This window comes from Marinobacter sp. MBR-99 (genome assembly GCF_040547575.1).
GTDB lineage: Bacteria > Pseudomonadota > Gammaproteobacteria > Pseudomonadales > Oleiphilaceae > Marinobacter.
In genome coordinates this window covers 229,688-345,030 of record NZ_JBEPPY010000001.1, presented here as the reverse complement: position 1 = coordinate 345,030, position 115,343 = coordinate 229,688, and the positions used below count along the sequence as shown (strand labels likewise).

At 56.6% G+C, this 115,343-nt stretch carries 108 protein-coding genes, 2 tRNA genes and 1 pseudogene (2 of these 111 running past the window's edge); 61 read left to right on the top strand and 50 right to left on the bottom strand.

The features are described 5' to 3' along the window. Positions 1-1,211 carry the 5' portion of a glucose-1-phosphate adenylyltransferase gene (gene glgC, locus ABIE59_RS01640; protein ID WP_354443621.1) on the bottom strand. The gene continues 55 nt to the left of window position 1, outside the view, so 1,211 of the gene's 1,266 nt are visible here — the first part of the coding sequence; its start codon is at positions 1,209-1,211; its stop codon lies beyond the left edge, outside the window. Positions 1,212-1,419: 208 nt separating this feature from the next. Between glgC and glgB the strand changes: the two genes are divergently transcribed. The 3 genes from glgB to glgP are packed head-to-tail and all read left to right on the top strand — an operon-like array spanning position 1,420 to position 7,358. Beyond that, positions 1,420-3,309 carry a 1,4-alpha-glucan branching protein GlgB gene (glgB, locus tag ABIE59_RS01635; protein ID WP_354443619.1) on the top strand — a complete coding sequence of 630 codons (1,890 nt, stop codon included), beginning with the start codon at positions 1,420-1,422 and terminating at the stop codon, positions 3,307-3,309. Next, on the top strand, positions 3,306-4,772 hold the full coding sequence (glgA, locus tag ABIE59_RS01630) for a glycogen synthase GlgA (RefSeq protein WP_354443617.1): 1,467 nt from the start codon (positions 3,306-3,308) through the stop codon (positions 4,770-4,772). The genes glgB and glgA overlap by 4 nt, the downstream gene beginning before the upstream one ends. A gap of 33 nt (positions 4,773-4,805) precedes the next feature. Continuing rightward, the gene (gene glgP, locus ABIE59_RS01625; RefSeq protein WP_354443615.1) at positions 4,806-7,358 is read left to right on the top strand and encodes an alpha-glucan family phosphorylase; all 2,553 of its coding nucleotides are present in this window, start codon (positions 4,806-4,808) and stop codon (positions 7,356-7,358) included. 1 nt (position 7,359) lies between these two features. On the opposite strand, the gene ABIE59_RS01620 is transcribed toward glgP, so the two are convergent. Next, positions 7,360-8,565 (bottom strand): 1-acyl-sn-glycerol-3-phosphate acyltransferase, encoded by a 1,206-nt coding sequence (locus ABIE59_RS01620; RefSeq protein WP_072677294.1) that lies wholly within the window; start codon positions 8,563-8,565, stop codon positions 7,360-7,362. Between the two features lie 170 nt (positions 8,566-8,735). Here ABIE59_RS01620 and recQ point away from each other — a divergent pair, with 170 nt between their 5' ends. Then, a complete protein-coding gene (gene recQ / locus ABIE59_RS01615; protein WP_354443612.1) occupies positions 8,736-10,607 on the top strand; it encodes a DNA helicase RecQ in 1,872 nt (623 codons plus the stop codon). Here recQ and ABIE59_RS01610 read toward each other — a convergent pair. Then, positions 10,598-11,152, bottom strand: a complete 555-nt coding sequence (locus tag ABIE59_RS01610; RefSeq protein WP_072677296.1) for a PaaI family thioesterase — start codon at positions 11,150-11,152, stop codon at positions 10,598-10,600. The genes recQ and ABIE59_RS01610 overlap by 10 nt on opposite strands. A 149-nt stretch (positions 11,153-11,301) precedes the next feature. Here ABIE59_RS01610 and ABIE59_RS01605 point away from each other — a divergent pair, with 149 nt between their 5' ends. After that, positions 11,302-12,234, top strand: a complete 933-nt coding sequence (locus ABIE59_RS01605) for a transporter substrate-binding domain-containing protein (RefSeq protein WP_502915306.1) — start codon at positions 11,302-11,304, stop codon at positions 12,232-12,234. A 38-nt stretch (positions 12,235-12,272) separates the two neighbouring features. Here ABIE59_RS01605 and ABIE59_RS01600 read toward each other — a convergent pair whose 3' ends face one another. Then, positions 12,273-14,159, bottom strand: coding sequence for a methyl-accepting chemotaxis protein (locus ABIE59_RS01600; protein ID WP_354443610.1), 1,887 nt, complete (start codon positions 14,157-14,159; stop codon positions 12,273-12,275). A gap of 160 nt (positions 14,160-14,319) precedes the next feature. Here ABIE59_RS01600 and ABIE59_RS01595 point away from each other — a divergent pair, with 160 nt between their 5' ends. From ABIE59_RS01595 to selD, 4 genes are all read left to right on the top strand, one after another. Beyond that, positions 14,320-15,840, top strand: coding sequence for a GNAT family N-acetyltransferase (locus tag ABIE59_RS01595; RefSeq protein WP_354443608.1), 1,521 nt, complete (start codon positions 14,320-14,322; stop codon positions 15,838-15,840). A 159-nt stretch (positions 15,841-15,999) separates the two neighbouring features. Beyond that, on the top strand, positions 16,000-16,398 hold the full coding sequence (locus tag ABIE59_RS01590) for a hypothetical protein (RefSeq protein WP_061332911.1): 399 nt from the start codon (positions 16,000-16,002) through the stop codon (positions 16,396-16,398). Between the two features lie 44 nt (positions 16,399-16,442). Next, positions 16,443-17,108, top strand: coding sequence for a helix-hairpin-helix domain-containing protein (locus ABIE59_RS01585; protein ID WP_354443605.1), 666 nt, complete (start codon positions 16,443-16,445; stop codon positions 17,106-17,108). Further along, entirely contained in the window at positions 17,108-19,384 is a 2,277-nt protein-coding gene (gene selD, locus ABIE59_RS01580; protein WP_354443603.1) for a selenide, water dikinase SelD, read from the top strand. The genes ABIE59_RS01585 and selD overlap by 1 nt, the downstream gene beginning before the upstream one ends. Here selD and senB read toward each other — a convergent pair. Then, a complete protein-coding gene (gene senB, locus ABIE59_RS01575) occupies positions 19,368-20,348 on the bottom strand; it encodes a selenoneine biosynthesis selenosugar synthase SenB (protein ID WP_354443601.1) in 981 nt (326 codons plus the stop codon). The genes selD and senB overlap by 17 nt on opposite strands. Positions 20,349-20,502: 154 nt before the next feature. On the opposite strand from senB, the gene ABIE59_RS01570 reads away from it, so the two are divergent. The 4 genes from ABIE59_RS01570 (at position 20,503) to ABIE59_RS01555 (ending at position 24,257) form a co-directional block, all read left to right on the top strand. Further along, positions 20,503-21,372 carry a putative selenate ABC transporter substrate-binding protein gene (locus ABIE59_RS01570; RefSeq protein WP_354443599.1) on the top strand — a complete coding sequence of 290 codons (870 nt, stop codon included), beginning with the start codon at positions 20,503-20,505 and terminating at the stop codon, positions 21,370-21,372. Then, complete coding sequence (locus ABIE59_RS01565) at positions 21,372-22,022, top strand: ATP-binding cassette domain-containing protein (protein ID WP_354443597.1); 651 nt, start codon at positions 21,372-21,374, stop codon at positions 22,020-22,022. The genes ABIE59_RS01570 and ABIE59_RS01565 overlap by 1 nt, the downstream gene beginning before the upstream one ends. A 19-nt stretch (positions 22,023-22,041) precedes the next feature. Continuing rightward, positions 22,042-23,508, top strand: coding sequence for a PhnE/PtxC family ABC transporter permease (locus ABIE59_RS01560; protein WP_354443595.1), 1,467 nt, complete (start codon positions 22,042-22,044; stop codon positions 23,506-23,508). Positions 23,509-23,651: 143 nt separating this feature from the next. Further along, positions 23,652-24,257, top strand: a complete 606-nt coding sequence (locus ABIE59_RS01555) for a hypothetical protein (RefSeq protein WP_354443593.1) — start codon at positions 23,652-23,654, stop codon at positions 24,255-24,257. On the opposite strand, the gene ABIE59_RS01550 is transcribed toward ABIE59_RS01555, so the two are convergent. Together ABIE59_RS01550 and ABIE59_RS01545 are read right to left on the bottom strand one after the other, a co-directional pair. Further along, positions 24,250-24,546 (bottom strand): hypothetical protein, encoded by a 297-nt coding sequence (locus ABIE59_RS01550; protein WP_354443591.1) that lies wholly within the window; start codon positions 24,544-24,546, stop codon positions 24,250-24,252. The two genes, ABIE59_RS01555 and ABIE59_RS01550, sit on opposite strands and share 8 nt — an antisense overlap. Before the next feature lie 40 nt (positions 24,547-24,586). Further along, the gene (locus ABIE59_RS01545; RefSeq protein ID WP_354443589.1) at positions 24,587-25,036 is read right to left on the bottom strand and encodes a hypothetical protein; all 450 of its coding nucleotides are present in this window, start codon (positions 25,034-25,036) and stop codon (positions 24,587-24,589) included. A gap of 133 nt (positions 25,037-25,169) precedes the next feature. Between ABIE59_RS01545 and ABIE59_RS01540 the strand changes: the two genes are divergently transcribed. The 3 genes from ABIE59_RS01540 to ABIE59_RS01530 are packed head-to-tail and all read left to right on the top strand — an operon-like array spanning position 25,170 to position 27,367. Then, complete coding sequence (locus ABIE59_RS01540; protein ID WP_354443587.1) at positions 25,170-26,090, top strand: ABC transporter ATP-binding protein; 921 nt, start codon at positions 25,170-25,172, stop codon at positions 26,088-26,090. Between the two features lie 24 nt (positions 26,091-26,114). Then, positions 26,115-26,876, top strand: coding sequence for an ABC transporter permease (locus ABIE59_RS01535; protein WP_354443585.1), 762 nt, complete (start codon positions 26,115-26,117; stop codon positions 26,874-26,876). Beyond that, on the top strand, positions 26,873-27,367 hold the full coding sequence (locus ABIE59_RS01530; RefSeq protein WP_354443583.1) for a DUF192 domain-containing protein: 495 nt from the start codon (positions 26,873-26,875) through the stop codon (positions 27,365-27,367). The genes ABIE59_RS01535 and ABIE59_RS01530 overlap by 4 nt, the downstream gene beginning before the upstream one ends. Before the next feature lie 11 nt (positions 27,368-27,378). Here the strand turns inward: ABIE59_RS01530 and ABIE59_RS01525 are convergent, their stop codons facing one another. Continuing rightward, a complete protein-coding gene (locus ABIE59_RS01525; RefSeq protein ID WP_354443581.1) occupies positions 27,379-28,170 on the bottom strand; it encodes an enoyl-CoA hydratase in 792 nt (263 codons plus the stop codon). A 137-nt stretch (positions 28,171-28,307) separates the two neighbouring features. On the opposite strand from ABIE59_RS01525, the gene ABIE59_RS01520 reads away from it, so the two are divergent. Next, positions 28,308-28,490: a hypothetical protein gene (locus ABIE59_RS01520; protein WP_354443579.1), complete on the top strand. Its 183-nt coding sequence runs from the start codon at positions 28,308-28,310 to the stop codon at positions 28,488-28,490. Positions 28,491-28,734: 244 nt separating this feature from the next. Further along, positions 28,735-29,463 (top strand): THxN family PEP-CTERM protein, encoded by a 729-nt coding sequence (locus ABIE59_RS01515; protein WP_354443577.1) that lies wholly within the window; start codon positions 28,735-28,737, stop codon positions 29,461-29,463. A 90-nt stretch (positions 29,464-29,553) separates the two neighbouring features. Here the strand turns inward: ABIE59_RS01515 and ABIE59_RS01510 are convergent. Together ABIE59_RS01510 and ABIE59_RS01505 are read right to left on the bottom strand one after the other, a co-directional pair. Continuing rightward, positions 29,554-29,640: transfer RNA gene (locus tag ABIE59_RS01510), tRNA-Leu, on the bottom strand. A 107-nt stretch (positions 29,641-29,747) separates the two neighbouring features. Beyond that, positions 29,748-30,371, bottom strand: a complete 624-nt coding sequence (locus ABIE59_RS01505) for a class I SAM-dependent methyltransferase (protein WP_354443575.1) — start codon at positions 30,369-30,371, stop codon at positions 29,748-29,750. Positions 30,372-30,554: 183 nt separating this feature from the next. On the opposite strand from ABIE59_RS01505, the gene ABIE59_RS01500 reads away from it, so the two are divergent. From ABIE59_RS01500 to cydC, 4 genes are read left to right on the top strand one after another with little or no spacing between them, the layout of a single operon-like run. Beyond that, positions 30,555-31,997, top strand: coding sequence for a cytochrome ubiquinol oxidase subunit I (locus tag ABIE59_RS01500; protein ID WP_354443573.1), 1,443 nt, complete (start codon positions 30,555-30,557; stop codon positions 31,995-31,997). Between the two features lie 2 nt (positions 31,998-31,999). Beyond that, positions 32,000-33,001, top strand: coding sequence for a cytochrome d ubiquinol oxidase subunit II (gene cydB, locus ABIE59_RS01495; protein WP_354443571.1), 1,002 nt, complete (start codon positions 32,000-32,002; stop codon positions 32,999-33,001). After that, entirely contained in the window at positions 33,002-34,675 is a 1,674-nt protein-coding gene (gene cydD / locus ABIE59_RS01490; protein ID WP_354443569.1) for a thiol reductant ABC exporter subunit CydD, read from the top strand. Next, a complete protein-coding gene (gene cydC, locus ABIE59_RS01485) occupies positions 34,650-36,296 on the top strand; it encodes a thiol reductant ABC exporter subunit CydC (RefSeq protein ID WP_354443567.1) in 1,647 nt (548 codons plus the stop codon). Before cydD ends, cydC begins: the two co-directional genes overlap by 26 nt. Positions 36,297-36,299: 3 nt before the next feature. Here cydC and ABIE59_RS01480 read toward each other — a convergent pair whose 3' ends face one another. Further along, positions 36,300-37,541: a saccharopine dehydrogenase family protein gene (locus ABIE59_RS01480; RefSeq protein WP_354443565.1), complete on the bottom strand. Its 1,242-nt coding sequence runs from the start codon at positions 37,539-37,541 to the stop codon at positions 36,300-36,302. Between the two features lie 43 nt (positions 37,542-37,584). After that, complete coding sequence (locus ABIE59_RS01475) at positions 37,585-37,998, bottom strand: hypothetical protein (RefSeq protein WP_354443563.1); 414 nt, start codon at positions 37,996-37,998, stop codon at positions 37,585-37,587. 158 nt (positions 37,999-38,156) lie between these two features. On the opposite strand from ABIE59_RS01475, the gene ABIE59_RS01470 reads away from it, so the two are divergent. Both ABIE59_RS01470 and ABIE59_RS01465 read left to right on the top strand, forming a co-directional pair. Beyond that, entirely contained in the window at positions 38,157-38,486 is a 330-nt protein-coding gene (locus ABIE59_RS01470) for a hypothetical protein (RefSeq protein WP_354443561.1), read from the top strand. Between the two features lie 11 nt (positions 38,487-38,497). Continuing rightward, positions 38,498-38,953, top strand: coding sequence for a hypothetical protein (locus ABIE59_RS01465; protein ID WP_354443559.1), 456 nt, complete (start codon positions 38,498-38,500; stop codon positions 38,951-38,953). A gap of 30 nt (positions 38,954-38,983) precedes the next feature. Here ABIE59_RS01465 and ABIE59_RS01460 read toward each other — a convergent pair whose 3' ends face one another. Together ABIE59_RS01460 and ABIE59_RS01455 are read right to left on the bottom strand one after the other, a co-directional pair. Next, positions 38,984-39,925 (bottom strand): electron transfer flavoprotein subunit alpha/FixB family protein, encoded by a 942-nt coding sequence (locus tag ABIE59_RS01460; RefSeq protein WP_354443557.1) that lies wholly within the window; start codon positions 39,923-39,925, stop codon positions 38,984-38,986. Further along, positions 39,926-40,675 carry an electron transfer flavoprotein subunit beta/FixA family protein gene (locus tag ABIE59_RS01455; RefSeq protein ID WP_061332887.1) on the bottom strand — a complete coding sequence of 250 codons (750 nt, stop codon included), beginning with the start codon at positions 40,673-40,675 and terminating at the stop codon, positions 39,926-39,928. It lies immediately after the preceding gene. A 425-nt stretch (positions 40,676-41,100) separates the two neighbouring features. Here ABIE59_RS01455 and ABIE59_RS01450 point away from each other — a divergent pair, with 425 nt between their 5' ends. Continuing rightward, a complete protein-coding gene (locus ABIE59_RS01450) occupies positions 41,101-42,753 on the top strand; it encodes an electron transfer flavoprotein-ubiquinone oxidoreductase (protein WP_354443555.1) in 1,653 nt (550 codons plus the stop codon). A 118-nt stretch (positions 42,754-42,871) separates the two neighbouring features. Here the strand turns inward: ABIE59_RS01450 and ABIE59_RS01445 are convergent, their stop codons facing one another. The 7 genes from ABIE59_RS01445 to ABIE59_RS01415 all read right to left on the bottom strand — a co-directional run bounded on the left by ABIE59_RS01445 (position 42,872) and on the right by ABIE59_RS01415 (position 48,364). Then, the gene (locus ABIE59_RS01445) at positions 42,872-43,333 is read right to left on the bottom strand and encodes an FKBP-type peptidyl-prolyl cis-trans isomerase (protein WP_354443553.1); all 462 of its coding nucleotides are present in this window, start codon (positions 43,331-43,333) and stop codon (positions 42,872-42,874) included. A 201-nt stretch (positions 43,334-43,534) separates the two neighbouring features. Then, on the bottom strand, positions 43,535-44,101 hold the full coding sequence (locus ABIE59_RS01440; RefSeq protein ID WP_354443551.1) for a DUF1285 domain-containing protein: 567 nt from the start codon (positions 44,099-44,101) through the stop codon (positions 43,535-43,537). Between the two features lie 17 nt (positions 44,102-44,118). Continuing rightward, positions 44,119-45,015, bottom strand: coding sequence for a radical SAM protein (locus tag ABIE59_RS01435; RefSeq protein WP_354443549.1), 897 nt, complete (start codon positions 45,013-45,015; stop codon positions 44,119-44,121). A gap of 38 nt (positions 45,016-45,053) precedes the next feature. After that, on the bottom strand, positions 45,054-45,503 hold the full coding sequence (locus ABIE59_RS01430; RefSeq protein ID WP_354443547.1) for a SixA phosphatase family protein: 450 nt from the start codon (positions 45,501-45,503) through the stop codon (positions 45,054-45,056). Between the two features lie 31 nt (positions 45,504-45,534). Next, positions 45,535-46,596 (bottom strand): NAD(P)H-dependent glycerol-3-phosphate dehydrogenase, encoded by a 1,062-nt coding sequence (locus tag ABIE59_RS01425; RefSeq protein ID WP_354443545.1) that lies wholly within the window; start codon positions 46,594-46,596, stop codon positions 45,535-45,537. Between the two features lie 54 nt (positions 46,597-46,650). Continuing rightward, entirely contained in the window at positions 46,651-47,142 is a 492-nt protein-coding gene (locus tag ABIE59_RS01420; protein ID WP_354443543.1) for an STAS domain-containing protein, read from the bottom strand. Positions 47,143-47,155: 13 nt separating this feature from the next. Further along, positions 47,156-48,364: a PP2C family protein-serine/threonine phosphatase gene (locus ABIE59_RS01415; RefSeq protein ID WP_354443541.1), complete on the bottom strand. Its 1,209-nt coding sequence runs from the start codon at positions 48,362-48,364 to the stop codon at positions 47,156-47,158. A gap of 114 nt (positions 48,365-48,478) precedes the next feature. Here ABIE59_RS01415 and ABIE59_RS01410 point away from each other — a divergent pair, with 114 nt between their 5' ends. Then, positions 48,479-49,963 (top strand): HD domain-containing protein, encoded by a 1,485-nt coding sequence (locus ABIE59_RS01410; RefSeq protein ID WP_354443539.1) that lies wholly within the window; start codon positions 48,479-48,481, stop codon positions 49,961-49,963. A 13-nt stretch (positions 49,964-49,976) separates the two neighbouring features. Here ABIE59_RS01410 and ABIE59_RS01405 read toward each other — a convergent pair whose 3' ends face one another. Further along, a complete protein-coding gene (locus ABIE59_RS01405; RefSeq protein ID WP_354443537.1) occupies positions 49,977-50,987 on the bottom strand; it encodes an NAD(P)/FAD-dependent oxidoreductase in 1,011 nt (336 codons plus the stop codon). An 8-nt stretch (positions 50,988-50,995) separates the two neighbouring features. Between ABIE59_RS01405 and ABIE59_RS01400 the strand changes: the two genes are divergently transcribed. The 10 genes from ABIE59_RS01400 to ABIE59_RS01355 all read left to right on the top strand — a co-directional run bounded on the left by ABIE59_RS01400 (position 50,996) and on the right by ABIE59_RS01355 (position 59,440). Beyond that, the gene (locus ABIE59_RS01400) at positions 50,996-51,952 is read left to right on the top strand and encodes an acyl-CoA desaturase (protein ID WP_354443535.1); all 957 of its coding nucleotides are present in this window, start codon (positions 50,996-50,998) and stop codon (positions 51,950-51,952) included. Next, a complete protein-coding gene (locus tag ABIE59_RS01395; protein WP_354443533.1) occupies positions 51,949-52,416 on the top strand; it encodes a nuclear transport factor 2 family protein in 468 nt (155 codons plus the stop codon). Before ABIE59_RS01400 ends, ABIE59_RS01395 begins: the two co-directional genes overlap by 4 nt. After that, positions 52,413-53,195 (top strand): SDR family NAD(P)-dependent oxidoreductase, encoded by a 783-nt coding sequence (locus tag ABIE59_RS01390; RefSeq protein WP_354443531.1) that lies wholly within the window; start codon positions 52,413-52,415, stop codon positions 53,193-53,195. Before ABIE59_RS01395 ends, ABIE59_RS01390 begins: the two co-directional genes overlap by 4 nt. Before the next feature lie 26 nt (positions 53,196-53,221). Then, positions 53,222-54,487 carry an NAD(P)/FAD-dependent oxidoreductase gene (locus ABIE59_RS01385; RefSeq protein ID WP_354443529.1) on the top strand — a complete coding sequence of 422 codons (1,266 nt, stop codon included), beginning with the start codon at positions 53,222-53,224 and terminating at the stop codon, positions 54,485-54,487. Between the two features lie 2 nt (positions 54,488-54,489). Beyond that, on the top strand, positions 54,490-55,389 hold the full coding sequence (locus ABIE59_RS01380; RefSeq protein ID WP_354443527.1) for a DUF1365 domain-containing protein: 900 nt from the start codon (positions 54,490-54,492) through the stop codon (positions 55,387-55,389). Beyond that, positions 55,377-56,645, top strand: coding sequence for a class I SAM-dependent methyltransferase (locus ABIE59_RS01375; protein WP_354443525.1), 1,269 nt, complete (start codon positions 55,377-55,379; stop codon positions 56,643-56,645). Before ABIE59_RS01380 ends, ABIE59_RS01375 begins: the two co-directional genes overlap by 13 nt. Continuing rightward, positions 56,642-57,166: a DUF2878 domain-containing protein gene (locus ABIE59_RS01370; RefSeq protein ID WP_354443523.1), complete on the top strand. Its 525-nt coding sequence runs from the start codon at positions 56,642-56,644 to the stop codon at positions 57,164-57,166. The genes ABIE59_RS01375 and ABIE59_RS01370 overlap by 4 nt, the downstream gene beginning before the upstream one ends. Then, entirely contained in the window at positions 57,163-57,900 is a 738-nt protein-coding gene (locus ABIE59_RS01365) for a hypothetical protein (protein WP_354443521.1), read from the top strand. The genes ABIE59_RS01370 and ABIE59_RS01365 overlap by 4 nt, the downstream gene beginning before the upstream one ends. Positions 57,901-57,979: 79 nt before the next feature. Then, positions 57,980-58,792, top strand: coding sequence for an exodeoxyribonuclease III (xthA, locus tag ABIE59_RS01360; protein ID WP_354443519.1), 813 nt, complete (start codon positions 57,980-57,982; stop codon positions 58,790-58,792). Between the two features lie 18 nt (positions 58,793-58,810). Continuing rightward, positions 58,811-59,440 (top strand): TetR/AcrR family transcriptional regulator, encoded by a 630-nt coding sequence (locus ABIE59_RS01355; RefSeq protein ID WP_354443517.1) that lies wholly within the window; start codon positions 58,811-58,813, stop codon positions 59,438-59,440. Positions 59,441-59,443: 3 nt separating this feature from the next. On the opposite strand, the gene ABIE59_RS01350 is transcribed toward ABIE59_RS01355, so the two are convergent. Then, positions 59,444-59,863, bottom strand: coding sequence for a phasin family protein (locus ABIE59_RS01350; protein WP_354443515.1), 420 nt, complete (start codon positions 59,861-59,863; stop codon positions 59,444-59,446). Positions 59,864-60,213: 350 nt separating this feature from the next. Between ABIE59_RS01350 and ABIE59_RS01345 the strand changes: the two genes are divergently transcribed. Genes ABIE59_RS01345 through ABIE59_RS01315 form a run of 7 tightly spaced genes read left to right on the top strand, consistent with a single transcriptional unit; the run spans position 60,214 to position 65,086 of the window. After that, the gene (locus tag ABIE59_RS01345; RefSeq protein WP_354443513.1) at positions 60,214-60,651 is read left to right on the top strand and encodes a YeeE/YedE family protein; all 438 of its coding nucleotides are present in this window, start codon (positions 60,214-60,216) and stop codon (positions 60,649-60,651) included. 4 nt (positions 60,652-60,655) lie between these two features. After that, complete coding sequence (locus ABIE59_RS01340) at positions 60,656-61,087, top strand: DUF6691 family protein (protein WP_354443699.1); 432 nt, start codon at positions 60,656-60,658, stop codon at positions 61,085-61,087. A 48-nt stretch (positions 61,088-61,135) separates the two neighbouring features. After that, positions 61,136-61,564: a protein tyrosine phosphatase family protein gene (locus ABIE59_RS01335; RefSeq protein WP_354443511.1), complete on the top strand. Its 429-nt coding sequence runs from the start codon at positions 61,136-61,138 to the stop codon at positions 61,562-61,564. Positions 61,565-61,587: 23 nt separating this feature from the next. Next, on the top strand, positions 61,588-62,700 hold the full coding sequence (hemH, locus tag ABIE59_RS01330) for a ferrochelatase (protein WP_354443509.1): 1,113 nt from the start codon (positions 61,588-61,590) through the stop codon (positions 62,698-62,700). 15 nt (positions 62,701-62,715) lie between these two features. Beyond that, positions 62,716-63,456 (top strand): 5-oxoprolinase subunit PxpA, encoded by a 741-nt coding sequence (locus tag ABIE59_RS01325; RefSeq protein WP_354443507.1) that lies wholly within the window; start codon positions 62,716-62,718, stop codon positions 63,454-63,456. Then, positions 63,453-64,136, top strand: a complete 684-nt coding sequence (pxpB, locus tag ABIE59_RS01320) for a 5-oxoprolinase subunit PxpB (protein ID WP_354443505.1) — start codon at positions 63,453-63,455, stop codon at positions 64,134-64,136. The genes ABIE59_RS01325 and pxpB overlap by 4 nt, the downstream gene beginning before the upstream one ends. Continuing rightward, entirely contained in the window at positions 64,133-65,086 is a 954-nt protein-coding gene (locus ABIE59_RS01315) for a 5-oxoprolinase subunit C family protein (RefSeq protein WP_354443503.1), read from the top strand. Before pxpB ends, ABIE59_RS01315 begins: the two co-directional genes overlap by 4 nt. Before the next feature lie 317 nt (positions 65,087-65,403). Here ABIE59_RS01315 and ABIE59_RS01310 read toward each other — a convergent pair. After that, positions 65,404-65,494 (bottom strand) — tRNA-Ser (locus ABIE59_RS01310). Between the two features lie 259 nt (positions 65,495-65,753). On the opposite strand from ABIE59_RS01310, the gene ABIE59_RS01305 reads away from it, so the two are divergent. From ABIE59_RS01305 to ABIE59_RS01285, 5 genes are all read left to right on the top strand, one after another. Next, on the top strand, positions 65,754-66,455 hold the full coding sequence (locus tag ABIE59_RS01305; protein WP_058089752.1) for a Bax inhibitor-1/YccA family protein: 702 nt from the start codon (positions 65,754-65,756) through the stop codon (positions 66,453-66,455). Positions 66,456-66,556: 101 nt separating this feature from the next. After that, on the top strand, positions 66,557-66,967 hold the full coding sequence (gene tusD, locus ABIE59_RS01300) for a sulfurtransferase complex subunit TusD (RefSeq protein WP_354443501.1): 411 nt from the start codon (positions 66,557-66,559) through the stop codon (positions 66,965-66,967). 1 nt (position 66,968) lies between these two features. Next, positions 66,969-67,319, top strand: a complete 351-nt coding sequence (locus tag ABIE59_RS01295; RefSeq protein ID WP_061332847.1) for a DsrE family protein — start codon at positions 66,969-66,971, stop codon at positions 67,317-67,319. Positions 67,320-67,329: 10 nt separating this feature from the next. Then, positions 67,330-67,620 carry a sulfurtransferase complex subunit TusB gene (gene tusB, locus ABIE59_RS01290; RefSeq protein WP_286255505.1) on the top strand — a complete coding sequence of 97 codons (291 nt, stop codon included), beginning with the start codon at positions 67,330-67,332 and terminating at the stop codon, positions 67,618-67,620. Positions 67,621-67,624: 4 nt separating this feature from the next. Further along, the gene (locus ABIE59_RS01285; RefSeq protein WP_061332843.1) at positions 67,625-67,945 is read left to right on the top strand and encodes a TusE/DsrC/DsvC family sulfur relay protein; all 321 of its coding nucleotides are present in this window, start codon (positions 67,625-67,627) and stop codon (positions 67,943-67,945) included. Here ABIE59_RS01285 and ABIE59_RS01280 read toward each other — a convergent pair whose 3' ends face one another. The 3 genes from ABIE59_RS01280 to nfuA form a co-directional block, all read right to left on the bottom strand. Further along, complete coding sequence (locus ABIE59_RS01280) at positions 67,946-68,314, bottom strand: hypothetical protein (RefSeq protein ID WP_286921562.1); 369 nt, start codon at positions 68,312-68,314, stop codon at positions 67,946-67,948. Positions 68,315-68,329: 15 nt separating this feature from the next. Continuing rightward, the gene (locus tag ABIE59_RS01275) at positions 68,330-69,544 is read right to left on the bottom strand and encodes a DUF445 domain-containing protein (protein ID WP_208622845.1); all 1,215 of its coding nucleotides are present in this window, start codon (positions 69,542-69,544) and stop codon (positions 68,330-68,332) included. A 207-nt stretch (positions 69,545-69,751) separates the two neighbouring features. Continuing rightward, complete coding sequence (nfuA, locus tag ABIE59_RS01270) at positions 69,752-70,339, bottom strand: Fe-S biogenesis protein NfuA (RefSeq protein WP_058089746.1); 588 nt, start codon at positions 70,337-70,339, stop codon at positions 69,752-69,754. 241 nt (positions 70,340-70,580) lie between these two features. Here nfuA and metH point away from each other — a divergent pair, with 241 nt between their 5' ends. From metH to ABIE59_RS01250, 4 genes are all read left to right on the top strand, one after another. After that, entirely contained in the window at positions 70,581-74,279 is a 3,699-nt protein-coding gene (metH, locus tag ABIE59_RS01265; protein WP_354443497.1) for a methionine synthase, read from the top strand. Positions 74,280-74,293: 14 nt separating this feature from the next. Next, entirely contained in the window at positions 74,294-74,533 is a 240-nt protein-coding gene (locus tag ABIE59_RS01260; RefSeq protein ID WP_354443495.1) for a DUF2970 domain-containing protein, read from the top strand. A 364-nt stretch (positions 74,534-74,897) separates the two neighbouring features. Continuing rightward, positions 74,898-76,550 (top strand): nitrite/sulfite reductase, encoded by a 1,653-nt coding sequence (locus ABIE59_RS01255; RefSeq protein WP_138435562.1) that lies wholly within the window; start codon positions 74,898-74,900, stop codon positions 76,548-76,550. Beyond that, the gene (locus tag ABIE59_RS01250) at positions 76,543-77,049 is read left to right on the top strand and encodes a DUF934 domain-containing protein (RefSeq protein WP_061332835.1); all 507 of its coding nucleotides are present in this window, start codon (positions 76,543-76,545) and stop codon (positions 77,047-77,049) included. Before ABIE59_RS01255 ends, ABIE59_RS01250 begins: the two co-directional genes overlap by 8 nt. Positions 77,050-77,099: 50 nt before the next feature. On the opposite strand, the gene sohB is transcribed toward ABIE59_RS01250, so the two are convergent. Beyond that, the gene (gene sohB, locus ABIE59_RS01245; RefSeq protein WP_106695716.1) at positions 77,100-78,161 is read right to left on the bottom strand and encodes a protease SohB; all 1,062 of its coding nucleotides are present in this window, start codon (positions 78,159-78,161) and stop codon (positions 77,100-77,102) included. Between the two features lie 229 nt (positions 78,162-78,390). Between sohB and ABIE59_RS01240 the strand changes: the two genes are divergently transcribed. Continuing rightward, positions 78,391-78,705: an SCP2 sterol-binding domain-containing protein gene (locus ABIE59_RS01240; protein WP_061332831.1), complete on the top strand. Its 315-nt coding sequence runs from the start codon at positions 78,391-78,393 to the stop codon at positions 78,703-78,705. A 79-nt stretch (positions 78,706-78,784) separates the two neighbouring features. Here ABIE59_RS01240 and ABIE59_RS01235 read toward each other — a convergent pair whose 3' ends face one another. The 4 genes from ABIE59_RS01235 to ABIE59_RS01220 all read right to left on the bottom strand — a co-directional run bounded on the left by ABIE59_RS01235 (position 78,785) and on the right by ABIE59_RS01220 (position 82,721). Beyond that, the gene (locus ABIE59_RS01235) at positions 78,785-80,491 is read right to left on the bottom strand and encodes a FimL-related protein (RefSeq protein ID WP_286920862.1); all 1,707 of its coding nucleotides are present in this window, start codon (positions 80,489-80,491) and stop codon (positions 78,785-78,787) included. Positions 80,492-80,700: 209 nt separating this feature from the next. Further along, positions 80,701-81,444, bottom strand: a complete 744-nt coding sequence (gene dnaQ, locus ABIE59_RS01230; RefSeq protein WP_266094473.1) for a DNA polymerase III subunit epsilon — start codon at positions 81,442-81,444, stop codon at positions 80,701-80,703. 13 nt (positions 81,445-81,457) lie between these two features. After that, the gene (gene rnhA, locus ABIE59_RS01225) at positions 81,458-81,901 is read right to left on the bottom strand and encodes a ribonuclease HI (protein ID WP_286920861.1); all 444 of its coding nucleotides are present in this window, start codon (positions 81,899-81,901) and stop codon (positions 81,458-81,460) included. A gap of 16 nt (positions 81,902-81,917) precedes the next feature. After that, positions 81,918-82,721 (bottom strand): class I SAM-dependent methyltransferase, encoded by an 804-nt coding sequence (locus ABIE59_RS01220; protein WP_061332822.1) that lies wholly within the window; start codon positions 82,719-82,721, stop codon positions 81,918-81,920. Between the two features lie 112 nt (positions 82,722-82,833). Here ABIE59_RS01220 and gloB point away from each other — a divergent pair, with 112 nt between their 5' ends. The 7 genes from gloB (at position 82,834) to ABIE59_RS01185 (ending at position 91,996) form a co-directional block, all read left to right on the top strand. Beyond that, positions 82,834-83,628 (top strand): hydroxyacylglutathione hydrolase, encoded by a 795-nt coding sequence (gloB, locus tag ABIE59_RS01215; RefSeq protein WP_061332820.1) that lies wholly within the window; start codon positions 82,834-82,836, stop codon positions 83,626-83,628. Positions 83,629-83,791: 163 nt separating this feature from the next. Beyond that, the gene (locus tag ABIE59_RS01210) at positions 83,792-85,537 is read left to right on the top strand and encodes a LysM peptidoglycan-binding domain-containing protein (RefSeq protein WP_106695712.1); all 1,746 of its coding nucleotides are present in this window, start codon (positions 83,792-83,794) and stop codon (positions 85,535-85,537) included. 12 nt (positions 85,538-85,549) lie between these two features. Continuing rightward, on the top strand, positions 85,550-87,385 hold the full coding sequence (locus ABIE59_RS01205; RefSeq protein WP_106695711.1) for an extracellular solute-binding protein: 1,836 nt from the start codon (positions 85,550-85,552) through the stop codon (positions 87,383-87,385). Positions 87,386-87,431: 46 nt separating this feature from the next. After that, positions 87,432-88,517 (top strand): microcin C ABC transporter permease YejB, encoded by a 1,086-nt coding sequence (locus tag ABIE59_RS01200; RefSeq protein WP_106695710.1) that lies wholly within the window; start codon positions 87,432-87,434, stop codon positions 88,515-88,517. A gap of 2 nt (positions 88,518-88,519) precedes the next feature. Then, the gene (locus tag ABIE59_RS01195; protein ID WP_106695709.1) at positions 88,520-89,542 is read left to right on the top strand and encodes an ABC transporter permease; all 1,023 of its coding nucleotides are present in this window, start codon (positions 88,520-88,522) and stop codon (positions 89,540-89,542) included. Position 89,543: 1 nt separating this feature from the next. Next, on the top strand, positions 89,544-91,142 hold the full coding sequence (locus tag ABIE59_RS01190) for an ABC transporter ATP-binding protein (RefSeq protein WP_106695708.1): 1,599 nt from the start codon (positions 89,544-89,546) through the stop codon (positions 91,140-91,142). A 68-nt stretch (positions 91,143-91,210) separates the two neighbouring features. Beyond that, a complete protein-coding gene (locus ABIE59_RS01185) occupies positions 91,211-91,996 on the top strand; it encodes an enoyl-ACP reductase FabI (protein ID WP_354443489.1) in 786 nt (261 codons plus the stop codon). 53 nt (positions 91,997-92,049) lie between these two features. Here the strand turns inward: ABIE59_RS01185 and ABIE59_RS01180 are convergent, their stop codons facing one another. Further along, complete coding sequence (locus ABIE59_RS01180) at positions 92,050-92,454, bottom strand: PilZ domain-containing protein (protein ID WP_354443487.1); 405 nt, start codon at positions 92,452-92,454, stop codon at positions 92,050-92,052. A 9-nt stretch (positions 92,455-92,463) separates the two neighbouring features. Beyond that, entirely contained in the window at positions 92,464-94,200 is a 1,737-nt protein-coding gene (locus ABIE59_RS01175; protein WP_354443485.1) for a DUF1631 family protein, read from the bottom strand. 267 nt (positions 94,201-94,467) lie between these two features. Between ABIE59_RS01175 and ABIE59_RS01170 the strand changes: the two genes are divergently transcribed. Further along, a complete protein-coding gene (locus tag ABIE59_RS01170) occupies positions 94,468-95,541 on the top strand; it encodes a 3-deoxy-7-phosphoheptulonate synthase (RefSeq protein ID WP_354443482.1) in 1,074 nt (357 codons plus the stop codon). Between the two features lie 84 nt (positions 95,542-95,625). On the opposite strand, the pseudogene cobA reads toward ABIE59_RS01170, so the two are convergent. The 16 genes and pseudogenes from cobA to ABIE59_RS01090 all read right to left on the bottom strand — a co-directional run. Next, positions 95,626-96,375 (bottom strand): annotated as a pseudogene (cobA, locus tag ABIE59_RS01165) (uroporphyrinogen-III C-methyltransferase); the annotation flags it as partial. Positions 96,376-96,473: 98 nt separating this feature from the next. Further along, positions 96,474-97,748, bottom strand: coding sequence for a serine--tRNA ligase (gene serS / locus ABIE59_RS01160; RefSeq protein ID WP_354443480.1), 1,275 nt, complete (start codon positions 97,746-97,748; stop codon positions 96,474-96,476). Positions 97,749-97,868: 120 nt separating this feature from the next. After that, positions 97,869-99,203 (bottom strand): replication-associated recombination protein A, encoded by a 1,335-nt coding sequence (locus ABIE59_RS01155; RefSeq protein WP_354443478.1) that lies wholly within the window; start codon positions 99,201-99,203, stop codon positions 97,869-97,871. Continuing rightward, complete coding sequence (gene lolA / locus ABIE59_RS01150; protein WP_354443697.1) at positions 99,203-99,817, bottom strand: outer membrane lipoprotein periplasmic chaperone LolA; 615 nt, start codon at positions 99,815-99,817, stop codon at positions 99,203-99,205. The genes ABIE59_RS01155 and lolA overlap by 1 nt, the downstream gene beginning before the upstream one ends. Before the next feature lie 52 nt (positions 99,818-99,869). Then, positions 99,870-102,455 (bottom strand): DNA translocase FtsK, encoded by a 2,586-nt coding sequence (locus tag ABIE59_RS01145; RefSeq protein ID WP_354443476.1) that lies wholly within the window; start codon positions 102,453-102,455, stop codon positions 99,870-99,872. A 23-nt stretch (positions 102,456-102,478) separates the two neighbouring features. Continuing rightward, a complete protein-coding gene (locus ABIE59_RS01140) occupies positions 102,479-103,702 on the bottom strand; it encodes an O-succinylhomoserine sulfhydrylase (RefSeq protein WP_354443474.1) in 1,224 nt (407 codons plus the stop codon). Between the two features lie 29 nt (positions 103,703-103,731). Further along, on the bottom strand, positions 103,732-105,255 hold the full coding sequence (purF, locus tag ABIE59_RS01135; protein ID WP_354443472.1) for an amidophosphoribosyltransferase: 1,524 nt from the start codon (positions 105,253-105,255) through the stop codon (positions 103,732-103,734). 34 nt (positions 105,256-105,289) lie between these two features. Next, a complete protein-coding gene (locus tag ABIE59_RS01130) occupies positions 105,290-105,859 on the bottom strand; it encodes a CvpA family protein (protein ID WP_354443470.1) in 570 nt (189 codons plus the stop codon). A 92-nt stretch (positions 105,860-105,951) separates the two neighbouring features. Then, positions 105,952-106,626 carry an SPOR domain-containing protein gene (locus ABIE59_RS01125; protein WP_354443468.1) on the bottom strand — a complete coding sequence of 225 codons (675 nt, stop codon included), beginning with the start codon at positions 106,624-106,626 and terminating at the stop codon, positions 105,952-105,954. Between the two features lie 92 nt (positions 106,627-106,718). Continuing rightward, entirely contained in the window at positions 106,719-108,017 is a 1,299-nt protein-coding gene (folC, locus tag ABIE59_RS01120) for a bifunctional tetrahydrofolate synthase/dihydrofolate synthase (protein ID WP_354443466.1), read from the bottom strand. Then, complete coding sequence (gene accD, locus ABIE59_RS01115) at positions 107,998-108,927, bottom strand: acetyl-CoA carboxylase, carboxyltransferase subunit beta (RefSeq protein ID WP_354443464.1); 930 nt, start codon at positions 108,925-108,927, stop codon at positions 107,998-108,000. Before accD ends, folC begins: the two co-directional genes overlap by 20 nt. A gap of 38 nt (positions 108,928-108,965) precedes the next feature. Beyond that, a complete protein-coding gene (gene trpA / locus ABIE59_RS01110) occupies positions 108,966-109,778 on the bottom strand; it encodes a tryptophan synthase subunit alpha (protein WP_354443462.1) in 813 nt (270 codons plus the stop codon). A 17-nt stretch (positions 109,779-109,795) separates the two neighbouring features. Continuing rightward, a complete protein-coding gene (trpB, locus tag ABIE59_RS01105) occupies positions 109,796-111,004 on the bottom strand; it encodes a tryptophan synthase subunit beta (RefSeq protein WP_502915312.1) in 1,209 nt (402 codons plus the stop codon). Continuing rightward, the gene (locus ABIE59_RS01100) at positions 110,997-111,626 is read right to left on the bottom strand and encodes a phosphoribosylanthranilate isomerase (RefSeq protein WP_354443460.1); all 630 of its coding nucleotides are present in this window, start codon (positions 111,624-111,626) and stop codon (positions 110,997-110,999) included. Before ABIE59_RS01100 ends, trpB begins: the two co-directional genes overlap by 8 nt. Next, positions 111,623-112,531 (bottom strand): tRNA pseudouridine(38-40) synthase TruA, encoded by a 909-nt coding sequence (gene truA / locus ABIE59_RS01095; protein ID WP_354443458.1) that lies wholly within the window; start codon positions 112,529-112,531, stop codon positions 111,623-111,625. The genes ABIE59_RS01100 and truA overlap by 4 nt, the downstream gene beginning before the upstream one ends. 88 nt (positions 112,532-112,619) lie before the next feature. After that, positions 112,620-115,343: the 3' portion of a FimV/HubP family polar landmark protein gene (locus ABIE59_RS01090; protein WP_354443456.1), read on the bottom strand. Its footprint extends 288 nt past the window's final position; 2,724 of the gene's 3,012 nt are visible here — the last part of the coding sequence; its start codon lies beyond the right edge, outside the window; its stop codon occupies positions 112,620-112,622.

Genomic DNA, 115,343 nt, shown 5'->3' with positions numbered 1-115,343 from the left:
CCTTTGGGGGAAACGTGAAAACGGCGTTGGTCTGCTTCCTTATCAAACCCAATACGGGTGCCTTCCGGGATTCTGCATCCCCGATCGATGACTGCTTTACGAATGTGGCAATCTCTGGCTATATCCACATCTGGAAAGATCACCGAATCCTCGATCGTGGTGAACGAATGCACGCGTACCTGGGAAAACAGTAACGAATGCAGAACCTTGGCTCCGGAAACAATGCAGCCTCCGGCAACCATGGAATCCACAGCGGTTCCCCGGCGGTTCTCATCATTAAAGATGAATTTGGCGGGCGGTAGCTGCTCCTGATAGGTCCAGATCGGCCAGTTTGCATCGTAAAGGTTAAGTTCCGGACTGACGTCTATCAGCTCGAGGTTCGCCTGCCAGAGAGAGTCAATGGTTCCCACATCGCGCCAATAGGCCGGTTTGTTGTTGACCGGGTCGCGAAACGGGAAGGCAGACACTCTCAGACGCCGGATAACCGAGGGGATGATGTCTTTGCCGAAATCATGGGAAGATTCGTTGTTAAGCTTATGATCTCTAAGCAATTCGTCGAAAAGCACTCTGGTGCTGAACACGTAAATGCCCATGGATGCGAGGGCTTTTCCAGGTTGGCCTGGCATGGCCTTCGGCATGGCAGGCTTTTCTTCGAATTCGGTGATACGCAGCTCTTCATCGACCGACATGACACCAAAGGCCGGGGCATCCTCAATCGGCACTTCAATACATCCAACGGTAATATCTGCTTCCCTTTCCACATGCGCTGCCAGCATGGTGCCGTAGTCCATCTTGTAGACGTGGTCACCGGCCAGGATCAGGACATACTCGGGCTCATGGCTTCGAATAATGTCCAGATTCTGTAGCACCGCGTCTGCGGTTCCCTCATACCAGGAAGTTTCGATGCGCTGCTGGGCAGGAAGAAGTTCAACGAACTCGTCGAGCTCGCCGCGCATGAAGCCCCAGCCACGCTGAATGTGCCGGATCAGGGAATGGGATTTGTACTGGGTAATCACACCCACCTGGGCAATGCCGGAGTTGACGCAATTGGACAGGGGAAAATCAATAATCCGGAACTTGCCGCCAAACGGGACTGCGGGCTTGGCGCGCCACTTGGTGAGATCATGGAGCCGGGAACCACGCCCACCCGCAAGAACCAGAGCAAGAGTTTGCCGCGTCAGGCGGCTGACAAATCGCTTCGAAGTATGCATGACACCTTCCCTGAAAACCTGTGAGGTCTTCCGCCCCCCTGTGCTTCAGAGATTGGGGGGAATCGACATCAATTTGACACCGGTACTAATATTAGAACACTAGCACGAGATTATGACGTAAGATTGTCTTGGGTCATTTTTTATACAGGCGCTACGGCGTTCAATGGTGCTATAGCACCCTGCCATCCTGATCGGGAATCTTAGGTCTATGGAAAGCCCTGCCCTGAGTGAGTTTGATCTCCACCTCTTTGCCGAAGGCCGCCATTGGCACATCTACAATGTCCTTGGCGCCCACCCTGTCACCGTTCGGGGTAAGGAGGGCGTGCGCTTTGCGGTCTGGGCCCCGAACGCCCGCTCAGTCAGTGTGGTTGGTGATTTCAATAGCTGGGACTCCAGCCGCCATGTGATGCAGGCTAACGGTGGCTACGGTGTCTGGTCACTGTTTATACCGGGTATCCGCCCTGGCGCCCTATACAAATTTGCGGTTGGAACCGCCCGCGGTGAGGTGATCAAAACCGACCCCTATGGCCAGGCATTCGAGCTTCGGCCTGCCACCGCAGCGGTGGTTACCGAGCGCGGCCGGTATCCATGGGGGGATGGCGACTGGCAAGACAAACGGAGTCGATTTGATTGGCAGCACCGCCCAATCTGTATCTACGAAGTGCACCCAGGCTCCTGGCGCCACCACGGTTCAGGCCGCTGGCTGACCTATCGTGAGCTGGCAGAACAACTTATCCCCTATGTCCTTGAAGCCGGTTTCACCCACATTGAGCTGTTGCCGATAACCGAGCACCCGCTGGATGAGTCCTGGGGGTATCAAACTACCGGCTATTACGCCCCTACCAGCCGGTATGGAAGTCCGGATGACTTGCGTTATCTCGTGGACCAGTGCCACCAGAACAACATTGGCGTAATACTGGACTGGGTGCCGGGGCATTTTCCAGATGATGATTACGCCCTCGCACACTTTGATGGCACAGCGCTTTACGAACATGAAGACCCACGCCGCGGCCGGCACCAGGACTGGGGCACCCTGATCTACAATTATGGCCGCCATGAAGTCCGCAACTTCCTGATCGGCAGCGCCCTGTTCTGGCTCGATGCCTTCCACCTTGATGGATTAAGGGTGGATGCCGTAGCCTCCATGCTGTATCTGAACTATTCCCGTGAGGAAGGCGAATGGCTGCCCAACGACTACGGCGGGCACGAGAATCTCGAGGCCATCGAATTCCTGAAGGACCTCAACCGGGTGTGCCAAAGCCGTTTTCCCGGGATTCTGATGATGGCGGAAGAGTCCACCTCCTGGCCAAGGGTGACCCGGCCGCCGGAAATCGGAGGTCTTGGATTCAACCTGAAGTGGAATATGGGCTGGATGCACGACACTCTGCGTTACTTCCAGCAAGATCCGGTCTACCGACAATACCACCATGAGAAGCTTACATTCGGCCTGCTTTATGCGTTTTCAGAGAACTTCCTGCTGCCGTTGTCCCATGATGAAGTGGTACACGGAAAATCCAGCCTGATCCAGAAAATGCCTGGTGACGAATGGCAGCAAAGAGCTTCATTGCGGTTGTTGTTCAGTTACATGTACACCTACCCCGGGGCCAAGCTGTTGTTCATGGGCGGAGAGTTTGGACAGCGACGAGAATGGAGTGAAAAACGCGAACTGGACTGGCACCTGCTGGAACATGAGGGCCATCGCGGCATCCAGAAGCTGGTGCAGGACCTGAACGGCTTGTATCGTCGCGAGCCTGCGCTTCATGGCCGCAACTTTACCGGCTCGGGGTTCGAGTGGATTGACTGCCACGACTCTCCGCAATCCGTTATCAGTTATTTGCGCCGGGGTGGCCAGCCGGGGCAAATCCTGGTTGTGATCGTCAACTTCACCCCGATTCCGCGCCAGCATTACCGCATTGGGGTGCCCAACGGCGGGTGCTGGCAGGAAGTTTTCAATTCCGATTCCACCTATTACGGCGGAAGCAACGTCGGCAACCCCCTGCCCTTGCATGCTGAAGACCAACCGTGGATGGCACGCCCATGTTCGCTTGAAATAACCGTACCACCGCTTGGCCTGGTTATTCTGAGGGCCGAATCATGACTCGCATTCTGTTTGCTACCAGTGAAGTCTATCCGCTGGTGAAAACCGGTGGCCTGGCGGATGTTTCAGCGAGCCTGCCGGAGGCCTTGAACAAACTTGGTTATGACTGCCAGATACTCTTGCCTGGTTATCCGGTAGCGTTGAAAGCAGCCCGCGAGGCAGGTTCACGCCGGAAAGCCCGTTTTCGCTATGGCCAGTACGATGTTGCCTTGTGGCAGACACGTTTGCCCGGAACTGCAGTGAGCCTCTGGCTGGTGGATTGTCCTGCCCTGTTTGACCGCCCCGGCGATAGCCCCTACCAGAACGATGAGGGGGAGGACTGGTGGGACAACGCTCATCGTTTTCATCTGTTTGGCCGAATCGGCGCCATGATGTCACTGGGACAGCTCGGGCTGTCGTGGCAACCCGATATTGTTCACTGCAACGACTGGCAGGCGGGACTCATCCCGGTGTTTCTCGATAATGCTCAACACCCTCCCAAGAGCGTATTTACCATTCACAACCTGGCTTATCAGGGACTTTTCAGCCACGAAACCTTTCGGGCCCTGAGCCTGCCGGACTTTCTCTGGCGAATGGAGCTGCTTGAATTCCACGGCCAGCTATCCTTTATCAAAGGCGGCCTGGTGTTCAGTGACGCCATCACCACGGTCAGCCCCGGCTACGCCGAGGAAATCCAGACACCTTGGTTTGGCTACGGACTGGATGGCCTGCTGCGCCATCGTTCTCGTCACCTGCACGGCATTCTCAATGGCATTGACACCCGCGCCTGGGACCCGGAACAGGACCGATGGTTAGACTTTCATTACGGCCCCGGCCACCTGAAAAACAAGGAACAGTGCAAGGCACGATTGGCCCAGGAGCTCAAGCTTGAGGCCAGTGGTGCTCCCCTGTTTGGTTTTGTCGGTCGCCTGGTGGAACAAAAAGGCCTCGACTGGCTGTTGGCAGTCACGGTGCCCCTGCTGGAACGCGGCTGCCAGTTTGCCATCCTGGGGTCCGGCCAAAGCCACTACCAGGTGCGGCTGCAGGAGCTGGCACGGGCATGGCCCGGGCAGCTGTCACTGACCCTGGGTTACAACGAGGGCCTGGCGCACCGCATTACCGCTGGTGCGGACCTGTTTCTCATGCCATCACGCTTCGAGCCCTGCGGGCTGAACCAGATGTATAGCCTTCGCTACGGCACCGTGCCGGTCGTCCACGGTGTGGGTGGTCTGAACGACACCGTATTCGACCCGTCAGAAGTCACTGCCGACCAAGCCAATGGCTTCGTGTTCCGGGACCCCACACCCGATGCGCTATTCCAGGCGGTGGAGCGTGCCCTGCAGACCCTTGGCACCAGGAAGACATGGCGTCGACTGCAGGAAAACGGAATGAGCGCAGATTATTCCTGGAAACAGCGCGCCAGGGATTACGCAACGCTTTATCAGAACCTGTTGACCGGCAATGGCCGGATACACGATGACTGAGACAGTGCCAGTGGCCGCAAGGAGGTCATGATCATGCACAAGGCAACGGAGTTCCGGCTGGAAGCCCGCCCCCATATTCCGGAGGCTATTGAAGGGCTTGAGGTTCTGGCTAACGATTTGTTCTATAGCTGGGATCACGGGGTAAGAAGTCTCTTCGCCCGTATCGATCTTCGATTGTGGCAAAAGGTTGAGCACAACCCGAAACTGTTCCTGCGCCGGGTGTCCCAGACCCGGCTGAATGAGGCATCAGAAGATCGTGCCTTCATGGCGGAATACCGCCGGGTACTGTCCAGTTACGATGCCTACCTTGAATCCGAGCCCGGGGCCGGAGTTCTGGAAGCACTCGACCCAAAGACCAGCCTGGTGGCCTATTTCTGTGCAGAGTTTGGCTTCCATGAAAGCTTTCCGATCTACTCCGGCGGCCTTGGCATTCTGGCCGGCGATCACTGCAAGGCCGCCAGCGATCTGGGTCTGCCGTTCGTGGCCGTTGGGTTGCTGTATCAGCAGGGTTACTTCATCCAGACCATTGATGCCCAGGGTCAGCAAATCGCGCGCTATCAGAGCCATTCCAGTGATGAATTGCCCATTACCCCGGTGGAACGAGACGGAAAACAGCTGACGGTGTCCGTGCCCTTCCCTGGCCGCGATGTTCACGCCAAAGTCTGGATGGCACGGGTCGGGCATATTCGCCTGTACCTGCTGGATTCCAACACGCCGGACAACAACGCAGACGACCAGGCGCTAACGCTGCAGCTTTACGGTGGCGACTTCAGCACACGCGTAAGTCAGGAGATGCTACTCGGGATCGGTGGCGTGCGGGTGCTATCTGAGCTCGGGATCAAGCCGACAGCCTGGCATATTAACGAAGGCCACGCCGCGTTCCAGATTCTTGAACGGTGCCGTATGGCTATGGCGGAAGGTCTGCCGTTCAGTGCGGCGTTGGAAGCCGTTGCAGGATCAACCCTGTTCACCACCCATACACCGGTACCCGCTGGCCACGACATTTTCCCGCGGGATCTGGTCGCCCATCATCTAGGGGCGTATGTAGAGGAGTCAGGGCTGGACTTTACGGAAGTGTTTGCGCTGGGCTCAAAAAATGGCGACGACAGCTTCAACATGACCAGTCTGGGGCTGCGCGGCTCCCGCTTTCACAATGGCGTCAGCCGCATTCACGGCGGGGTGGCCTCGCAGATGGAGGGGGATATCTGGCCCCAGGTACCAGCCAGGGATAACCCGATCCAGTACATCACCAATGGCGTGCATGTACCAACCTTCCTGGCGCCGGAGTGGGCGAGTCTGTTCGACATGCACGCCCCAACCTGGAAGAGCGAATTGCTGAACCCGGACTTCTGGCACTTCATCGACAAGATTCCGGACTATCACTACTGGAGCGTTCACAAGGCGCTTAAACAACAGATGGCCGAGTACACCGTGCGCCGGCTCAAGCGGCAGCACAAACGAAACGGCACCGGGCATTCGGTAACCGAGCGCATGGCCCGGCAGCTGGCCTCGCCTGAAAAAGACGCCCTGGTTATCGGCTTTGCCAGGCGCTTCGCCACCTACAAACGGGCCACCCTGATCTTTTCCGATCTGGCCAGGCTGGAACGACTGCTGACCAATCCAGATCACCCCGTGGTGCTGGTGTTCGCGGGCAAGGCCCATCCCCAGGACCAACCCGGCCAGCAACTGATCAAGGTCATCCATGGGTTATCCATGCAGCCCTCCCTGATGGGCCACATCATCCTGCTGGAAAACTATGACCAGGCCATGGCCCGACGGCTGCTCAGTGGTGTAGATGTCTGGTTGAATACCCCCGAGTACCCGAAAGAGGCCAGCGGTACGTCCGGAGAAAAAGCAGCGCTTAATGGTGCCCTCAACCTCAGTGTTCTGGACGGCTGGTGGGGAGAGGGTTATGACAAAACCAACGGCTGGGCGATTACCCCAAGGGACACCGGGCTGGACCCGGAGTTTCGCAATCGGGAAGAAGCCAGGGACCTGCTCGATCTGCTGGAACAGGACATCATCCCGCTCTACTACAACCGTGCGTCGCAGGGCTACTCCAAGGGTTGGGTAACCCGCTCAAAAGCCTCCATGAAGACCATTACGCCGAGATTCAACGCGCAGCGCATGGTGATGGACTACGTTCGCAACTATTACCAGCCTGCCACAGCGCAAGGTAAACGCCTGACTGCCGATAGCTTTAACCTGGCCACTGAGCTCGCAGAGTGGAAGGCACGAGTCAGAGCCGCCTGGGATGGTGTGTCGATTCACGTTCGGGGTTGCGTGGATGACCAGTGTGCCTGGGATGAATCCGTGGAACTGAGCATTGGCGTTAGCCTGAATGGCCTGGCCCCCAGTGATGTTCGGGTTGAATGTCTGGTGACGCCGGAATGTGCTGGCACCCATGCGGAACCGGGCCCAGACCGCTTTTTCCTGGAGCCGGATGGCGAAAAAGAGGGCCAGACGCTGTTCAAAACCCGGGTACAACCACCCTACCCGGGCCTGCAAACCCTGCGGGTGCGTATGTACCCATACCATGACGCACTCACCCACCCATTGGAGATGGGTGCCATGCTCTGGGCCTGACTCACTCCGCCGGCGACAGCACCGCCTCGCCGATGTCGTTTGCGGCGAGGGCGTTCACCACCGGGTTGGCGTACATATCCAGCAGATACGGGCGAATGGCCGCATCGCAGGCCTCCAGCCGCCGCTCCATTTCTGCCTTGGCGGCTTCCAGATCTGCCGGTGACCAGGTTTCCGCTGTCACAACACTTTCGCTCACACTACCAGGTGTCTCGTGGGCTTCCGGGTGAACACCTCGCATCTGGTAGGCCACCAGGTTAGACGCATGCAGGTGATAATTGGCATGCATTTCATGATCGATCCGCGACGCCAGGGCCCTCGGGTTATCCTCCGCATCCGCGATCGGCGCGCCGAAATGCACGTGAACATGGCCCTTGTACCCGGTCAGGCCTTTCATGATCTGATTTGTATCTTCGCCTTCTGCTTTCCGGTAATTGCCCGTTCTGGCCCGAACCTCCAGCTCCCGGGCCTTGTCTGCATCACATGGGTCGTATTCATAGGCAATTGAAACCGGCACGATGTGCAGCCGGTTCATGGCTTCGTCAAAATCCAGCCCGGATTTCTTTCGGCTCATGTAGAACATCTTGATGATGGCCGGGTCTGTCACATCAATGCCGTCTTTGGCGCGGCCTTCACGCTGGGCAATCCAGATGCTGTGGTTGGTATCGATGCTGTGATTGATGAACCCGGAGAGGGTCAGGTAGGCGTCCCGCATTTCCCTTGGGCTGGTCATGTTACGGCGCACCACGAAACTCTTGTTCAGGCGCATCATCTCCGCGAATACACGGTTTGCCAGCAGGTTGTCACCGATGGCAATGCGGGTGGTGTGAAAGCCATTCTGGAACAGCAAATAGTTCACCACCATCGGGTCAAACACGATGTCACGGTGGTTGGAGATAAACAGGTGCGCAGTGTTCTTGCTCAGGTTTTCCAGGCCGCTGTGAGTCACCCTGGACGTGGTGCTTTCAACCAGGTCTCCAACATAGCCCGATAAGCCGGCCTGCAGGTCATCCACCCGGTGGTAATGGCCGAAATTCCGAACCAGCCAGCGCTTCACAAACATTCTCAGCAGGGCCGGCGCCCACTTGGCCGCAACCGGTGATTTGAACCGGCCAACCATGTCCAGGAAATCCGGGTCGTTAACCAGGCGCTGAATCGCGGGGGCGGTTTCTTCATCCGAATAAGGTCGGATCGCGTCAAATTCCTGCATGCATGCCCTGTTGTTTTTCGAAATGGTTAATCACAGTCTCTGAAGGGGCGCTATTGTATCCTTTCTCTTGTCGCTTTGCCTCCATCCCAAAAGGTGTATTGACCACTCCAGCGGCAGTATCTGGTATCATTTCGCTCCGAACTTCACCCGCCCAAAGGCTGACGACCACCATGTATCCGGACCAGGACTTCGAGCAACTGACCCGCGAACCACCCTCCTCTGCAAGCCGCAGCCCGGAGCAGGTACTGCATGAGGTTTTTGGATATGAGAGTTTCCGCCTGCTACAGGGTGAAATCGTTCAGGAAGTTGTGAATGGTGGCGACGCCCTGGTGCTGATGCCCACCGGGGGTGGTAAATCGCTCTGTTACCAGGTGCCCGCACTGGTCCGCCCCGGCACGGCCATTGTTGTCTCGCCCCTGATCGCGCTGATGCAGGATCAGGTGGCCGCGTTGCGGGAACTCGGTGTGAGAGCGGCATTCCTAAACTCCACCATGGATTATGAGCAGGCCCGTGCCACCGAATACGCCCTGATGACCGGTGAACTGGACTTGCTCTACTGCGCACCGGAAAGGCTGATACAGCCGCGCACCATCGAATTGCTGCACAACGCGTCGTTATCGCTGTTTGCCATTGACGAAGCCCACTGTGTATCCCAGTGGGGCCATGACTTCCGCTCCGACTACCTTCAGTTAAGCATGCTCGCCCAGGAGTTCCCGGGTATCCCGCGGATAGCCCTGACGGCAACGGCGGATGAGCGAACCCGCAAAGAGATTGCCGAGCGCCTGTCCCTGACCAACGCCCGGCACTTTGTCAGCGGCTTTGATCGCCCGAATATCCAGTATCGGATCACGCCAAAAACAAACGCAAACAAGCAGTTGTTGGATTTTATTAAAGCGGAACATGAAGGTGATTGCGGGATTGTCTATTGCCTGTCTCGCAACAAAGTAGACGCCACCGCCAGGATGCTGGCGGACAAAGGCTACACCGCCCTGCCTTACCATGCGGGGCTGGATGCCACAGCCCGGGCCCGCCATCAGGAACGGTTCCTGCGCGAAGACGGCGTTATCATTGTGGCGACCATTGCCTTTGGTATGGGCATTGATAAACCAGACGTTCGGTTTGTCGCCCACCTGGATTTACCCAAAAGCCTGGAGGCCTATTATCAGGAAACCGGCCGGGCTGGCCGGGACGGCAAGCCGTCCACCGCCTGGATGGTTTACGGCCTGCAGGATGTCATTAAGTTGAGGCAGATGCTTGAAGCGTCGCAGGGCAACGACCAGTTTAAACGGGTGGAGCGCCAGAAGCTCGATGCCATGCTTGGCCTCTGCGAAGTCACCCGCTGCCGCCGCCAGGTACTGTTGCGTTATTTTGGTGATGAACTGGAGCAGCCCTGTGGTAATTGCGATACCTGCCTGACACCGCCTGAAACCTGGGATGGCACCGTGGCCGTGCAAAAGGCGCTGTCCTGTGTGTATCGCACCGGGCAGCGTTTTGGCGTTAACTACCTGATTGACGTGCTGCGTGGCTCTGAGAACGAACGCATTCTTCAATCTGGCCACCAGGCCATCTCCACTTACGGTATTGGTACCGAACTCTCGGCTAACGAATGGAAATCGGTATTCCGCCAGCTGGTTGCCAACGGTTACCTGCGGGCAGATCCGGAGGGTTATGGCGCCTTACAGCTCACGGAGCAGTGTCGCCCGCTGCTGAAGGGTGAACAGGCTATCGAGTTACGCAAAGACCCGGTGGCCAAAAAATCCGCATCGTCCAGATCGGCCGGCAAACGCTCGGGCCCGGCACTACGGGAGCAGATTACCGACCAGGCCGGTTGGGATGCGTTACGGGCCTGCCGGAAGGAACTGGCAGATAAACAGGGTGTGCCGCCTTACGTGATTTTCCACGACACAACCCTGTTCGATATGCTGGAACGCCGCCCGGAAACCCTGGAGCAACTGGCAGAGGTCAGCGGCGTAGGGGCCGCCAAGCTGGAGAAATATGGCGAGATCTTCCTGCAAACCCTACGGGAAATTGCTCAGTCCTGAGGCTTGAACCCCTTCTTGCGCACCCGGTAATGGGCCAGCGAGGTGGCCACGTGGTTACCCTCTTTGTCTTTCAGCTTGCCTTCCAGGGTGAACTTTGCCCGGCCGGTGGCATCGGCGTCCGCCAGAATGGCGGCAACCGCTTCCGGCGCCAGTGAAAACTCGACCGTAACATCCGAATTGGCCGGCTGCAGAAACTCCAGGGTCATTTCCTTGAGAATAGGCGTGTAGGCGGGCCCCAGGTCAAACAGCGACAGCACACCACCCGGAATCTCCGCCACCAGGAAATAGGCACCGGCGTACAGGCTGCCAAAATGGTTCTTGTTGCCCTTGAGCTTTATTTTCGCCCGAACATAACCGGGGCGCATCTCTTCGACACTGAAGCCGTTTCGCGGGGCAAAGGGAATGGCGAGTCCAATCAGGCGGTTAACGGTGGCGTAGCTACCGGTTTTCTTTAGCCATTCAACAGGCTGCAGAAGCGTGGCTTTCGGGTCGCTCGCCGTTACCCACTGGCCAGCGGTGCCGATAAGTGTATCAATGAGTGCCATATTCGGGGCTCCAGAGAATGGGTTTTCGGGATCATTGCAGCCGAACGCGCGTGCTTCAAGAATCTTTTACAGTATTTTTGAAAGTTGTCCGGTTTAAGTAACCGATTCTGTTCTACAGTTAGGGGGCGCGCCACTTAAGGAACAAGGCATTGGTTGCAGGAACTCGTTTTATTCATCGTTATCTACCGGGGTTTCTTCTGGCCCTGTCTTTGTCGACGCCTGCTCCAGCCATTGCGAGCGAAGCGGATGACGAGCGCACTTTTATTCTGTGGTACCGAAATTACGACAACCCAGCTATCCGGTCACTGGTCGAGCTGGCGCTGACCAAAACGTCGGAATACGGCGACTTCAAGGTCGTTCGCAGTGAGGAACTGAGCCAGGGCCGGGTACTTCGAGAGTTGGCCAACAATAATAACCGGCTGGTGGATATTGCCAATGTTGCGACCACTACTGAACGGGAGGAATTTCTCAATCCCATTCCCTTGCCGGTAGATGGCGGCTTGCTGGGCTTTAGGGTGTGCTTGGTATTACCAAAGCATCTGCCCCAGTTCGAGGGCATTCAGAATATTGACGATTTGACGTCACGGAACATCCGGATTGGCCAGGGCTCCCACTGGCCAGACACGCCGATTCTCGAGGCTAACGGCCTGCAGGTCGTTACGCACACCCGCTATGAAATTCTGTTTGGTATGCTCCGCAACGAACGTTTTGAATGCTTTGCCCGTGGCGTTGGTGAAGTATTGTTTGACCTTGAACACAATCGGGCAGACGATCTGGTCATCGAACCCAATATTTTGTTCGCCTACCACATGCCATCCTATCTTTTTGTCGCTCCAAACGACCAGGAAGCCGCCCATCGGTTACAGCTGGGAATAGAGCGCGCCATTAAAGATGGCAGTTTTGCCGTTTATTTGAAGCGCTGGTTCGGTCGCGCAGTGACAGAGCTCGGGCTTGAGAAGCGCAAAGTGATTACCCTGGAGAACCCGTACCTCAGCGAGGAATCCATGTATGTGGGGCGGCACACTCTGGAAAACCTGCGCCGCCGGCTCGATTATCTGAGCCAGATTGCCTCACCTGATTGAAAGGTTGTAACCCGCTGGCCGTCCATGGCCAGCCTCTTCTATACGCGGAAGCGGGTCACTTTTTCATTCAATGTTCTGCCGATGGTTTCAATGTGCCCGCTGTACACATCGTTTTCACTGGCGGCTTTGGCTGCCTCCTGGCCCTGGTCCGCAATCCGGGTAATGGAGGCATTCAGCTCTTCGGTAACCGAGGTTTGTTCCTCTGAAGCCGTGGCAATCTGAGACGTCATCTGGCTGATGGCGGTGATGGCCTCGGCAATCCGGTTCAGGGATTCCATGGCGTCCTGGGCTTTTTCCATACTGACATTAGACACCGCCGTTGACGCCTTCATAACTTCCACCGCATCGCCGGCGCCTTTCTGCAGACGCTCGATCATGTTATTGATTTCCTCAGTGGAAGACTGGGTTCTCTGGGCCAGGTTGCGTACTTCGTCTGCCACCACCGCGAAGCCACGACCCGCTTCCCCTGCCCGTGCGGCCTCAATCGCGGCGTTCAGTGCCAGCAGGTTGGTCTGTTCTGCTATGCCCTGAATAACCTCCAGCACCGTTGTAATGGATGACACATCCTTACCCAGGGTGTCGATGACTTCAGCCGCTGCGTTAACCTCATTGGAAAGCTTCTGCACCGCATCCCGGGACGCAGTTACCGTCAGCAACGACTCGCGGCTCTCCTGATCGGCATTCTCAGCCGCTTCAGCCGTTTGCTGTGCGTTCTGGGCGATTTCCCCGGCAGCAGCAGACATTTCATTGATCGCAGTGGCGATCATATCAATCTCGCTCTGCTGGCTCTCAACACTTGAGCGGCTGGTGCTTGACGTATTGCGCAGGGCGGTGACATTCTCGTCCAGCTCATCGCTGCCCTCCTTCACCTCCCTGACAACCTGCTGGATATTTTCAACAAAGCGGTTAAAGCTCTGAGCCAGCGTACCGAATTCGTCAGACGCCGAATCATCCAGTCTGCGGGTCAGGTCTGCCTCACCAGAAGCAATGCTGGACATGGCACCGTTCAGGCGGCGCACCGGCACCATCAGCAATCGTATTCCGAAATACAGCGCCACAAGAGCGATAATCAAACCCACCACAGCGATAACAAGACCACCCACGCGGGCTTCGACAATCGGAGCGTTGATCAGATCCTCGTTAACAAAGGTCACAAGGTACCAGTCCACAGCCCGGGCATCGGCTATCGAATGCAAGCTGACACTCCAACGGTCTCCGTCCATATCAAACTGATGCTGGCTGCCATCAAATGTGGGCCGCTGGCCGATAATGTCTGAAATATTATTTCCAACCATCGTCGAGTCCGGATAGAAAAGCACAGTTCCTTTCTCGTTTACCAGCGCGGCGAATCCGGTATCCGCCAGCGTAATGGTCGATAACATGCGGTCAATCGTGCCAAGCCCGATATCCATGCCGGCAGCCCCTTTGTACAAACCGGATTTGATCGGCGCCATGGCCGAGATAATGGTCGCACCGGTGCTTGCATCCTGATAAGGCTCAGTGAACGACGAGCGCCCCAATCGTTGGGCTCCCTGATACCAGGGGCGGGTTCGGGGGTCATAGTCAGGTGGCAACGTCGCTTCCACCTCAGGGCTTCTCATCAGCATCCGGCCATCCTCTGTACCGGCATAGACATCCATGATATTGCCGCCGCGCGTCATTGCTTCCATCAAGGTTCGGGCCATATTGTCGGTACGGATACTCTCAAGGGCGCTGGCCGTTGCCTCAGCCATGTCGAGGCGAGTGTTGAGCCAATCGGAAATACTGGACGTACTCTGCTCAACCGCATCGGCCATTAACGCCTCGACATATCGATCCGTGGTTGATCGAAGCCTGACATCCGTTGCCACTGTCAAAGCAGCCATCAGCATTACGATGAGCGCGCCAACGGCGATGAGCAGTTTCTGAGAAAATGAGAATTGCAAGGCGAATTCCTCCAGTAAAGCTGAAGCCAATCAGTCAGCATCGCATCAATTATAGATGTGAATTAATTGACTAACGGCAATTTGAGCGAAGTCTTTAGAACTCTTTGATAGAATGGACAAACAGGCGTTAAATGCTGCCATATTGAAGGAGACACACCCGATGGCCCACGAAGAGCTCCATCTGAATCTGCGAAACCTGACGCTTGAAGACTACAGCCAGCTACAGGAGCTGATGGACGAGGTTTACGACGATATCGGTGGCGCTTGGCCAAAGGAAACCATCAAGGCCTTGGTAGAGCAGTTCCCTGATGGCCAGATCTGCATTGAAGATAGCGGCCACCTGGTAGCCGTGGCGCTGACTGTTTGTGTGAAATACGAGCGGTTCAGTAACCCTCACGCATACGATGACCTCATCCTCCGAAATGAAAAAATCTGGCATAACGCTAACGGCGATTCACTCTATGGCCTGGACGTATTTATCCACCCTGAGTATCGGGGCTACCGCCTGGGCCGTCGTCTCTATGAAGCCCGGAAGGAACTTTGCCGCTCCATGAATCTCAGGGCCATTCTGGCCGGCGGGCGCATCCCAAACTACTTCAAGTATGCCGAACAGTACACGCCGGAAGAGTACATCCATCGCGTCGACCGCAAAGAGATTTACGATCCGATTCTCACCTTCCAGCTGTCCAACGATTTTCAGGTAACCCGGTTGATGCACAAATATCTTCCGGAAGATGAAAAGTCGCTGGGTTATGCCACCTTGCTGGAATGGCGGAACATCCTGTATACCCCGCCCTCCTCGGTGCTGAACGTGAAGAAAACCCAGGTTCGCCTGGGTGCGGTGCAATGGCAGATGCGGGAATTTACCTCGGTTGAGGAAGTGCTCAAGCAGGTAGAGTATTTTGTCGATGCGTTGTCCGACTATAAAAGCGATTTTGCCCTTTTCCCGGAATTCTTCAACGCGCCCCTGATGGGCCTGACCGACCAGATGGATCAGACCCGCGCTATTCGTTTTCTTGCCGGGTTCACCGAACAGTTCCGCAATGAAATGTCGGAAATGGCGGTCAGTTACAACATCAACATCATCACCGGCTCCATGCCCCTGATCGAGAACGACCGGGTTTATAACGTGTCGTACCTGTGCCACCGGGATGGCCGCGTGGACGAGCAACGCAAGATCCACATCACGCCCCATGAACGCCGCGACTGGGTGATTGAAGGCGGCGACAAGTTCCAGGTATTCGATACAGATGCTGGCCGGGTTGCCATTATGATCTGCTACGACATCGAGTTCCCGGAGCTCGGGCGCGTAGCTGCCAGCCAGGATGTGGACATCATCTGTGTACCCTTCTGGACCGACACCAAAAACGGCTACTTGCGGGTTCGCCATTGTGCCCAGGCCCGCGCCATCGAAAACGAGTGTTATGTGGTGATCACCGGCAGTGTCGGCAACCTGCCCAAGGTAGAGAACCTGGACGTCCAGTACGCACAATCCTCCGTATTTTCACCGTCTGACTTCGCATTCCCGCACGATGCCGTGATGGCGGAGACCACACCAAACACTGAAATGATCATGTTCTCGGATATGGACCTGGAGAAACTCAAATTGGTACGTAACGAAGGCTCAGTCACCAACCTGAAAGATCGTCGTGTTGATCTGTACGAATTGAAAACCAGATAACGACCGCATCTGGCCCCCTTTGCGGGGGGCGGATGTTGAACTATTCCATGAAAGGGTTACGGTAGACAGCTGATGGCATTGCCAAAATTAAATAGCCCGTCTATTGTTTAATTTATGCTCAAATAATCTGGCTGATCTCAGAGGCAGAGAAAGCATTTCATGAACGAAGAACTACCGGATCTTGTTGCCCGTTTCCGCGTACGCCATGGCCTGTTTCGCAAGGAAACCGTGGAAGCTCGCCTTTATGAGCTCGACAGCTACGGCTGTGTGATGAAAACCGATAAGCTGTTCAAGCCCGGTGATACCATTACACTCGACCTCATTATGGATATGCCGTTTGAAGAAATTCGCGCCGAGGGTGTTACCGGACTGGTTACCGAAAAGAGAAAGCACTGTAGCAACTTCTTCTACTCGATTGATTTTTTTCAACTTGAATCCGGAGATAACTCCCCTCTTTCGGACAAGCTACGCCGTATTCGTGAAGTGCTTCTGAAGAAGCAGAGCCTCAAGTCCAGACGAAGCTCGAATACGACAAACGGAATGAGGCAATTGGCCTGATACACCGTTCCACCGTTCTATCCCCCTCTGTAAGGAGACGCCCTATGGCAAAGAAAGCCAAACCCAGTGTTGATAAGATTGTCAAAAAAGTGAACAAAGAGTTCGAGAAAACCACGGCTCAGATTGAAACACTCATCAATGATGCCCTGAAACAGTTCGACCACCTGCAGCATCAGGTTCAGGATCCGGTTCGTAAACTGCTCAAGGAAATGGACGAACTCCGTGAGCGTGAGGTAAAGCGCTTTAATGAAGAGTTCGAACGCCGGATGAACGAATTCCACGAACTGCAGAGCTCATTGCTGGACAAGCTGGGTATTGCAGCCAAGGAATCGGGCAAAGACGTCAAGAAAGCCGCAGACACCACCGCCAAGAAGGCCACTATTGCCGCTAAAAAGGCAACAAGTGCAAAGCCTGCGGCCAAGAAGCCAGCTGTGAAAAAGCCGGCTGCCAGCAAGGCCAAACCTGCTGCTGCCAAAAAGCCTGCAGCAAAGAAACCGGTAGCAGCCAAAACCGCCAAGCCGGCGGACAAATCTGACCTGACCCGCATCAAGGGTATTGGCCCGGCAACGGCAAAGAAAATGAAAGATGCCGGCATTACATCCATCGACCAGATCGCCAACCCGAGCGATGCCGATAAACAGAAACTGGAAGCCTTCAAGAGCATCAAAGGGTTCAGTGAGCTATCTGCTGAAGCCAAGAAAGTCATCTGATGCAAACACCCGATCAACCTGTATTACGGGACATCGTCCTGGTAGGTGGCGGGCACAGCCACGTCGGGGTCCTCAAGCGATTCGCCATGAATCCGGTCCCCGGCGTTCGGCTCACGCTCATATGCCGTGATACCCACACCCCCTACTCCGGCATGCTGCCCGGTTATGTGGCGGGGCATTACAGCTATGACGATGTGCATATTGATCTGAGCCGACTGGCAGAGTACGCCGGTGCCCGGTTCTACCGTGCGGAAGTGTCTGGCATTGATCGTGCGGCAAAACGGGTGATCTGCAAAGGCCGCCCGAATGTTCCCTACGATATCCTTTCGATCAACATCGGCTCCTCTCCCCGGGTTTCCGAGGTAAACGGTGCTGCGGAACATGCGGTACCGGTGAAGCCCATCACCGGGTTCAACAACCGATGGTTGTCGTTGCTGTCCCGCATCGAGAACCACGATGGCCCCATGACCATCGCCGTTGTTGGTGCCGGTGCCGGCGGGGTGGAACTTACCCTGGCCATGCAGTTCCGCCTGCGCAATGAACTTGCTAACCGCGGCAAAGACCCGGACCAGTTGCACTTCCATCTGTTCGACGCCGCAAGCGAGATTCTGCCTACCCATAATGCCAAAGTTCGCGCGGTCTTCCGGGACAAACTGGTTCGCCGGGGCGTAAAGCTGCATCTGGGCGATGCTGTGTCGAGGGTGGATGCCGGCCTGTTGAATACCGAGTCCGGCCAGACTCTGCAGACCGACGAGGTACTCTGGGTAACCCGTGCCGGTGGCCCGGCCTGGCTGGAATCTACTGGCCTGGCACTGGATGACGGCCTGTTTATACGGGCCAGGGACACCCTGCAGACCGAGAACGACGACCACATTTTTGTTGCCGGCGACATCGCCAACGTGGTGAACCACCCCCGTGAAAAAGCCGGGGTGTTTGCGGTGCGCCAGGGGCGGCCTTTGGCGGATAACCTCAAACGCATGGCCCTGGGCAAACCACCCAGACCATTCAATCCGCAGAAAACCTGGCTGGCGTTGATCAGCACCGGTGACCAATTCGCCGTCGCCTCCAAAGGTAATTACGGGTTCTCGGGCGCCTGGGTTTGGCGCTGGAAAGACTGGATTGACCGCCGGTTCATGCAGAAATTTACGGATCTTCCAGCCATGGAAGACAGCGCCCGTTTGCCAGACACCTCGGCCGCCCAGAATCCCGAAGAAGCCTCGCAGGCCATCTCGGCTGTCGCCATGCGTTGTGGCGGTTGTGGCGCCAAAGTCGGTAGCACGGTGTTGTCCAGGGCGCTGGGTGAGCTGCGCCCGATTGAGCGCGATGACATCCTCATTGGCCTGCACGCTCCGGATGATGCCGCGGTGTTGCAAGTGCCTCCGGGCAAGGCCGTGGTCCACACCGTGGACTTCTTCCGCGCATTTATTGATGATCCTTATATCTTCGGCAAGGTAGCCGCCAATCACAGTCTTGGCGATGTCTTTGCCATGGGCGCGGAAGCTCAAAGCGCTACCGCGGTGGCGACTGTGCCTTACGGTATTGAGTCAAAGGTGGAAGATACCGTGTTCCAGATGATGTCTGGCGCGGTGGAAGTGCTTAACGAAGCGGGCTGTGCACTGGTTGGAGGCCATACCGGTGAAGGCAAGGAACTTGCGCTCGGGTTTGCTGTGAATGGCCTGATCGATCCTGACAAGGTCATGAGCAAGGGTGGCTTGCGGGCCGGCGATGTGCTCCTGCTGACCAAGCCCATCGGTACCGGAACCCTGTTTGCCGCCCATGCCCGTCTAGCCGCAAAGGGGCGTTGGATTGATGCTGCACTGGCGTCTATGGTCCAGTCCAATAAAGCCGCTGCGGAGTGCTTGCTACGCCATGGCGCACGCGCCTGTACCGATGTCACCGGCTTTGGTCTGTTGGGCCATCTGGTGGAAATGACGAGGCCTTCCGGCGTCGACGCCGAACTGGACCTGACTGCCATCCCCATTCTTCCAGGCGCGGAAGAAACCGTGGCGGCTGGCATCCTGAGCTCACTGCAGCCCGCCAACATAAGGTTGCGCCGGGGTATCCGGGATCAGGGAGATTGGGTTAACCATCCCCGCTACCCCCTGATCTTTGATCCGCAAACCGCTGGAGGACTTCTGGCCAGTGTGCCCGCAGCCGTGGCGGAAGCTTGTGTCACGGAGCTCAAGGCTCTTGGCTATCCCCACACCGCGATTATCGGCCGGGTGCTTGCCCAGGACGAAAACGGACCGATCGAACCCATCACGCTGCGGGATTAACCGCAGCGAGCGCCAGCGCCAGGGCCTGTTCCAGGCTCTGGCGTTCGCGCTCCGGGGTAAAGGTTTCTGCCAGCTTGTTCACGCAGGCGGCCAGTTCTGCCAGAAATTCCGGTTCGGTTTCGGCCTTGCGCATCAACCGGGCCAACGCAGCTTCATCCTTGACCGGATAGTAGCCGGGGTAGTGCTCACCCAGCAGGCCACGGTTACCCGGAATGTCAGACGCCAGAATGGGCAGCCCTGCCCTGCAGGCTTCAGACACCACGTTAGCACCGCCTTCCATTACGGAGCTGATCACCATCAGGCTACTCACCGCCATCAGGTTTTCCAATTGCGTTTTCTCCAACTCTCCGAGCCAGTGGAAACGGGGATTCTCCCTGTTTTCCTTTAATGCCCGTTCCCGCCACTGATCGTTGTGAGGCTTGCCTGCACAGGAGACAGTGATGGCGGATTCCTCCGGCAACAATCGGCTCGCCCGGGCTGCACGCAGGGAGTCCTTTTCACTCCTGAGATGTCCGATAACGCAGATATTGAAGCGACCTGACTCGGGCCTGGAACCACCCCGAACCGCCGGTTTGGCTGCGGATTGCCGCAAGGTCAGCAACTTGTGCCGGAAGGACTCGGGAATGTCCTTCGCCACCAGATCATGCAGGCCAATCAGTACGGATGCCGCTGCCATAGAGGCATGGGTTGCGTCCGGGTATTCGTACTGGTGATGGTAAATGTCAGTCCCGGTAAGTGCGACGATCAGGGGCTTTTCGGGCCATTCGGTATGAAAGCGCTGTATGGCCTCGGCACTTCGCCAGGCATGGAGGGCAATCAGCAGGTCCGTTGGCACTTCAGGGTAATGGGTTTCCACCGTTACCCGATGGCCCGCTTCTTCCAGCAATTGTTGCCATCGCAGTGCGGTTGCGCGGTTTCCTGCTTTCGAATCCGGCCCCGCCGGGGTAAGGATGCTAATATTCATAGGTCTGCCTGGAAGTTTTGCACAATTCTGTCGCTCTGAATGCTCCAGGTAAAGAGTTCTAGCGTATATCGGTTCAGACTTGACGATAATCACGTTATCCTCTGCAGGTCGCAATCCACCGCAACACCATTGTCCTCTTTTAAAAGGAAAGATTATGATCCTCAAGCAAATACGGAAATGGCTTGTTTCCGGCTTTCTGATCCTGCTCGCCACTGGCACTGCATCTGCCCAAACCTTTGTCTTCACGGCCATCCCTGATGAAGACGAAACCAAGTTGGTGGAGCGCTTCCGTGGCATCGCCGATTACCTGTCGGAGCAACTGGAGGTAGATGTACGCTACATTCCTGTAAAATCCTACGCCGCAGCCATTTCAGCTTTCCGCAACAACCAGGTACAACTGGCCTGGTTTGGCGGGTTGTCCGGCGTTCAGGCCCGTGCACTGGTTCCCGGCTCAGAAGCACTGGCCCAGGGTGTTGAGGATCAGGCGTTTTACAACTACTTCATTGCCCACAAAAGCACTGGTCTTGAGCGCAGTGATATCCTTCCCGAAGGCGTTCGCGGCAAAACTTTCACGTTTGGCTCCAAGGGTTCCACTTCCGGCCGCTTGATTCCTGAGTACCACATTCGCCAGCGTTTCGGCGAGGCGCCGGAAACTGTGTTCAGCCGTGTTGGTTTCAGTGGCAACCATACCCGCACTCTGCGGCTGGTTGAATCCGGAACCTATGAAGTCGGCGCCCTTAACTACAAGGTGTGGGAGAAGGAGTTGGAAGACGGCAACATCAACACCGACGACGTCCGGATTATCTGGAAGACCCCAGGCTTTCCCAATTACCAGTGGACCATCCGTGGTGACGTTGATGACCGTTTTGGTGAGGGCTTCATGGACAGGGTTCGCCAGGCCCTGCTTAATCTGGATGATCCCGCACTGCTGGAGAGCTTCCCCCGCGAAGGCTTTATTCCGGCTTCAAACGATGACTACGAGCCCATTCGCAGCGTTGCCAAAGACCTCGGAATCATCGATTGATGTCAGGCTTTTCATTTGATCAGCTAAGTGCAAGTTTTGGAGACAAGCGGGTGATAGGCCCGCTGTCTCTGAAGGTAGAGGAAGGTGAGCATGTTGCCCTGGTGGGCAAGAGCGGGGCTGGCAAGTCCACCCTGATCAAGTTGCTCTATGAGCGCCTGACTCGTGACGCCTCACTCGTGCCCCAGGGGCTAGGGCTGGTCAATGCACTGCCGGTTTTTCACAACGTGTTCATGGGTCAGCTGGACCAGCACCCGCTGTGGTATAACACTCTGACGCTGCTGCGGCCGTTCCGGAAAGACCGTGCTGTCATCAGCGAATTGTTGAATCAACTTGGCATTCCTGAAAAGCAGTGGTCAGCCACAGCTTCCCTGTCTGGTGGCCAGCGACAGCGTGTTGCCATTGCCAGGGCTCTGTACCGTAATGCCCGGATATTGCTCGCCGATGAGCCCATTTCTGCGCTGGATGGCCCCATGGCGCATCTGGTCATGAAAGCCCTGACCGAACGCTTCAGCACCAGTGTGATTGCACTCCACGATGTGGATATGGCGCTTGCCTACTGCAATCGTATTGTTGGTATTCAGGATGGCCTGGTAGCGCTGGACGAACCGGCCAGCAAACTGAACGCGTCTGATATCATGACGCTTTACTGACAGGCAGCGCCGGTACCCCATGTTCTCTTATCCCACCGTTCGCGCCAGCTTTCTGTTTCTTGCCATTGCCCTGGCAGGGCTTCTGGTGGCCGACATTGCCATTACCACTGCCAATCCGTGGCGGGACCTGGGGCAGTTCTTCCTGGGCGTGGTTACCCCCAACTTCTTCAGTACCGAAGGCCTGCTAACCGCTCTTCTGCGCACCGTTGCCTTTGGTTTTGTGGGCGTCACCCTTGGCAGTTTCTTCGGCTTCCTGCTGGCGCTTCTGTACCGTTTCATGCCGGTACGTATTTTTTGCGCCTTCGTACGGGCGATCCATGAACTGTTCTGGGCGCTGATCTTCCTGCAGTTCTTTGGTTTCCACCCGCTGACCGGGGTATTAGCAATCGCCATTCCCTACGCCGGTATTTTCGCCAAGGTGTATTCGGAAATCCTCGATGAGGCCGACCCAGAACCCGCACAACTGTTGCCTCAGGGCACCCATGCCATTGCCGCGTTCCTGTATGCGCGTATTCCGGACTGCTGGGTGCAGTTGCGCACCTACACCGCCTACCGACTTGAGTGCGGTTTGCGGTCTTCCGCCATCCTCGGTTTCGTCGGCCTGCCTACCCTTGGTTTCTACCTCGAGTCTTCGTTCTCTCAAGGCATGTATTCCGACGCAGGTGCCATGCTCATACTTTTCTACGTGCTGATCGCCACCATGCCCCTATGGGTTAAGCCCAAGTTATTGCCGGTCTACATCCTGGCCGCGCCCTTCTTCCTGGGTGACGGGTTCCCGATAGTTTGGGGGAATGTGGAGCGCTTTTTCACCGAAGACATCGTACCGGCACCGCTGAGAAACGGTGAGGGCCTGGCTGCGATGTCCAGCTGGCTTGGCGATGTATTGGTCAACCAGGCTCTGCCGGGTATCTGGAATACGGTAGTGCTCACCCAGATAGCGCTGGTGGCCACAGGTATTTTGTCGCTACTGGCATTCCCGCTGATCTCGAAGCATTTTGGCGGGCCAGTGCGCCGCACCTCCGGGCATGTGTTCCTGGTGATAGCCCGATCCACGCCAGAATACATTTTGGCTTACATCCTGCTGCAACTGTGGGGGCCGTCCATGTTGCCGGCGGTCGTGGCCCTGGCACTGCACAACGGAGGCATTATCGGGCATCTGATCGGTCGCCAGACCAACACCATCCACCTGCGCCCGGACGCCCCGGAAGGCTTCGCCCGCTACAGTTGGGAACTGGTACCCCGGGTTTACCGCTCGTTCCTGGCGTTTCTGTTCTACCGTTGGGAAATCATCATGCGGGAAACGGCGATTCTGGGCATCCTCGGTATCTACACACTGGGCTTTTACGTTGATTCTGCCATCCAGAACATCCAGTTCGACCGTGCCATGATTCTGATACTGATCACGGCCTTGCTTAACATAGGCGTCGACATTCTTGGTCGTTACATACGCCGTAAACTGGCCCTTCAAACCATGCCCACCTGCTGAAGTGCTGGGATGACCATCACAATTTCCGGGTAAGCCCCAAGCTTTTACACGTTCTGCTGGCCAGTTGGCTCGTCTGACGATTACATCCTGTTACAATCCGTCGCAACCGTTGTTAATCGCACGTTAGAAAGGCAGGCACTCCTATGATGGTCAATGGATTGGTCGTTATTACCCAGTTGGGGCTCGTAATCTTGATGGCCATGCTGGCATTGCGGATGTTTTCGCTAAGCCGGCAGGAATTGCTCTCGCAGACAGGCGTTATGGGTAACAGCGCCGGTCTTGTCAGGGTTTCGGTTTCACAGGATCCGATCCCGGAACGCCCTGCTCACCCAGCAGCCGCCTCCGCAGTGGTGACTTCTCCGGACAAAACCGAGCTGTTTACCAGGCTGCATATCCTGGCAGCACTGCAGGAACGTGATTGCAGAGTGAACGGACTTGCGTTGGCAGAAGCACCTGAGGTTGTGCGCACCTACGCCGTCGCCTGGTTGTACGGTGCCGCTTGCGCCCTCAGCCCCAGGACCAGTCGCCATAGCGAAGCCCTTGCCGGGATGGTTGCCAGAATTGCGAATCGAAAAACCGGCATTCGCCAACCGGTAGCCATTCAGGTTATCGCCACGCTTACATCCAGTGGCGAGTCACTGGCCTGTTATCGGGCAGGATTGGAAGGGGCAGAATTCTGGACAGTACATCAATTCGTACCGCAGGCATCCAGCCTTTACGAGGTGGTGACCGGAAACGCCTTTATTTAACGGTTACCAATTCCCAGTCTGATCCGAGAGTAACAATCTCCTGACCGGTTTCATCGTTCTCTGGAGAACCACTGACACTGGGCTTGGTGAAGGTGCCTTCATCGGTATAGGTCATCGACTGCACGTCTACCGAGCGCACAAACCAGACCTTCCCGTTGGCGGTTACCCGGGCGCGATGAGACAGGCCAAAAACAAACCGGCAGTAATCCAGCTTGAGCTGTAACAGGTCCTGCTCCGCTTTACTGATCTTGCGCAGCAGAACTTTCTGAACACTTTCCCCGTAATCCATCACTTTTCCCTGGAAACGACTGTAATTTTGCAGGATTTAACTATTTTTGCGCTTTGAACACCAGTGTCCAGGGCACATTTTCCAATTTTTGCTGACCATCCTGAAGATCGATTCGCCAGATCATATCGGCGCCGGTTGTGCAGAAAGGTGCGGTAAACCGGGCCTGATACTCCAGTGCGGACTCCCTGACCATGGGCACCGGATACTCACCCATGTACATGGATTGGCCCTTCAAGACAGCCAGAAAGCGATCGGGGGCCTTGGCAACAGACACCTGAAGTAAATACTCCGTGCCGTGAGCGCCCTCTTTCAGCTCCTGCAAGGTAACTTGCCATTTACCTTCCCGGTTCGTCCATTGGCAGGCACCGGCCAAGAGATTGCACTCGGGATGCTTAGCGGTGTCATCAACAGTCTCGAACAGGCGCGAGCCAAAAAGGGCAAGCACAATTGCTCCCGCCACTAAACCCACAATCACAATGGTTCGTACCATACTCCGCCCCTGCCTTTTCAGAAGCGGGCATTATGGGGAAAATTCCTGACATAGCAAAGGTTTCTAAACTGCTGCTGCCATGAGAAAATGTCGGGCTTTCTGGTTTGAGTCACCCCAAAAACAGGACACGCCCGTGCAACCGGACATTTCCGTAAAGCACTTGAACAAAGTCTACGGCGACGGCTTTCAGGCCCTCAAAGACGTCAATCTGGAGATCTACCCCGGTGAGATTTTCGCCCTGCTTGGCCCCAATGGCGCCGGCAAAACCACCCTGATCTCCATCATTTGCGGTATCGTCAATAAAGGCGACGGCGAAGTAAAAGCCGCCGGCCACGACATCGTGAAAGACTACCGCAAAGCCCGCGAGGCCATCGGCCTGGTTCCCCAGGAGCTGAATACCGATTCCTTTGAGACGGTGTGGCATGCGGTGTCTTTCAGCCGTGGGCTGTTCGGAAAGCCACCCAAGCCGGCCCATATTGAAAAAGTACTGAAAGACCTCTCACTCTGGGACAAACGCAACAACCGCATCATGTCTCTCTCTGGCGGCATGAAACGGCGGGTGATGATTGCCAAAGCATTGTCCCACGAGCCTCGTATCCTGTTCCTGGACGAGCCCACGGCCGGGGTGGATGTAGAACTGCGCCGGGATATGTGGGAAATGGTGCGCAAACTCCGCGAAAATGGCACCACCATCATTCTGACCACCCACTACATTGAAGAAGCCGAGGAAATGGCGGACCGAATCGGGGTGATTCGCCAGGGTGAAATCATCCTGGTGGAAGAGAAAGAGCGCCTCATGTCCAAGCTCGGAAAGAAAGAGCTTCGCCTGCATCTTCAGAACAAGCTCGAAAAGATTCCCGGCGAGCTTACCCTGGAACCGGTGGAACTGTCAGACGACGGCTACCAGTTGATCTATACCTTCGACGCCCAGCAACAGCAGGCCGGCGTGGCCCGCCTGCTTCGTACCCTTGGGGATCTGGGAATCGAATACCGGGACCTGCAAACCCGGGAAAGTTCGCTGGAAGAAATATTTGTTGGCCTGGTACACGAATAGCCGCCGGTAAAAATGGAGAGGGTAATGAATCTGTACGGTGTAAAAGCAATCTACAAGTTCGAGATGGCGCGCATGAAGCGCACCGTCATGCAGAGTGTGCTGTCGCCGGTGATCTCCACCTGCCTGTATTTTGTGGTGTTCGGTTCGGCCATAGGCTCCCGAATGGGTGAGATCGGCGGTATCGACTACGGCGCCTACATCATCCCCGGCCTGGTGATGCTGTCACTCCTGATGCAGAGCATCTCCAACGCCTCCTTCGGCATCTATATGCCCAAGTTCTCTGGCACCATCTATGAGGTACTGTCTGCGCCGGTCTCCTATTTCGAGATTGTGCTCGGCTACGTGGGCGCGGCTGCCACCAAGGCCGTCATCCTTGGCCTGATCATCCTGGCCACCGCCCGGCTGTTCGTTGATTACTCGGTTCTGCACCCATTCTGGATGCTCTCGTTCCTGGTACTGACCTCCATTACCTTCAGTCTGTTCGGTTTTATCATCGGCATCTGGGCGGACGGTTTCGAGAAACTGCAGATTGTACCGATGATGATCGTCACGCCTCTGGTGTTCCTGGGCGGCACCTTCTACTCCATCGACATGCTGCCTGACATCTGGCAGACCATCAGCCTGTTCAACCCGGTGGTGTACCTGATCAGCGGATTCCGGTGGGCCTTCTACGGCGTGGCAGACGTGCATGTGGCCATCAGCGTGGGTATGACACTGGTCTTCCTCGCCCTGTGTATGGCCACCGTATGGTGGATTTTCAAAACCGGCTACAGGTTGCGTACGTGAGACAGTTCAGAGTTGCGATTGTCATCACACTGATAACAATCGCGTTTGCCCCGGCCGCACTGGCCGGTGCGCTGGAACCCCTGCCCAGCGTAGAAGCCTGCTTTGCGACAGGCGGTCACAAGCATGCCGTAGTGCTCGAAGTGGCCAGCAAAAACAAACAGCGGCAACGGGGATTGATGGAACGAACCACACTGGCGGAAGACGCCGGCATGCTGTTCACTTACCAGACGGAAAGATCACCCAGTCACGGGTTCTGGATGTATCAGACCCTGATCCCCCTGGACATTGCCTATCTGGATAAAGAGGGCGTTATCGTCAGTATCCATTCCATGACACCTTGCCCCTCTTCCAAAGGCCGGAACTGCCCGACCTATCCCTCGGGGGAACCGTTCTGGAACGCCGTGGAAATGAACAAGGGTTACTTTGCGGCGCGGAATATCTCCCCCGGCGATCAACTGCTCTGGCCGGCAGAGGAAGCGTGCCAGCCATAAGCGGGTTGAGGTTATCGATGCTTCCAGTCCGGGTCACGTTTGTTCAGAAAAGCTGAGATCCCTTCCCGGGCATCGTCAGTGCAGGCATTGGCCGCCATCACCTCAGCGGTGTATCGGTAAGCGTCGGATAACGGCATTTCCAGCTGGCGATAGAACGCAGCCTTACCAATTTTCAGGGCATGCCCGGATTTGCTGGCAATCGTTGCCGCCATCCGGTAGACCGTCTCATCCAGCACGTCTGCAGCGACCACCCGGTTAACCAGTCCAAGAGCTTCCGCCCTGGGCGCGTCAATCATTTCCCCGGTCAGCAGCATTTCCATGGCGTGTTTTCGGGAAACGTTTCGGGACAACGCCACCATGGGTGTAGAGCAAAACAAGCCAATATTCACGCCGGGGGTTGCAAACCGGGCCCCCTGCTCCGCCACGGCCAGATCACAACTGGCAACCAACTGGCAACCGGCAGCGGTGGCCACCCCGGCTACCCTGGCAATCACCGGCTGCGGCAGGTTAACAATCTGCTGCATCACCTTGCTACATTGTTGAAAAAGTGCCAACTGGAATTCATGGCTGTCGAACTTCGAGCGCATCTCCCGCAGGTCGTGCCCGGCACAGAATACGTGCCCCTCGGCAGCCAGCACTACCACGCGGATGTCGGAATCCTTTTCGATGGCTGTAAAAGCATCTGACAATGCCTCAAGCATGGCCATCGACAAACTGTTCCGCCGCTCAGGGTCACGCAACGTTACCGTGGCGATGCCGTTCTCCGTGCGCTGTTGCACCAGACTACCGGTTGCCTGTGTCATGGCCTGCTCCTCCGTCAAAAGGCTTCAGGGCAGTATCACCAAACACGGCGGCGCTGTCGAACCGACCTTCGGACAATGGTTGTAATTAACGCCACAGCCCTCAAGGTAATAGAAGGCGAATGCAAACAGGAGAATCTATGTCTCGCAATGTTTTGATCAAGATAGTACTGCTGATCCTCATCCTGGGTGGTGCTCTCATGGTTTTGATAGAAGATGACCCCAGAGTGCCCACGGGGGACATCAACCAGATACGCCCGGTAATGCCCGTTCAGGACTCACAGTACCAGGAACCGGCGGAAACGGTTGAGCAGGAACAATGATACCGTAGTTCGTTCATTTAGCGTGGGCCACTGGCCGGCCCGCGGGTAATCCCCGGGAGTGTCCGGATTATTTACACAGGCACTCCTGATTCACTGTCACCCGGCCAGCCGCTCCCACTTTCTTATTGTTAATGCAGGGAATTTGAACTTTCGGCACTCCAATTGCTGTTCCACCTGAGTATGCCTCGGAAACGCCGTTCCGATTGCGACATAACAACGACTTGCTCACAGGGAGTGCCTTTACATGATTAAACAATTACTGGTTGCAGGTGCAACCGCCGCCATGCTCTCGGTAGGAACGGCAAGTGCTGCCGTCATCAACCTCACCAGCGTGACCGGGCTATGGACTGCGACCACACCCGTCTTTCCGGACGTAACCGGCCAGAACACCAACGAAATCCGTTGGGGTGTTCCTGCAACCTCCGGCGGCCAGAGTGGTTACCGTTTTGACAGTGCAGCCACACCCGCTTTGGTCACTGAAGACGCAGCCTTCAACCTGGGCACCTTTACGCACTTCAACTACCCGATCTATGACCCAGCTCTCACCTCAGCGCAGCTGACCGTGCAGTCCACCCTTGAGATTGATGGCGTTGAAGAAACGGTTCTGTCGGTATTTGAATTCCTGCACTGGGAAACCCCGAATGAAGCCAGAACCTGTGCGAATGGCGGTGCAAACTACTCCGGAGTTAACTTTTACGGCTGTGCAGACCGGGTTACCTTCGCTTTGAACGTCGGTGCTTCTGACAGCTTCCTGATCGGTGGCGTTAACTATTTTGTCGACATCGCCGGTTTCTTCTACGACGGCGCACTGGCCGATGAGTTCTGGACCAAGGAAAAGAAATCCAACACTGCAACGCTGAAAGGTTTGATCACCTCTCGCCCGGTGTCGGTACCAGAGCCCTCTACCCTGGCCTTGCTTGGCCTGGGCCTGCTGGGACTGGGCGCTCGCCGCAAGATACGCCAGGCTGCCTGATTTTAAAGCACATTGGCGCAGACAAAGCCGCTTCTTGATTCAAGGAGCGGTTTTTTTGTACCTGGATTAAGGCAAAGGAAAGATGTGAAGTGGTGCCCGGAGCCGGAATCGAACCGGCACGACCTTGCGGTCGAGAGATTTTAAGTCTCTTGTGTCTACCAATTTCACCATCCGGGCATCGGAAGGAAATGCTTGAAGGGCGGGATTGTATAAGGCCCGCTGGCGTAACGCAATTCCGTTCCCACTCTTGCGGGTGACACCGGTTATTTTCTGTCCAAGCCTGTCTATACAGGCTTGGTGGCGCGGCCTTTGTAGATGAACCCGGCAATTTTCGGCGCTTTTGGCATGTACAGGTTTTCCAGTTCCTGAATCTCAAAGCCTGCGTGGCGAATAAGGTCTGCGATCTGTCGGTTCAGGTGGCAACCACCTGCGAGCATTTTCCAGCCCGGGGTAATGCGGTGCTGCCATTTTCGGATGGACTCATGAGGTGCCTCCCCGTGCTCCAGGAACAAGAGGTCGCCGCCTGGCTTGAGTACTCGTTTCATCTGCAACAACGCAGAATACCAATCGGGGATGGTGCAAAGTGTGAAGGTCAGTAAAACCGTATCCACGGAGTTATCCTCCAGTGGAATCTTTTCGCCCGGCAGGTCCAGCCACTCCACCGCAACGGGCGAGCGGTTAAGATTTTGTAATGCTTTGCGTCTCATCCCTTCCGAGGGTTCCAGTCCGTAGACCATTTCAACCTGGCTCTGGTCATAAAATTCAAGGTTGATGCCAGAGCCCATGCCCACCTCCAGCACCCTGCCGTGGGCCCTCGGTACCATCTCGCCACGCAGTTTCATGACCTGCCCCATGGAGCACGCCTTGTCGATAATGTGGGGTAGCACTCTATCCTCGTAAAAGCTCATGTGGCTCACCATAATTGTTTTTGATCAAGGGGTGCGACAAACTGCCCTACCCATTATTGCTGCAATTTAAGTAGCATGGTAATGAACTGCCGGTAATAACAATAGACAAGATGAGCCAAGGCAGCGGCTGAACGGGCGCGCTGGCCCGTTTTTTGACTATGTTTGAGTTACCGGAGGTATTTCATGGAACTCGATCCTCTCATCCTATCGCGAATCCAGTTCGCATTTGTGGTGTCATTTCACGCCATCTTTCCGGTGTTTTCCATCGGATTGGCGTCTTTCATCGCTGTCCTTGAAGGCCTGGCGTTCAAAACCGGCAACCCGCTATGGGAAAAACTGTCGGCATTCTGGACCAAGGTGTTTGCCGTGGTATTCGGGATGGGTGTGGTTTCGGGCATTGTGATGTCGTTTCAGTTCGGCACCAACTGGAGCAACTTCTCTCAGGCCTCAGCTAACTTTCTCGGCCCCATGCTCAGCTACGAAGTGATCACGGCGTTTTTCCTGGAGGCTGCATTTCTGGGTGTTCTGCTTTTTGGTCGTCACAAGGTACCGCCGGGCGTTCACCTGTTTGCCGCCATTATGGTGGCGATTGGCACCTTTATTTCCTCATTCTGGATACTGTCTGCCAACAGTTGGATGCACACACCCGCAGGTGTGGAGCTAAGAGACGGCGTGTTCCATGTCACCTCCTGGTCGCAGGCCATATTCAACCCCTCCTTTCCCTACAGGTTTGCCCATATGGTCATGGCATCATTTCTGACGGGGGGATTTGTAGTTGCTGGCGTCAGCGCCTGGTATCTGCTTCGTGGGCGTGAGGTAGAAGCCAATCGCAAGGCCCTGTCGATGTGCTTGTGGATGCTGCTGTTCCTGACACCGGCCCAGGCAGTCATTGGTGATCTTCATGGTCTGAATACCATGGAACATCAACCGGTGAAAGTTGCAGCAATGGAGGGTAATTGGGAAACCTCCCGTAACGTGCCGTTGCTGCTTTTTGCCATTCCCGACCAGGCTAACCAGACCAATCGATTCGAGATAGGTATCCCCAACCTGGCCAGCTTCATTCTGACTCACGAGTGGGACGGTGAGGTGCCCGGTCTGAACGAGGTTGCCGTTGAAGAACAACCGCCAGTAGCCATCGTGTTCTGGTCTTTCAGAGTGATGGTCGGTCTTGGTCTGCTGATGATTGCCTTCGCCCTGGCCGGTCTGGTGCTCAGGCGCAATGGCGCTTACTACCAGAATCGCTGGTTCCTTCAGGGCTTACGGTTCATGAGCATCACCCCGTTTATTGCGGTGATAGCAGGATGGTTTGTAACCGAGATTGGCCGCTCTCCCTGGTTGGTGTATGGCATGATGAACCAGGCCGAGGCGCTTACACCATCGCTGACCGGTGGCATGGCTCTGTTCACCCTGATTGGCTATATCGTAGTTTATGGCCTTGTTTTCAGCGCCGGCGTCTACTATCTGTTGAGGGTGCTTTATGTGGGCCTGGAAGACTCGGATGAAGGCGAGCACGAATCTGACCGCCCTGCGCGGCCCCTCTCTGCTGCCCACGTTCCGTTCGAAATTGAGTCCGGCTCAGGTGCCATTAGCCATGCCCGTCCGGCCGATAATAAAGGAGGTCTTTGATCATGGAGCTGTTCAATCTGTCTTTGATCTGGGCCTTCATTATTGGCTTCGGAATCATTATGTATGTGTTGATGGATGGTTTTGATCTGGGTGTGGGCATCCTGTTCCCCTTCGCCCCGTCTGAGATCGACCGGGATACCATGATGAACACCGTGGCTCCGGTATGGGATGGCAACGAAACCTGGCTGGTGCTTGGCGGCGCCGGACTGCTGGCCGCCTTTCCACTGGTGTATTCCATCATCCTTCCCGCGCTGTACATCGGCGTGTTTCTGATGCTCGCCGGATTGATTTTCCGGGGTGTAGCGTTCGAGTTCCGGTTCAAGGCCCGGACCTCCCGCTATCTCTGGAACTGGGCATTTGCTGGTGGCTCCACCACCGCTGCATTTGCCCAGGGTGCGGTTGTTGGCGCCTATATCCAGGGTTTTGAAACCACCAATGGTGCCTACTCAGGTGGCGCGCTGGATTGGTTGACACCATTCACAGTGCTGACCGGCCTGGGGCTGCTCAGTGGTTATGCATTGCTGGGTTCCACCTGGTTAATCATGAAAACCGAAGGCCGTTTGCAGGAGTGGGCGTACCGTATTACCACCCCGCTGCTGATCGCTGTACTGGTTATCTTCGCCATCATCAGTGTTTGGACTCCGTTCGTGGATGACATGGTGCGTGAGCGCTGGTTTGATCACATCACGGTGATCTGGGTGCTGCCGGCACTGACTCTGCTGTGTGCGTTCCAGATCTGGCGTTCTGTTCGTAACCGCTTTGAAGGTATGCCCTTTTTGGCGACCATGGGACTGTTCATCACCACCTACCTGGGCCTGATTGTCAGCCGCTGGCCCTATGTAGTTCCGCCGGAATACACCTTGTGGGATGCCGCTTCCGCCTATGAATCCCAGCTGTTCCTGCTGCTGGGCCTGCTGTTCGTCATCCCTATCGTGCTGACCTATACCGCCTGGACTTACTGGGTATTCCGGGGCAAGGTGCGCGCCGGTGAGGGGTACCACTGAGTGGCCGAACCGGCCCAGGCTGAGATTCGCCAATGGCTTTCCGGCCTTGCCCGGAAAAACCAGCGGTGGATTCGCGCCACGGTAGTGGCCGGCGTGCTGGTTGGGCTGGCAACCATCGTTCAGATGGCTCTGCTGGCCTGGCTGGTGCATCGAATCATTATAGAAGGACAGACGGCTTCCACCCTCATACCCTGGTTTGTAGCTCTGATGGTTACACTGGTGGTTCGCGCTTTTGGCCAGGGCCTTCAAACTCAGTTCGCGGCCCGTTGCAGCGAACAGGTACGCAGGGATGCCCGGCGGCAAATTCACCGCCACTGGCGTGATACCGGCCCTGTCGCGCTCGCTGACAGCTCAGCCGGTACTCTGGCGCGGGAATGGCTGGACCATGTGGAGGCCTTACACGGTTACTTCGCCCGCTTCCTGCCGCAAGTGTCGCTGTCAGCCATTGTGCCACTGGCTATCCTGGTTCTGGTGTTCTGGCTGGACTGGCTTGCGGGCATCTTTCTCCTGCTTTCTGCCCCCCTGATCCCGATCTTCATGGCACTGGTGGGAATGGGTGCTGAAAAGGTCAATCAGCAGCATTTCGAGACCATCAGCCGGCTGTCTGGTCAGTTTCTGGACAAAGTCCGCGGCCTCACCACCCTACAGTTATTTGGCCAGACGGAAGAGGCATCCCGAACCCTGAACCAACGGTCCGACCAATACCGAAAGATCACCATGAAGACCCTCAAAGTGGCATTTCTGTCCTCGGCAGTGCTGGAGTTTTTCGCCTCCGTCGCCATCGCGGTTATCGCCATCTACATTGGCTTTGGTTTGTTGGGCTACATCACTTACGGCCCCAGCGCGGACCTCACACTCTTTTCCGGTTTATTGATTCTGTTGTTGGCGCCGGAGTTTTTTCAACCGCTGCGCACACTGTCACAGCACTACCATGACCGCGCGGCAGCGCTTGGTGCCAGCGCTGAAATTCTGGCCCGCCTTGAAACCCCTGTCTGTGGGCAATCTGCCCCTGAGACACCCGCGTCATCGCAGGACGATGGCCTTAACCTGGACAACGTCACCCTCAGCTACCAGGGCGGCAAGCCGGTATTCGCTAATCTTGACCTGACCATAGAGCGTGGCAAAGCGGTTGCGCTGACCGGGCCCTCCGGCGGCGGCAAATCGTCATTGCTGCACTTAATGGCGGGTTTTATCCAGCCAGATAGCGGAGCCATCAGTGTGCTCGGCCAGGCAGCCGGTCGCTCGCCGTTTGGCTGGCTTGGCCAGCGCGGGTTCTGGGTGCAAGGCTCATGGGCAGACAACCTCCGTTTGACCAGTCCTGAGGCATCCGACATTGCCATTGAGAACGCGCTGCGCCTGGTGGGCCTCGGTAGCATACTTGAAAGCCGGGACCAGGGTATTAACAGCGTTATCCGTGAAGATGGCCAGGGATTGTCCGGCGGACAGGCTCGCAGGCTGAGCCTGGCGCGTATATTCCTGGCGGATTACGACCTGATCCTGCTGGATGAGCCCACAGCAGGGCTGGATGCCACCAGCGAGATTCTGGTGCTGGAAGCACTCCATAAACTGGCAGCAGCTGGCAAAACGCTGGTTTTCTCGACCCATCACCAGGCCCTGCTGGCCCTCGCGGACCAGGTGCTGATTGTCAATGACGGCGAGGTTCGCCATGCGTGAGCTCAAGCCCTGGCTGAACCTGGTTCTCCAGCGGCGCGGCCGCCTGGTGATTGGTGCCCTGTTGTTACTGGCTACCCTGCTCTCCGGTATCGGGTTATTAGCCTTGTCGGGCTGGTTTCTGACCGAGACCGCACTGGTGGGCCTGCTGCTGGCCGCTGGCACACAAGCCTACATCAACCTCTACGTTCCGGGCGGCGGCATAAGATTTTTCGCGGTGTCCCGCACGGTCTCCCGCTATCTTGAACGGGTATACAACCACAACACGGTACTGCAGTTGCTAACCGATATTCGTGTTGCCCTGTTTAACCGGATGGCCGAAGCCGGCCACCGTGACCGGGGCCAGAAATCTGGGGCCCAGTGGTTATCCAGGCTAACGGCAGATGTGGATGCCCTGGACACCCTGTATCTTCGGGTAATTGCGCCCACGGCCCTGGCCGGGGTGGTTAGCGTGTTGCTGGTGCTTGCCGGCTGGTTAGTGTTCTCAGGATCCTTTGCGCTGATACTCCTGATTCTGCTGACATCGGCCATCTTGATCTCGAGCTGGCGAGTATTCGCAGGAACCCAGAGCCTATCAGGTAAGCTCAGTGACCAGCAGGAACAACTCCGTGGTGATGTCATTGAACATCTGGAAGGCTTTGCAGAGCTCACGGCGGCCGGTCGCACCGGTAAACACTCCGGGCGTTTGATGAAACAAGCGCTTTCGATGTCCAGAACCCAGGCGCGGGTGGATAGCCAGGCCGGCTGGCATCACGCGGCGACACAGCTGATCGTGAATCTCGCGGTTGTGGTAACGCTGTGGGTTGGCATTGAGCTGTTTAACCAGGGGGCATTATCCGGTCCTTTACTGGTCTTGCTGCCGATCGCTCTGATGGGCTTACTGGAAGTCTATGCCATGTTGCCTGATGCCTTCGCCAAACTGGGCGCTACCCTCTCTGCAGCCCGGCGCCTGAATCAGGAGGTTCAGCCAGCTCCCGGCATTGCGAATTCCGCAGCCTCTGCTGCACCGCTTTCGGAAGCATCGGCGAATGCATTGGAAGCCCGTGACCTCTCGATTGGTTATCCCGGGTTTGGGCCCGTCCTGACCCATTTCAGCCTGACCGTTGAAGTGGGGAAACGCCTCGGTATTGTTGGCGCCTCGGGCTCCGGCAAATCCACCCTGGCGGACACCTTCGCCGGCGTGATTCCGCCCCGGCAAGGGAAGCTCGCCTCCCTGCCCTGCGCCTATCTCACACAGGCGACGGTGGTGTTCGAAGATACGGTGAAAGCGAACCTGTTACTGGGCAACCCCAATTCTAGCGATGGCGATCTGTGGCGTGTTCTGGAGCTGGTAGAGTTGGCCGACAGATTTGCCCGTGAAGCCGAAGGTTTATCAACCTGGTTGGGTAGTGCCGGTAACCGGCTGTCTGGTGGGGAGGCACGCCGGCTGGTGCTGGCAAGGGTGCTATTGAGCACAGCGCCCCTGGTGATTCTGGATGAACCTTTTACCGGGGTGGATACAGACACCAGGGAGCGCATCGCCCCCCAGATCAACCGCTGGCTGGAAGATCGGACTGTTATCTGCCTGGGGCATGGGCCGGAGGCGCTGCTGCCCTCCTCCGGTCATACCCTGCACCTGCACTGAGCTTCAGCGGGTTTCCAGTACGTCGAAAGTCAGGCCAGCTTTGCTGGTCAGTCGTTCCAGCAGTTTGCCATCCAGCATGGACGCAGGCGTCCAGAAGCCACCCTGGTCAGAATCAGGCAGGTCAAACGCCAGGCATAAGCCAGCCTCACCCAACATTTTGGCCGTGGAGCCGTAGCCGGGGTCACGGTCTCCGGTGACTTTGGTGATGATGGTCTTGCCGTCTGTAGTGCGGCCTACAAAACGCAGGTCATAGAAGCCGCTTTCCTGCTCTTCCGGGCTTGGGCCCTCACCGGGCTTGGGTACCAGCTTCTCAACCACCCAACGGGTTGGCTTGATGGCGGAAGCGGTAAAGAACGCGCCAAGTGCGGCGGTGATACCGTAAGCAGTCAGGCGGCCTTTGGCGCCCTTGCCGGTCATCATGGCTTCGTCGTAGGTGAATTCCTGACCGTAACGGGCATTCTGGAGTGCATTGGACCGGTGAACCACGCGGGTGTTGATGGCGCCCATCACAAACGGCGCCAGCCACACGTCAAAGTCTTTGTCGTACTCTGCGGTTTTCAGACTGGGCTGGCGCACCTTGGATCGGTGGCCCTCTGGGCAGATCGAGAAGGGATTGGCCAGTTCCTTGCGCAGTTTCGGATCCGCGCCCGCTTCTTTGGCCACGTTGATCATGGATGCTACGGTGCCGCCGGACAAACCACCCTTGGCGACCTTAACCCGCATGCGCACATCCTGGCAGGTCTTGCCGAAGGCTTTCTCAGCCTGCTGCTGCAGGAACCAGACGCCCATATCAGATGGTATTGAGTCGAAACCGCAGCAATGGACAATTCGTGCACCGGTTTTCCTGGCCTGGGCTTCATAGCCCTCGACCATCCGGCGAATCCACTGCACCTCACCGGTCAGGTCGCAATAATCGGTACCAGTGTCCACGCAGGCCTTGATCAGCGGTTCACCATAAAGGGCGTATGGGCCAACGGTGGAGATCACCACGCGGGTCTGTCGGCACATGCCCGCCAGTGCCGAATCGTCGGCCGCGTCAGCCACCAGAACTGGCAAGTCCGCAGCCTGCGCACCCAGTTCGGCTTTGAGAGCATTCAGCTTGCCCTCTGAACGGCCAGCGATAGCCCACTTCACCTTGCCAGACGCGCCATAGTTTTCTACCAGGTATCGGGTCAGAATCTGCCCCACAAAGCTGGTGGCACCAAATACCACCAGATCATAGTCTGCCTGCTTGGAATTCGTCATTACATGTCCTTTTTGGTTTGCGTGTACGAATATCTCTGATCGGTCAGGGTTGGCGAGACGCTTTTGCTGCCATCAGCACCATAAATATGGCCACTCCCAGCCCCCAGAAGCCGTTAAGAATCAGGCCACCTACCCAAGTCTGGGCTGATACTGCCAAACCCTTCATCGGAAAGACAACCAACATGGCTACGGCGGTTGGGCCGACGGCACCCAGTATCACATGGCCGAGCCAGTACAACGCACCTTTCAGGCGGCCAGCGATGGCCCATATCGCGATACCCCATAACCCGCCGAAGAATGCCAGGGAGATCACCGATGGTACCCCCAATGGCGGTACGGGAGTAAGGTTAAATGGCGCGGAGGGTACGGCACCTGCCAGGTAAAACACGGCAAATAGCCCCTGATGGAAAATCAGTGTTGCCAGAAAGCCCGCAACAAACGCCTTTATCCAGACCATATTGGATTCCTTTCGAGTTTCATTGAATTGATGGTAACAGGTTTAAAACCGGCACGACTTTCCCGGATACACCATGACAGGCGTCCGGCCGGCCAATCGTTTGTCATACAGCTTGTTGCACACTGTGGCGCATAATGACACAAGTGTGGAGGCATCCCTTGATCATCTTTCTGACCATCACAAGCCTGATATTGCTGGCCGTCAGCGGTCTGCTGCTTTGGCAACTGCTTGAACAGCGCAAAATGATCAACAACATGCTCGAAAACGAGGATATCAGTGATATCCATCGCGAACCGGAACTGGTGCTTACGTTGAGGGTGCTGGATCCGATTGCCCTGGCTAAGCGCGAATCGCGAACCGGCCGGGCGCTGGCAGACAAACTGCCGGTTATGACCCGGAAAATGGTCTATCAGGAAGTCATGAAAGAACTGGAAAGCGAGCTGTATGAACGGGATATTGACGTTGAAATGCACATTGAGTATCGCTGAGGAGTGCTGACATGGTCTCTCAGGTTCTGATCATTATCTGCCTCATCGGCTCCGCTGCCCTGCTGTTTTCGGGTTTTCGCCTGTCTGGCCAATCCAGAAACCGGATACTGATTCTCAATGCCCATCGAATTGCGGCCCGCAGCGCCATCCAGAAGAGCAGGATGGACCTGGCGGAAGTTCGTAACCGGGCCCGACTTCTCGAAGATACCGTCTCCGGCGGCGCTTCTGCGGTTGAGAAGGTTCATAAGGCGATAGCCAACACCACCTTCGGTCTGATCGACATGTTCTCCAAGGATGAGGAGTTCAAAGACAGCACCCGCAAAGCCCGGCAAACTCATCACCAGAAAAGTGAGCAGGTTTATCAGGCGGTGAGAACCACCAATCGCGCCCTGCACATCCTGGCAGACACGCTGATTATCAGCAAAGCGGAAAAACGCATTGCTTCAAAACCAAAAAAGGCGCCTTGAGGCGCCTTTTTTGATCGAACTATCAGAAAGTTACAGGACTTTCTTCAGCTCTTCTTCCAACTGCGGTACAGCTTCAAACAGATCCGCAACCAGGCCGTAATCGGCTACCTGGAAGATCGGTGCTTCTTCATCCTTGTTGATCGCAACGATCACCTTGGAATCAGACATACCGGCCAGGTGCTGGATGGCACCGGAGATACCTACCGCGACGTAAAGCTGCGGAGCGACGATCTTGCCGGTCTGGCCAACCTGCATGTCGTTGGGCACGAAACCTGCGTCAACCGCGGCGCGGGATGCACCAACAGCAGCGCCCATCAGATCAGCAACCTGCTCCAGCATCTTGAAGTTGTCGCCGTTCTGCATGCCGCGGCCACCGGAGATAACGATACCGGCAGAAGCCAGGTCCGGACGGTCAGACTGGGCTTTCTCTTCGCCAACGAAGGAAGACAGGCCTGCGTCTTTAACAACGTCCAGTTGCTCAACGGAAGCGGAACCACCTTCGGCGGCTACCGGATCGAAACCGGTCGGGCGTACGGTGACAACCTTGATGGCGTCGCTTGCCTTAACGGTGGCGATGGCGTTACCCGCGTAGATCGGACGAACAAAGGTGTCCTCGGATTCAACGCGCACGATGTCAGACACCTGAGCAACGTCCAGCAGCGCAGCAACGCGCGGCATGAAGTCTTTACCGGTAGTACCAGCAGCAGCCAGGATGTGGCTGTAGCCTTTACCTACTTCGGCAACCAACTCGCCCAGATTTTCGGCCAGAAAATGGCCATAGGCGGCGTTGTCGGCAACCAGTACCTTGTTCACGCCTTCTGCCTTGGCAGCGGCTTCAGCGACGGCGCCTACGTTCTCACCGGCAACCAGCACGTCGATGTCACCACCGATGGCCTTGGCAGCCGCTACAACATTCAGGGTAGCCTGCTTGAGGCTGCTGTTGTCGTGTTCAGCAATTACCAGGATGCTCATTTAGATCACCTTCGCTTCGTTCTTCAGTTTGTCCACCAGCTCAGCTACGTCAGCCACCTTGATACCAGCCTGGCGTGCAGCCGGGGCTTCAACTTTCAGGGTGGACAGGCGCGGGGCGATTTCAACGCCCAGATCGGCGGGGCTCACGGCGTCCAGCGGCTTCTTCTTGGCCTTCATGATGTTCGGCAAAGAAGCATAGCGCGGCTCGTTAAGACGCAGGTCAGTGGTAACAACCGCAGGCAGGTTCAGAGCAACAGTCATCAGACCGCCATCAACTTCGCGGGTTACGTTGACCTTTTCGCCATCAACAACCACTTCAGAAGCGAAAGTGCCCTGGCCCATGCCAGTCAGAGCGGCCAGCATCTGGCCAGTCTGGTTGTTGTCGGAATCGATGGACTGCTTGCCAAGAATAACCAGCTTCGGCTCTTCTTTCTCAACGACAGCCTTCAGCAGCTTGGCCGCTTCGAGGGACTGAACTTCTTCGTCAGTCTCGATGTGGATACCACGGTCAGCACCCAGAGCCAGAGCAGTACGAATTTGCTCCTGAGCAGCTTTTGGTCCAATGGAAACAACAACGATTTCACTGGCAACGCCCTTCTCTTTCAAGCGAACCGCTTCTTCAACCGCGATTTCGCAGAACGGGTTCATTGCCATCTTGACGTTGGCGAGGTCAACACCGGTGTTGTCCGGCTTGACGCGAACCTTCACGTTGTAGTCGATAACTCGTTTTACAGCGACCAGAACCTTCATAGATTCCTCGTTCTTCTACGATGGGTTTAATGACTCGCAATCCTAAACGGAGAGCCTGCTGGATAGTGCGCAGTAATACTGCAGGCTACTGTCTACAGGGTCAATAGCCCCATTCGACGCATCAGGACTGCCTTCACAGCCAATAGACCGGGTTGACCCGGCTTAGCAATGAGACGATACTAAAAATCGACTCAAAACACACGACATTTCGGTGTATACGTACAATGCCAAAGGTAAACGCAAATTTCAAACAAACGTTTGTTTGATTCCTGAAATGCGTTATCCTTTCGGGACAAAGGGCCCGTATTCAGGGCTCGGGGCTGTCGTCTATAGGCATTTTTACCGGTATGATGTCGCTCCTGAATGAATTGAGTTAGGCCTGCGGGCAAACAACACCCACTAAAAAGCTGTTTGAGGAGACCAACGTGGAACGCGAATCGATGGAATTTGATGTTCTGATCGTCGGCGGCGGCCCTGCTGGCCTGTCTGCAGCCTGCCGCGTAATGCAACTGGCGCAGGAAGCTGGCGAAGAACTGACTGTTTGTGTGGTCGAAAAAGGTTCCGAGATCGGCGCGCACATCCTCGCCGGTACCGTATTTGAGCCCACAGCTCTGAACGAACTGTTTCCGGACTGGAAAGAAAAAGGCGCGCCACTGAACACGCCGGTTACCCGGGATGACATTTTCCTGCTGAAGAACCAGGAAAAAGCGACCAAGATTCCCAACGCCTTTGTGCCCAGGAACATGCACAACCACGGCAACTACATCATCAGCCTTGGTAACCTGTGCCGATGGCTTGCGGAACAGGCTGAGCAGCTGGGCGTTGAGGTTTACCCGGGGTTTGCCGCGTCTGAGACCATCATTGAAGATGGCCAGGTTAAAGGCATCATCACCGGTGACATGGGCGTTGCCCGCGACGGCTCCGAGAAAGACGGCTACATGCCGGGCATGGAACTGCGCGCCAAGTACACCCTGTTTACCGAAGGCTGTCGTGGTCACCTTGGCAAGCGCCTGATCAACGATTTCAAGCTGGACGAAGGTAAAGACCCGCAGCACTACGGCATCGGCATCAAGGAACTGTGGGACATTGACCCGGCCAAACACGAGCCTGGCCTGGTGGTTCATACCACTGGCTGGCCGCTGAATGAGTCCGGCTCCACCGGTGGGTCCTTCCTGTATCACCTGGAGAACGGCCAGGTTTATGTCGGCCTGATCACCGATCTGTCCTACAGCAACCCGCACCTGAGCCCGTTCGAGGAATTCCAGCGCCTCAAGCACCATCCGGAAATCAAGAAGTATCTGGAAGGCGGCAAGCGCGTTGCTTACGGCGCCCGCGCCATTTCCAAGGGCGGCTACAACGCTCTGCCCAAGATGAGCTTCCCGGGCGGCCTGTTGCTGGGTTGTGACGCCGGCACATTGAACAGCTCCAAGATCAAGGGCTCCCACACCGCCATGAAATCTGGCCTGCTGGGCGCCGAGGCGGTGTTTGAGGCGCTGAAAGAAGGCAAGTCTGGCGAAGAAATCACCAGCTTCCAGAAGCGCTTTGAAGACAGCTGGTTGTACAAAGAGCTGTACGCCGAGCGTAACTTCGGCCCGGCCATGCACAAGTTCGGCAACGTCGTGGGTGGCGCCATTGCCTTCTTCGAGCAGAACATTCTGCGTGGCAGCCTGCCGATCACCTTCCGCGACACCACTCCGGACTACGCCACCCTTAAACCGGCGTCTGAGTGCAAGAAGATCAGCTATCCGAAGCCGGATAACAAGCTGACCTTCGATCGCCTGTCCTCGGTGTTTATTTCCAACACCAACCATGAGGAAGATCAGCCGGTTCACCTGAAGCTGACCGATCCGGATATCCCGCTGAAGGACAACCTGCCCAAGTACGACGAGCCCGCGCAACGTTACTGCCCGGCTGGTGTGTACGAAGTGGTCGAGAAAGACGACGGCAGCGGCAAGAAGTTCCAGATCAATGCCCAGAACTGTGTTCACTGCAAGACCTGTGACATCAAGGATCCTGCCCAGAACATTACCTGGGTAACGCCGGAAGGCGGCGGTGGCCCGAACTACCCGAATATGTAAGCGGGTGCACTAACCAGAAAAGCCGGAGTTCCCCTCCGGCTTTTTTGTGCCCGCGCCATAAACCAAAAAAAACGGCCCCCGAGGGAGCCGTTTTTATCGATCAACCTTACGGAAGAGATCAGTGCACGTGGCCGTGCTCTTGCTCTTCGTCGGTTGCATCACGAGCTTCTACCACTTCTACGTCGAAGTGCAGAGTCTGGCCAGCCAGCGGGTGGTTGGCGTCGATGGTGACAGTTTCGTCACTGACTTCCACAACACGAACGATCTGAGGGCCACCCGGAGTCTGGGCCTGGAACTGCATGCCCGGCTCGATGGTGTCTACGCCTTCAAAGGCAGAGCGCGGAACCGGCTGGATCAGCTCTTCGTTCACTTCGCCGTAACCTTCGGCGGGAACAACGGATACCTTCACCTGATCGCCTGCATTCTTTTCGTTCAGCGCACTTTCCAGTCCACCGATAATGTTCTGTGCACCTTCCAGGTAAGACAGCGGCTCACGGCCTTCTACACGGGAGGAATCGAGTTGCTCTCCCTGGTCGTTAGTGAGCGTGTAATGGATGGTGACAACACGAGGTTGGGCCATGTGATCTCCTTGCGTGTCGCAATGACTGTGTATTTAGATTGTAGGCAATCGAAAGTAATCGTGAACAGCCATACTGCACAGAGGGACTAACGACCACCGGGCCTCGTTAGAGAGCCAGGCTCGGTAACAAGTAAGAAAATACAGTTTAACAAGTGACAGACTGCGTTTTCTACCCTATTTATAGAGGCGGATTGGCACTTTTCAACCGTCCTGCCCGATTTTCCAGAATTTTCCGTGGCTAAGCACGCCGTACTGGATTACTCCATTATCCGGCTGCTCTTGCACAAGGTCAGCCAGCTCGTAGAATGCCGCCGTTACCAGTCGTGCCTCAATACCGTGGCGCACTTTTATAACAGGTCTGGGCTCCTCGCTGCCCGGATACCGACTCACCTCCAGAGGGTGCTCCGGCCCAATCTCGAGAACCTCACCCACGTTGGTGGTTAGCGATAGCACTTGCTCGGCGCCATCCCCCTTGCGCTCCAGCGAATGAGCCAGCAACGGCGTGTCTTCTACCCTGATGCGCCACTTCTCCACAGGAGTGATCAGGTAATGGTGCCCGTCCTCTTCCCGGCGCAAAATGGTTGAAAACAGTTTGACCGTAGCCTCCCGGGCGATTGGTGTGCCCTGATAAAGCCACTGACCATCTCGGGTGATCACAAGGTCCATGTCACCAGATAGCTCCGGGTGCCACAAATGCAGCGGCGGCAGCCCTTTTGGCGCGCTGTGTTGCTTTACCGACTGCTCTATATCGTCAGGTTTGATGGTCACCGGCAAAAACTCCCAGGTTAAAGGCCACGCATCCACTCGGCACGCAAGGGCGCTGCGCCAGGGTCGCGAATAGCAAGATTAACCTCGCCCAGGAGTCGCTGCTTGTCGCGACCAAGCGTGCCCTTCAGCACCAGGTAATTGGATGCATGATCACTACGAAAAACCGTACTATTCAGTTCAAGGTGTTCAAGAAACACCTTAATCTCCTCAAACAGGCCCTGCTGGCTCAGCGGAACGAAATCGTCACCAAATCCGGCGCGGAAGCGATCCTCACCCTGAGGGAAGCTAACGACCAGGGTGGACAGGTAATCGGGTTGGGTTTCGTTGCACAGCGTGGCGGTGTTAATGGCGTGCTGTCGGGAAAGCACCTCGCCCCCCAGGCCATTGAGCACCATAACCGAGCTGGTCAATCCCGCCAGCTTGATTTTCTCCAGAGCAGAGCGGGTAGACTCCCAGGTTTCGCCCTTGTTGATCCGCCGAAGCACTTCGTCGTCGCCTGATTCCATACCCACGTACAAAATGCCCAAACCGGCTTCTCGCAGTTCGGTCAGTTCTTCCACGGATTTTTTAGCCAGGTTACGTGGCAAACAGTAACTCGATACCCGGCGTAGTCCCGGGAACGCCTGCTTAAGGTCTGCCAGAATCTCAAGTAAACGGCGGGTTGGCAGAACCATCGCGTCGCCGTCCGCAAGAAATACCCTCGGCACGGATTCGAAGGCCTCTGCTGCGCGGGCAATATCGCGGCGGATATCGTCGGGCTTGCGGGCCCGGAATTTCTTCTGGGGCTGGGTGTACATTTCGCAGAAAGTGCACTGGTTCCATGAGCACCCGTTGGTAACTGGCAGAATCAGCGATTTGGCTTCACTGGGCGGCCGGAAAACCGGCTCTACGTATTCAATGGGAAAGCTGTACATAGTGTCTCAGCAAAAAGTCAGGAAAGTTGGGTATTGTTTCAGGGCAGAAACTGGGCTTTCAAGTCTGCACAGCCAGGGCCCACCACTGGCATGTCGAGCAGCACGGCCTGCGCTGTCATGAACGGTATGCCTTTGCGGTGCCCATCCACCAAAAGCGTGGACAGGCTGCCAACGAACGGCATGTGCGCCACCAGCATCAGTGGGGAGGTCTTGTTCTCGAGCAGCAAATCCAGGCATTTTCCTGGGTCGTCGTCCGGAGTGATCACCGGGCATTCTTCAACGGGGCAGTTGAGCACTTCCGACACAATCGCGGCAGTCTGCCGGGCACGGGTGTAGGGGCTCGACCAGATCTGCTCGGGCCGCCAGGGAGATTTGGCAATCTGAGCGGCCACCGAGGCGACGCCTGCACGGCCGGCTTCTGTCAGCTCACGTTCCTGGTCAAGGGTATGCCAACCGGCCTCACCGTGTCGCATGATGATCAGATGCAAGGTAATCCTCCCTGCCCGGTCTGGCGCGGGCTTACTGGCTGATGGTCCGGGGCAGAATAAACTCAACGTCGGAGTTCTGGACTGCCATCATCAGGCTGTTGATGACCGCATTGATCGACGCCTCTTCGTACAGGATTTCGTAGAGCCCACGGACCAATGGCATATAGATACCAATGGCCTCAGATTTCTCCCTGACCAGTTTAAGGGTGTAGATACCCTCAGCCACCTGCCCCAACTCCTCGGCGGCTTCGTCGAGCTTCTTGCCCTTACCGACCGCATAACCTACCCGGAAGTTCCGGCTTTTGTTAGAGGTGCAGGTGGCGATGAGATCGCCGACACCGGCCAGCCCCATAAAGGTCATCGGGTTGGCACCCAGACTGACGGCAAATCGACTCATTTCCGCCAGGCCTCGGGTAATCAGCATCGCCTTGGCGTTCTCGCCCATTTCCAGGGCATTAGCCAGGCCTGCGACGATGGCATAAATATTCTTCAGCGCGCCGGCCAGCTCTACCCCATACACGTCGACGTTGGCGTAAACCCGGAAGTACTCGCAACCAAGCAGTTCCTGAATGGCCCGGCGCACATCCGGATCTTTAGCCGCAATCACGGTGGCGGTCAGTTCCCGATTGACAATTTCGGCCGCCAGGTTGGGGCCGCTGAGCACACCGGAGCGACAACGGGGAATCTCCTCCTGGAGAATTTCGCTCATCAGTTTGAAGCCATGCTCCTCGATGCCCTTGGTCAGGCTGACAACAATCTGGCCATCACGGAAGACCTGGCTGTTCTCGCGGATAACCGCCCGGAACGCCTTGGAAGGAATGGCAACCAGAACCACTTCGGCTTTGCGCACCGCGTCTGCAAGGTCGGTTGTGGGCTGGATATCGCCGTCCAGAGTGATGCCCGGCATGTAGCGTTTGTTGATACGACTCTGACGGATTTCGTCGGCTTGCTTTTCGTCACGCATCCAGAAGTGGACGGTGTGGCCATTCTCGCCGAGCACTTTGGCCATGGCAGTACCGAAACTGCCACCGCCCAGAACGGCGACGTCACGAGAGCCCGCGCCGGCGGTGCGGAAAGTTGCATTTTCAGACATATCTGTTCCGTTTTGTGGCTTCAGGGACGCCGCCGGTAGCGCGTAACCGAGCGTTCAGCCCGGTTCTTCGCACTCCAGCGCGCGCACCAGGTTCTTGAATTCTTCCCTGTTCTTGCTGTTCATGCTCATCAGCACCTTGTGGGCATCAAGCACTTTATCTCTGACCTGCTGTTCGCTGGCCTTCAATACGGGAATTTCTTCGAGCTCTTCAATTCTTGAGGCAGGCTCCCGGACAATGATGAAAATCTTGTCGAAGCCCATAGAGGCGATGATGCGGGTAATATCGGGGTTGGTAGAGATCAGAGTTGGCAAAAACTGACTTTGCTTCTGGGCCGCCAAGGCTATTTTGGCCAGCAGCCCCAGTGTGGTGCTGTCGATGATTTCCGTCTCGGTAAGGTCAATCACCACGGTTTTAAACTGGGGATCCCGGGTAATGGATTCAACCAGATTATCCAGCGTCGAACACAGGTTCAGCCGGATTTCCCCAATAAACTTCAGGACATAGATTCCCTGCTTCTCAGCTTGCAGGATTTTATAACCAGCCATTTTCACACTGCCACTAAGTCGACGACGTGTTGTCTGAACCATTTATGGTATCAGTTACCGATACTATCGCGATATCATCCGGCAGCTCCGAGATCTTACCAAGCCCCAGAGCGTCGCTCAGCGATGCGATAGTGTGACTACCTCCTGATACGAGTTCAAGTAGTGTCTTCTCCTTTTCGTCCAGGGACTTTGCCGGAATCACTTCCAGAATCCCGTCTGAAAACAGCAACAGCCGGAAAGGCTTGTCCAGCTTGACCTCGTAAACCTCCCACTCCGGTGCCTCAAACAACCCCACCGGAAGCCCACTACCTTCCAGAAAACGGGTTTCTCCGCCCTCGAACGACAATATCGGCATCGGGAAGTGGGCGCCAACCGCATAACTTAGTGTACGAGTGGAAATCGAGATAATGCCTACGAATACGGTTACGTGCTTACCGAGACCTGTATCCAGAAGTTCCGAGTTAATCCGCTCCAGAAAACGTTCCGGATAAAGAATATCGTCGCTGGACTGGCGGCGCATATTGCGCTGCAGGCGGTTGGTCAGGTTCTTGAGCAAAACCGTGACAAATGCAGAACTGGCACCATGGCCTGACACATCGGCGATGTACACAAGCACCTTGTCTTCGGTGATGCGAAAATAATCCAGAAAATCGCCGCTCAGGTAGAGCGAGGGCTTGATCAGGTGGTCTACCTGCAAACCTGACAGGTGCAGCTCGTGGTCTGGCAGCATTTTCAGTTGGACCTTACGCCCCGCGTTCTGGTCGGCACGCAGCTCCGCAATACCGGTACGCAGTTCCCGGTTGGCTTCTTCAAGTTCCTGACGGTAGAGCTGATTCAAGCGATTGACCCTGACCCGGTCAAACAGTTTGCCGATAACGTCGTCCAGCGCCCCCTTATCTTCGTTACAGGGTTTGAGTACCACATCCGCCGCACCCGCCCTGAGGGCCTGGACAATCTCGGCACTTGATTCACTGCAGGTACAGGCAACGATGGGAGTAAAGCTGTCGGCTTCATCGAGCCGCTTTGACAGCTCTCGGATGGCGTCAGGGGGCAAATCTGCGAAGATGACATCGGGAATGCTATCTTCAAAAAGGCTACGCGCGGCGCTGACATCGGGGAATCCAGTCACGTAGAAGCCTCTCGCTTCAAGGTAGCGGGACAAATCCGATCGAGCCTGTTCGTTGGCGTCAATAATCAGAATGCGCTCGGTGCGCGAGGTCATGTTGATTGCCTTAAACTACCAGCGATAAAAGAGAAATTGGCTTCATTAAGCCTATTCTGGCATGCCCCTGTGATATAACAAGGGCCGTGTCATTAATTTGGGAGATTTGTAACCATGCGACGTGCCGTCAACGACCTGCTCGGAGCCTACGACAAGCTCATCATGGACCCGGTGCATGGCGGCATCCCACTGTATCGGCATGAAATCCAGGTGATTGACCACCCCCTTTTCCAGCGCCTGCGCAACATCTGCCAGAATGATATTCTGAGCCTGGTTTTCCCCGGCGCGACCCACTCCCGGTTCCTCCACAGCATTGGCGTGATGCATGTGGGTACCCGCATGTTTCGCTCGATGATTGACGCCTACCTGCGGGAACGTCAACTCAGCGAACGTACAGACCTCAGCCTGAGTCAGCTCGACGCCATTGATTACCTGGCCAAAACCATTCGCCTTGGCTGCCTGTTACACGACAGCGGCCACTCCAGCTTTTCGCACCAGTTCACCCAGGCCCGCCGCATCCGGGAGCTTATGTCCCGACCCCAACGCTTCCGGGACCTCTGGCGCGGAGTCGACTTCACCTGCTATCACCCGGAAGAGCCAGGAGAACTGGAGCATGAACATTACTCTGTCCGGGTTGCCCATGACGTGCTCTCGTCGGTTGATCTGGATACCGCAGGTCTGGACGCCGTTGATGTTATCGGCATCATGGAGACCACTGACGTTTCCCCGAGCGATACCTTCTGCCACCATGCTCGCACCTTCTGGGAATTCATTGCCGGCGCAGATGCTTTGGCCGGATCCATTGGTGAACAGGATGTACCAGCCCTGGTTATGGGGCTTCTGTCCTCCATTGTTTCCGGAGAGATCGATGCCGACCGGGCGGATTACATGCTGAGGGATGGCTTCCACAGCTCGGTAACCATTGGAGGGTTCAACCTTGACCACCTGCTGAGTAACCTGCGTTTTGGATGGGATGTGTCTGAGCCCTGGATGGGACTGGCAATTACCCAAAAGGGCCTGGGTGCCCTGGAGGACTTTGTTTACAGCCGGTACCAGATGTACCGGAAAGTCTACGCCCACAAAACAGCCCTCGGCTTTGACTGGCTGCTCCGGGAAGCCATCAATGAAGTGCTGGAAGACCCGGAAAGCTTTGACTGGATCGACACCTGCCTGAGCGACATGCGGTACTTTGCCGAGCTGACCGATAACTTTTTCTGGGAAGCGTTCCGGAAAGTGGCCCGAAAACACCCCAAAAGCTATTCGTTCTGCATCGTAAACCGGGTGAAACTGAACCACCTGGATACCCGGGAAAACCTCGACAAACAGCAGATTGATGATCATAGCCACTGGCTGGCGGGTGAGCTGGCCATGGCCCCGAGTAACGTAGTCACCTGCTCCATGCGCGCACGATTCTCGAACATCCAGGACAACTTTAACGGTATAAAAGTGCTGGTGAAGAACCCCATCACCCGGGAGCGGTCGTTGCGGAAGATTACCGAGGTCAGCGCATTTTTCTCGAAGTTCGGTGACGGTACCATCACCCACTTCTACAGCCGGCCGGAAGTCACCAGAATGGCGCCTCCCGACCTGCTGGAATAGCCTGGACTTCGCGCTACTGCATCGCGGCAACCAGACGGGTGGCGCTTTCCCACGCGCCTTCTACCCGGCCGCCCGCCAGCCAGTCTCCCGCCAGACCAATGCCGTTCTCTTCATCGTACAGGTAGCCCGACTGGTCACCGCCGGCCGACCTGGCGTAAAGCCACCGGTGTGCCACAGCCTCGCCCGGCTTGACAGCAGATCCCGTTAGCGCTGCGAATTCTTTCACCAACGCTGCGCTTACCTGTTCCGGCTCAGCATCCACGTGGGCGATGGTCCATTCCGGAGTGGCGTGCAGTACCCACCACTGACCGGAATCATCCCTGCCTGGTTTGGAGGAATTGTTGGCTACCCAGTACAGCACATCAGAGTGAGGGCGCATGGCGTCTGCATCCGCAACCGGGGGCTGGGTATAATGAGCGGCTACCGCCCAGCACGGGAGTATTTGCTCAACCGGGTTTGCCAGCTCACTCGCAAGAGCCCCAAGCTCACTTTCCAGTAGCAGGTCCCTGGCCTGGGCAGGGGGCGCAGTGATGATCACCTGATCAAAAACGCCATGGTTCTGCCCGTCTGAACATAGAAGCTGCCACTGGTTGCCTGTGCGCTGCAGCCGCTCAATCCTCACCTGGGCAGCCACATCGGCATGGGCAGACAACGCACGGGTAATCGCGGTCATTCTGGGCACCCCAACATAGCGTTTTTCTTCCGGAAACGGCTGCCAGTGCAGGGTCTGGTCCTGAAAGCGGAATCTCGCCTGCCACTCCTGGAATGCAGCAGCCCCTGCCCATTGCTCCAAAAAGGCATGAAACTCAGGATTCCGCGCTGTGAAGTACTGCGCGCCAATATCGGCCGAGCCTTCTCCGACCCTTTTTGAAGCCATACGCCCTCCCGGACCGCGACTTTTCTCAAACACCCTGACATGATGGCCTGAATGGCCAAGCAGAATTGCAGCCGTGAGGCCTGCCAGACCTGAACCGATAACCGCGACGCTGCGTATTGATGTGGTGTCTGATGTCACTTTAAGCATGGTTGTATATGGCCCGATTGAATTACTGGTTAACAAACATTCTGAGATGGTTCGATTCCGAAGCCGGTTCAGATCACCTGGATTCCAGCTCCAGATCCTTTAACTGGGTGAGAGTGCTGCCTTTTATCGCATTGCACCTTGCCTGCCTGCTCGCATTTTTTACCGGCGTCAGCACATTTGCGATTGTTTTCGCCGTGGCCTTTTTCGCAATTCGGATGTTTGCGATTACCGGTTTTTACCACCGCTACTTTTCCCACAAAACATTCAAGACCAGTCGCGCAGCCCAGTTTGTGTTCGCTGTGCTCGGTGCCAGTTCAGCTCAGCGAGGTCCTTTGTGGTGGGCAGCTCATCATCGGCACCACCATCAGCACTCAGATAATGAAGAAGATCTCCACTCTCCGCACCATGGTGGTTTCTGGTGGTCCCATGCTGGCTGGTTTACCTGTGACGCCGGCTTCAGTATGGATGAACGGCGGGTCCGTGACTGGTTGAAATTCCCGGAGTTGAAGTTCATCAACCGTTTTGACTCCCTGGTTCCCGCCGCCGCAGCTGTTCTGATTTATCTGCTGGGAGAAGCTCTCGCGGTATGGGCTCCAGGGCTGGGCACCAACGGTTTGCAACTGCTTGTCTGGGGGTTCTTCATCTCAACAGTATGCTTGTTCCACGCGACCGTATCGATCAACTCGCTGTCGCACGTGTGGGGAAAGCGCCGGTTTGAAACCGACGACGACAGCCGAAACAATTTCTGGCTCGCACTCATCACTTTAGGCGAGGGCTGGCACAACAACCATCACCGTTGGCCGCAATCCGTCCGCCAGGGATTTCGCTGGTATGAAATAGACATCACCTGGTACGGGCTTTGGGTATTGTCCAAACTCGGGATAGTCTGGGATCTAAACCCAATACCGGCCCACATCAAGAAAGAAACACGTGAATTGGACAAGCAGAGGAGGAAGCGCAAATGACGACTGCTTCAGCCATTGAGGTCGGTTCACCCAACTCCACCCTGCCTGCCGTGCTTGATCGGTTCTGTGACCTGTTCAACCAGCTCGACAAAGGCAACCTGAACAAACTTCAGCAGGTGTACGGTGAAGACATCGAGTTTCAGGACCCGTTCGGAACCGTTACCGGCCTGGATGAGCTCACGAACTACTTTGCAGGCGCTTACGGCAACGTTATCCGCTGTCAATTCCGCTTCAACAGCCCGGTCATACAGGATTCCTGGTGCACGATCCCGTGGGTAATGGAGCTGCAACACAAGCGCATAAAGGGCGGTAAAACCGTCGAGGTTGAAGGCATCAGCCACCTGCAGATTCTGGATGATCGGGTGCGGTACCACCGGGATTACTTCGATGCCGGCCAGTTACTTTACGAAAACCTACCGGTGGTCGGCGGCGTGATACGTTGGGTCAAGGAGCAGGCGGGATGAGCAAACGTCTGGACAATACGAGCAACATCTGGCTCACCGGCGCATCGTCCGGAATTGGAGAGGCCCTGGCGAAACAACTGGCCACACAGGGCCACAGGCTAATTGTCACCGGTCGCCGGAGGGACGCACTCGATGCCCTGGTGAAGCTACACCCCGAGCGTATGTACGCTGCGCCAGCCGATACTACGAACAAAGACGACCTTGGCGCTATTCAGGATACTCTTGCCCATTTTGGTGACCTGGATATAGCCGTTCTTAACGCTGGCACTTGCGAGTATCTGGAAATTGCCGACTATGACAGCAGCGTTATTGAAGCCAATATGATGACCAATGTGGTTGGTACCGCAAGAAGCCTGGACATCGCCCTGCCCGCACTCCGGGCCACTCGCGCCAAAGGTAAGCCGGCAACACTGGTGATCGTCAGCTCCTCGGCCTGGTGGTTCCCGTTTGCCCGGGCAGAGGGCTATGGCGCATCAAAGGCCGCCCTCACCTATTTCGCCCACGCCCTGCGGGCCGATCTGTCGGCAGAGGGCATTGACGTGGTAGTGGTCTCCCCGGGTTTTGTGAAAACACCGCTGACAGACCGTAACGATTTCCCCATGCCTTTTATTATCAGCTCCGAAGACGCTGCCAGCCGCATTGTCAAAGGGCTTGAAAGGGGTAAGACGGAAATCGCCTTTCCCCGACGTTTTACCTGGCTGCTCAAAGCATTGGGCGCCTTACCTCAAGGCCTGGTCGATCGCATGGCCGCGTCCATGGCCCGTAACAACCACTCTTGAACACTTTGGTAACAGGAACAGATTGCATGAACCCGAATCGTCAGCGTATTGCTGTGATTGGTGCCGGTGTATCCGGCTTGACGGCGGCCTGGCTGCTTAGCGAAAAACACGACGTTCAACTGTTTGAGGCTGGCGATTATGCGGGTGGCCACACCAACACAGAGCAGGTAGAAGCTGGCGGGCGTATCTGGCCTGTTAACACCGGTTTTATCGTATTCAATGACTGGACCTACCCGAATTTCATCAAGCTGATGGACCGCCTGGATGTGAAATCGGAAGTCAGTAACATGAGCTTCAGTGTGGACTGCCACGTTTCTGGCCTCCAGTACAACGGCACCAGCCTGAATACGCTGTTCGCCCAGCGCAAGAATTTGCTGAATCTGAACTTCCTCAAGATGATCCGGGAAATCCTCCGGTTCAATAAAGAGACCCGCGCCGACCTCGCCGCCGGGCAAATTCCGGAAGGCGAAACCCTGGGCGAATACCTCAACCGTAACCGCTACAGCCGCTATTTCCGTAACAACTATATCGTGCCCATGGGGGCTGCTATCTGGTCTGCCCCGGAAATCGTATTGGAGCAGTTCCCGATCCGTTTTTTCCTGCAGTTCTTCAACAATCACGGCATGCTATCGGTGGACGACCGCCCAACCTGGCGGGTAATTTCAGGTGGTTCCGCCACCTACGTGAACAAGATGATGGCACGGTTGGGCGATCGCACTCACCTGAACAGCCCGGTGACGGCCATTGCCCGGGATGAAGAGGGGGTCACCATCGTCGTCAACGGCCAGCAGCACCGGTTCGATCAGGTCGTTTTGGCCTGCCACAGCAACCAGGCACTGGCGATGCTGAACGATCCAACCGACCAGGAACGGGACATCCTTGGAGCCATCGGATACCAGAAGAACGACGTGGTGCTGCACACCGATGCCAGCGTTTTGCCCTCGACTCGACTGGCCTGGGCTGCCTGGAACTATATGATTCCCGAACACAGTACCCAGCCGGTATCGGTCACTTATAACATGAACACCTTGCAAAACTTTGACGATGCGCCGGAAACGTTCTGCGTTACGCTCAATCGAAGCCACGACATCGACCCTGCCAAGGTGATCAAGCGTTTCGAATATGACCATCCGGTGTTTACCCTCGAAGCGGTGGCCGCTCAGGAACGCTATGATGAGATAGGCAACCGGAACCGGACCCATTACTGTGGTGCCTACTGGTTCAACGGCTTCCACGAGGACGGCGTGCGCAGCGCATTGCGCGTTACCCGAGCACTCGGGGTGGAGCTCTGAATATGGCCAGCCAGTGGCTAGAAGGCACTATAAGACATCGGCGTAAGATTCCGGTTTTACACGAGTTTAAGTACAAGATAGGCATGCTGGCGTTAGACCTGGACGACTGGGCCACCATCACGTCTTCAAGTCCGTTCTTTTCCCTGGAACGCTTTAATTGGATGTCGCTGTACCGCCAGGATTACCTGAATCCGGAAGTGCCCAGCCTCCGCCAGGCAGTGTTCAACCAGGTAAAAAGCGCCACTGGCTGGGCACCGGATGGCCCCATTGAGCTGATCACCCACCCCCGATACCTGGGTTATATCTTCAACCCGGTGAGTTTCTACCTGTGTTATAACCGGGGTGAGAGCGCCCAAAACGGTGACGTTCCTCGGGTTATCCTGGCCCAGATTACCAACACACCCTGGAAGCAGCGGCACGTTTACTGCCTGGAATGCCGCCATCCCGGACCCGGCCAGTCGGGAACGTGGCACACAGAACGTTTTGCCTTCAGCAAACGCTTTCATGTGTCACCGTTCAACGGCATGGATCAGGAGTATCAGTGGCTGTTCGGCTTCAAGGGCCCCGAGTTGAGAGTTCACATGAATGTTCAACAGGGCCAGGAAAAACATTTTGATGCCACCCTGGTAGTCCAACGCCACCCGTTTGATCGTAAAACCCTGCATACAAGCCTGAGACGTTTTCCGCTGGAAACCCTCAAAGGCACCGCCGGCATTTACTGGAATGCCCTGAAGCTCAAGCTCAAGGGCGCACCTTTTTACACCCACCCGGACAAGCTGGACGCAAAGGACAGCCAGTACCGCAAGGGGCTGGGTGATAAAGGCGCAGAGATCACCTTAACGCCGGCGCCTACGCACTCAGAATCGGATATTGCAGGAAGGGTAAGCTCATGGAGAACCTGAACACATCTGTCGACAGCCAGCGCACAGGTAACATGCCTCTGGTGAGCCGGATTGCAAGGCAGCTCGTCTGCCAGCAGCTATCGCAACTGGGTCACGGCAAACTGATCGTCAGGGAGAACGGAACTGACGACCGGGTCTACGGTGATGGCGATTCACAATATCCGGTAGCAGAGCTGGTCATCCATGATCACACCACCTGGCGGGATCTGGTCACCGGCGGTAGCGTGGGTGCCGCCGAGTCCTTTGTTGCAGGTGACTGGAGCTCTCCAGACCTGACCGCACTCCTGCGTTTTTTCAGTCGAAATCTGGACACCATGAACGCCTTTGAGGACAAATTCAGTTGGGTGAGCAAACCCACACTGAAAGCGCTGCACTGGCTGAATCGCAACACACCGGCCGGTTCCCGCAAGAACATCAGCGCCCATTACGATCTGGGCAATGATCTGTTTCAGCTCTTCCTTGACCCGACCATGATGTACTCATCCGCCATCTACCCCAGTGCAGACTCGACACTCGAACAAGCTGCTGTCCACAAACTGGACACCATCTGCAAGAAACTCGACCTGCAGCCGACGGACCGGGTCATTGAAATCGGCACCGGCTGGGGCGGATTCGCCATCCACGCTGCCAAACATTACGGCTGCCACGTAACCACTACGACCATCTCCCGCGAGCAGCTCGAGCTGGCCAAAGAGCGGGTTAAGGCGGAGGGGCTGGAAGACCGGATTACCCTGCTGTTTGATGACTACCGCGACCTGACAGGCCAATTCGACAAACTGGTTTCGATCGAAATGATCGAAGCCGTCGGGCCGCAGTTCCTGGACAGCTACCTGTCTCAGATCAGTACCTTGCTCAAGCCAGACGGCCTTGCTCTGGTGCAGGCCATCAACATGCCGGAGCAGCGCTACGATCGGGCGTTGAAGAACGTGGATTTCATTCAACGGTACATCTTCCCGGGTAGCTTCATCCCCTCCTTCGGAGCCATTATCACGTCCATGCGCCGCGGCTCAGACCTGGTGTTGACCCATTCCGAAGACTTCGGCTTCCATTACGCTCGCACCCTTCGTGACTGGTGCGACCGGTTCATGGCAAACCGGAATACACTGCTTGAGCGCGGCTACGACGAAGCTTTCCAGCGGCTGTGGCACTTCTACTTTGCCTACTGTGAAGCCGGCTTCAGTGAACGGGCCATTGGTGTGGCTCACCTGTTGCTGGCCAAGCCCGCCAACAAACGCGCCAATATACTCAGTTTATGATCGCCTCAGACACCGCCCGCAATATCCTGAATTTTGTCCTGTTCCAGGCAGGTTGGCTGACGTGCGTTCTGTTTCCTGGCCTGGCAGCGGCTGGCCTGGTGCTGCTATTCCTGGCCATCCACTTTGCGCTGGTGAGCCAGAAGCGCTTCGCAGAACTCCAGTTCATCGGCTTTGGAGTGGTACTTGGCAGCCTGATGGATACACTCTGGTTCCGGACCGGTGTGCTGGGTATCAATGGTGCCGATGAAGTGCTGGTTGCGCCCCCGTGGCTGGTGGCTATCTGGGCCATCTTCATGACCACCCTGTGCCACTCACTGGGCTGGATAGCGCAACGCAAATGGCTACCATATGTGTTCGCGCCGATCGGAGGACCATTCGCCTACTGGTCCGCCAGCAAACTCGGTATCGTTACGCTGCCAGACCTGACGCTTTCTCTGGCAGCCATGGCGATTGGGTGGTTCGTTCTGTTCCCTTTGCTGCTTTACGTTCGCAGAAGTCTGTACTCGGAGTTGCAAGCATGATCCGTCGTGTCATTGCCCTCTTTGCCCTCACCGCTCTGGTTTTTCCGGCAAGCGCCAATCAGTTCCGCTTCACGGGAACAGCCAAGAGCAACGGGAGCACTGTACTTTACCAGGAAGTCCATCGGGTTGACGGTCATTGTGCCGAGGGTGTCTTTGAACCCCAGTCGCACTCCGTTAACTACCGGAAAGGTCCCGGTGACAACCCATTCGCAACCAAGCAACTGGTTTATGAAGATTCGGCACTCCGCCCGGCGGTTGACTTTCGTCAGCCTGACTTCAACGAGTTGATGAAGATCAGCTACCCGGACGCGGAGCGGCTGTCCATTGAGTGGCAAACGCCCTCGGGAAAGGTGGAAACATTCACGGTGAGTTTCGATGAGCGGCTGGTGGTGGATGCCGGTTTCGATCACCTGGTCCGCGCTAACTGGGAAAAGGTCACTCGCGGTGAATCCGTGGAGTTTCGGTTCCTGGGGCCAACACGGGGTGAACATTATGGGTTTGTACTGGAACCCACCAGCAATGACCAACTGAACTCTGATGTGGTGCTCAGGATTCGCCCAACCGGACTGGTTCTCCGTTTTCTGGTCGATCCCATCGTGCTCGGATACAACAACGATGGTGCACTGACCGAATACCTGGGGCTGACCAACATCCGTGAGAACGCGAACGCCAACTTCACCGCTCACATTCGTTACGAGGTAGAGCAATATCCGGATTGTGAACTGACGCCCTGATCCCGGCCCACGCGCCAAACAGATACCCGCTCACTGTGTGATAAACTCTCTGGCAAAACGTACCGGAGACTCCGCACCCATGATGTTTGTGTCGTTTAACGTCAACAGTATCCGCACCCGTCTGCACCAGCTTGAAGCCGTCATTGAGCAACTCAACCCGGATATCATCGGGCTTCAGGAAACCAAGGTCACCGATCAGGAGTTCCCGGTTGATGCCATCCGTGAGCTTGGCTATCACGTTCACTTCCACGGTCAGAAAACCCACTACGGTGTTGCCTTGCTGTCCCGGACGGAACCCGAGTCCGTGCAAAAGGGCTACAGTTCCGATAACGACGATGCCCAGCGCAGGCTGATCACCGGCCGATTTACGGTGAACGGAGAGCCGCTGACGGTGATTAACGGTTATTTCCCCCAGGGCGAAAGCCGGGATCATCCGGTCAAATTTCCCGCCAAGCAAAAGTTCTACAGCGACTTGATGGCGTACCTGGATGAGCTGAACAAACAGCCGGGCCATGTGGTGGTCATGGGTGACATGAATATTTCACCGACCGACAAGGACATAGGCATTGGCGCCGACAACGCAAAGCGCTGGCTGCGCACCGGGAAGTGCAGCTTCCTGCCCGAGGAGCGCGAATGGCTGGCGCAGGTTGAATGCCGCGGCTATACCGACGTCTTCCGGCATCTGCACCCGGAAGAAGCCAATACATACAGCTGGTTTGACTATCGCAGTAAAGGCTTTGAACGAGAACCGAAACGGGGCCTGCGAATCGACCTGATCATGGCCAGCGACAGCCTGCTGCCCAAAGCCACCGAGGCCGGCGTATCCTATGATATCCGTGGTATGGAACGGCCCTCAGACCACTGCCCGGTGTGGGCACGGTTTGACCTTTGATGGATTGATCGGGCAATTATGAAAAAAATCAAAACCAGGGACAGGATTCTCGGCACCAGCCTGGCGCTGTTCAACAGCCTGGGCGAACCGAACGTTACCACCTTGCTGATATCGGACGAGCTGGATATCAGCCCCGGCAACCTGTACTACCACTTCAAAAGCAAAGGCGACATTGTAGAAGAACTGTTCGAGAGCTTTGAAGCGGAAATGGTGGACCTGCTCGGAGTGCCAGACGACGCCGACATATCATTGGAGCAGTTCAGTTTTTTTCTGCACCTGCTGTTCGAGGCAGTCGCCCGCTATCGGTTTCTGTACCAGGATCTGGTGAACGTGCTATCGCGCTACAGCCAGCTTCAGGTGCGTTTCCGGCGGGTTCTGGCCAAGAAGAAAAACGCGTTCCGGGTTTTGTGCGAGAGTTTTCAACGCCAGGGTGTTATGACCATCAGTAAAGATGAGCTGCTGTCTCTGTGCGACCAGCTCACCCTGACAGCCTGCTACTGGAGTAGTTTTGACACACTGTCTCACCTGGATGATCGCGAATCGGTTGATCCCGGCAAAGGGGTGTATCAGATGCTGCACCTGATACTCCCCTACCTGGCCGAACAGGAGCAGCAGGAGATTCGGCTGACCAGCCGCAGTTATCTTTGAGGGTTATTCTTCTTCGTCTGAGACTGGCGAATCTCCCCGCAATCTGGCCAATTCGCTTTCCAGCGCTTCAATCCGGCGTTCCATGGCTTCGATTTCTTCACGCCGATGAATCCCAAGACGCCTTAACGCACCCGACACGCGCTGGTCGAACATATGCTCAAGTTTGTCCCAGGTTCCCGTGGCCTTTTCTTTGACTTCACCAACCCGGCCTTCCACTGTCTTGATCTGTTTTTCCACTACGCCCCGGGTTTTGGTTTCCAGTTGCTCGCCTTCTTGCACCAGGCGCTCAAAAAACTTGCCCGCGTCTTCCTCTGCCTTGGTGTACGCACCCAGACCCGCAAGCCAGATCTGGCGGGCGGAATCCTTGATTTTGTCCGCAAGCTGCGGATCAGTCTCTGGGTTCTTATCGTCGTGTTCAGACATGAATACCTCTTGGCAACAAAGCGGGAACGTTCAGGCCTATTGTATTACAGCCATACGGGGATTTCAGCGCTCATCCTCATCGCCCTGTAACCCGCATAACGAAAGGGCGCAGTATAAACACCCAGGGCATATGAAAAAATGTTTTCAAACGAAAGCCACTCTCACTTGAAGTGTTCATATTATGGTCAATACTTCCCGTTACCGGCATCCCAGTTGATGTCGGTTTGTCTGGAAGTCTTTCATGGATACTACTCGCACGCCTCTGCCCGGCATCCCTTGCCGGGCTTTTTTTTGGTAATATCGCCCATACTTATAAGCTTATTCCCCGAGCCAAAACCTGGAGTACGTAAATGATTGAGATTGCCTGGAGCCAGTTTACCCCTGGCACTGCACTAACTGGCGGCATTCTGATTGGGCTGGCCGCCGCCAGCTTCCTGCTTCTGAACGGCCGCATTGCTGGCATCAGCGGCATACTCGGCGGTTTGCTTACCCCCACCAGAAGCGACATTCTGTGGCGAATTGCCTTTCTTGCCGGGCTGATTGGGGCGCCAGCGCTTTGGACACTGGCAGGCCAGTTGCCACCTATCGAAATCAACGCCGGTTACCCTGCCCTGATCGTCGCCGGCTTGCTGGTGGGCATTGGAACACGCTATGCGTCCGGCTGCACCAGCGGTCATGGGGTTTGCGGTTTGTCCCGACTGTCTCTTCGATCTCTGGTGGCAACCCTCAGCTTTATGGGCATGGGGTTCGTGACCGTTTATGTTATCCGTCACCTGATTGGAGCCTGAAGCTATGAAATATCATATTGCTTCCCTGTTTGCCGGCCTCATTTTTGGTCTTGGTTTAATTGTTTCCGGTATGGCCAACCCGGAAAAAGTCCTCGGATTTCTGGATATCGCCGGCGCCTGGGACCCCTCCCTGGCCTTTGTCATGGGCGGTGCAGTTATTGTTGGGTTGGTAGCCTTCACCATCGCCCGCAAACGCACATTGTCATTCCTGGGCTTCAACATAAAGCTCCCCACCAACACCCAGATCGATAAACGGCTGATCGTCGGTAGTATGATGTTTGGGGTCGGCTGGGGTATTGCCGGGTTCTGCCCTGGGCCGGCTTTGGTTGCCTTTGGTGCGGGCGAAATCAAAGGCGTGGTCTTTGTTGCGTCGATGGTCGCAGGTATGATGCTGTTTGAAATTGCCGAACGCATGCGGGCATCAACTGGTAGCTAATGCCTGCCCCGGCGTTCAATCCCCGGCCATCGACCATTGGAGCGCTAAGTGGAAATCAGAAAAATTGATGAAACCTTATCGGTAGCCCCCCAGATTTCGGTGCAGGATGTCGCCGAAATTGCCAAACTTGGTTTCCGGACCCTGGTTGCTAATCGCCCGGACCGTGAAGAACCTGGCCAACCTGCCATGGCGGACATAGAAGCCGCGGCGCGGGAACATGGCCTGGAGTGGGTATACCTTCCGGTGGAGTCTGGCAATATTACCGATCAGGATGTTGATCAGTTTGCCCCGATGATCCGGACTGCCGAGAAACCCGTACTGGCCTTCTGTCGGTCTGGAACCCGCTGTACTGTACTGTGGGCCCTGAGCGCCGCACGGGAGACCCAGCCGGAGGAGATTCTGTCCAAAGCTCATCGCGCCGGATATGACATCACTGGCCTTATACCGCGACTGGCACAGCAGGCTGGCAAGCATTAACCCACCACCATCGGATAGCATCAATGCCATATAAAGGGACGGATCAGTTCAGCCATAACGAGCCTGAACGCCTGGGGGTACTTGTGACCAACCTTGGCACACCAGACGCCCCCACCACACCAGCACTGAGAAAGTATCTTGCCGAGTTCCTCTGGGACCCAAGGGTGGTGGAAGTACCCCGCCCCATCTGGTGGTTGATCCTCCATGGCATCATCCTGAGAATACGGCCCAGAAAAAGCGCCCAGGCCTACGCCAGTGTCTGGCAACCAGAGGGCTCTCCCCTGCTGATACACACCGCCAATCAGGCGGAGGGCATCCGGGAAGCACTTAAGCAGAAGTATGGCAACAACGTGGTGGTCGGTTTTGCCATGCGCTATGGCAACCCGTCGATTTCCCGAGTACTGGAAGAAATGCAGCAGCAAGGCGTTCGCAAGCTGCTGGTTCTTCCGCTTTATCCCCAGTACTCAGCGTCCACCACTGCGTCTACCTTTGATGCCATTTCAGCGGACTTTACCCGCCGCCGCTGGCTGCCGGATTTCCGCTTTGTTTCCCATTATCATGACTACCCGCCCTACATAGAGGCCATGGCACGCCATATCGAGGCCCACTGGGCTAACCACGGCCGGCACGACAAGCTCATACTGTCTTACCATGGAGTACCGCTTAAGTACCTCCTCAAGGGCGACCCTTACCACTGCGAGTGCCATAAAACCTCTCGGCTTCTGGCCGAGCGGCTTGGGTTGGCCGCGGATGACTACCTGACCACCTTCCAGTCTCGCTTCGGCCGGGAGGAGTGGTTGCAGCCTTACACCGACGACACCCTTAAATCCCTGCCGCAAAAAGGTGTAAAATCCATAGATGTCTTCTGCCCGGGGTTCTCTTCAGACTGCCTCGAAACCATCGAGGAAATCAACGAAGAGAACCGGGAATACTTCATGGAGGCCGGCGGTGAAGGTTTTGGCTACATACCTTGCCTGAACGCCGCACCCGGCCATATCGACGCATTGGTTCAACTGGTGGAAGACAACCTGAAAGGGTGGGCCGTGCCTGACAACAGCCCGGACAATCTGGCTGCCAGGCAGAAATGCGCAGAAGCCCGGAAACAGGCGACGTTTCCCGGCCGGACGGATATCTGAGACGACCGGTACGCTATGAAACTGAATTGCGATCTCGGCGAGAGTTACGGCGCCTGGCAGATGGGCCAGGACGACCTGGTCATGCCCCTGATCGACATGGCTAATGTGGCCTGTGGGTTTCACGCCGCCGATCCCATGGTCATCAGAAACACCCTCGCGCTGGCGTCGCGTTACCACGTGGAGGTTGGCGCTCACCCTTCTTATCACGACCTCAGCGGATTTGGCCGGCGGTCTATCCACCACACCCCGGAAGAAATCGAAGCCCTTCTGCTGTATCAGTTGGGCGCCCTGGAGGGCATGTGTCGTAAAGAAGGTTTAAGCCTGAGTTACGTGAAGCCCCACGGCGCCTTGAACAACGACATGATGCGAGACCCAGCCCTGTTGCACGCAGTCATGGTTGCCACCCGAACCTTCCGGCAGGATCTGCCCCTGATGATTCCGGTCACCCGGAAATACCGGGAGCATCAACAAATGGCCGCCGATGTCGGCGTTCCCCTGCTGCTCGAAGCCTTCGCCGACCGAGCCTACGACGACGAAGGCCAACTGGTGTCCAGGCGCCAGGCTGGAGCGGTGCACGAATCCCCGGAGCTCATTGTGCGCCAGGCCCGGTCCTTCGCTGAAAAAGGTGGCGTATTCAGTGCCACCGGTAACTGGCTTGAACTTCCGGCAGACAGCCTGTGCGTTCATGGCGACAACGACGCCGCGCTTGAGGCGATCAAGGCCATCCGCAAGGCTCTTGGCAAATCCGGGCAATGATTGAAGCGGTTTCGGAAGATACCATCCTGATCACCCTGGCCGAGGCCATCGACGAGAGCCTGCCCGCCCGCATCGCCGGACTCGCCGACGACATACACAGTGCCGGTTTCACCTGGTTAGTCGATTGTGTTCCCTCATACACCACGTTGATGGTGGTCTATGATCCATTGAAGATCGATTTTCGGCAGGCCGTGTCTGAACTAAGACCTCTGTTTGACCTTGAAGGCACCCACCAGCGTGCGCAGGATTTGAAGGGCCGATTGGTTGAGCTGCCCGTTTACTACAGCACCGAGACCGGGCCTGACCTGCAATGGCTGGCCTCAGAGTGCGGCCTGGATTGCGAGGACATCATCCGCAAACACAGCGCCGTTGAGTACCGGGTCCATGCCCTTGGGTTTGCTCCCGGGTTTGCCTTTATGGGGCAAGTGGACCCCACCATCGCCGCGCCCCGAAAGACCAGCCCCCGCAAAAGCGTGCCCGCTGGCAGTGTTGGCATTGCCAACCGGCAGACCGCGGTATACCCGCAGGCGTCCCCGGGCGGCTGGCAATTGATTGGCCGGTGCCCGACACCCTTGTTTGACCAAAACAGCCTGTCGCTGCTCAGGGTCGGCGACCGGGTGAGATTCAAAGCCATAAGCCGGAAGGCGTTTCTGGCCGCAGGCGGGGAACTGACCCCATGAGTTTTCTGGAAGTCGTCCGCCCCGGCGTACAAAGCACCATTCAAGACAGCGGTCGACGGGGTTATCGCCACCATGGGCTGGCGGCAGGCGGCGCACTGGACCTGATCAGTTATACCTGGGCCAACAAGCTGCTGGACAACCCTCGCAGTGCGGCCTGCCTGGAGATCGTGCTGGGCGGCTTCCATGGGATTGCCCGCGGCTCGCTTCAGATTGCCATCACAGGGGCCGCAACCTGCGTAACGATAAACGGACAACCCGTTGAACAATGGCAAACCCTGAACCTGAATGACGGTGACGAGCTGGCGATTGACCATTCAACGCACCATCGGCTTGTCTACCTCGCCGTGGCGGGTGGGCTGGATTCGCCGGAGCAGTTCGGGAGCCGTTCGGTGGTTGTTCGAGAAAAGCTCGAGGGCCAGGGCCCGGTGCAGGCGGGAGACCGATTGATGCCGTTGCAGCCAAAGCGCCAAGTGCCAGAGCGGAAAGTACCGGATCACCAGCGTCCCGACCTTGATGCAGAAGCGGTTATCCGGCTGATTCCGGGCTATCAATACCCTCAGTTTCAGCGAGCGGATATCATCCGGCTGACAACGAACAGTTACATCGTTGGCGACCAAACCGACCGCATGGGTTTTCGGCTTCAGGGAACGCCCCTGTGTTCCCCGCCACCCGGAATTATTTCCGAGGGCATCGCCCTGGGGGCCGTACAGATTCCCGGTGATGGTCAACCTATCGTCTTGCTGAACGATTGCCAGACCATTGGTGGCTACCCGAAGCCCGGCGTGGTTCCCGCCATGGATTGCGGGCTTTTGGCCCAACAACTACCCGGCGCCCAAGTCCGGTTTGAATTATCTGACCTGGCTACTGCGCAGAATCAGCGGCGCCTGTTTGAACTCCATTACCAGCACACTCGCTGGTGTCGCCGCGGCCGGGCACTTGAGTGGCTCTGATGCCACCGGCATGGTTTAGATCGGGAACGGCCTGGCAAAACGTGCACTCTTCAGTATCCACACCGGCACCACCGGTTTCCACATAACGCACTCGATGGCTGGCCGCCCCACGGTTGGCGGAGACGGCGTAGCGCCGGTGCTTTCGATCCTGCTCTGAGCTCTGATTCTGATTTTGATCCATGGCGGCACCTGTTAGAACGCTTATGGTCAGAGGAATACCAGTGTACTGGATTGGGAAGGCGGTTCGATACGAAGGACTTTACGCAGGTGCGGATATCGGTCTGGGGAGGTCAACGAGACAAAGATTGGAAGAAAAATGGCGGTGGGCCAGGGATTCGAACCCCGGGACGGCTATTAACCGTCGGCGGTTTTCAAGACCGCTGCATTCAGCCACTCTGCCAGCCCACCGTCTTACCGAAAAAACACCGAAAGGTGCGTTTCCGTTGCTGCCATTGCGACAGCGGGTGGAATGATACCGGATTTGCCCTTACTGTCAACGCCTTGAAGAAAAAACGTTGGAAATTCCACTGGTTCTGGTTACGCCGCGAACAAGATTACACCAGTTTAATGGAATCCATTGGGGTATTTTCTGTCGTAAATGATTGAAAGTTGCGGATTCGACATTATCATGGGACTCAGTATCCAGTTGCAATAAACGGAGATGACAATGGAAGACAGACGTTTCGGCGTTCAGAACAACCAGGCTGCCTACCCGCAGTCCGGTCAAGCCACCGGCGTAACAGCGGGCATTGATGAAGATGCGCTGAAGGTACTGCGCAACACCTACATGCTGCTGGGCATGACCCTGGCCTTCTCGGCCCTGACTGCGTTCCTGAACATGAACGGCACGCACCCGGGCTTCCTGATCACCATCGTTGGCTATATTGGCCTGCTGTTCGCGACCTATAAGCTCAAGAACAGCCCCTGGGGCATCGTCACCACCTTCGCCCTGACCGGCTTCATGGGGTACACCCTGGGCCCGATCATCGGCGCGTTCGTGGCCGCGGGTGCCTCTCAGATTGTCGCCCAGGCACTGACCCTGACAGCCGTAGCCTTTGTTGGCCTGTCAGCCACCGCGCTGATCACCAAGAAAGACTTCAGCTTTATGTCCAGCTTCCTGACGGCCGGTGCGTTCGTGCTGATCGGTGCCATGCTGCTGGCCTTCTTCATGCAGAGCTCTGCCCTGCATCTGGCGGTATCCGCTGGCTTCACCATTTTCGCCTCCATCATGATCCTGTTTGAAACCAGCCGGATCATCAAAGGCGGCGAGCGTAACTACGTGATCGCAACCGTTGGCCTGTACGTGGCCATCTACAACCTGTTTGTCAGCCTGCTGCACCTGCTGGCGGCATTCAGCGGCGACGATTGATTCGCCAGAGCAATGCGTTGAACAGGAACCCCGGCCTTTGCCGGGGTTCTTGCTTTCGGTAAACTGAAATCCGATCCATTTCTGACCGGCAACCTATCGTTATGTCCCCTGGCCTTTCTTACACCCTGGTTATTACCGGCGCTCCCTGGTCTAGCCAGGCACCACAAACAGCACTGGCATTCGCACAGGAGCTGATTGCAGCCGGCCACCACATCGACCGGGTGTTTCTTTATGGCGAGGGCGTACACCTAGCTTCAGCCCTGAGTACGCCCCCCTCCGATGAACCCCACTGGCCTGGCCAGTGGGCAGATTTCCTTGCTGACAACCAGACGCCAGGGGTCGCCTGCATTGCCTCGGCCTTGCGCCGGGGAATCGTCGACCAGGGCGAACAGGCGAGGTATGAACTCAGCGCCAACAACCTTCGCCAGCCATACCAGATAGCGGGCTTGGGGGAATGGGTGGAAGGCAACCTGAAGTCTGACCGCGTGATCTACTTTCATGGGAGCCACTAAGATGACCACCTTGATTGTGATTGATCAGGCTCCGTATGGCTCCTGGTCCGGTCGCGAAGCGCTGGATATGGTGTTTTCCCTGGCAGCCTTCGATCAACCAGCGGCATTGCTCTTTATCGGCGCTGGTGTTAACTGGCTGCGCAAATCCCAGGATGCCGGAGGCATCGGCCAGAAAACGGTTGAAAAGAATCTTGCTGCGGCACCGGTGTTCGGAGTCGAACAGATTCTCGCGGAACAATCCGCCTGCGAACGTTTTCGGCTTGGTGAGGAAGACAGGCTGAATGGCGTGGAACTGATTCCATCGGTCAGAGACGCCCTTGATCGCTTTGAACGGATCGTTTTTGCAGGCTAAGGATGACGGAATGACACAGGAACAAACGATTCAGGCGACACTTCATATCCTGAACAAATCACCCAGTCACCCAAGGTTCGCAACCTGTCTGGCAGCCGTTCACGAAGGAGACACGCTGGCACTGGCGGAAAATGCGGTACTGGCGGTAACAGACAGCACCACTAGCCTGCCCCGAAACTGTGTTGCCCTTGGCGCAGACCTTGAGGCCAGAGGCCTGGCAGGCAACCCCAATGTACAAATCATCAGCTATGGCGATCTGGTGCGCCTGACTGCCGAACATTCACGCACCGTGAGCTGGTAATACAATGACGACTTTGCCGTTACGCAACAACGAGGGTTTTCTGGAAGACGCTGGCAGCTGGACCCCTGAGGTAGCACAAGAGATTGCCGCCGAGGACAGCATACAGCTAAATGAAAATCACTGGGAGATCATAGATTTCCTGAGGGAATTCTACAAACAACATGAAATGTCTCCGCCGTCAAACCGGTTATTTGTGAAGGCAGTGAAAGAAGCGTTCGGGGACGACAAGGGCAACAGTATCTACCTGATGCAGTTGTTCCCAGGCACACCCGCCAAAACCGCCTGCCGGATTGCCGGGCTACCCAGGCCAACCAACTGCCTTTGATCAGCGATCGCCCTGCCCGGGTGGCCGGCTACCATTGCTGGATTGGGATTTCTGCATTTCGGCAGTCGAGCCCAGAAAGCTGCTGAGCCCGTTCTCGAACAGATTGGAGCCAAACTTCAGGAATTGCTTGGTCGACTCCTTGGTCGCGCCTTCCCATGCATTTTGCGGGAGCTGCCGGACGGCATCGGCGACGCCTTTGTTGACGCCCTTGGCCACCTTGGGCTCGATCTGGTCAGCGGCTTCCACCAACTCCCGCATGCGTTCAGCCAGCCAGGGCCGAACCACGAGGTACCAGAACGCAAACAGAACAGCCGCCACCGTACCAGCGGTCAACAGCACCTGAACAATCATCAAAACCCACACAGACATTACCTGTCTCCCTTGTTAGCCACCCAGTGGCGGCATCGGCAGCTGGTTCATCGCGATAAACTGAATCAGGCCGGCCACTGCGCCGAACAAGCCCCCAACAAACATCAGCTGGAGCTCTTCTTCTCTGAACGCCGGCCGCAATATGTCCTGGAACTCCTCCGGACGGAGCGATTTCATCTGGCCCGCCAGCACACCGGCCACAATGGGTGCCCGCTCCTTGTTAAAAGCGGGATCGTTGAACACATCCCGGGTGGCGATCACCGCCTTCTGGTTCATCACTCGCTTGAGATCAGTGTAGCCAGTCATACCAACCGTCACCTGTGCCGCCAGCTTCATAACCATGGAGTTATCGAGCATTGGGCGCAGATGCTTCTGGATGATCGCTCGGGTTCGTGCTCCGTGCTGGCCATTGATCATGGCGTCCGCCACCTTCTCAACGGTGATCAGTTCCTCGGCCACCAGACGTGCCCAGGTATCACTGATCTGCTCCTGACGGCGCAGAAACAACCCCTGAATCCGCCAAAACAGAACCCGGCGAGGGCGAAGCGGTGCAAAAATCAGATTAATGGCGATCCAGTTGGTGATAAAGCCAATGGCAAAACCACCGACCGGCAGCAGCCATGGCTCCGGATAGGCCAGCCACAGCGGCGCCAGGATGGCACCCAGCAAACCGCCAATGATGGCACCACGGTTAATGACCGATTGCAATTCAACGGAACCGGCTTCCCGGAAAATGCGATTCATCAGGTCAGGATGATTTTGCAATTCGCGGCTGAGCAGTGCTTTCAGATCCACCAGCTCATTCAGGTCGTCACCGAAATCCTCAACCAGCTCTTCAATCCTGTCCGGCAGCTGCTGCCTGGCCCATTGGTAGATCCTGGCGCGAACAAACAGCGGCAGGTTATCCCACAACACCGGCTGCACTTCGTACATGACTTCGTCGATGTATTCATCCATCCGTGGTGAAACCTGTGCCACCACCTGTTGAACAATGCGCTGGGGCTCCAGCTTTTGATAGACGGTATTCAGATCACCAAACTGCTGCAGCGTCCGGTCGATACAGATGTGCGCCATCTTCTCGGCTTTACGGGGGATAACACCCTGCCAACCAATAACGCCAATGCCGATGAAACGCACCGGGTGAAATGACATCTGTATCGCAAGCCAGTTCGTAAACCAGCCGACGACAGCAGCCATCACAGGTACGGATAAGAGAGCAAGGTCGAGCAAGTGTTACCCCGGTTTCAAGTCTGGCGGCAATGGCGCCGCTGATATCACTGTTTTTTATGGCACGGTACAGCAACCGTGCACGGTTCTGTTAATCAACAGGATAATGGAGTATTGCAGATATCAGGACATTGGCCGTGTAGCCACGAAAGACAGGCATCTGCGGCAGCCGCCGCGGTGAACGACGGCCTGGCAGAGGTAATGCAGAAATTACTGATAGTAGGCGTTTTCAGTGTTCGAGTGGTCGGTCACATCACGAACCGCAGTGATCTCCGGAACCCGCTCCTTGAGGGTTTTCTCAACACCTTGCTTGAGGGTCAGGCTGACGGCGGAACAGCCCTGGCAACCGCCACCGAAACGCAGCACTGCCACCGACTCCTCAACGATCTCGACCAGCGATACATCACCGCCGTGGGCCGCCAGATTGGGGTTGATCTCAGACGCCAGCACGTAGTTCACCCGCTCAGGAAGGGGGGCGTCATCAGACACCTGGGGCACTTTGGCGTTCGGCGCCTTGATGGTCAACTGGCCGCCCATCTGGTCTTTGGAGTAGTCCACGTAGGCATCTTCCAGAAACGGTACCGAGTTATGGTCCAGGAACAGGGTGAATTTCTGCAGATCAACCTGCTCGTCTGTAGGGACGACTTCGTTTGGCGGGCAATAGGCCAGACAGGTCTCGGCATTGCGGGTACCCGGCTGGGTGACGAAAATACGAACGCCCATGCCCTCGACATCCTGCTTTTCAATCAGTTGCGCAAGATAATCCCTTGCGGAATCAGTGACAGTTACCAAAGCCATGCTTCCTACCTGTTTTCAAATGTAGTCTCTATTTTAGGAGAGTTCGCAGGAACTTAAAAGACCAAGTAAAATAGTCGGGCTTTAACAGGATAATGAATTGCACGTATAACCTCCCGCCAGGAACTTTGTGGTCAGTGCTCGATAATGATCATCTGTATTAAGACGTATACGTACAATTTTGCTATGATCCCGCGCCGTCCGAACAAACACGACGTTATTAATGACCCCGGAAGAATTCCCTATGACCGATCGTACTACCCGCCTGGAACAGCTTCATAAGGCCCTCAAGGAACGCATCATCATCCTCGATGGTGGCATGGGCACCATGATCCAGAACCAGAAGCTGGACGAAGCCGCATTCCGGGGCGACCGATTCAAGGATTTCGACCGGGACGTTCAGGGCAACAACGATCTCCTCAACCTGACCCAGCCGGCCCTGCTCCGCAATATCCACGCAGACTACCTGGATGCCGGCGCAGACATCATCGAAACCAACACTTTCAATTCCACCCGCCTTTCCCAGGCGGACTACGGCATGGAAGATCTGGCCCGTGAATTGAACGTGGAAGCGGCCAGGATCGCTCGGGAAATCGCTGATGAGTTCACCGCCCGCAATCCGGACAAACCACGGTTTGTTGCCGGCGCCGTGGGCCCTACATCGCGCACCGCCTCCATCTCACCAGACGTCAATAACCCGGGTTACCGGAATGTGGATTTCCAGACCCTGGTGGATAATTACTATGAAGCGGTCTCCGGGCTGGTGGAAGGCGGCTCCGATCTGATCCTGATTGAAACCATTTTCGACACCCTGAACGCCAAGGCCGCCATTTACGCGACCCAGCAGTTCTTTGAGGACAACGGTTTTGAACTGCCGATCATGATCTCCGGCACCATTACCGACGCGTCTGGTCGAACACTGTCGGGCCAGACCACCGAGGCCTTCTACAACTCCATCGCCCATGCGAAACCCATCTCAGTGGGTCTTAACTGCGCCCTGGGTGCGGACGCGTTGCGCCCTTATGTGGAAGAGCTGGCCAACAAGGCAGAAACCTATGTGTCAGCCCACCCCAACGCCGGGCTGCCCAACGAATTTGGCGAATACGACCAGACCCCCGAAGAAATGGCCGATATCATTGAGGGCTTCGCCAAGGACGGGTTCCTGAACATCATCGGGGGTTGTTGCGGTTCACGCCCGGATCACATTGAAGCCATTGCCAAGGCGGTATCCAAGTATCCACCCCGGAAGATTCCCGATCGCCCCAAGGCACTGCGCCTGTCAGGCCTCGAACCCTTTACCGGTGACGAAAACACGCTGTTCATTAACGTGGGCGAACGCACCAATGTGACCGGCTCCAAGCGATTTTTGAGACTGATCAAGGAAGAACAGTACGAGGAAGCGCTGAGCGTGGCCCGGGACCAGGTGGAAAACGGCGCCCAGATCATCGATATCAACATGGACGAGGGCATGCTGGATTCAAGGGAGGTTATGGAGACCTTCCTGAAACTGGTGGCATCCGAACCTGACATTTCCCGCGTGCCGATCATGATCGATTCTTCCAAGTGGGAAGTGATCGAGGCCGGTCTTCGATGCATTCAGGGCAAGGCGGTGGTGAACTCCATCAGCCTCAAGGAAGGCGAGGAAGAGTTCATCAAGCGGGCAAAAGACTGCATGCGCTACGGTGCGGCCGTTGTCGTCATGGCCTTTGACGAAGACGGCCAGGCCGACACCTTCGAGCGTAAAACCGAGATCTGCAAACGCTCTTACGACGTGCTGACCAGTATCGGCTTTAACCCGGCCGACATTATTTTTGATCCGAACATCTTCGCCATCGCCACCGGCATCGAAGAGCACAACAACTATGCGGTGGACTTCATCAATGCCACCCGCTGGATCAGGGAAAACCTGCCCCACGCGTCCATCTCCGGTGGCGTGAGTAACGTCTCGTTTTCTTTCCGCGGTAACGATGCGGTGCGTGAGGCCATTCACTCCGTTTTCCTGTATCACGCGGTCAAGGCCGGCATGAACATGGGCATAGTGAACCCGGGCCAGTTGGTGATCTATGACGAGATCGAGCCAGACCTGAAGGAATTGGTGGAAGACGTCGTCCTGAACCGCCGCGATGACTCAACAGATCGCTTGCTTGAGGCGGCCGAAAAGTTCAAAGGCAAAGGCGGCCAGACCAAAGAAGAAGACCTTGCCTGGCGTGAATGGCCCGTCGAGAAGCGTCTTGAGCATGCCCTGGTGAAAGGCATCACCAGTTACATTATTGACGACACAGAAGCCTGCCGGCAGAACGCCAGCCACCCCATCGAAGTGATCGAAGGCCCGCTGATGGCGGGTATGAATGTGGTCGGCGACCTGTTCGGTGATGGCAAGATGTTCCTGCCCCAGGTGGTCAAGAGCGCCCGGGTAATGAAGCAGGCCGTCGCCCACTTGATCCCGTTCATCGAGGCTGAGAAAACAGAAGACCAGCAGGCCAAGGGCAAGATTCTGATGGCCACCGTGAAGGGCGACGTACACGACATTGGCAAGAACATCGTGGGCGTGGTCCTGCAGTGCAATAACTACGAAGTCATCGACCTAGGCGTGATGGTGCCCTGCGAGAAGATTCTGGACGTTGCGAAAAAAGAGAATGTCGACATTATTGGTCTGAGCGGCCTGATCACACCCTCGCTGGATGAAATGGTCCATGTTGCCCGGGAAATGCAGAGGCTGGATTTCAATATCCCGCTGATGATTGGCGGTGCCACCACCTCCAAAGCCCACACTGCGGTGAAGATCGAGCCCCAGTACAAGAACGACATTGCCCTGTACGTATCCGATGCGTCCCGGTGCGTAAACGTGGCCTCTCAGCTTCTGAGCAAGACCGCAAAGCCCACGCTCGTGGAAGCCGCCCGTACCGAGTACGACGAGATCCGTGAGCGCCGCAAGAACCGTGGCGACCGTACAAAGCTGGTGTCAATGTCAGAAGCACGGGCACGGGCACCGGAACTCGATTTCGAGACTTACCAGCCACCGAAACCGGCCTTCACCGGGGTGCGGGCGTTCAACGATTACGACCTGAACGAACTGGTGGACTACATCGATTGGACGCCGTTTTTCATTTCCTGGGACATTGCCGGCAAATACCCGGCAATCTTCGACGATCCGAAGCGGGGCGAAGCTGCACGCACCCTGTTCGACGACGCCCAAAAACTGCTCAAGAAGATGATCGTAGATAAACGCATCACCGCCAGAGGCGTGATTGGCTTCTGGCCGGCCAACCGTCGCGGAGACGACATTGTCGTTTACACAGACGAGTCCCGCACCGAGGAGCTGACCACCCTGCACCACCTTCGCCAGCAAGACGAAAAAGCGCCCGGCAAACCCATGATGGCCCTGTCTGATTTTGTGGCCCCTGAAGACTCCCACGTGGGTGACTATGTCGGCGGCTTTGCCGTAACCACCGGTATTGGGGTGGACGAACTGACCAAAGAGTTCAAGGATGCCCACGACGATTACAGCGCCATTATGGTCCAGGCCCTGGCAGACCGGCTTGCAGAAGCCTTCGCCGAGCGCATGCACGAACGGGTTCGCAAAGAATTCTGGGGCTATGCAACCGATGAACAGCTGGCCAACGATGACCTGATCAAGGAACGGTACCAGGGCATCCGCCCGGCCCCCGGCTATCCTGCCTGCCCTGACCATACAGAGAAAGCCACCCTGTTCAAACTGCTGGATGCAACAGCCAACACCAGCCTCCAGCTGACCGAACACTTTGCCATGTACCCAACGGCAGCGGTCTCTGGCTGGTACTTTGCCCACCCGGAATCCAAATACTTTGCCGTCGGCAAAATTGGCGTGGACCAGGTTGAAGACTATGCTGAACGAAAAGGGCTGTCCAAAGCAGAAGCTGAGCGCTGGCTGATGCCCAGCCTGGCCTACGATCCGGCCGAATAAATCAGGGTGACTCAATGAACGATATGGCTGACAACAACAATAATAGCAGCAAGAAAAAGCCCGGTTCGCCGGGCGTTCTGAAAATCATGCAAAGTATCCTCGCCGGCGCTTTGGGGGTGCAGTCTGAAAAGCGCCGACAAGAGGATTTTGCCAGCCAAAGCCCGGTGCCCTACATCATTGCCGGGCTGCTGTTTGGCGCTGCGTTTGTGGGCGGGCTAATACTGGTGGTAAAGGTGGTGCTGGCAGGCCAGTAGCGCTACTGGCCGGCAACCCACACTACCGCAAAGGCAACAGCCAGCAACACCAGTAACACTGCTGCAACGGCATCGGCCTGGCTATCTGAATCCGCTGTCTTTTTCATAGCTTACTCCTCGGTTATCCAGTCTTGTTGTTGTTTCAGTACCCGGCTTTTATTAAAGCAGGAAATTGATATTCGTCCAGTCCTGCCCGCCGCTGCTGATTTTCCTGCTTATCACCTGAATCGATAATGATATTTTGAAATAATCATTTTAAGAATAAAAACCCAGTGATATCCTCCGCTTCAGGAATAAGGCCCAATGTCATTTTGGCGCCATTCAACAACCGCATTTCAGAAGTTACCAGGCAGGACGTTACCCTATGTACGTTTATGATGAGCACGACCGGCAAATTGCCGCGGAACGTGTCGCACAGTTTCGGGACCAAACCGAGCGGGCCCTGGCGGGCGAGCTGGCGGAAGAAGAGTTTCTTCCACTTCGTCTGCAGAACGGTCTCTACGTTCAGCGTCTTGCACCCATGCTGCGTATCTGTGTGCCCTATGGCATGCTCCGTTCAGACCAGATCCGCCGCCTGGCCCGCATCACCCGTGATTACGACAAGGGTTATGCGCATTTTACAACCCGTACCAACATCCAGCTGAACTGGCCAAACCTGGAAGACGTTCCGGATATCCTGGCCGAACTGGCCGAAGTGGAAATGCATGCCAACCAGACCAGCGGTAACTGCATCCGTAACACCACCACAGACCAGTTCTCCGGTGTTCAGGCCGATGAAATCGCCGACCCTCGCCCTTACTGCGAGATTATCCGGCAGTGGTCTACCTTCCACCCGGAATTCGCTTTCCTTCCTCGCAAATTCAAGGTGGCGGTTAATGCCTCCGAAAAGACGGACCGGGCGGCCATTCAGGTACACGATATCGGCCTGCAACTGGTCCGGAATGATCAGGGTGAGCTGGGCTTCCGCGTACACGTAGGTGGCGGCCTGGGCCGCACGCCCATGGTGGGGCCAGTCATTCGGGAATTCCTGCCGGAACTCGACCTTCTGACTTACCTGGAGGCGGTCCTGCGGGTCTATAACCGTTACGGCCGGCGCGACAACAAGTTCAAGGCACGCATCAAGATTCTGGTGAAGGCACTGACCCCGGAAGGTTTCGCCGAGAAAGTCGAAGCTGAATGGGCACACATCAAAGACTCCCCGACTCGGCTGACCCCGGAAGCGATCCGCAAATTCCAGGGCTATTTCACCGAGCCTGACTACGAGACACTGGAGAACGCCACTGCCCTGCTGAGTGAGCAACGATTTGAGAACCGCGAATTCGACAAGTGGCTGACTCACAACGTCAGCGAGCACAAGAAGCCCGGCTATGCCAGTGTCACCCTGACCCTGAAAAAAACCGGGACCCCGCCGGGTGACGTGACCGATTATCAGCTTGAGCAGATTGCCGACCTGGCGGACCAGTTCAGCTTTGGTGAGGCCCGCGCGACACACGAGCAGAATGTGGTTCTGGCCGATGTTCGCCAGGACCAGCTGTTCGAGCTCTGGCAGCGCCTCGTTCCCTTGGGCTTTGCCACTGCCAACCTGAACACCCTGACCGACGTCATCTGCTGCCCGGGCGGCGATTTCTGCGCCCTGGCCAACGCCAAATCGATTCCCGTTGCTGAGGCTATCCAGCGTCGCTTTGATGATCTGGATTACCTGTACGACCTCGGCCCCATCGACCTCAACATCTCCGGCTGCATGAATGCCTGTGGCCACCACCACGTTGGTAACATTGGCGTGCTGGGCGTTGACAAGAAAGGCGAAGAGTTCTACCAGATCAGTCTCGGTGGCGACTCCCATCATGACGCCGCCATTGGCAAGATTCTGGGGCCCTCGTTTGCAAGGGACCAGATGCCCGAAGTGATTGCCAAGATCATTGATGTATATGTCGACAAACGGAGCGAGGAAGAAACCTTCCTGGATACCTATCGCCGTGTTGGTATTGAACCATTCAAGGAGCGGGTCTATGCCTGATGTAATCGCTGCTGACGGCAGCATCCGTAACGACAGCTGGGTGGTCGTAGAGCGCCCTGCCGAGGGTGAATCCCTCAATGTAGCCGCAGGCCAGCCTGCGCTGATTCCCGCGGATCTGTGGCTTGCAGGCTACGAGCACTACGTAGGGCGGGATGATATCGGAGTCTGGTTCGACAGCCATGACGAGCCCGAAATGCTCGGGGAAAAGGTTAAGGAATTACCGTTGATTGCGGTGAACTTTCCACGCTTTGTGGATGGCCGGGGTTACAGTATCGCCCGCCTGCTGCGGGAAAGGTTTGGCTACCAGGGAGAGCTGAGAGCCATCGGTGATGTACTGCTGGACCAGTTGCAGTTCATGAAACGGTGCGGCTTCGATTCCTACGTGCTGCGGGCCGACAAGGACATCAGCAAGGCAGCTCGCTGCCTGAACTTCTTCAGCCAGGCCTACCAGGCTGCCACCGATACCGACCAGCCCCTGTTCCGTCGCAGGGCTTCCTGAGCGATCACGGGTGGGCGCAGAGCGTTAAACTCTCTGCGCCCGACCCTGACTTACTGAATTTTCTGATTACGGAAAGCACTGAGCACCCGCCAAACGGTATGCTCAAGCGCCGCACTGGTGGCCAGGCCAAGCCGTTCCGGCAGGGTTCTCTTACGCTGGAATGACACCGAGACCACCTCACCCCGATCGCAGGCCTCGATCAGGTATTCGTCCGACGTCTTGATATCGTCAATGAGCTTGACCTCAAGGGCACGCTTGCCAAACCAGATGTCGCCATTGGCCACCGCCTGGATATCCAGCGCAGGGCGCCGCTCGCTGACGTATTCCTTGAACAGGCCGTGGGTATCTTCAAGGTCCGCGAGAAATTTCTGCCGGCCCTTTTCGGTGTTCTCTCCAAACACGGTCAGTGTGCGCTTGTGCTCACCGGCGGTCAGCACTTCAAAATCCACATCGTTCTTCTGCAGAAAACGATGGAAGTTCGGCAGCTGGGCAACCACACCAATCGAACCCAGAACTGCAAAGGGCGACGCAATGATCTTGTCGGCAACGCAAGCCATCATGTAACCACCGCTGGCCGCCACCTTGTCTACGCAGGCCGTCAGGGGAACCCCTTTACTGCGAATCCGGTCTAGCTGTGCGGCTGCCAGACCATAGGCGTGCACGAGGCCGCCACCGCTTTCCAGGCGAACCACCACCTCGTCTGTCTCCGGGTTGGCGACACTGAGCACCGCAGAGACCGACCGCCTGAGCGTGTCGGTATCGCTGGCTTTGATGTCGCCATCGAAGTCGATGACATAGATGCGTGGTTTGGAGGCCTTTTCTTCCTCAGCGGTTTTATCCTGTTTGGCCGATTTTTTCTCGGCTTTCTCTTCTTTCTTCTTTTGTTTCTGCCAGGCCTTGTGTTCGGCGTCTGACATCAACCGGGACTGGATGGATTCTTTCAGTTTCCGGTACTGGTCGTTCAGTTTGCGAATTTTGAGCTCGCCCTCTCCTTCATGATCACTCCGGTCCCGCTGGGTGGCGGAGAAAATCACCGAGGCCAGAATGATGGCGGCCACCACGAAGGTCACCACTTTAGCGAGGAAAAGTCCGTATTCGGTCAGAAATTCCAAAATGCAGTCTCCAGACGTCGTTGCAAAGCCATGAGTGTACCCCCTCACAGGGGGCGTGATAAGTCCAAAAGAAAATTAAAACAAGCGTTCGATCAAGCTTGACACAACCGTGTTCTAACCATAAAGTCGGATGGCGAGGTCGGCGCTACCCGGGCTATCAAACAGGCTTCTGAGGCCAGGGATTCCAAGCCGTCACCATGACAAGACAACCACTCAAAAGGGTAAAACAATGTCTGTAGCTCAGGTATTTGAAAAACTCGAACAGAATTTCAACGCAGACGCGGCACAAGGCCTGGATCTGGTGTTCCAGTTCGACATCGAAGATGACAAAACCTACCACCTGGTGATCAACGACGGCACTTGCAAGCTGCACGAAGGCGCGAACGACGATCCTTCCGTTACCCTGATCATGAACTCCGACACCCTGCAGGGTATCGTTTCCGGCGAAACCGACGGCATGCAGGCATTCATGGCTGGTCAGCTGCGCGCCGAAGGCGACATGATGCTGGCAACCAAGCTGGGTGAACTGTTCAAGATGGGCTAAGCCCCGCTTAACAGGCCATAAAAAAACCTGCGCAAGTCGCAGGTTTTTTTTGGTCGCTTCAACGACACCGAAGCCGTTATTACAGCCCGACGTCGCCCAACGACGATTCCGCCAGTTTCAGCAGGTCGCTGTTGCTCTCTTCGCGGCGGCCAATGCTTTCAATGTAGTACTCCAGCGACGTAAGCGCGTCCGCCAGCGCTTCAAGCACCTGAGGTGCCGGCGCTTCCCTCGCATCCAGTAGCTGCTCCTGAATGGATGCCGCTACCCGCGCAATGACACTGGCAGCCTGGGGGTCGTTCACCATCTGCAAACCACCCCAGATACTGCGCAGGGTGCCCGGCAGGTTGGCCAGGTGCAACTTGTCGTAGTCGGATTCGATAAACGCGGTAATAGCACGCTTGGCCAGGGTCAGGGCGCTACGCGCCTCGTCTGCAACCACCCAGATGGCTTCCTGCAGGTAGACGGACTCGTCCCGCTTGCGTTCACTGCCTGCCAACGCATCGGTCTCCGAGGTAATACCTCGAATGACGATCTGCATGACGGCATCCTCCACCCCCAGCACCGAATCGGCCAGGCGATAGAGTTCGTCCTCTGCCGGCAGGCGCTTCTCCTCCTCCCACTGACGGAGTTTCGTCGCTTCCTCACGGGCAATACCGGCCAGGCGATTGAGATCGAGCATCACCAGGGTGTTCGCCAGGCGCTCGAGGGCGTCAGCGATGGACGCCAGCTCGGCCAGGTCTGGCTCGATACCCCGTTCGATGATGTCCAGCTTATCCTTCAGTTGATTGAGCTCTTCCTGCAGCGCTTCCGACAAGGATTTCAGTACATCCGAACCCGGGCCGTACAGCCGGCGCGAGTGGGCTTCAAGGATAGCATCGGGAAACTCAGAGGGCGCCAGCCGGTAGGCGGAAAGAACGCTCGCCACCTCGGGATTAGCGGACCCGCTGCGGTACAAAAGGTAGACAAGGTCTTTGATGACCGAGTCAGGGGCATCTTTGGTGGTGGCCACTTTGCCAACGTACACCACTTGGCGGGCATACTTCTCTATTCGCATAAGCAGACGTTTTCGGGCTTTATTGAAGCCCATGGCCCGGTCCAGCATGGTGTCTGCAACCACAGACAGCAAGCACCACATCTGGCCCATTGGCGCGCCCTGGCAAAGTCTGGCAAAGCCACGGGAAGCCCTGGCCACCAGCTTTTTGCTGACCACCTCATTACGCTCACGAAGAATGCCAAGCAGAGCGACCTGGAGGGTCAGGCGCATACGCCTGGCGAGAATTTCGTATTCGGCATCGCCGCCTTCAAGCGGCTGAAGCGAGAGCCCGGAGCAGAAATCCGGACGCTCTTTCACATCCACATCAAAGAAACAGGATTCGGGATAGGGTTTCTCGCGCCGCGCCTCGCGTAGATCATTGATCACCGGCAGCAGCAATTCCGGATGGTCCTCCCGTTGCTGGTGGTAATATTCAACGTAGCGACGCAAGATAAACAGGGCGCTGTTGAGGGTCGTCAGCAGAATGTTCTTGTCGTCATTGGCGCCAACGGGCACGTCGTTGGCCAGGTTCACTGCCTCCTGACACAGCAGGGTTCCACCACGCAATTCCACCAGAATGAAGATGCCCCGCAACTGATTGAGATAATCAACACAGTTCTGCAGGTCTTCCCCACTCTCACGATTTTCCTGAAAGCGCTCAAGGCTGGATTCTGCCTGTTTGATGGTCTGTTCGATTTCGCTTTTGACCAAATCAAACGACTGCGATTTCGTCGCCAGAGACGATTGAACCATAAACGCTTCCTGTTACTTTGCGGAGACTACCGCATCCTGTTCGTGAACTAATGCCGGGGACATGGGGCCGGCGTTTGTTATGGGCCATGCACCCTGCCGGCCAACATTCAGCTCGCAGAAAACTGGCGAACTTATCATTACTTATAACATAAAACTCAAGTACCTCAAGAAAGGCGGAATGTAACAAATGGTACACCCTGACGTGGTTCTCATTCCGATTGCTGTAATTTGCTCCAGACGGTGTGGCCGGCCTGCTTCTCCATCATCGCCAGAAATTCTTCATGGGCCGAGGCCTCGGCGTCATCAGCACGGATCACAGCCAAAGCCGGTCGGTTGCCAGTCAGGCGGCGGATGCCACCGGCAGTTCCATCATCGCCAGCCCCGGCATCCAGGGATAACGCTGTTTGCCCGCCGGTCATCAACAAATAAACGTCAGCCAGAATCTCCGCATCCAGCAACGCGCCGTGCAGTTCCCGGTTACTGTTATCTACTCCGTAGCGTTTGCACAGGGCATCCAGGTTGTTCTTCTGACCCGGATGCTTGGCCCGGGCGATGGCGAGCGAGTCGACGATGCCGCAGTGGTCAGCGGTTTTCCGGACCGGCTTGAGGCGCGCGAACTCGGCGTCCATGAAGCCGACGTCAAAAGCCGCGTTATGTATAACCAGCTCCGCACCCTTGATAAACTCGAAAAATTCGTCGGCAATTTCGGCGAACCTGGGTTTGTCGGTCAGAAACTCATTGGTGATGCCGTGAACGGTGATAGCTTCGGCCTCAACCTCCCGTTCTGGATTGATGTAGACGTGGTAATTACGGCCCGTCAGCTCACGCTCAATGACTTCAACGCAGCCAATCTCGATAATGCGGTGGCCGTCGTTCGGGTCGATACCCGTGGTTTCGGTATCCAGTACGATCTGTCTCATGTCTCTGTGCTCTCTGTTTCCGTCGTCGCCCACGCCACAGGCCGCGTCAGGCGCTGGTCAGTTCGTCAACGCCACGGTTGGCCAGTTCATCCGCAAGCTCGTTGTCCGGGTTACCGGAATGGCCCTTGACCCAGTGCCAGTTCACCTTATGTCGTGCCGTTTCGGTGTCCAACTCTTGCCATAAGTCGGCGTTCTTGACTGGCTTCTTCGCCGAATTCTTCCAGCCGTTTCGCTTCCAGCCCGCCATCCATTCCGTGATGCCCTTGCGGACATACTGGGAGTCTGTATACAGCTCAACCTCACATGCACGGTTCAGGGCCCTCAAACCGCGAATAGCGGCCATAAGCTCCATACGGTTGTTCGTGGTCTGGCGCTCACCACCATGCAGGGTCTTGCAGGCATCTCCGTATCGCAAAACCACACCCCACCCACCGGGACCAGGATTGCCTTTACAGGCACCATCGGTGTACATCACCACCTTGCCAACCATTTACTCTCCCAATTATTCATTGATTCTCTGTCGCGCCAGCGCTCTGGCTTGAACACCCCCGCGAGGCACCCACCGTGCCGGGCATTGAGATCACTTTGCTCTTGCGCCAGGGCGCCCGCCTGCGGATGGGGGCGTACACACGCTTGCGGGCAAGGATACAGTAATACGCGCCGACCGGCAGGAAATGACCGTTCTCATTCAGGGTACGGTGATTCCTGGTGGTGTAGCCTTCCTTTCTCTGAACCGGCAGGGTGCAAAAATGGGTGCAGGAAGTCTCAAGCTCAAAGCCGAGCAGCTGGAGCCAATCCTCCATCCGTGAACGCATCAGGAAGCGCCCTCCCCAGGGCCCTTGATGATGTCTTGAAAGCAGACGCCTGACACCCCAAAGGCTCAGTGGATTGAATCCAATCAGCGCAATACGCCCCTCGCCCCTCAACACCCGGGCCGATTCCCGTAATACCTCGTGGGGATCCGGGGAGAAATCCGCTGTGTGGTGCAGTATCACCAGATCCATGGAGTCCCCTGGAAACGGCAGTTCGTCAGCATCACACACTGCTACACCATCCGGCATCTGCGGGTGCCAGCCAGGCGTGGTGATGATTTTCTGGACGAAATCGGCGCCGCTGGCAAGCGGCAGCCTGTGGCTTAGCCCCACCTGCAGTTGCCGGGCCCCGGCCAGGCCTTCGAATGCATGATCAAGTACCCGGCGCTGGCTGGCCAGCAACGATCTGCCAAGCGGAGTCTGGAACCAGCGCTCGAAACTCTCATGCCTTTGTGAGTAGTCCACCGCCCCTGAGGCGCCCAATCTGAATCTCTGCATTAACCGGATTCCCCTGCACCGCCTTTTGTTCCCGGCTCACGAACGACCCTTGGGATAGAAACGGCGTTGGACTATCATAACAGCCACATCCAAAGAGCACATGGGGTCATGCATGTTCGATATCCAGGCCATTCCTGCGTTTTCCGACAACTATATCTGGTGCCTCTGCGACCGGTCATCCGGCAAAGCGCTGGTGGTAGACCCTGGGCAGGCCCAGCCGGTGGAAGACTACCTGGAAAGTCAGCAGCTGGTTCTGGATACCATACTGGTCACCCACCACCACCCCGACCACACCGGCGGCATCGCCAGCCTGGCAAAGACCTTTCCGGATGTTCGCATAACGGGCCCGGAGGATTCCCCCTTCAAGGGCACCACCAACCCGATCCATCCCGGTGACGAAGTGGTCTGGCAAGGCCTGACCTTCGAGGTCATGGCGGTACCGGGCCACACTCTCGACCATGTTGCCTACTACTCGGAAACTGAGATTAATGATCGCCCTGTGCTGTTCTGCGGCGACACGCTCTTCGTTTGCGGCTGCGGGAGGCTGTTCGAGGGCAAACCCGAGCAGATGCGACAGTCTCTCGAGTCGTTGCGCGCCCTGCCCGATCAGACCGGGGTTTACTGTGCACACGAATACACCCTGGCCAATCTCAGGTTTGCCCGCAGCTGGTTGCCAGACGACAAAGCCCTCGAGCAGTTTGAGCAGGACTGTCAGGCCAGGAGGAACCGTGGTGAGCCGACCGTACCCTCCAGTATTGGCGCAGAAAAAACCCTGAACCCGTTTATGCGCTGGGACCAGCCGGAAGTGATCGAAAGTGCCCGGCAATATGCTGCAAGGCAGGGTTTGCCATGCGATTCAGCGGATGCGGTGTTCGCGGCCATTCGACACGGCAAGGACCATTTCTGAGCTGTTAATGCTTGAGTTCTTAACATTTCTTCTCACAGCCGTAACATCAGCCGTATTGACCCCCGGAAAAGGGCTCCCATAGAATCCAAGCCTGTTTGTTACCGTAACTCATTAATGTGCCGGGTTTCTGTCCATACCCGGCCAATACCCGGAAGCTGTGTTTATGTCGGTGAAACGATTGTCTTATGTGCTGATTGCCAGCACCCTCCTCTCAGGTTGCAGCACCAGTCAGGTTCTTGAAAACTGGCACACTCCGTCAGCCTGGTTTGGCGAAGACAACAACACCGCAGACAGCAACAACCCCCTGGATTCTGACGAAGTCGTTGTTGCGCAGGGCGACGAGGGCCTTAAGAAATCGGTTGCATCCGGAAACGGTGATCAGGCCAGCGACGCACCGCTGGACGACGCCATCGCCCCCGAACTGCGCAAGCAAGCCAGGGAAGCGCGGGAGAAACTGGATAACCCCCGTAGCAGCCAGGACGTTGCCACTTCGGAATCCGATTTATGGGACCGGCTTCGGGCCGGATTCCAGATGGACCACTCCGTTGACAACGCCCGGGTTCAGGCACAGCTGGACTGGTATGCCCGCCACCCCCGCTACATTGACCGGGTGGTTGAACGTGGCTCCCGATACCTCTACCACATCCTGGAAGAAACCGAAAAACGTGGTCTACCCAACGAACTCGCACTGCTGCCCATTGTTGAAAGTGCCTTTGACCCCTTCGCCTATTCACACGGGCGGGCTGCGGGTTTGTGGCAGTTCATCCCGTCGACCGGCAAGTATTTCGGGTTGACTCAAAGCTGGTGGCACGATGACCGCCGGGATGTCATTGCGGCAACCGACGCAGCCCTGACGTACCTTGACCGCCTGGCCAACCGCTTTGACGGCGATTACACCCTGGCCCTGGCTGCCTACAACGCGGGTGGCGGCACAGTATCCAGCTCCATTCGCCGTAACCGCAACGCCGGTAAGTCCACAGACTACTGGTCGCTGAGCCTGCCCACCGAGACCCGGCACTACGTACCCAAGCTGATTGCGCTGGCCAAGATCTTTGACGACCCAGAAGCCTATGGCATCGAGTTGCCTGCCCTGAAGAACGAACCGTTTTTCGAGGTGGTTGATACTGGCTCGCAACTGGATATCGCTCAGGCCGCAGAACTTGCTGGCGTCGAAATCAATGAAATCTATTTGCTCAACCCCTCCTATAACCGCTGGGCCACCAATCCGGATGGCCCTCACCGGCTGCTGGTTCCGGTCGAGAAAGCCGAGGGCTTCCGTACAGCGCTTGCCGATTTCCCGACCGAGCAGCGGGTGTCCTGGCAGAATTACCGGGTGCAGAAAGGCGATAGCCTGAACACCATCGCCCGAAAGTTTTCGACAACACCTTCCGTCATCCAGCAGGTTAACAAGCTGAACAGCGATCTCATCCGCATCGGCCAACAGCTGCTGATTCCCTCGGCCACCAAGGGTTCGGAGACCTATGCGCTGAGCCAGAGCCAGCGCCTGCAACGCACCCAGGAGCGGCAACGGGATGGCAACAAGGTTAACTACACGGTCCGCCGTGGCGATACCTTCTGGGACATTGCCCGGGAACACCGGGTTTCGGTACGGGAAGTGGCGGCCTGGAACGGTATGGCGCCGGGCGACCCACTGATCCCGGGCAAACAACTGGTGATCTGGTCTAAAACCGCACAACCCACCAAGAATGTTGCCAGTAGCCAGCGGGACAGCGCCATGGTTCGCAAGGTGGGATATCGTGTGCGCCAGGGTGACTCGCTGTCTGCCATTGCAAGCCGCTTCTCGGTGAATGTGCGGGATATCGCATCATGGAACGATCTTAATACCAACCGTTATCTGCAACCCGGCCAAAGTCTGGTACTCTACGTGGACATAAGAAACAGCCCATAACGTGCGAGAACCATGACAAAAACACGGAAAGCACCTCACCTGACCCTGTCTGGACTGATCACATCCCTGGCCTTGATGGCCACTCCGCTTTTTTCCGCTGCTGACGATCACCATGAAAACGGGCCAGCGCCCGTTCATGGGATCGCCATGCATGGTGAGTTGAAATACCCGGAAGGCTTCAGCCACTTCGATTACGTTAATCCCGAGGCGCCCAAAGGCGGCTCCCTGAAGCTGTCCGTGGTATCCAACGGGTTCGATAGCTTCAACCCGTTTGTGATTCGCGGCGTGGCGGCCGCCGGCGTCAGCACCTACGTCTACGACACCCTGATGGAATCGTCCTCGGACGAGCCATTCTCCGAGTATGGGTTGATTGCCGAGAGCGTGGAGTTTCCCGAAGACCGCCGGTACGTCATATTCAATTTGCGGGAAGAAGCGAGATTTCAGGACGGCACCCCGATCACCGCCAAAGACGTCGAGTTCTCGCACCGTATCCTGACCACTGAAGGGCACCCCTTCTACCGCAACTACTACGCGGATGTGCGCAAGGTCACGATCGAGAACAGTCATCGTATCCGATTCGATTTCGGCGAAACCGATAACCGTGAGCTGCCTCTGATCCTGGGGCAAATGCCTATTCTCCCGGCCCATTACTGGGAAGAGCGGGAGTTTGGTCGAAACGGTCTGGACATTCCGGTGGGCAGTGGGCCCTACCGCATTGGTTCGTTTGATGCTGGGCGCTCTGTTACCTATGAGCTGATTGAAGACTACTGGGCAAAGGACCTGCCCGTACGTGTAGGACGTTTCAATTTCCAGCGCATCCAGTACGAATACTACAACGATGACACGGTAGCGCTGGAAGCCTTCAAAGCAGGCAACTTCGACTTCCGCCAGGAAACCTCCGCAAAGAACTGGGCAACCGCCTACACCGGCCGGCGTTTCGAAGATGGCCGAATCGTTCGCGAGGCCATCCCTCATCAACGCCCAAGCGGTATGCAGGGTTTTGTCTTCAACACCCGAAAGCCGGTATTCAGTAACCCGAAGGTCCGCCAGGCCCTGGCTTACGGCTTTGACTTCCAGTGGGCTAACCGTAACCTGTTCTTTGACCAGTACACCCGGACCAACAGCTATTTCGAAAACAGTGAACTGGCCTCATCCGGTCTACCTCAAGGCCCTGAACTGGACATCCTTGAACGCTTCCGCGATCAGCTGAACCCGGAGGTCTTTACCCGCGAATACACTCCGCCTGACACCAGCGACAGCCGGTCCATGCGCGACAATCTGCGGGCGGCCATGGAACTGCTGAACGAGGCCGGCTACAGCATCCGTGGCGGTAAGATGGTGCACGAGGAAAGCGGTAAGCAACTGAGCTTTGAAGTGCTGCTGTTCCAGAAGAGTTTTGAACGCGTGGTACTGCCCTTTACCCGCAACCTGGAACGTCTGGGCATAGACGTCACAGTGCGCCTTGTTGACAGCAACCAGTACATCCAGCGAGTACGCAGCTTTGACTTCGACATGATCACCCAGGTGCTTCCGCAATCCGACTCCCCGGGCAACGAGCAGAGGGAATACTGGCACTCCAGCACCGCGGACGTATCCGGCTCCCGAAACTTCATGGGTGTTAACGACCCCGTGGTAGACCAGTTAGTCGACATGGTGATCCAGGCACCGGATCGGGAACAATTGGTGCACCGTGTGCGCGCGCTCGACCGGGTACTGCTGCACAGTCACTATGTGATTCCGCACTGGCACCTGACCAAAGACCGGGTAGCCTACTGGAACCATTTACAGCGACCTGAGGTCACACCGAAAAATGGTATCGACCTGAACAACTGGTGGATCAACCGCTGATCCATCGACTGTCACCAACGCTGTAATGAAAGGATTCCTCCCCTAAATGGGCATCTACATTCTCCGGCGGCTTGCTCTGATCATCCCCACACTGGTGGGGATAATGCTCCTCAATTTCATCATTGTTCAGGCCGCACCGGGCGGCCCGGTTGACCAGCTTGTTGCCCAGATGGAAGGCCACGGCAGCAGTGCCCTGGCACGGGCGGGCGGTGGTGATACCGGTGGCGAAGTCGTCACCAGCTCCGGCGACAGCCGGGGTTCCCGGGGCCTGCCACCGGAATTGCTGAAAGAAATCGAGGTGATGTACGGTTTCGACAAGCCCGCCCATGAACGCTTCCTGAAGATGCTCAAGGATTACGCGACCTTCAATTTCGGCGAATCCTTTTTCCGGGACCGTACCGTCGTTGAGCTGATCATCGACAAGATGCCGGTTTCCATTTCCCTGGGGCTCTGGTCCACACTGATCATTTACCTGATTTCCATCCCCCTGGGCATTCGCAAAGCCGTGTCTGACGGCTCCCGATTCGATGTCTGGACAAGCTCTGCCATCGTGGTGGGCTATGCCATTCCCGGCTTCCTGTTTGCCATTCTGTTGATCGTGTTGTTTGCCGGCGGCAGCTATTTCGACTGGTTCCCCCTCCGGGGCCTGACCTCTCCGAATTTCGATGAGCTCAACTGGTACCAGAAGATTGCCGATTACTTCTGGCACCTGGCCTTGCCGGTTACCGCCAATGTGATTGGCGGCTTTGCCACCCTCACACTACTGACCAAGAACTCGTTCCTGGATGAAATCGGTAAACAATACGTGGTGACGGCCCGTGCCAAGGGACTGGAAGAAAAACAGGTACTCTATGGCCATGTGTTCCGCAACGCCATGCTGATAGTGATCGCCAGCATGCCCGGTGTTCTGGTGTCCCTGTTCTTTACCGGGTCTTTGCTGATTGAAGTGATTTTCTCCCTGGACGGCCTTGGCCTGCTCGGCTTCGAGGCGGCCCTGAACCGGGATTACCCGGTGATTTTCGGCACTCTCTACATCTTCACCCTGATGGGTTTGATTCTGAAGCTGATCAGCGACATCACCTATGTGCTGGTAGACCCGCGCATCGATTTTGAAAGCCGGGAGGGCGCATAATCATGCCCCGACTGACGCCCATCCAACAGCGCCGGCTGCGGAATTTCAGGAATAATCGCCGTGGTTTCTGGTCACTGTGGCTTTTCCTGGCCCTGTTCGGTCTTTCCCTGGTGGCAGAGCTGATCGCCAACGACAAGCCACTGGTGGTCTCCTATCAGGGCGATGTCTATTTCCCGGTAGTCCAGATGGTGCCCGAGGAAACCTTTGGCGGCTTTCTGCCCACGGAAACCGACTACCGGGATCGCTTCATCCGGGACGAAATAGAGGCCAACGGCTGGATACTCTGGCCGCCGATCCAGTTCAGCTACAACACCATCAACTATGAACTGAGCGTACCCTCGCCCGCGCCACCCAGCGCCGAACACTGGCTGGGGACCGACGACCAGGGACGGGACGTGGCTGCCCGGGTCATCTACGGCTTCCGGATTTCCGTGGTTTTTGGTCTGACCCTGACCATCGCCAGCTGCATTGTTGGCGTGATCGTCGGCGCCATTCAGGGCTTTTACGGAGGCAAGGTGGACCTGTTCGGCCAGCGCTTTATCGAGATCTGGTCGGGCCTGCCAATGCTGTATCTGCTGATTATCCTCTCCGCCATTGTTCAGCCCAACTTCTGGTGGTTGCTGGGCATTATGTTGCTGTTCAGCTGGATGGGGCTGGTGGATGTGGTTCGTGCTGAATTCCTGCGGGCGAGAAACTTCGAATACGTTAAAGCGGCTCGGGCGCTCGGGTTGGGTAACCGGCACATCATGTTCCGGCACATTCTGCCGAACGCCATGGTGGCCACCCTCACCTTTCTGCCGTTTATCCTGACTGGCGCGATTACCGGGCTAACTTCGCTGGATTTCCTGGGCTTTGGCCTGCCATCCGGTTCACCATCCCTGGGGGAGCTGATTGCCCAGGGCAAGGCCAACCTCCATGCCCCATGGCTGGGTATCTCTGCCTTTGTCTCCCTGTCGGTGATGCTGACGCTGCTGGTGTTTGTAGGTGAAGCCGTACGAGATGCCTTTGACCCGAGAAAGAACTGATATGAGTGAACTCCTGACCATCTCGGACCTGTCCATTCGCTTTGATAACGGCCCGCTGGTCGTAGACAGCCTGTCGCTGCGGGTTCGCCTTGGGGAAACCCTGGCGCTGGTGGGCGAAAGCGGCTCTGGCAAATCGGTGTCGGCCCTGTCTGTTCTCAGGTTACTGGATGCCCGGCACGCCCGTTATCCCTCTGGCAAGATTCTGTATCGTGGCGAAGATTTGCTGACGGCTGCGGATAGCCGGTTGCGACAAATCCGCGGCCGGGAAATCAGCATGATCTTCCAGGAGCCCATGACCTCACTCAACCCCTTACATACGGTTGAAAAGCAGATCACCGAAACTCTGGAGCTACACAAGGGCATGCGCGGCCCCCAGGCCCGAAAGCGTTGTATTGAACTGCTCGACCTGGTGGGCATTCCCGAGCCGGAGCGGCGCCTGAACAGCTACCCACACCAGCTGTCCGGTGGCCAGAAACAGAGGATCATGATCGCCATGGCCCTGGCCAACGAACCGGATCTGCTGATCGCCGACGAACCCACCACGGCTCTGGATGTGACCGTACAGAAACAAGTACTGGAGTTGCTGGAATCGCTGAAACAGAAACTCGGCATGGCCATTCTGATGATCACCCACGACCTGAGCATTGTCCGCCGCTATGCGGATAGAGTGGTGGTTATGGAACAGGGTAAATGCGTTGAGGAAGCCGCCACCGAGCAACTGTTCACCGCGCCTGCGCACCCCTATACCCGGAAGCTCATTGATGCGGAACCACCAGAAAACCCTCTCCCACCGACGGATGGTGGTAGAACACTGATGGAAGTCACGGGGCTGAATGTTCAGTTCCCTATTCGCAAGAACCTGCTGGGCAAGGTCAAGGAGAGTTTCCACGCGGTTCAGAACGTGAGTTTTGCCCTGCAACCAGGCGAGACACTGGGTATTGTCGGTGAAAGCGGCAGTGGCAAAACCACCATCGGACATGCGCTACTGAAGTTAACCGCCAGCACCGGTAGTATCCGGTTGGCGGGAACCGAACTTGGGCCTCTGTCCCAGAAGCAGTTCCGACCCTGGCGCAAGCGGGTCCAGATTGTCTTTCAGGATCCTTTCGGTAGTCTGAGCCCCCGGATGTCGGTGGCTGAAATTGTCCGTGAAGGGCTAGAGATACACGACACCAACGATGCCGAGCAACACGACGCCAGAGTGATTCAGGCACTGAAGGATGTGGGGCTGGACCCAGACGCCAGGCACCGTTACCCCCACGAATTTTCCGGCGGGCAGCGACAACGCATTGCCATCGCCCGGGCACTGGTGTTGCAGCCGGAACTGATCATTCTCGATGAGCCTACCTCCGCCCTGGACCGGACCGTCCAGAAGCAAGTGATTGAGCTTTTACGGGAAATTCAGGCCAGATATAAGCTAAGCTACATCTTTATCAGTCATGATCTGGCTGTCGTTCGGGCACTCAGCCACAAATTGCTGGTGCTGAAGAACGGCCAGATAGTGGAGTACGGGGCCGCTGAGGCTATTTTCCGGGCACCGAAACAGGACTACACCCGGGAACTGCTGACCGCGGCTTTCTTTTATCAGCCTACGACCAATTGACCGTTACCCCAGCCGACGCATGTCGGGGATAATGCGCTGAAACCAAGGAACACAGGGAGCAGATACCCATGGGAATCCTCAGTGGCAAGAAAGCACTGATTGTTGGTGTAGCCAGCAAACATTCCATCGCCTACGGCATCGCCGAGGCATTCGCCCGTGAAGGCGCTGAACTGGCCTTCACTTACCAGAACGAAAAGCTTCAGTCCCGGGTTGAGAAATTCGCGGATCAGTGGGGCAGTCAGCTGACGTTCCCCTGCGATGTGGCCAGTGACGAGCAGATTGACGCTGTGTTCACCGAGCTCAACAAACACTGGGACAACATCGACATCATCATCCATGCCGTTGGTTACGCGCCAGCGCATGAACTCGACGGTAACTATGTGGATGTGACCACCCGTGACGGCTTCCGTATCGCCCATGACATCAGCTCCTACAGCTTTGTCGCACTGGCCAAGGGTGCTCGCAAGATGATGCACGAAGGCAGCAGCCTGCTGACCCTGAGCTACCTGGGAGCCGAGAAAGTTCTGCAGAACTACAACGTGATGGGCCTTGCCAAGGCGTCGCTGGAGGCCAATGTTCGCTACATGGCGGCAAGCCTGGGCAAGGAAGGTATTCGGGTAAATGGCATTTCTGCAGGGCCAATCAAGACCCTGGCGGCCTCCGGCATCAAGAGTTTCCGCCGTATGCTCGCAGAGAACGCGAAGCGCGCTCCGCTGCGCCGCAATGTAACAACCGAGGAGGTAGGCAACGCAGCCGCGTTCATGTCTTCCGACCTGGCCTCCGGTATCACCGGCGAGATTCTTTACGTGGATGGCGGCTTCAACATCACCGGAATGGGTGAACTGGAAGACTGATTCAAGTCTTCACAGCCACAAAAAAGCCGGCTCCACGCCGGCTTTTTCTTTACTCAGCTGTCCGATAACGCAGACGCAACCGCCTCCATCCAGTCCAGGTAATCAGTCTCGTCCGAATCCAGCACGTGAACACCTACGATATAGTCCGGACCTGCCTCCCGGCACCACATCACCTCAACCATCAGGCGAAATCGCTTCGGCTGATGCCCAAGGCTGATCTCAGCCATAAGCAAGGAGTGAAGCGCCAAAGGCTCTGACGAGACAAGACTCAGCCCTCTCGCCGAAATATCGCGAACCTGACATTCGAGAAGTGCGGTATCCGGCACCTCCAGGCCCGGTTCCGGTGACTCGATCCAGAGCCAGGCCCGGGCTCTGGCGGTTAAACGATAATCCTCACGATTGTCATGCCCAACGGGTAACCCCTGGGAGCTTCCGAACTCGTAGTTATCATCAACCATAAGCCATCCTCAGTTACGGCCTACCCTGATCCGCCCAACAACACGGCTCAGGGTATCATCAAACTCCGCAGCGCTGCCCAGTACCCGGATACGGCCAGAGACAATCCCGGAGACCAGGTCATCATGCAAGAACTCCCGGCGATTAAGCCCCAGACGATCAACGAACACGAACTTCCGGGAGGCGGAGATCTTCACTGCCAGTTTCAGTCTGGCCGGCTCCTCACCTTCACCCTCTGGCGCCAGGACAATCCAGCCACCCAGAGCGATGCTCTCAACCTGTTTGGCAGCGGCCACTTCCCGCTCTTTCAGGAGACGATCCTGCTCCGCCTGTTCATCTGCCTGGCGTTGCCGTTCCGCTTCGGCCCGTTGCTGCTCAAGCGCTGCCTGCCGGGCTTCTTCTTCAGCCTTTCTCGCACGCTCGGCGGCTTCTTTTTCTTTGCGTAAGGCCTCTGCCCGAGCCTTGGCTTCCCGCGCGGCCTCTTGGCGTTGCTTCTGTTGTTTTTCGCACACTTTAAACAGCAGGTTCACGGTTTCCGAGAGCACTTCGCCAAACGCTGTGGGGGATGGTAAGGGGCGCAGAATCTGAGCCTCAAGATCTGCCAGGAAAGACGCCCAGTCCTGAAGGCCTAGCTTGACCCCGGCACCGTTGGTCCAGAGTATTTCGCCACTATCCTCCAGCAGCGTAAAAAAGTAACGTCGCTGCTCAGCTGTTCCTTCGCCTTCAACAAACCAGCAACCGGTGTAGCCTCTGGCCTGTTCCGGCTCTACCGGAGCCAGCGACAGCCACCGACTGTCCCAGGTCAGACTGGTACCGCTACCGAGGGCTGGTTTTAGCTCTGGCACCTCGCCGCGGATGCGCTCAACAATAACCGCCTGGATATCTGCCAGTGCACTGTCTGGCAATCCATGGCCCAGGGCTCGGGTCCACACATCCTGTATCCGGTCACCTATCTGTTCCCCCACATGATAGAGCCGGTTCCGGTCCCTGTCTGACAACGCCGGATCTCCCAGCCAGACCAGCCATTCGAGCAGCTTGTTGGCATGCCGGTACAGCTCACTGTCAGTGCCTTCAGACCAAACGCTTTGCTTCAGAACCTTGTACCAGTCTTCTACGATGAATCGGCTGATCACCGCCGGCAACTCCCGCCCGGTCAGGGCCCGTCCGATAAGCGCCCGGGAAACCTGATCAGCAACACGCTGCCGCGAAGCCCCACGCTCAGTCTCAAGCAGACGTTCACGCAACCGTCTCACCTGGCTTTCGCCCTTTTCTCTGTCACCCAGCCACTGTTCACAATAGTTTTCAACCGGCTGACGGTGACCACTTTCAAAGCTACCAGACACTGCAATAACCAGGCTGTCCAACTGGTCCAACAAAACCCTTGATGATCGACCCCCGGTATCACTCCAACCGCGCCATTCCTGTAAGTTGTCCAGCCAATCGAGCACAGTATCGCTGAACACATCGGCACCACTGGCATCCAACTGCCATGCCAGCCAGAACCTTAATCTGGCAATTCGACTGACCAGGGCACGATGCAGGCCACTGGTTTTCAGAAACACGTCCATTATCCGGTCAGAAAGGTAGGCTGCATTGACCTGACTCACGGTCCATTCAATCTGCACCGAGCGCAAAACGTCCGTAACCCGCTCGTCTCGCTGCTCCGTCCAGCAGGAAAAAAGCAGGGGCCGCCAGTCGGCTGTGGACTCCGGCGAAGACTTGCCTGCCGGGTAGGGTAAATCCGGCACACGGATGCCCGACAGAACCTGCGTGATCCTCTCTGAAACCACCTTTCGGGAGGAAGAGTCTGCTTGTGGTTTCCTGGCTGGAGGCGACATCCGTTACCTGTTGACTGGAAGCGTTGAAAAGGGTCTTCAAATAACGCAGTATAACCAACTCGCCGGGGTTTACAGCAACTGCAGACCGGCACCATTCGCGTTAATTATTAAACACCGGGCCCATAATGACAGCGTTACCCGGTGATGCAACGATCTGATTCGGGGAAGCACAACAAGATGTCGGGCAAGAAACTGGAAAACCTGAACGTGGCCAGCCAGGAACCACTGATCACTCCTGAAGCGCTGAAGAACGAGATGCCGCTGTCAGACGAGGCCGCTGAAACCGTCGCCTCTGGCCGCCAGGCTATATACGACATCATGGATGGTAAAGACCACCGTCTGTTTATCGTGGTTGGCCCCTGTTCCATTCACGACGTGGAGGCAGCTCGCGATTACGCTGCCCGGCTGAAAAAACTCGCCGACGAAGTCAGCGATACCCTGCTGCTGGTGATGCGGGTATATTTCGAGAAACCGCGCACCACCGTTGGCTGGAAAGGCCTGATCAACGATCCACACCTGAACGATACCTTCGATATTGAACAGGGCCTGCACATTGGTCGTCGTTTGCTGCTGGATATCAACGAGATGGGCCTGCCAACCGCCACCGAGGCGCTGGACCCGATCTCCCCCCAGTACCTGCAAGACACCATTGCCTGGTCCGCCATTGGCGCCCGCACCACCGAGTCTCAAACCCACCGGGAAATGAGCAGCGGACTGTCCATGGCCATTGGCTTCAAGAATGGCACTGATGGCAGTCTGGACGTAGCCGTTAACGCCATGAAATCGGTGTCTCACCCCCACAGTTTCCTGGGCATTGACCAGCAAGGCAAGGTGGCCATCATCCGCACCAAGGGCAACAACTACGGCCACGTGGTGTTGCGCGGCGGCGGTGGCAAACCCAACTATGACTCCGTGAGTGTTGCACTGTGCGAGCAGGCGCTGGACAAAGCCAATCTGCGCAAGTCGATCATGGTGGATTGCAGCCACGCCAATTCCAGCAAAGACCCGGCCATTCAGCCTCTGGTCATGCAGGATGTGACCCATCAGATCCTGGAAGGCAACCAGTCTATTCAGAGCCTGATGGTGGAAAGCCACATTAACTGGGGTAACCAGTCCATCCCGGAAAACCTGGCAGACCTGAAATACGGCGTCTCAGTCACCGACGCCTGTATTGACTGGGAAACCACCGAAAAAGCCATTCGCGATATGCGCGAAAAGCTCAAAGACGTGCTGCCCAAGCGAACCGCCTGAGCGTATTGACAGCATTCACGGGGCAGCCCATCGACCTCGGCGCCCCGTGATACCCAATGACTGGCTTACTGCACTTCCCTGCCCTCAGGCAATCTCCACAGCTCCTCGCCAATCCAGGCGACTCCGTAGCCCGACGACGTGACCAATGATTACCAGCGTGGGCGGTTGGACGCCACTGTTTTCAACCTTGCCAACAATATCACTGAGTGTACCCACTACCACTTTCTGATCAGCGGTCGTGCCTTTGGATACCAACGCCACCGGCATATCCGGCGTCATACCATGTTCAATCAACTGCCGGCAGATGATCGGCAGGCCGACCAGCCCCATGTAAAACACCAGTGTCTGATTGTTCTGAACGAAATCTGACCACGGCAAGTCGCAGGTATCGTTCTTCAGATGACCGGTGATAAAACGAACTGACTGGGCGTGGTCGCGATGTGTCAGCGGAATCCCCGCATAAGCCGCACAACCGGAAGCTGCCGTGATGCCAGGAACCACCTGAAACCGGACACCGGCTGCGGCAAGCGTTTCAATTTCTTCGCCACCGCGGCCAAAGATGAACGGGTCTCCACCCTTGAGGCGCACCACTTTGTGGCACTGCCGGGCCAGCTCCACCAGGCGCTGGTTAATCTGATCCTGCGGCAACGTGTGATTTGAGCGCTGCTTGCCGACATGAACCATTTCAACGTTAGCGGGGATCAGGGAGAGTATTTCCGGAGAAACCAGCCGATCGTAGAGAATAACGTCCGCCGACTGGATCAGGCGCCAGGCCTTGAGAGTCAAAAGCTCCGGATCACCCGGGCCGGCACCCACCAGAGCTACCTCGCCCGCAGAGTTGTTCGGGTTTGACGTTACCGGGTTGGGCCTGTAACGAACTGGTGCAGGCCCTGCCTTGATGCCCCTTCCTGGTGCGTCCGTTAATGGTTCGCTCATTGGATCCGATCAATGCCTTTCATATAGGGTTTGAGAACCTCCGGAACCAGAATACTGCCGTCTTCTTGCTGGTAGTTCTCCATCACCGCGATCATCGCACGGCCCACGGCCAGCCCCGAGCCATTCAGGGTATGAACAGGCTCCGGTTTTCCGGTTTCCGGGTTACGCCAACGTGCTTGCATACGCCGTGCCTGGAAATCACGGGTGTTGGAACAGGACGAAATTTCCCGATACTTACCCTGCCCTGGCAGCCACACTTCCAGATCGTAGGTCTTGGCCGCAGAGAAGCCCATGTCGCCGCCACACAGGGTAACCACCCGATACGGCAGCTCCAGCAACTGCAGCACCTTCTCGGCATGGCCGGTAAGCTGCTCCAGAGCCTCGGTGGAATCCTCGGGGCGCACAACGTGCACCAGTTCAACTTTGTCGAACTGATGCTGCCGGATCATGCCACGCACATCCCGCCCATAGGAGCCCGCTTCGCTGCGAAAGCAAGGGGTGTGGCAGACCATACGCAAAGGCATCTCACTGACCTCCAGAATTGTGTCCGCCACCAGGTTGGTCGCCGGTACTTCAGCCGTCGGGATCAGGTACAGCGGGTTGTCACCGGCGGTACGGAACAGATCCTCTTCAAACTTGGGCAACTGGCCGGTGCCGAACAGCGCGTTGGCATTGACCAGGTAAGGCACATAAGCCTCGGTATAGCCGTGTTTTTCAGTGTGCAGGTCGAGCATGAACTGAGCCAGTGCGCGGTGTAGTTTCGCCAGTTGACCGCGCATGACGGCAAAGCGGGAATGCGCCAACTGGGTGGCCTTTTCAAAGTCCAGTCCCTTGAGTTGCTCACCCAGGGCAACGTGGTCTTTGGGCTCGAAATCAAAGCTGCGCGGCGTACCCCAAACCCGGGTTTCCACGTTGTCGTCTTCGCTGGCACCCGGCGGTACGTCTTCGTCCGGCAGGTTGGGAATGCCGGCAAAGAAGCCATTCAGGGATTCCTGTACCGAGCGCAACTCGTCCTCTGCCTCAGCCTTTTGTTGCTTGAGGTTGTCCACCTCTTCAAGCAACGGCTTGATGTCTTCACCTGCGGCTTTGGCCTTGCCAATAGATTTTGACCGTTTATTCTGCTCGCTCTGCAGCATTTCCGCACGAACCTGAATGGCTCGACGGCGTTCCTCAAGGCGTTCGAAGGTGGCAACGTCAAACTCGAAGTTTTTGATAGCCAGCCGACGGGCAATTTCTTCAGTCTGTGAACGGACACGTTTCGGATCGAGCATGATCTTCCTGAATTTTCCGGTTAACGAATAGTATGGATATCACGGCATTATACCTGCCGTGGTTCTGCTGACCACCATCCCCGGGCCGAGGGCCAGGTAATTTGCGGCATGAGTGTTACATCAATAACGCTTTTTGCCGCTTCGGGCATCGAGATCATCCAGACGCTGGCGCTTTTCCGCCAGTTTGATCTCCAGTCCACGCATGACAGGCTGATAGTATCGGCGTTGGTGGATAGCTTCAGGCAGGTAAGACTCTCCGGCCGCGTAAGCGTCCGGTTCGTCATGGGCGTAGCGATATTCATCGCCGTGGCCCAGGCTTTTCATCAGCTTGGTAGGGGCATTACGCAAGTGCACCGGCACTTCGTAATCAGGATCCTTTCGGATGTCCGCCATGCACTCGTTGAACGCCTCGTACACGGCATTACTCTTTGGTGCCAGCGCCAGGTAGGTGACGGCCTGGGCCAGCGCCAGCTCCCCTTCCGGTGACCCCAACCGCTCCTGGGCATCCCAGGCCTGCATGGTAATTTGCAGGGCACGGGGGTCGGCGTTGCCGATGTCTTCGCTGGCGATCCGCACCAGGCGCCGCGCCACATACAGGGGGTCACAGCCACCGTCCAGCATACGGCAAAGCCAGTACAGGGAACCATCGGGGCTGGAGCCCCGCACGGATTTGTGCAAGGCGGAGATCTGGTCATAGAACACGTCGCCGCCTTTGTCGAAACGGCGCAGGCTGGTTTGCAGTACCTGTTCCAGTGTCTGGACGGTGATAGCGTTCTGCCCGCTGTCATCCGGCTCGGCCAGGTCAGCGGCCACCTCGAGAATGTTCAGAGCACGCCGGGCATCGCCTCCAGAGGCTTCGGCCATGTTATCCAGCACCCCGGCTGGCACCTGAAGGGTGCCGCCGAAGCCCGCTGGCGAAATCAATGCTCGATTCAGGAGCTCAAGGATGTCCGGCTTGTCCAGGTTTTTGAGCACATATACGCGGGTCCGCGACAAGAGCGCGCTGTTCAGTTCGAAAGAGGGGTTTTCCGTGGTGGCACCCACAAAAATGAAGGTGCCATCTTCAATGTGGGGGAGAAAGGCATCCTGTTGGCTTTTATTGAACCGGTGCACCTCGTCAACGAACAGCAGCGTGTCCCTGCCCTGGGACTGCTTGCGGTTGCGTGCCCGCTCGACCACATCCCGGATATCCTTGACGCCGCTGAGCACGGCAGAGAGCGTTTCATAGGACAAGTCACCCACGTTGGCCAACAGCCGGGCAAAGGTGGTTTTACCCACTCCGGGTGGCCCCCAGAGAATCATCGAATGCAGTTGGCCCTGCTCTACGGCGCGCCTGAGCGGTTTTCCGGGGCCGACCAGATGAGACTGGCCAACGTATTCGTCCAGGTTGGCCGGCCGCATTCGCGCCGCCAGGGGCTGAAATCCGGCCTCGGGCTCAAACAGGTTGTCCTGCATCAGGCGCCGTCCCGAATAATATCCACCTCCTCGGGGTATTCCAGGCGGAACGCACTGTTGTCCAGTTCCTGATTCAGTGTTATCCGGTCAAAGCTGAGAATACTCAGTTGAGACAGCGAATCTTCCATTCTCATTTCCTGAAGCTCACCGTTGTAAAAGCTCAGGCGCAAGGATGTAAACAGGGAATCGGCGCCCCTGGGAACCAGGGTAAACTCACGGGTATTGTCACCCATGCGGCGTTCGCTCACATCGTAGGTTTCTTCAAGATTATCCACTTCGCCACTCAAAAGCAGCGCCGGCGTTGTCTGTACCCGATCATCCAGGGTGTGAATGGTGACCTGTTCAAGGTCCGGGTCGTATACCTCCACTGTATTGCCGTCACTGACAATAAACTGGGACAATGGCGCACCGGTCTCCCAGTAGAACAGGCCGGGGCGCTTGGCCTTCAGAGAGCCGCGGGTTTCCTGAACCCGGTTGCCGTTTGCATTGACCACGATCTGGATAAAATCAGCCTGGTAGGTTTGGTAGCTGCGCAACACCGAAGCCAGCTCCTCAGCGGCATCGCGGGAGCCATTGCCCTGCTCCGCCGACGCAGTGACAGTGATTGCCATCATGCACAGCGCCGCAATCGTCGTATAGACAGATCTGATCATAAATATGCTGCTCCTAGTCTCTTGGCGGCGGCGGTGCCAGAACTTCCCTGGCTCCATTATGACCCGCCGGACTGACCACTCCCGAGGCTTCCATGGCATCCACCAGGTTCGCCGCACGGTTGTAGCCGATCTTGAATTTGCGTTGCACGGACGAGATCGACACCCGCCGGTTCTCGGTCACAAAGGCCACTGCCTCGTCAAACAGCGCGTCGCCTTCGTCACCGCCGCCTGCCCCGCCTTCGCTCAGGGTAGGTACGCCCGGCAGGTGCTCACCTTCGGCACCATTCAGCACATCGTCCACGTATTCAGGCTCGCCCCGGGCTTTCCAGGCACTGACCACCCGGTGTACTTCATCGTCGTCAACAAAGGCGCCATGTACCCGAACCGGCAGCCCGGAACCTGGCGGCAGGTATAACATGTCGCCGTGGCCCAGCAGTTGCTCGGCGCCGCCCTGATCAAGCACGGTGCGGGAGTCAATCTTTGACGACACCTGGAACGACATCCGGGTCGGGATATTGGCCTTGATCAGGCCGGTAATCACATCCACAGATGGCCGCTGGGTAGCAAGAATCAGGTGAATACCAGCGGCCCGGGCTTTCTGGGCAATACGCGCAATCAGCTCTTCCACTTTCTTACCGACAATCATCATCATGTCGGCAAATTCGTCGATAACGACGACTATGAACGGCAGGGTTTCCAGCTCTGGCCGCTCCTGTTCGTCGTTGGCCAGGTATTCATCCGGTTTCCAGAGAGGATCCAGTAATGGCTCACCCTCGGCTCTGGCGTCCTTCACCTTCTTGTTGTAACCGGCAATGTTGCGCACGCCCAGGCTGGCCATCAAACGGTAACGACGCTCCATTTCAGCCACACACCAGCGCAGTGCATTGGCGGCTTCTTTCATGTCCGTCACAACCGGTGCCAGCAGGTGCGGGATGCCGTCGTAAATGCTTAATTCCAGCATCTTCGGATCAACCATGATGAAGCGCACTTCATCGGGGCTAGCCTTGAGCAGCATGCTCAGCAGCATGGCGTTAACCCCAACCGATTTACCGGAACCGGTCGTACCCGCCACCAGCAGGTGCGGCATCTTGGCCAGGTTGGCCACCATCGGATTACCACCGATATCGTTACCCAGCGCCAGTGTCAGCGGCGATGACGACTCCGTAAACACCCGGGCCCCAAGAACTTCGCTCAGGCGAACGATTTCCCGCTCTTCGTTGGGAATCTCGATGCCCACCACGGATTTTCCGGGAATAACTTCCACCACTCGCACGCTCAATACGGCGAGGGACCGGGCGAGATCCTTGGCCAGGTTGGAAATCTTACTGACTTTTACCCCGGCGGCGGGCTTGATCTCGAACCGGGTAATAACAGGCCCGGGATTGACCTCGACTACCTCAACGGTCACGCCGAAATCCGCCAGCTTCTCTTCGAGCAGGCGGGACATATGTTCGAGGGACTCTTCAGAGTAGCCCTTCTCTTTATGCTCCTCAGGCGGGTCCAGCAACGATATCGGCGGAATCAGGCTCTCAATATCTTCCAGCAAAGAACCCTGCTTACTGTTGGTTTTCTTGTCCGCTGGCCCCTGATCATCTTTCTTGAACGGAGCGATTTTCAGAGCGCGACTGGCAGGCTTGGGCTGCTGAGGCGCGGCCGCCTTGCGAGGCGTTTCATCCCGATCCCCCGAGCTGAAACTTTCCAGTCTTGCGGGTTCTGGTTCAATATCAGGAAGCCCGTCAATCGCCGGCTCCTTACGAGCTTTGCTTCTGTCCTTCTGTGTCTCTTTATCGGCCGATTTTAGTTTGCGGCGGAATAAACGGCGCCACCAGGCGTCTTTCTGAGGCGCCTTCTCTGCTACCGGATTGGTCTGTGCCACCCGGTCCTTGATAACCGGAGGCTCTGGCTCAGGACGGGCAGTAGGAGGCACACCAGGGCTTTTGACCTTGCGCTCGCCGCCCTTGAACAGCGACTGAAGCCAACGACCGGTTCTGAGCGTCAACCCACCAACATGGTCCATCAAGCGGAACCAGGACAGGCCGACGGTCACGGTCAGGGCGAACAGGAAGATTGCGATCAGCAACAGCGTGGTGGCAGGCAGATTAAAAAAGCGCACCATCGCTTCGGAAACCGCTGTGCCCAGTACACCGCCGGAGGAGGCACCAAGGCCGAACACCGAATACAGGGATAGCAGGCTGGTGGAAGACAGCAAAATCAGCAGGAAACCGCCAAAGCGAACCATGAACAGTGGCCAATGGAGGTCCAGTGACTCATGCCTGAGGCGGATCAGCATGACAGCGTAGCCGGCAATCATCACCGGGAAAAGCCAGGAAACCTGCCCGAAGAAGTCCACCAGCAGGCTTGCGAGCCAGGCGCCGGAGCGCCCGGCGGCGTTATCCACGCGGGTGTCGTGGCCGATACTGGCCCATCCGGGGTCAGACGCACTGAAGGTAAACAGCGCCATCGCCAGATAGATGCACAGCACAATCATGCCGATAACGGCACCCTCTCTGGCCCCTTGGGCCATCAGGCGGCGAAAGCGCTGTTGTTTTTCTGTCAGTTCCGTCGATGCTGCTTGTTTCGCTTTAGCGGATTCCGCCATGAATGCTCAAACCGTCAGTGAGTTTAGTCTTTCAGCGCCTGAAAACCCCGTGTCAGATCGGTTTTCAGGTCATCAATGGCTTCAATACCAACAGACAACCGGATCAGATTCTCGGTAATGCCCGCCTTATCTTTATCTTCAGGAGATAACCGGCCATGGGTCGTGGTTGCAGGGTGGGTAATGGTCGTTTTAACGTCGCCCAGATTCGCCGTGATCGAAATCATCCTGGTAGCATCAATAAATCGCCAGGCCTCTTCCCTGCCCCCTTTGACCAGGAACGACACAATACCTCCGAACCCGGCCTGTTGCTTCTTCGCCAACTGATGCTGGGGGTGGCTTTCAAGACCCGCGTAGAACACCCTTTCCACGCTTGGCTGGTTTTCGAGCCAACTCGCCAACTCTAACGCATTGTCGCAGTGGGCTCGCATACGGATCGGTAAGGTTTCAAGCCCTTTCTGGAACACCCAGGCATTGAACGGGCTCATGGTGGGCCCGGCAGATCGCAGGAATCCGTATATCTCATCCAGGTACCTGGCAGGCCCTACCACTACGCCGCCAACGCACCGTCCCTGTCCATCCAGATACTTTGTAGCGGAATGGATCACCAGATCCGCACCTTGCTCAAGCGGTCGTTGCAATACCGGCGTACAGAAACAGTTATCCACCACAAACAGGGCCTCGTTGGCCCTGGCAAGCGCCGACAGTGCTTCCATATCAGCAATTTCACAAAGCGGGTTGGATGGGGTCTCGATAAAAAGCATCCGTGTTTGTGGCCGGACCGCCGCCTTCCAACCCTCAAGATCCGTCAGGCCAACAAAGGTGGTCTCTACGCCGAACCGGGCCATGTATTTCTGGAAGAGAACGTTGGTGGTACCAAACACCCCGCGGGAGCAGATAACATGATCACCGGACTGTAAAAGCGACATGCAGGTACTCAGGATGGCAGCCATGCCCGATGCCGTAGCCACCGCTTTCTCACCGCCCTCCATGGCAGCAATACGGGCTTCAAAACCCTGCACGGTCGGATTGGTAAAGCGGGAATAGATGTTGCCAGGCTCCTCACCACCAAAACGGGCTGCCGCCTGTGCCGCACTGCCATAGACGAAACTGGACGTTGGAAAGATGGCGTCACTGTGCTCCAACTGACCGGTACGTACCTGCCCAGCCCTTACTGCCAGTGTATCCACTGACATACCGTCCAGATCCGATTCGGGAATCCAGAGATGTTCTTCACGGCCGACTGTCATAGCGTTCTCCTGGCACGAGCCTTGGGGTTTCAATCTTCGTCATTATGGAGATCGATAATGGCATTATCACCGTCAATGATCTGCCCGCCAGAGCGCTTTTCGTCTTTGCGCAGATCCTCAAGCCGGCGCAGGTAGGCCTCGTCGACATCACCGGTCACGTAATCACCGGTGAACACCGAGCACTCCCAGCCATCGATGTCGTCGTTAACATCGTTTACGCAGGTAATCAGGTCTTCCAGGTCCTGGTATACCAGCCAGTCAGCACCAATCTGCTCCCGAACCTCCTCCACCGAACGATCGTGGGCAATCAGCTCGCTGGCCGAGGGCATATCAATGCCGTACACATTGGGAAAACGCACAGGCGGCGCTGCTGAGGCAAAGTAGACATTCCGGGCACCTGCGTCCCGGGCCATCTGAACGATTTCCTTGCAGGTGGTGCCCCGGACGATGGAATCATCAACCAGCATGACGTTTTTGCCACGGAACTCCAGATCTATGGGATTGAGCTTCTGGCGCACCGACTTCTTACGCATTTTCTGACCAGGCATGATGAAGGTCCGGCCAATGTAGCGGTTCTTGATAAAGCCTTCCCGATATTTAACGCCCAACTGATAGGCCATCTGCATGGCCGAGGTACGACTGGTATCCGGGATCGGGATCACCACGTCAATGTCGTGATCCGGCCGTTCCCTGAGCACCTTGTCCGCAAGGGTTTCACCCATGCGCAGTCGTGCCTTGTAAACTGACACCCGGTCCATAATGGAATCAGGGCGAGCAAAATAGACGTGTTCAAAGATACATGGGTACAGCTTTGGCGACTCGGCACATTGCTCGGTGTAGAGCGTACCGTCGGTTTCAATGTAGACCGCCTCGCCCGGTGCGATATCACGGACGATCTCAAAACCCGCGGCGTTAAGAGCCACGCTCTCCGAGGCAATCATATATTCTTTCTGGCCATCTTCGCTTTCCCGCACGCCATAACAGGCCGGGCGAATGCCATTGGGGTCGCGGAAGCCGACAATACCGTAACCGGTGATCATCGCGATAACCGCATAGGCACCTCGGCAGCGCTTGTGCACGGCGCGGACGGCGGCAAAAATCTCGTCTTTGGTAGGGTTCAGTTTCCCAAGCTTCTGCAACTCATGGGCAAACACATTGAGCAGCACTTCTGAATCGGAATTAGTATTAATATGGCGCAGATCGGTGCGAAACAGATCGCTGCTCAGGTCATCGGCATTGGTCAGGTTGCCATTGTGAGCCAGAGTAATGCCATAGGGGCTATTCACATAAAACGGCTGGGCTTCGGCGGAACTTGAGCTGCCAGCGGTGGGATAACGGACATGCCCTATGCCGACATTACCCACCAGCCTGCGCATATGCCGGGTATGGAAAACATCCCTGACCAGCCCGTTATCCTTGCGAAGAAAGAAACGGTTATCCTGAAAAGTCACAATACCCGCCGCATCCTGGCCACGGTGCTGAAGAACAGTCAGTGCATCGTAAAGAAGCTGGTTGACGTTTGAAGTACTGACAATACCGACAATGCCGCACATGGCTGGGAAACTCTCCGAGTATTAAATCTGAATGTTAACGGGATGCAGGCGCAGGTTCCACGCCTTCCTGTTCTGTTGAGGATTCGGTGCTGGACCCGGCCCCTGCTTCGGGACCCAGGAACCGGGCAAATTCATCGCCCAGGGTTCGGCGGGACCAGTCTTCGACCACGGCCAGGCGGTCGATCATAACGGACGTTCTCCACCAGGTATCTTCAGCCAGCGGTGTGTAGCGGGTGAACGCAATGCCGACAATGACAACCACCACACCCCGCAGCAACCCGAAGCCCATGCCAAGAACGCGGTCGGTGGCTGACAATCCGGTAGCCCGCACCAGATGACCAATCATATTATTGATAATAGCGCCCACAATCAGGGTGCCGAAAAAAAGAATCGCAAAGGCAGCAATCAAACGCACCAGTGGTGTTTCCACGGTGGACTCAAGCAACGACTGCATCTGAGGGTGGAACGTGCGGGCAATGATGAATGCCCCAACCCAGGTCACCAGCGACAGGGCTTCGCGAACAAAGCCCCGCTTCAGACTGATAAGCGTGGAAACGGCAATCAGAGCAATGATGACCCAGTCAATCCAGATCAGCGCGTCCATGAAAAACCCGATGGAGAAAAGGAAGCGCGAATTCTAACAGGAAACCGGGCGTCACCAAACCGCCTGAAGCTCATAAATTGCAAGTCACCGGCCTACTTTCCGCCGGAGGTGACCAGGCTGTTCAGTGAGAAGGCATCGTCCAGGGCTTTCTTGGCGGCCTCGGCATCGGACTTGTTGACAAACGGCCCGCTGAATACCCGGGTCAACGTGGTGTCACCACGCTCCACTTGCTGAAGGTGGGCGCCGTACCCCATGTCCCGAACATTGTCACGCAGCCGGCGAGCATTGTCGGTATTACCAAAGCTGCCCAACTGGACAACCCAGGCACCCTCAAGCGACCGCGTGAATTCAGCGGATTCAGTGGCGGGACTGGCAGAAGGTGCCGGCTCGGATGATGGAGAGACTTGCGGCTGGGACTGTGAACCAGCGGCACTGCTATCCGCGGGTGCAGATGGTTCTGCCACCTGAGCCGCGGGCTCGCGGGCGCTGGATAATTCTGGCGCGGACTCCTCAACACCTTCGATCAGTCGGTAGCCGGGAGCCGGATCGGTGGCGGATTCCTGAGGCGCGGTATTCATACCATAGTCGCTTCCGCCAAGTGCCGGCTCCGGTGGAACATCCACTTCAGGGAATGGCGGCTCCTCTGGGATAGTGACAGGCCGGGACTGGCGCTCGGAATGGGGCTCGTCAAATATCATCGGCACAAAAATCACAGCCAGGGAGACCAGAACCAGCGCGCCAATGATCCTTTGTTTCAATCCGTTCACGAGAAAGGGCTCCCTTTACCTACCAGTTTGATACCGATACTAACCGCCGGCTGCCATTAACACAAAGCCCCGGTACCTGCCATGGACAAAGTTTAAGAGACTCCACCGAGCAGTCGGGCTCGCGCCTCGGCAACGGTGTAGAACGAACCGAACACGACTACGGTGTCATCCTGACCGGCCTTCGCCATCGCTGCCGACAAGGCATCGGCAACCGTATCTGCGACAGCATAGTCAGTAATTCCAGACGTTTGTGCCCGCTCCACCAAGTTGCCCACAGACAGACCGCGCGGCACATCGAGGCCTGCAAACCACCAATGATCAACCGCCGGAGCCATGGCCCGCATCACACCCTCCACGTCTTTGTCTGCCAGGGCTGCATATATACCCAGCACCCTTCCCTGCCGTGAACGGCGATCTCCAAACCGTTGCGCCAGCCAATGCGCAGCATGCGGATTGTGGCCAACGTCGACAATGACATTCGGGGTGCTGGCCAAGCGCTCAAAGCGCCCCGGCACAGTCACGGACCTCGCCGTATCGGCCAACACGTGGACGGGCATGTCTGGCTCCAGAATCCGAGCCAGCACAACTGCTGCTGCGACACTTTCAACGGGCAATGGGCCGGAGGGAAGGCTAATGTTATGACCAGCCACCGCTAATTGAACGCTGTCGGTTCCGGCTGTCAGTTGGTAATCCCGCCCGGTCACGAGGAGGTTGACCTTCTGCGCCGCAGCCTGCTGCAGAATCGAAGCGGGCGGATGGGGATCCGAACAAACCGCTGTTATTCCGGGCCGCAAAATACCCGCCTTTTCGAAACCGATCACTTCCCGGTTATCCCCCAGAAATCCGATATGGTCGATATCAATGGAGGTGATCACCGCGAAGTCAGCATCCAGCACATTAACGGCATCCAGGCGCCCACCCAGGCCCACCTCCAGAATCCAATCATCGACGCCTGCCTCGGCAAGCGCGACAAAGGCAGCGAGGGTTCCGAATTCAAAATAGGTCAGAGAAACCTTACCTCGCGCCGTTTCGACTTGTTCGAAGGCCGATATCAAGGCTGCGTCACTGATATCCTGACCGTTGATCCTAACCCGCTCGTTGTAACGCTGGAGATGGGGAGACGTGTAGGCGCCGGTCGTTCTCCCCGCCGCCCTCAGCAAGGATTCAAGCGTGGCTACGGTTGTACCTTTGCCGTTGGTACCCGCTACGGTGATGATTCGGGCCGCGGGCTTTCGCCGAAACAGGCGCCGCAAAACCATCAGGACACGATCCAGACCAAGGTCAATTTCGGTGGGGTGGATGGCTTCCAGGTACTGAAGCCACTGTTCAACGGAGGCACCGGCCCCGGGAGGGACCGGCGCAGGCCTTGCGTCAGTGCTGGGAGGGTTCATCTGTGTCGGGTTTTTCCGTGATCTCGAACTCGATGGGCGCTTCTGTACCGGGCTTTTCCTGGCCAGTAAACTTCGCCAGAACGTGTGCAACCCGTTCGCGCATCTGGTGCCGGTGCAGAATCATGTCAATAGCACCGTGTTCCAGCAGGAATTCACTACGCTGAAAACCTTCAGGCAACTTCTCGCGGACGGTCTGCTCGATTACCCTGGGGCCCGCAAAACCAATCAGGGCATAAGGCTCGGCTATGTTCAGATCACCCAGCATCGCGAGACTGGCGGATACCCCACCAAACACCGGATCCGTCATGATCGAAATGTAAGGAATACCTTCCTGCTTGAGCTTCTCCAGAACAGCAGCCGTCTTTGCCATCTGCATCAACGACAGAATGGCCTCCTGCATGCGCGCGCCACCGCTGGCCGAAAAGCAGACCAGGGGAATACGGTGCTCAAGGGAAACGTTCGCCGCCTGCACAAACTTCTCGCCAACCACCTGGCCCATGGAACCACCCAGGAAGTTGAATTCGAACGCACAGGCCACCAGCGGAACGCCCATGGTTGAGCCCTTAAACGCAACCAGCGCGTCTTTCTCCCCCGTTGCCTTCTGGGCCGCTGCCAGGCGGTCTTTGTAGCGTTTACTGTCCTTGAATTTGAGACGATCTGAAGGCTCGAGCGATGCGGCTATTTCCTCGCGGCCGTCCTTGTCGAGGAAGATGTCCAGCCGGCGCCGGGCAGACACGCGCAGGTGATGGTTACATTTCGGGCAGACGTCCAGATTTTTCTCGAGCTCAGGCTTGTATAAAAACGCCCCGCACTTGGGGCATTTCTTCCACAACCCTTCCGGCACCCCGGTACGTTGCCGCGATTCCGAGCGAATCTTGCTCGGCATGATCTTGTCCAGCCAGTTACTCATGCTTTCATCCTGTCCTATGATGCCTGGAGGCCGGCCCGTCAGGACGCCAGGCTATCCAGGGCTTCACGCATCGGGTGCAACAGATCGGTCAGCGCCTTGGCCAGGGCTTCCGGATCTGTCTGGTGTCGGGCTATTGTATCGACCAGTACGCTGCCGACAATTACACCATCGGATACTTTGCCAACGGCGGCAGCTGTCTCCGGATCCCGGATTCCGAAACCGACACCCACCGGCAGCGCCGTCAGCTCGTGCACGTGGGCCACTTTTTTCGCCACTTCATCAACATTGATGGTTGCCGACCCGGTCACGCCCTTGATTGAAACATAGTACACATAACCGGATGAGTGTTCGCTGATTGCCTTTATGCGCTCATCCGTGGTCGTGGGTGCCAGCAGGAAAATAGGATCCATGTTCCGTGCAGAGAACAGCGGCGCTACGTCCTCGGCCTCTTCAGGCGGCAGGTCAACCGTAAGGACCCCATCGACACCGGCGTCCGCGGCGGCGTCCGCAAACGCCTCGTAGCCCATGGCCTCCATAGGGTTCAGATAGCCCATCAGTACCACGGGTGTGGTGGCATTGGTCTTCCGGAACTCCTTGACCATCCCGATCACCTGGCGCAGGGACGTGCCATGCACCAGGGCCCGCTCACAGGCAAGCTGGATAACGGGCCCGTCCGCCATGGGATCGGAAAAAGGCACGCCCAGCTCAATGATGTCCGAGCCAGCATCCACCAGCGTGTGCATCAGGCTGACGGTCTGCCCCGGATCAGGGTCACCGGCGGTGATATACGGAATCAGCGCCTTACGACCCTGCTCTTTCAATGATTTCAGTACACCTTCAATTCGGCTCATGCCTGCTCCTGATACCTTCAGATCTCAATGCCATCCAACTGGGCAATGGTGTGAATATCCTTGTCGCCACGGCCGGAGATATTGATCACGATCATCTTGTCCTTGTCCATGGTTGCAGCCAGTTTAAGCGCGTAGGCAACCGCATGGGCGGTTTCCAGAGCCGGCATAATACCCTCAACCCGGGTCAGCTTTCGGAAACCGTCCAGCGCTTCGTCATCGGTGACCGAAACGTAATTGGCGCGACCGATGTCTTTCAACCAGGAATGCTCCGGGCCTACGCCCGGATAATCCAGGCCGGCGCTGACCGAATGGGTCGCAGCTATCTGTCCGTTGTCGTCTTCCATCAAGTAGGTACGGTTACCGTGAAGAACCCCCGGGCGCCCGGCGCACAAAGGTGCTGCGTGCTGCCCGGTTTCGATACCCAGCCCCCCTGCTTCAACGCCGTAAAGCTCAACGTTTTCATCAGACAGGAATGGGTAGAACATACCGATGGCGTTGGAACCGCCGCCAACACAGGCTACCAGTGCATCCGGCAGTTTACCCGCCTGCTCAAGGGCCTGGCGACGGGTTTCGCGGCCAATCACCGACTGAAAATCGCGAACCAGCAATGGATACGGATGCGGGCCGGCCACGGTACCGATGATATAGAACGTTTCATCAACATTGGCCACCCAGTCACGCATAGCATCGTTCATGGCATCTTTCAGGGTTTTGGTGCCGCTCTGGACCGCATGCACGGTGGCCCCGAGGAGCTTCATCCGGTAGACGTTGAGCGACTGGCGTTTGACGTCTTCCGCCCCCATGAACACATGGCACTCAAGCCCGAGCCGAGCGCAGACTGTTGCGGTTGCCACACCATGCTGCCCAGCCCCTGTTTCTGCAATAATTCGTTTCTTGCCCAGGAAACTGGCCAGAAGGGCCTGACCAATGGTGTTGTTCACCTTGTGAGCACCGGTATGGTTCAGGTCTTCACGCTTCAGCCAGATCTGGGCGCCACCGGTTTCCCGGGTCAGTCGCTCGGCAAAATACAATGGACTGGGACGCCCCACGTAGTCCGCCAGGTCTTTATCGAAAGTGGCCTGGAATTCGGCATCATCTTTCAGCCGGAGATACTCTTTCTCCAGCGTCATCAGCGAGTCCATCAGGGTTTCTGAAACAAACCGGCCACCGAAGGCACCGAAGTGACCTTTCGCATCCGGAAGCGCCTTCAACATCTCTTCAGTCAGTTTTACAGACACGGTGAACCTCTTTCATAAAATCGGATAGTTTGGTGGCGTCTTTCTTGCCCTTGCTCTGCTCCACCCCTCCGCTTACGTCGACAGCCCAGGGCCTGACTTCTTCAATGGCGCGGGCTACGTTAGCAGAAGACAACCCACCGGCCAATATCAGGGGCATAGGCCGATGTTCAGGAATCAGTGTCCAGTTAAAGGACTGGCCAGTGCCCCCATAACGCTCGGGGTCCCAGGCATCGACCAACAGCCCTGACGCCTTGCGATAGTCGCCAAAGGCTTGCTCTATCTGCCCTTCTTCGCGAACCCTCACCGCTTTAATCCAGCGGCGGCCGAAGCTGGCACAGAAATTCGGTGATTCATCGCCGTGGAACTGAAGTAGGTCCAACGGAACCTGAGCCAGCACAGTCTCGATGAAGCGGACATCTGCATTCACAAACAAACCGGTCAGCGTCACAAAAGCTGGGACTCGTTCGGCCAGGGCAATCGCTTGCTTAATAGTGACCCAACGCGGGCTCGGCTCATAGAAAACCAGGCCAATGGCATCGGCGCCACACCTTACCGCGGCGTCAATATCTTCGGGCCTGGTCAAGCCGCAAACTTTCACACGGGTGGTCATGCTTCTGACACCGGTTGTTTGGGATGAATGTGCGATGGATCAATGGGACGGTTTTCACCGTCTGTGAACCAGGGGCTTACAAAAACAGGGCCACACAGAGCCCGCGGTATTCCGTACTGCTCCGGATACCCAACATCAACAAGATAGAGCCCATCAGGTGGTGCGGTAACTCCCGCCAACTTGCGATCCCTGCTGGACAGCACCTCACCAATCCATGATTCAGGCTGCTTGCCCGCCCCCACGGCCATCAAGGCCCCGGCAATGTTGCGCACCATATGATGCAGAAAAGCATTTGCCTGCACATCTATTACGACATAGTCGCCCTTTCGGGTTACCGAAATCCGTTCAAGATAACGAACGGGCGTTCTGGACTGACAACCGGCCGCACGGAACGAGCTGAAGTCGTGTTCACCAACCAGCGCCTGAGCGGCCCTGTGCATACTCGAAACCTCCAGTGGGCGAAACGTCCAACTGACTTGTCCTCGTTGAATTCCCGGCCGGACTGGGCGATTCAGAATAACATATCGGTAACGCCTATATACTGCAGAGAATCGGGCGTGAAAATCTGCCACCCCGTTACCCGCCCAATGTACTGAGATATCATCCGGCAACGCAGTGTTCATGCCCATCACCCAGGACCGCAGGTTCCTGACCGAGGAGGTATCGAAATGTGCCACCTGGAAGCTGGCGTGGACACGTGCATCTGTGCGTCCTGCACACACAAGATCAACAGGATGGTCCGCTACCCGGGACACGGCCTTGGCCAGCTCACTTTCTACCGACCGGACGCCACTCTTCTGAAGTTGCCAGCCATGAAATCCACGACCGTCATATTCGAACGCAATGGCAACCCGACCGTTTCCGATCGCGTTATCTGTGGTCAAGGGCTCAGAATTGAGAAACAAGAATCGATCCGCTGAAAAGGGTTTACTGAAAAACAAAGCGCCGGCCCTATGGCCGGCGCTGTTGCCGATATAGCGAGATTATAACGGATCAGGAGAGATTTTTAAGGAGCTCCTGAGCTTCCGCTTTCTGCTCATCATTTCCTTCCAGAGCCACCTCTTCAAGGATGTCACGGGCTCCGTCACTGTCCCCCATCTCGATGTAGGCACGGGCCAGGTCGAGTTTGGTGGCGGCTTCGTCCGTGCCGGCAAGGAAATCGAAATCATCGTCCTCACCCAGCGACTCCTCATCGATATCCAGCGCGGAGTTCTGCTCAGGCTTTCCATCGAGAGATTCGGATGCCAGCGGAACCAGTTCGTCGCCCACGGAATCAGTCTCTTGCTCAGTGGCTTCCGGCTCAGACTCCTGCTGTTCACCCTGAGGTTCAGAGACAGCCGACTCGTCGCTACTGAAGGCGTCCTCCAGGCCGAGTTCTTCATCCAGAGAAGTCGTTTCCTGCTCCGGACCTGCGGGCTGATCGGATTCAGAGAACTCTTCCATCAGGGCGAGATCCTCATCAGACACATCAAGCTCCAGGTCATCCAAAGTGGACTCATCAAGATCCAGCCCCTCAGGCTCGCCCTCTTCCCCGGCCACCTTGTCCAACTCGGCATCCAGCTCATCAAGGAAAGATTCATCCAGAGCATCCACATCACCAGACAATTCATCCTCAGCCGTTTCAGTCTCGATAACCGGTTCGGATTTATCAGATTCCTCTTCCAGACCGAAATCGAAACTCAGATCCTCTTCTTCAGATTTCGCTGGGCCGGTGTCATCAAGCTCCATCTCAAGAGACGAGAAATCCGTCTCTTCCTTGGATTCGAGGTCGTCTGTCCCGTCTTGATCGGATGAATCGAGGTTCGACAGATCGTATTCGATCAAGTCGTCCGAATCGTCAGTCTCTTTCTCGACGTCTGATTCCAGCTCTCCGAATTCATTTTCCAATTCCGGCTCTTCACTCGCCTCGAATTCATCGGCCTTCAGATCATCCGAAAGCTGCCATTCCTCATCCGACGGCAACTCACCGGTCATATCAAGCTCTGAATCCTTGTCGGCGCCATTTTCCCCGGCCACCGCAGTGCTGAAGGAATCGGAACGCAGCTGAGACTCAAGCTCGTCAATGCTCGGCGTGGCCTCGGCTTCTTCAAGACGCTCACGAAGAGCGGCAGCCTGCTCGATAGCGGCTTCGTCGTCCAGGGCTTCGATTTCGCCAAACTGCTTCTCGAAGGATTCACGATCCTGGCCATCCGCGTACACACCAAGCAATTTAAGCCTGAGGTCCGTGCGGCTCGGCTCGCGGGAGATAGCCGTTTCAAGCACCTGCGCCGCCTGATCATGACGACCGTATGCGATGTAGGTCTCCGCCTCTGCCAGAGCATCAGCACCTTCTTGCTGATCACCGGATTCTTCTTCCAGGCTCAGGTCGAAGGAATCACCTTCACTACCGTCCTCACTGTTCAGCTGGTCGTAAAAGGCTTTTTCGCGATTGGCGTTCCGTCGTGCAACTAACAGGAGCAGCAATAGCAACAGCACCAGACCGCCCCCCAAGGCGATCTGATACATCGGGTTATTGGAAATCGCCTGAATCACATTGCCAGGAAAACCCTTTTCCGCTGCCGGAGGAGCAACCGGAGCTGGCTGGCGAGGCTGCTCACGGGGCTGATCCGCAGCTGGTGCAGCGGCCACCTCGGTCTCATCTTCTTCCCGCGCAGCGGCTTCATCGGCTGATTGTGCGGCCTCCACACGGGCCGTTTCGTCATCAGCACGTTCCTCAACCGCATCGTCCATGACAGCCTGTTCGTCGCCGGCAGCCACTGACATGTCGTCGCTCGGCTCCAGATCCGCCACAGCGGCATCGTCAGCGCCGTCTTCCTGTACCAATTCTTCTGCGGGCTGCTCGCCTTCAGAAATCGCAAGCCCATCTGCCGCAGCGGCCTCTTCAGCCGTCATGCCCTGCAAATCTGCAAGCTGGCTGTTCTTGAGTTCCAGCAGCCGCTGAAGTGTGGCTACCTGATCCTGGAGATCAGACAACCGGCTGTTCAGTTCCTCGTTTTCGCGGCGCGTGGCTTCCAACTCTTCCATTGCTACCGCAGAGCCTACGTCACTGCCGCCCGGCAAGTCGCCATCGCCACCGGCAGAACCACCTTCGGTGACGTCACGGGATTCGCCATCGGCGACCAGCAAGCGCAGCTCGTCGCCGGCAGCGCCAGCCTGGGTCGGCGCCGGGGCTGATTCAGCTTCAGCGGTACGGGTAGCATCAACGGTGCGGGACTGGAACGCTTCGTTTTGCTGTGCGACAACGCGGCTGGCTTCTGCCTGGCTCCGGCTGCGAATCTGTTCCATGGTCGGAACTCTCAGCACCTCACCACGCTTCAACCGGTTGATGTTGCCGCCCATAAAGGCATTGGGGTTCTGGTCCTGAAGGGCCAGCATAACCTGCTGCATGGACACAGAGTTGTCCGGGCGAACGCGCTGGGCGATGGTCCAGAGTGTGTCTGACGGGCCGGTAGGGCCGAACGTGTCAGCCTGATAGCCCCTGGCAAGTGAACTCTCTGCCTGGGCCTGGCGACGCACAGACTCCTGGCTACGGGGCGCTGCCTGTCTTGGACTTGCTGGCGCTGCCGAAGGCGCACTCACCTGCTCCTGAACACCGGAATCTTCGGCATACACTGGTGGATCTACCAGCACCGAATATTCCCGCATCAGTCGGCCATTGGGCCAGGTTAGCTCCAACAGGAAATTCAGGTAAGGTTCCCGGAGCGGCTCCCGGGAAGA

Bases quoted from the DNA above. Each gene is read 5' to 3' on its own strand.
- glgB (WP_354443619.1), top strand. From the start codon at position 1,420: ATGGAAAGCCCTGCCCTGAGTGAGTTTGATCTCCACCTCTTTGCCGAA.
- glgA (WP_354443617.1), top strand. From the start codon at position 3,306: ATGACTCGCATTCTGTTTGCTACCAGTGAAGTCTATCCGCTGGTGAAA.
- glgP (WP_354443615.1), top strand. From the start codon at position 4,806: ATGCACAAGGCAACGGAGTTCCGGCTGGAAGCCCGCCCCCATATTCCG.
- ABIE59_RS01620 (WP_072677294.1), bottom strand. From the start codon at position 8,565: ATGCAGGAATTTGACGCGATCCGACCTTATTCGGATGAAGAAACCGCC.
- recQ (WP_354443612.1), top strand. From the start codon at position 8,736: ATGTATCCGGACCAGGACTTCGAGCAACTGACCCGCGAACCACCCTCC.
- ABIE59_RS01610 (WP_072677296.1), bottom strand. From the start codon at position 11,152: ATGGCACTCATTGATACACTTATCGGCACCGCTGGCCAGTGGGTAACG.
- ABIE59_RS01595 (WP_354443608.1), top strand. From the start codon at position 14,320: ATGGCCCACGAAGAGCTCCATCTGAATCTGCGAAACCTGACGCTTGAA.
- ABIE59_RS01590 (WP_061332911.1), top strand. From the start codon at position 16,000: ATGAACGAAGAACTACCGGATCTTGTTGCCCGTTTCCGCGTACGCCAT.
- ABIE59_RS01585 (WP_354443605.1), top strand. From the start codon at position 16,443: ATGGCAAAGAAAGCCAAACCCAGTGTTGATAAGATTGTCAAAAAAGTG.
- selD (WP_354443603.1), top strand. From the start codon at position 17,108: ATGCAAACACCCGATCAACCTGTATTACGGGACATCGTCCTGGTAGGT.
- senB (WP_354443601.1), bottom strand. From the start codon at position 20,348: ATGAATATTAGCATCCTTACCCCGGCGGGGCCGGATTCGAAAGCAGGA.
- ABIE59_RS01570 (WP_354443599.1), top strand. From the start codon at position 20,503: ATGATCCTCAAGCAAATACGGAAATGGCTTGTTTCCGGCTTTCTGATC.
- ABIE59_RS01565 (WP_354443597.1), top strand. From the start codon at position 21,372: ATGTCAGGCTTTTCATTTGATCAGCTAAGTGCAAGTTTTGGAGACAAG.
- ABIE59_RS01560 (WP_354443595.1), top strand. From the start codon at position 22,042: ATGTTCTCTTATCCCACCGTTCGCGCCAGCTTTCTGTTTCTTGCCATT.
- ABIE59_RS01555 (WP_354443593.1), top strand. From the start codon at position 23,652: ATGATGGTCAATGGATTGGTCGTTATTACCCAGTTGGGGCTCGTAATC.
- ABIE59_RS01550 (WP_354443591.1), bottom strand. From the start codon at position 24,546: ATGGATTACGGGGAAAGTGTTCAGAAAGTTCTGCTGCGCAAGATCAGT.
- ABIE59_RS01545 (WP_354443589.1), bottom strand. From the start codon at position 25,036: ATGGTACGAACCATTGTGATTGTGGGTTTAGTGGCGGGAGCAATTGTG.
- ABIE59_RS01535 (WP_354443585.1), top strand. From the start codon at position 26,115: ATGAATCTGTACGGTGTAAAAGCAATCTACAAGTTCGAGATGGCGCGC.
- ABIE59_RS01525 (WP_354443581.1), bottom strand. From the start codon at position 28,170: ATGACACAGGCAACCGGTAGTCTGGTGCAACAGCGCACGGAGAACGGC.
- ABIE59_RS01520 (WP_354443579.1), top strand. From the start codon at position 28,308: ATGTCTCGCAATGTTTTGATCAAGATAGTACTGCTGATCCTCATCCTG.
- ABIE59_RS01515 (WP_354443577.1), top strand. From the start codon at position 28,735: ATGATTAAACAATTACTGGTTGCAGGTGCAACCGCCGCCATGCTCTCG.
- ABIE59_RS01505 (WP_354443575.1), bottom strand. From the start codon at position 30,371: ATGAGCTTTTACGAGGATAGAGTGCTACCCCACATTATCGACAAGGCG.
- ABIE59_RS01500 (WP_354443573.1), top strand. From the start codon at position 30,555: ATGGAACTCGATCCTCTCATCCTATCGCGAATCCAGTTCGCATTTGTG.
- cydB (WP_354443571.1), top strand. From the start codon at position 32,000: ATGGAGCTGTTCAATCTGTCTTTGATCTGGGCCTTCATTATTGGCTTC.
- cydC (WP_354443567.1), top strand. From the start codon at position 34,650: ATGACGGCGAGGTTCGCCATGCGTGAGCTCAAGCCCTGGCTGAACCTG.
- ABIE59_RS01480 (WP_354443565.1), bottom strand. From the start codon at position 37,541: ATGACGAATTCCAAGCAGGCAGACTATGATCTGGTGGTATTTGGTGCC.
- ABIE59_RS01475 (WP_354443563.1), bottom strand. From the start codon at position 37,998: ATGGTCTGGATAAAGGCGTTTGTTGCGGGCTTTCTGGCAACACTGATT.
- ABIE59_RS01465 (WP_354443559.1), top strand. From the start codon at position 38,498: ATGGTCTCTCAGGTTCTGATCATTATCTGCCTCATCGGCTCCGCTGCC.
- ABIE59_RS01460 (WP_354443557.1), bottom strand. From the start codon at position 39,925: ATGAGCATCCTGGTAATTGCTGAACACGACAACAGCAGCCTCAAGCAG.
- ABIE59_RS01455 (WP_061332887.1), bottom strand. From the start codon at position 40,675: ATGAAGGTTCTGGTCGCTGTAAAACGAGTTATCGACTACAACGTGAAG.
- ABIE59_RS01445 (WP_354443553.1), bottom strand. From the start codon at position 43,333: ATGGCCCAACCTCGTGTTGTCACCATCCATTACACGCTCACTAACGAC.
- ABIE59_RS01435 (WP_354443549.1), bottom strand. From the start codon at position 45,015: ATGTACAGCTTTCCCATTGAATACGTAGAGCCGGTTTTCCGGCCGCCC.
- ABIE59_RS01425 (WP_354443545.1), bottom strand. From the start codon at position 46,596: ATGTCTGAAAATGCAACTTTCCGCACCGCCGGCGCGGGCTCTCGTGAC.
- ABIE59_RS01420 (WP_354443543.1), bottom strand. From the start codon at position 47,142: ATGGCTGGTTATAAAATCCTGCAAGCTGAGAAGCAGGGAATCTATGTC.
- ABIE59_RS01415 (WP_354443541.1), bottom strand. From the start codon at position 48,364: ATGACCTCGCGCACCGAGCGCATTCTGATTATTGACGCCAACGAACAG.
- ABIE59_RS01410 (WP_354443539.1), top strand. From the start codon at position 48,479: ATGCGACGTGCCGTCAACGACCTGCTCGGAGCCTACGACAAGCTCATC.
- ABIE59_RS01405 (WP_354443537.1), bottom strand. From the start codon at position 50,987: ATGCTTAAAGTGACATCAGACACCACATCAATACGCAGCGTCGCGGTT.
- ABIE59_RS01400 (WP_354443535.1), top strand. From the start codon at position 50,996: ATGGCCCGATTGAATTACTGGTTAACAAACATTCTGAGATGGTTCGAT.
- ABIE59_RS01395 (WP_354443533.1), top strand. From the start codon at position 51,949: ATGACGACTGCTTCAGCCATTGAGGTCGGTTCACCCAACTCCACCCTG.
- ABIE59_RS01390 (WP_354443531.1), top strand. From the start codon at position 52,413: ATGAGCAAACGTCTGGACAATACGAGCAACATCTGGCTCACCGGCGCA.
- ABIE59_RS01385 (WP_354443529.1), top strand. From the start codon at position 53,222: ATGAACCCGAATCGTCAGCGTATTGCTGTGATTGGTGCCGGTGTATCC.
- ABIE59_RS01380 (WP_354443527.1), top strand. From the start codon at position 54,490: ATGGCCAGCCAGTGGCTAGAAGGCACTATAAGACATCGGCGTAAGATT.
- ABIE59_RS01375 (WP_354443525.1), top strand. From the start codon at position 55,377: ATGGAGAACCTGAACACATCTGTCGACAGCCAGCGCACAGGTAACATG.
- ABIE59_RS01370 (WP_354443523.1), top strand. From the start codon at position 56,642: ATGATCGCCTCAGACACCGCCCGCAATATCCTGAATTTTGTCCTGTTC.
- ABIE59_RS01365 (WP_354443521.1), top strand. From the start codon at position 57,163: ATGATCCGTCGTGTCATTGCCCTCTTTGCCCTCACCGCTCTGGTTTTT.
- xthA (WP_354443519.1), top strand. From the start codon at position 57,980: ATGATGTTTGTGTCGTTTAACGTCAACAGTATCCGCACCCGTCTGCAC.
- ABIE59_RS01355 (WP_354443517.1), top strand. From the start codon at position 58,811: ATGAAAAAAATCAAAACCAGGGACAGGATTCTCGGCACCAGCCTGGCG.
- ABIE59_RS01350 (WP_354443515.1), bottom strand. From the start codon at position 59,863: ATGTCTGAACACGACGATAAGAACCCAGAGACTGATCCGCAGCTTGCG.
- ABIE59_RS01345 (WP_354443513.1), top strand. From the start codon at position 60,214: ATGATTGAGATTGCCTGGAGCCAGTTTACCCCTGGCACTGCACTAACT.
- ABIE59_RS01340 (WP_354443699.1), top strand. From the start codon at position 60,656: ATGAAATATCATATTGCTTCCCTGTTTGCCGGCCTCATTTTTGGTCTT.
- hemH (WP_354443509.1), top strand. From the start codon at position 61,588: ATGCCATATAAAGGGACGGATCAGTTCAGCCATAACGAGCCTGAACGC.
- ABIE59_RS01325 (WP_354443507.1), top strand. From the start codon at position 62,716: ATGAAACTGAATTGCGATCTCGGCGAGAGTTACGGCGCCTGGCAGATG.
- pxpB (WP_354443505.1), top strand. From the start codon at position 63,453: ATGATTGAAGCGGTTTCGGAAGATACCATCCTGATCACCCTGGCCGAG.
- ABIE59_RS01315 (WP_354443503.1), top strand. From the start codon at position 64,133: ATGAGTTTTCTGGAAGTCGTCCGCCCCGGCGTACAAAGCACCATTCAA.
- ABIE59_RS01305 (WP_058089752.1), top strand. From the start codon at position 65,754: ATGGAAGACAGACGTTTCGGCGTTCAGAACAACCAGGCTGCCTACCCG.
- tusD (WP_354443501.1), top strand. From the start codon at position 66,557: ATGTCCCCTGGCCTTTCTTACACCCTGGTTATTACCGGCGCTCCCTGG.
- ABIE59_RS01295 (WP_061332847.1), top strand. From the start codon at position 66,969: ATGACCACCTTGATTGTGATTGATCAGGCTCCGTATGGCTCCTGGTCC.
- tusB (WP_286255505.1), top strand. From the start codon at position 67,330: ATGACACAGGAACAAACGATTCAGGCGACACTTCATATCCTGAACAAA.
- ABIE59_RS01285 (WP_061332843.1), top strand. From the start codon at position 67,625: ATGACGACTTTGCCGTTACGCAACAACGAGGGTTTTCTGGAAGACGCT.
- ABIE59_RS01280 (WP_286921562.1), bottom strand. From the start codon at position 68,314: ATGTCTGTGTGGGTTTTGATGATTGTTCAGGTGCTGTTGACCGCTGGT.
- nfuA (WP_058089746.1), bottom strand. From the start codon at position 70,339: ATGGCTTTGGTAACTGTCACTGATTCCGCAAGGGATTATCTTGCGCAA.
- metH (WP_354443497.1), top strand. From the start codon at position 70,581: ATGACCGATCGTACTACCCGCCTGGAACAGCTTCATAAGGCCCTCAAG.
- ABIE59_RS01260 (WP_354443495.1), top strand. From the start codon at position 74,294: ATGAACGATATGGCTGACAACAACAATAATAGCAGCAAGAAAAAGCCC.
- ABIE59_RS01255 (WP_138435562.1), top strand. From the start codon at position 74,898: ATGTACGTTTATGATGAGCACGACCGGCAAATTGCCGCGGAACGTGTC.
- ABIE59_RS01250 (WP_061332835.1), top strand. From the start codon at position 76,543: ATGCCTGATGTAATCGCTGCTGACGGCAGCATCCGTAACGACAGCTGG.
- ABIE59_RS01240 (WP_061332831.1), top strand. From the start codon at position 78,391: ATGTCTGTAGCTCAGGTATTTGAAAAACTCGAACAGAATTTCAACGCA.
- ABIE59_RS01235 (WP_286920862.1), bottom strand. From the start codon at position 80,491: ATGGTTCAATCGTCTCTGGCGACGAAATCGCAGTCGTTTGATTTGGTC.
- rnhA (WP_286920861.1), bottom strand. From the start codon at position 81,901: ATGGTTGGCAAGGTGGTGATGTACACCGATGGTGCCTGTAAAGGCAAT.
- ABIE59_RS01220 (WP_061332822.1), bottom strand. From the start codon at position 82,721: ATGCAGAGATTCAGATTGGGCGCCTCAGGGGCGGTGGACTACTCACAA.
- gloB (WP_061332820.1), top strand. From the start codon at position 82,834: ATGTTCGATATCCAGGCCATTCCTGCGTTTTCCGACAACTATATCTGG.
- ABIE59_RS01210 (WP_106695712.1), top strand. From the start codon at position 83,792: ATGTCGGTGAAACGATTGTCTTATGTGCTGATTGCCAGCACCCTCCTC.
- ABIE59_RS01205 (WP_106695711.1), top strand. From the start codon at position 85,550: ATGACAAAAACACGGAAAGCACCTCACCTGACCCTGTCTGGACTGATC.
- ABIE59_RS01200 (WP_106695710.1), top strand. From the start codon at position 87,432: ATGGGCATCTACATTCTCCGGCGGCTTGCTCTGATCATCCCCACACTG.
- ABIE59_RS01195 (WP_106695709.1), top strand. From the start codon at position 88,520: ATGCCCCGACTGACGCCCATCCAACAGCGCCGGCTGCGGAATTTCAGG.
- ABIE59_RS01190 (WP_106695708.1), top strand. From the start codon at position 89,544: ATGAGTGAACTCCTGACCATCTCGGACCTGTCCATTCGCTTTGATAAC.
- ABIE59_RS01185 (WP_354443489.1), top strand. From the start codon at position 91,211: ATGGGAATCCTCAGTGGCAAGAAAGCACTGATTGTTGGTGTAGCCAGC.
- ABIE59_RS01180 (WP_354443487.1), bottom strand. From the start codon at position 92,454: ATGGTTGATGATAACTACGAGTTCGGAAGCTCCCAGGGGTTACCCGTT.
- ABIE59_RS01170 (WP_354443482.1), top strand. From the start codon at position 94,468: ATGTCGGGCAAGAAACTGGAAAACCTGAACGTGGCCAGCCAGGAACCA.
- serS (WP_354443480.1), bottom strand. From the start codon at position 97,748: ATGCTCGATCCGAAACGTGTCCGTTCACAGACTGAAGAAATTGCCCGT.
- ABIE59_RS01155 (WP_354443478.1), bottom strand. From the start codon at position 99,203: ATGCAGGACAACCTGTTTGAGCCCGAGGCCGGATTTCAGCCCCTGGCG.
- lolA (WP_354443697.1), bottom strand. From the start codon at position 99,817: ATGATGGCAATCACTGTCACTGCGTCGGCGGAGCAGGGCAATGGCTCC.
- ABIE59_RS01145 (WP_354443476.1), bottom strand. From the start codon at position 102,455: ATGGCGGAATCCGCTAAAGCGAAACAAGCAGCATCGACGGAACTGACA.
- ABIE59_RS01140 (WP_354443474.1), bottom strand. From the start codon at position 103,702: ATGACAGTCGGCCGTGAAGAACATCTCTGGATTCCCGAATCGGATCTG.
- purF (WP_354443472.1), bottom strand. From the start codon at position 105,255: ATGTGCGGCATTGTCGGTATTGTCAGTACTTCAAACGTCAACCAGCTT.
- ABIE59_RS01130 (WP_354443470.1), bottom strand. From the start codon at position 105,859: ATGGACGCGCTGATCTGGATTGACTGGGTCATCATTGCTCTGATTGCC.
- folC (WP_354443466.1), bottom strand. From the start codon at position 108,017: ATGAACCCTCCCAGCACTGACGCAAGGCCTGCGCCGGTCCCTCCCGGG.
- accD (WP_354443464.1), bottom strand. From the start codon at position 108,927: ATGAGTAACTGGCTGGACAAGATCATGCCGAGCAAGATTCGCTCGGAA.
- trpA (WP_354443462.1), bottom strand. From the start codon at position 109,778: ATGAGCCGAATTGAAGGTGTACTGAAATCATTGAAAGAGCAGGGTCGT.
- ABIE59_RS01100 (WP_354443460.1), bottom strand. From the start codon at position 111,626: ATGACCACCCGTGTGAAAGTTTGCGGCTTGACCAGGCCCGAAGATATT.